Source organism: Prevotella sp. RM4, from assembly GCF_000701965.1.
Lineage (GTDB): Bacteria > Bacteroidota > Bacteroidia > Bacteroidales > Bacteroidaceae > Prevotella > Prevotella ruminicola.
The window spans coordinates 57,672-173,014 of the sequence record NZ_JNKG01000007.1 but is presented as its reverse complement, the minus strand read 5'-3'; the positions used below and the strand labels follow the sequence as shown (position 1 = coordinate 173,014).

General features: G+C 48.6%; 98 protein-coding genes (2 of these 98 cut by a window edge). 30 read left to right on the top strand and 68 right to left on the bottom strand.

Annotation, left to right across the window (positions count from 1 at the left end):
- Window positions 1-719, bottom strand: partial view of an electron transfer flavoprotein subunit alpha/FixB family protein gene (locus T499_RS0101920; protein WP_033149529.1) — the 5' portion only. Its footprint begins 307 nt before the window's first position; only the first 719 of its 1,026 coding nucleotides appear in the window; the start codon lies at window positions 717-719; the stop codon falls past the left edge of the window.
- A gap of 6 nt (window positions 720-725) precedes the next feature.
- Complete coding sequence (locus T499_RS0101915) at window positions 726-1,598, bottom strand: electron transfer flavoprotein subunit beta/FixA family protein (RefSeq protein WP_013064028.1); 873 nt, start codon at window positions 1,596-1,598, stop codon at window positions 726-728.
- 181 nt (window positions 1,599-1,779) lie between these two features.
- On the opposite strand from T499_RS0101915, the gene T499_RS0101910 reads away from it, so the two are divergent.
- Both T499_RS0101910 and T499_RS0101905 read left to right on the top strand, forming a co-directional pair.
- Window positions 1,780-2,502, top strand: a complete 723-nt coding sequence (locus T499_RS0101910) for a TorF family putative porin (protein ID WP_084162854.1) — start codon at window positions 1,780-1,782, stop codon at window positions 2,500-2,502.
- Between the two features lie 6 nt (window positions 2,503-2,508).
- The gene (locus T499_RS0101905; RefSeq protein WP_033149528.1) at window positions 2,509-2,883 is read left to right on the top strand and encodes a DMT family protein; all 375 of its coding nucleotides are present in this window, start codon (window positions 2,509-2,511) and stop codon (window positions 2,881-2,883) included.
- A gap of 6 nt (window positions 2,884-2,889) precedes the next feature.
- On the opposite strand, the gene sprA is transcribed toward T499_RS0101905, so the two are convergent.
- Both sprA and ruvA read right to left on the bottom strand, forming a co-directional pair.
- Window positions 2,890-9,723, bottom strand: coding sequence for a T9SS outer membrane translocon Sov/SprA (sprA, locus tag T499_RS0101900; protein WP_084162853.1), 6,834 nt, complete (start codon window positions 9,721-9,723; stop codon window positions 2,890-2,892).
- Window positions 9,724-9,846: 123 nt separating this feature from the next.
- The gene (ruvA, locus tag T499_RS0101895) at window positions 9,847-10,449 is read right to left on the bottom strand and encodes a Holliday junction branch migration protein RuvA (RefSeq protein WP_028906969.1); all 603 of its coding nucleotides are present in this window, start codon (window positions 10,447-10,449) and stop codon (window positions 9,847-9,849) included.
- A gap of 202 nt (window positions 10,450-10,651) precedes the next feature.
- On the opposite strand from ruvA, the gene T499_RS0101890 reads away from it, so the two are divergent.
- Both T499_RS0101890 and T499_RS0101885 read left to right on the top strand, forming a co-directional pair.
- A complete protein-coding gene (locus T499_RS0101890) occupies window positions 10,652-11,551 on the top strand; it encodes a diaminopimelate dehydrogenase (RefSeq protein ID WP_013064713.1) in 900 nt (299 codons plus the stop codon).
- A complete protein-coding gene (locus T499_RS0101885; RefSeq protein ID WP_033149527.1) occupies window positions 11,552-12,139 on the top strand; it encodes a phosphoribosylglycinamide formyltransferase in 588 nt (195 codons plus the stop codon). It begins immediately after the preceding gene.
- A 15-nt stretch (window positions 12,140-12,154) separates the two neighbouring features.
- Here the strand turns inward: T499_RS0101885 and T499_RS0101880 are convergent, their stop codons facing one another.
- The 8 genes from T499_RS0101880 to T499_RS0101845 all read right to left on the bottom strand — a co-directional run bounded on the left by T499_RS0101880 (window position 12,155) and on the right by T499_RS0101845 (window position 20,132).
- On the bottom strand, window positions 12,155-12,712 hold the full coding sequence (locus T499_RS0101880) for a TlpA family protein disulfide reductase (protein ID WP_033149526.1): 558 nt from the start codon (window positions 12,710-12,712) through the stop codon (window positions 12,155-12,157).
- Between the two features lie 57 nt (window positions 12,713-12,769).
- Window positions 12,770-14,023 carry a dihydrolipoyl dehydrogenase family protein gene (locus tag T499_RS0101875; RefSeq protein WP_033149525.1) on the bottom strand — a complete coding sequence of 418 codons (1,254 nt, stop codon included), beginning with the start codon at window positions 14,021-14,023 and terminating at the stop codon, window positions 12,770-12,772.
- Window positions 14,024-14,043: 20 nt separating this feature from the next.
- The gene (gene gcvPB / locus T499_RS0101870; RefSeq protein WP_033149524.1) at window positions 14,044-15,453 is read right to left on the bottom strand and encodes an aminomethyl-transferring glycine dehydrogenase subunit GcvPB; all 1,410 of its coding nucleotides are present in this window, start codon (window positions 15,451-15,453) and stop codon (window positions 14,044-14,046) included.
- Window positions 15,450-16,766 (bottom strand): aminomethyl-transferring glycine dehydrogenase subunit GcvPA, encoded by a 1,317-nt coding sequence (gene gcvPA / locus T499_RS0101865; protein ID WP_033149523.1) that lies wholly within the window; start codon window positions 16,764-16,766, stop codon window positions 15,450-15,452. The genes gcvPB and gcvPA overlap by 4 nt, the downstream gene beginning before the upstream one ends.
- Before the next feature lie 112 nt (window positions 16,767-16,878).
- Window positions 16,879-17,259, bottom strand: a complete 381-nt coding sequence (gene gcvH, locus T499_RS0101860) for a glycine cleavage system protein GcvH (RefSeq protein WP_013064567.1) — start codon at window positions 17,257-17,259, stop codon at window positions 16,879-16,881.
- Between the two features lie 5 nt (window positions 17,260-17,264).
- Entirely contained in the window at window positions 17,265-18,374 is a 1,110-nt protein-coding gene (gcvT, locus tag T499_RS0101855) for a glycine cleavage system aminomethyltransferase GcvT (protein WP_033149522.1), read from the bottom strand.
- A gap of 14 nt (window positions 18,375-18,388) precedes the next feature.
- A complete protein-coding gene (locus T499_RS0101850) occupies window positions 18,389-19,078 on the bottom strand; it encodes a lipoate--protein ligase family protein (protein WP_052173293.1) in 690 nt (229 codons plus the stop codon).
- A gap of 91 nt (window positions 19,079-19,169) precedes the next feature.
- Window positions 19,170-20,132 carry a YqiA/YcfP family alpha/beta fold hydrolase gene (locus T499_RS0101845; protein ID WP_232221036.1) on the bottom strand — a complete coding sequence of 321 codons (963 nt, stop codon included), beginning with the start codon at window positions 20,130-20,132 and terminating at the stop codon, window positions 19,170-19,172.
- Between the two features lie 110 nt (window positions 20,133-20,242).
- Between T499_RS0101845 and T499_RS0101840 the strand changes: the two genes are divergently transcribed.
- Window positions 20,243-20,917 (top strand): MIP/aquaporin family protein, encoded by a 675-nt coding sequence (locus T499_RS0101840; RefSeq protein ID WP_013064759.1) that lies wholly within the window; start codon window positions 20,243-20,245, stop codon window positions 20,915-20,917.
- A 25-nt stretch (window positions 20,918-20,942) separates the two neighbouring features.
- Window positions 20,943-22,169 (top strand): sugar MFS transporter, encoded by a 1,227-nt coding sequence (locus T499_RS0101835; protein ID WP_033149520.1) that lies wholly within the window; start codon window positions 20,943-20,945, stop codon window positions 22,167-22,169.
- Window positions 22,170-22,188: 19 nt separating this feature from the next.
- On the opposite strand, the gene T499_RS0101830 is transcribed toward T499_RS0101835, so the two are convergent.
- A complete protein-coding gene (locus tag T499_RS0101830; protein WP_198021227.1) occupies window positions 22,189-24,126 on the bottom strand; it encodes a TlpA family protein disulfide reductase in 1,938 nt (645 codons plus the stop codon).
- 278 nt (window positions 24,127-24,404) lie between these two features.
- Here T499_RS0101830 and T499_RS0101825 point away from each other — a divergent pair, with 278 nt between their 5' ends.
- The 11 genes from T499_RS0101825 (at window position 24,405) to tsaA (ending at window position 37,555) form a co-directional block, all read left to right on the top strand.
- Window positions 24,405-25,712, top strand: coding sequence for a hypothetical protein (locus T499_RS0101825; RefSeq protein WP_157054469.1), 1,308 nt, complete (start codon window positions 24,405-24,407; stop codon window positions 25,710-25,712).
- Between the two features lie 78 nt (window positions 25,713-25,790).
- Window positions 25,791-27,464 carry a DUF6377 domain-containing protein gene (locus tag T499_RS0101820; protein ID WP_033149517.1) on the top strand — a complete coding sequence of 558 codons (1,674 nt, stop codon included), beginning with the start codon at window positions 25,791-25,793 and terminating at the stop codon, window positions 27,462-27,464.
- Between the two features lie 149 nt (window positions 27,465-27,613).
- Entirely contained in the window at window positions 27,614-28,945 is a 1,332-nt protein-coding gene (locus T499_RS0101815; RefSeq protein WP_033149516.1) for a TolC family protein, read from the top strand.
- Window positions 28,946-28,986: 41 nt separating this feature from the next.
- Window positions 28,987-30,216: an efflux RND transporter periplasmic adaptor subunit gene (locus T499_RS0101810; protein WP_033149515.1), complete on the top strand. Its 1,230-nt coding sequence runs from the start codon at window positions 28,987-28,989 to the stop codon at window positions 30,214-30,216.
- A gap of 5 nt (window positions 30,217-30,221) precedes the next feature.
- Window positions 30,222-30,977, top strand: coding sequence for an ABC transporter ATP-binding protein (locus T499_RS0101805; protein ID WP_013064549.1), 756 nt, complete (start codon window positions 30,222-30,224; stop codon window positions 30,975-30,977).
- 24 nt (window positions 30,978-31,001) lie between these two features.
- Window positions 31,002-32,219: an ABC transporter permease gene (locus T499_RS0101800; RefSeq protein ID WP_033149514.1), complete on the top strand. Its 1,218-nt coding sequence runs from the start codon at window positions 31,002-31,004 to the stop codon at window positions 32,217-32,219.
- Window positions 32,212-33,234, top strand: a complete 1,023-nt coding sequence (locus T499_RS0101795) for a sensor histidine kinase (RefSeq protein WP_033149513.1) — start codon at window positions 32,212-32,214, stop codon at window positions 33,232-33,234. Before T499_RS0101800 ends, T499_RS0101795 begins: the two co-directional genes overlap by 8 nt.
- Window positions 33,231-33,941, top strand: coding sequence for a LytR/AlgR family response regulator transcription factor (locus T499_RS0101790; RefSeq protein WP_033149512.1), 711 nt, complete (start codon window positions 33,231-33,233; stop codon window positions 33,939-33,941). Before T499_RS0101795 ends, T499_RS0101790 begins: the two co-directional genes overlap by 4 nt.
- Before the next feature lie 174 nt (window positions 33,942-34,115).
- Window positions 34,116-35,117 carry a class II fructose-bisphosphate aldolase gene (locus T499_RS0101785; protein ID WP_033149511.1) on the top strand — a complete coding sequence of 334 codons (1,002 nt, stop codon included), beginning with the start codon at window positions 34,116-34,118 and terminating at the stop codon, window positions 35,115-35,117.
- Window positions 35,118-35,215: 98 nt separating this feature from the next.
- Complete coding sequence (locus tag T499_RS0101780) at window positions 35,216-36,880, top strand: family 43 glycosylhydrolase (RefSeq protein WP_033149510.1); 1,665 nt, start codon at window positions 35,216-35,218, stop codon at window positions 36,878-36,880.
- Between the two features lie 3 nt (window positions 36,881-36,883).
- On the top strand, window positions 36,884-37,555 hold the full coding sequence (tsaA, locus tag T499_RS0101775) for a tRNA (N6-threonylcarbamoyladenosine(37)-N6)-methyltransferase TrmO (RefSeq protein WP_033149509.1): 672 nt from the start codon (window positions 36,884-36,886) through the stop codon (window positions 37,553-37,555).
- Window positions 37,556-37,637: 82 nt separating this feature from the next.
- Here the strand turns inward: tsaA and T499_RS0101770 are convergent, their stop codons facing one another.
- On the bottom strand, window positions 37,638-39,146 hold the full coding sequence (locus tag T499_RS0101770) for a C10 family peptidase (protein WP_084162851.1): 1,509 nt from the start codon (window positions 39,144-39,146) through the stop codon (window positions 37,638-37,640).
- A gap of 14 nt (window positions 39,147-39,160) precedes the next feature.
- Window positions 39,161-40,027, bottom strand: a complete 867-nt coding sequence (locus T499_RS0101765; RefSeq protein ID WP_143010946.1) for a prohibitin family protein — start codon at window positions 40,025-40,027, stop codon at window positions 39,161-39,163.
- Window positions 40,028-40,163: 136 nt separating this feature from the next.
- On the opposite strand from T499_RS0101765, the gene ald reads away from it, so the two are divergent.
- Complete coding sequence (gene ald, locus T499_RS0101760; protein WP_028906946.1) at window positions 40,164-41,267, top strand: alanine dehydrogenase; 1,104 nt, start codon at window positions 40,164-40,166, stop codon at window positions 41,265-41,267.
- Here the strand turns inward: ald and T499_RS0101755 are convergent.
- The 6 genes from T499_RS0101755 to T499_RS0101730 form a co-directional block, all read right to left on the bottom strand.
- Window positions 41,260-42,813, bottom strand: coding sequence for an alpha-amylase family glycosyl hydrolase (locus tag T499_RS0101755; RefSeq protein WP_084162850.1), 1,554 nt, complete (start codon window positions 42,811-42,813; stop codon window positions 41,260-41,262). The genes ald and T499_RS0101755 overlap by 8 nt on opposite strands.
- A 105-nt stretch (window positions 42,814-42,918) precedes the next feature.
- Entirely contained in the window at window positions 42,919-44,298 is a 1,380-nt protein-coding gene (locus T499_RS0101750; RefSeq protein WP_198021226.1) for an alpha-amylase family glycosyl hydrolase, read from the bottom strand.
- A complete protein-coding gene (locus tag T499_RS0101745) occupies window positions 44,282-45,379 on the bottom strand; it encodes a starch-binding protein (protein WP_084162849.1) in 1,098 nt (365 codons plus the stop codon). Before T499_RS0101745 ends, T499_RS0101750 begins: the two co-directional genes overlap by 17 nt.
- A gap of 19 nt (window positions 45,380-45,398) precedes the next feature.
- Window positions 45,399-47,213 (bottom strand): RagB/SusD family nutrient uptake outer membrane protein, encoded by a 1,815-nt coding sequence (locus T499_RS0101740; RefSeq protein WP_033149506.1) that lies wholly within the window; start codon window positions 47,211-47,213, stop codon window positions 45,399-45,401.
- A gap of 30 nt (window positions 47,214-47,243) precedes the next feature.
- Window positions 47,244-50,192: a SusC/RagA family TonB-linked outer membrane protein gene (locus tag T499_RS0101735; RefSeq protein ID WP_033149505.1), complete on the bottom strand. Its 2,949-nt coding sequence runs from the start codon at window positions 50,190-50,192 to the stop codon at window positions 47,244-47,246.
- 58 nt (window positions 50,193-50,250) lie between these two features.
- Complete coding sequence (locus T499_RS0101730) at window positions 50,251-52,251, bottom strand: glycoside hydrolase family 97 protein (protein ID WP_033149504.1); 2,001 nt, start codon at window positions 52,249-52,251, stop codon at window positions 50,251-50,253.
- A gap of 240 nt (window positions 52,252-52,491) precedes the next feature.
- Here T499_RS0101730 and T499_RS0101725 point away from each other — a divergent pair, with 240 nt between their 5' ends.
- The 4 genes from T499_RS0101725 (at window position 52,492) to T499_RS0101710 (ending at window position 60,790) form a co-directional block, all read left to right on the top strand.
- The gene (locus tag T499_RS0101725; protein ID WP_157054468.1) at window positions 52,492-54,129 is read left to right on the top strand and encodes a DUF6377 domain-containing protein; all 1,638 of its coding nucleotides are present in this window, start codon (window positions 52,492-52,494) and stop codon (window positions 54,127-54,129) included.
- Window positions 54,130-54,232: 103 nt separating this feature from the next.
- On the top strand, window positions 54,233-57,223 hold the full coding sequence (locus tag T499_RS0101720; protein ID WP_033149503.1) for a PEP/pyruvate-binding domain-containing protein: 2,991 nt from the start codon (window positions 54,233-54,235) through the stop codon (window positions 57,221-57,223).
- A gap of 145 nt (window positions 57,224-57,368) precedes the next feature.
- The gene (locus tag T499_RS0101715; protein WP_084162848.1) at window positions 57,369-58,877 is read left to right on the top strand and encodes a PDC sensor domain-containing protein; all 1,509 of its coding nucleotides are present in this window, start codon (window positions 57,369-57,371) and stop codon (window positions 58,875-58,877) included.
- The gene (locus tag T499_RS0101710) at window positions 58,874-60,790 is read left to right on the top strand and encodes an ATP-binding protein (protein WP_232221035.1); all 1,917 of its coding nucleotides are present in this window, start codon (window positions 58,874-58,876) and stop codon (window positions 60,788-60,790) included. The genes T499_RS0101715 and T499_RS0101710 overlap by 4 nt, the downstream gene beginning before the upstream one ends.
- A 2-nt stretch (window positions 60,791-60,792) precedes the next feature.
- Here the strand turns inward: T499_RS0101710 and T499_RS0101705 are convergent, their stop codons facing one another.
- The 6 genes from T499_RS0101705 to T499_RS0101680 all read right to left on the bottom strand — a co-directional run bounded on the left by T499_RS0101705 (window position 60,793) and on the right by T499_RS0101680 (window position 71,769).
- Entirely contained in the window at window positions 60,793-62,301 is a 1,509-nt protein-coding gene (locus tag T499_RS0101705) for a glutamine synthetase family protein (RefSeq protein ID WP_033149500.1), read from the bottom strand.
- A gap of 148 nt (window positions 62,302-62,449) precedes the next feature.
- Window positions 62,450-63,475, bottom strand: coding sequence for a family 43 glycosylhydrolase (locus T499_RS0101700; protein ID WP_232221034.1), 1,026 nt, complete (start codon window positions 63,473-63,475; stop codon window positions 62,450-62,452).
- Window positions 63,476-63,503: 28 nt separating this feature from the next.
- On the bottom strand, window positions 63,504-65,351 hold the full coding sequence (locus T499_RS0101695) for a RagB/SusD family nutrient uptake outer membrane protein (RefSeq protein ID WP_013064098.1): 1,848 nt from the start codon (window positions 65,349-65,351) through the stop codon (window positions 63,504-63,506).
- Between the two features lie 22 nt (window positions 65,352-65,373).
- Window positions 65,374-68,688, bottom strand: a complete 3,315-nt coding sequence (locus tag T499_RS0101690) for a SusC/RagA family TonB-linked outer membrane protein (protein WP_033149498.1) — start codon at window positions 68,686-68,688, stop codon at window positions 65,374-65,376.
- Window positions 68,689-68,718: 30 nt separating this feature from the next.
- Window positions 68,719-70,728, bottom strand: a complete 2,010-nt coding sequence (locus tag T499_RS0101685; protein ID WP_033149497.1) for a hypothetical protein — start codon at window positions 70,726-70,728, stop codon at window positions 68,719-68,721.
- Between the two features lie 33 nt (window positions 70,729-70,761).
- Window positions 70,762-71,769 (bottom strand): glycoside hydrolase family 43 protein, encoded by a 1,008-nt coding sequence (locus T499_RS0101680; RefSeq protein ID WP_033149496.1) that lies wholly within the window; start codon window positions 71,767-71,769, stop codon window positions 70,762-70,764.
- 180 nt (window positions 71,770-71,949) lie between these two features.
- On the opposite strand from T499_RS0101680, the gene T499_RS0101675 reads away from it, so the two are divergent.
- Window positions 71,950-75,954, top strand: coding sequence for a hybrid sensor histidine kinase/response regulator transcription factor (locus T499_RS0101675; protein ID WP_033149495.1), 4,005 nt, complete (start codon window positions 71,950-71,952; stop codon window positions 75,952-75,954).
- A gap of 94 nt (window positions 75,955-76,048) precedes the next feature.
- Window positions 76,049-76,465: a DUF6078 family protein gene (locus tag T499_RS0101670; RefSeq protein WP_255327354.1), complete on the top strand. Its 417-nt coding sequence runs from the start codon at window positions 76,049-76,051 to the stop codon at window positions 76,463-76,465.
- A 4-nt stretch (window positions 76,466-76,469) separates the two neighbouring features.
- Here T499_RS0101670 and T499_RS0101665 read toward each other — a convergent pair whose 3' ends face one another.
- Window positions 76,470-77,444 carry a S66 peptidase family protein gene (locus T499_RS0101665; RefSeq protein WP_084162847.1) on the bottom strand — a complete coding sequence of 325 codons (975 nt, stop codon included), beginning with the start codon at window positions 77,442-77,444 and terminating at the stop codon, window positions 76,470-76,472.
- A 144-nt stretch (window positions 77,445-77,588) separates the two neighbouring features.
- On the opposite strand from T499_RS0101665, the gene T499_RS0101660 reads away from it, so the two are divergent.
- The 6 genes from T499_RS0101660 (at window position 77,589) to T499_RS0101635 (ending at window position 85,381) form a co-directional block, all read left to right on the top strand.
- Complete coding sequence (locus T499_RS0101660) at window positions 77,589-78,872, top strand: O-acetylhomoserine aminocarboxypropyltransferase/cysteine synthase family protein (RefSeq protein ID WP_013063038.1); 1,284 nt, start codon at window positions 77,589-77,591, stop codon at window positions 78,870-78,872.
- Between the two features lie 130 nt (window positions 78,873-79,002).
- The gene (locus T499_RS0101655) at window positions 79,003-81,459 is read left to right on the top strand and encodes an outer membrane beta-barrel family protein (RefSeq protein ID WP_033149494.1); all 2,457 of its coding nucleotides are present in this window, start codon (window positions 79,003-79,005) and stop codon (window positions 81,457-81,459) included.
- A 77-nt stretch (window positions 81,460-81,536) separates the two neighbouring features.
- Window positions 81,537-82,586: a sensor histidine kinase gene (locus tag T499_RS0101650; RefSeq protein WP_052173278.1), complete on the top strand. Its 1,050-nt coding sequence runs from the start codon at window positions 81,537-81,539 to the stop codon at window positions 82,584-82,586.
- 42 nt (window positions 82,587-82,628) lie between these two features.
- Window positions 82,629-83,369, top strand: a complete 741-nt coding sequence (locus T499_RS0101645) for a LytR/AlgR family response regulator transcription factor (RefSeq protein WP_033149492.1) — start codon at window positions 82,629-82,631, stop codon at window positions 83,367-83,369.
- A gap of 106 nt (window positions 83,370-83,475) precedes the next feature.
- Window positions 83,476-84,813 carry an NADP-specific glutamate dehydrogenase gene (gdhA, locus tag T499_RS0101640; protein WP_033149491.1) on the top strand — a complete coding sequence of 446 codons (1,338 nt, stop codon included), beginning with the start codon at window positions 83,476-83,478 and terminating at the stop codon, window positions 84,811-84,813.
- 55 nt (window positions 84,814-84,868) lie between these two features.
- Window positions 84,869-85,381, top strand: coding sequence for a septal ring lytic transglycosylase RlpA family protein (locus T499_RS0101635; protein ID WP_033149490.1), 513 nt, complete (start codon window positions 84,869-84,871; stop codon window positions 85,379-85,381).
- 8 nt (window positions 85,382-85,389) lie between these two features.
- Here T499_RS0101635 and T499_RS0101630 read toward each other — a convergent pair whose 3' ends face one another.
- The 40 genes from T499_RS0101630 to rpoC form a co-directional block, all read right to left on the bottom strand.
- A complete protein-coding gene (locus tag T499_RS0101630; RefSeq protein WP_013063848.1) occupies window positions 85,390-86,088 on the bottom strand; it encodes a glycine zipper domain-containing protein in 699 nt (232 codons plus the stop codon).
- A 132-nt stretch (window positions 86,089-86,220) separates the two neighbouring features.
- Window positions 86,221-86,715 (bottom strand): 50S ribosomal protein L17, encoded by a 495-nt coding sequence (gene rplQ, locus T499_RS0101625; RefSeq protein WP_013065636.1) that lies wholly within the window; start codon window positions 86,713-86,715, stop codon window positions 86,221-86,223.
- 30 nt (window positions 86,716-86,745) lie between these two features.
- Window positions 86,746-87,738 carry a DNA-directed RNA polymerase subunit alpha gene (locus T499_RS0101620; protein WP_013064365.1) on the bottom strand — a complete coding sequence of 331 codons (993 nt, stop codon included), beginning with the start codon at window positions 87,736-87,738 and terminating at the stop codon, window positions 86,746-86,748.
- Window positions 87,739-87,752: 14 nt separating this feature from the next.
- Window positions 87,753-88,361, bottom strand: a complete 609-nt coding sequence (rpsD, locus tag T499_RS0101615) for a 30S ribosomal protein S4 (protein WP_013064747.1) — start codon at window positions 88,359-88,361, stop codon at window positions 87,753-87,755.
- Window positions 88,362-88,401: 40 nt separating this feature from the next.
- Window positions 88,402-88,791: a 30S ribosomal protein S11 gene (rpsK, locus tag T499_RS0101610; RefSeq protein WP_013063216.1), complete on the bottom strand. Its 390-nt coding sequence runs from the start codon at window positions 88,789-88,791 to the stop codon at window positions 88,402-88,404.
- Between the two features lie 32 nt (window positions 88,792-88,823).
- Window positions 88,824-89,204 carry a 30S ribosomal protein S13 gene (gene rpsM, locus T499_RS0101605; RefSeq protein WP_013065210.1) on the bottom strand — a complete coding sequence of 127 codons (381 nt, stop codon included), beginning with the start codon at window positions 89,202-89,204 and terminating at the stop codon, window positions 88,824-88,826.
- Window positions 89,205-89,316: 112 nt separating this feature from the next.
- The gene (gene rpmJ, locus T499_RS0101600) at window positions 89,317-89,433 is read right to left on the bottom strand and encodes a 50S ribosomal protein L36 (protein WP_009160995.1); all 117 of its coding nucleotides are present in this window, start codon (window positions 89,431-89,433) and stop codon (window positions 89,317-89,319) included.
- A gap of 15 nt (window positions 89,434-89,448) precedes the next feature.
- Window positions 89,449-89,667, bottom strand: coding sequence for a translation initiation factor IF-1 (gene infA, locus T499_RS0101595; RefSeq protein WP_004341775.1), 219 nt, complete (start codon window positions 89,665-89,667; stop codon window positions 89,449-89,451).
- A gap of 9 nt (window positions 89,668-89,676) precedes the next feature.
- A complete protein-coding gene (map, locus tag T499_RS0101590; protein ID WP_013064374.1) occupies window positions 89,677-90,477 on the bottom strand; it encodes a type I methionyl aminopeptidase in 801 nt (266 codons plus the stop codon).
- Between the two features lie 6 nt (window positions 90,478-90,483).
- Complete coding sequence (gene secY / locus T499_RS0101585) at window positions 90,484-91,824, bottom strand: preprotein translocase subunit SecY (RefSeq protein ID WP_013063504.1); 1,341 nt, start codon at window positions 91,822-91,824, stop codon at window positions 90,484-90,486.
- An 8-nt stretch (window positions 91,825-91,832) separates the two neighbouring features.
- Entirely contained in the window at window positions 91,833-92,279 is a 447-nt protein-coding gene (gene rplO, locus T499_RS0101580) for a 50S ribosomal protein L15 (RefSeq protein ID WP_013064744.1), read from the bottom strand.
- 26 nt (window positions 92,280-92,305) lie between these two features.
- Complete coding sequence (gene rpmD / locus T499_RS0101575) at window positions 92,306-92,482, bottom strand: 50S ribosomal protein L30 (protein WP_013063208.1); 177 nt, start codon at window positions 92,480-92,482, stop codon at window positions 92,306-92,308.
- 14 nt (window positions 92,483-92,496) lie between these two features.
- Window positions 92,497-93,009, bottom strand: a complete 513-nt coding sequence (rpsE, locus tag T499_RS0101570; protein ID WP_028902366.1) for a 30S ribosomal protein S5 — start codon at window positions 93,007-93,009, stop codon at window positions 92,497-92,499.
- A gap of 6 nt (window positions 93,010-93,015) precedes the next feature.
- Window positions 93,016-93,360 (bottom strand): 50S ribosomal protein L18, encoded by a 345-nt coding sequence (gene rplR, locus T499_RS0101565; protein WP_033149489.1) that lies wholly within the window; start codon window positions 93,358-93,360, stop codon window positions 93,016-93,018.
- 34 nt (window positions 93,361-93,394) lie between these two features.
- Entirely contained in the window at window positions 93,395-93,964 is a 570-nt protein-coding gene (gene rplF, locus T499_RS0101560) for a 50S ribosomal protein L6 (protein ID WP_013064742.1), read from the bottom strand.
- 14 nt (window positions 93,965-93,978) lie between these two features.
- Window positions 93,979-94,374 carry a 30S ribosomal protein S8 gene (gene rpsH, locus T499_RS0101555; RefSeq protein ID WP_013064141.1) on the bottom strand — a complete coding sequence of 132 codons (396 nt, stop codon included), beginning with the start codon at window positions 94,372-94,374 and terminating at the stop codon, window positions 93,979-93,981.
- A gap of 80 nt (window positions 94,375-94,454) precedes the next feature.
- Window positions 94,455-94,757, bottom strand: coding sequence for a 30S ribosomal protein S14 (rpsN, locus tag T499_RS0101550; RefSeq protein ID WP_013063532.1), 303 nt, complete (start codon window positions 94,755-94,757; stop codon window positions 94,455-94,457).
- Window positions 94,758-94,762: 5 nt separating this feature from the next.
- Window positions 94,763-95,320, bottom strand: a complete 558-nt coding sequence (gene rplE, locus T499_RS0101545; RefSeq protein ID WP_013065667.1) for a 50S ribosomal protein L5 — start codon at window positions 95,318-95,320, stop codon at window positions 94,763-94,765.
- Window positions 95,320-95,637, bottom strand: a complete 318-nt coding sequence (gene rplX / locus T499_RS0101540) for a 50S ribosomal protein L24 (protein ID WP_013065652.1) — start codon at window positions 95,635-95,637, stop codon at window positions 95,320-95,322. Before rplX ends, rplE begins: the two co-directional genes overlap by 1 nt.
- Before the next feature lie 33 nt (window positions 95,638-95,670).
- Window positions 95,671-96,036 (bottom strand): 50S ribosomal protein L14, encoded by a 366-nt coding sequence (gene rplN / locus T499_RS0101535; RefSeq protein WP_013065032.1) that lies wholly within the window; start codon window positions 96,034-96,036, stop codon window positions 95,671-95,673.
- Window positions 96,037-96,038: 2 nt separating this feature from the next.
- A complete protein-coding gene (gene rpsQ / locus T499_RS0101530; protein ID WP_013063072.1) occupies window positions 96,039-96,305 on the bottom strand; it encodes a 30S ribosomal protein S17 in 267 nt (88 codons plus the stop codon).
- A gap of 2 nt (window positions 96,306-96,307) precedes the next feature.
- Window positions 96,308-96,502 carry a 50S ribosomal protein L29 gene (gene rpmC, locus T499_RS0101525; protein ID WP_013065209.1) on the bottom strand — a complete coding sequence of 65 codons (195 nt, stop codon included), beginning with the start codon at window positions 96,500-96,502 and terminating at the stop codon, window positions 96,308-96,310.
- Window positions 96,503-96,508: 6 nt separating this feature from the next.
- Complete coding sequence (gene rplP, locus T499_RS0101520) at window positions 96,509-96,937, bottom strand: 50S ribosomal protein L16 (RefSeq protein ID WP_028902374.1); 429 nt, start codon at window positions 96,935-96,937, stop codon at window positions 96,509-96,511.
- 25 nt (window positions 96,938-96,962) lie between these two features.
- Complete coding sequence (gene rpsC, locus T499_RS0101515) at window positions 96,963-97,685, bottom strand: 30S ribosomal protein S3 (protein ID WP_013064542.1); 723 nt, start codon at window positions 97,683-97,685, stop codon at window positions 96,963-96,965.
- A 2-nt stretch (window positions 97,686-97,687) separates the two neighbouring features.
- Complete coding sequence (rplV, locus tag T499_RS0101510) at window positions 97,688-98,095, bottom strand: 50S ribosomal protein L22 (protein ID WP_013064877.1); 408 nt, start codon at window positions 98,093-98,095, stop codon at window positions 97,688-97,690.
- Window positions 98,096-98,135: 40 nt separating this feature from the next.
- Window positions 98,136-98,402 (bottom strand): 30S ribosomal protein S19, encoded by a 267-nt coding sequence (gene rpsS / locus T499_RS0101505; RefSeq protein ID WP_013065476.1) that lies wholly within the window; start codon window positions 98,400-98,402, stop codon window positions 98,136-98,138.
- Window positions 98,403-98,423: 21 nt separating this feature from the next.
- Complete coding sequence (gene rplB, locus T499_RS0101500; protein WP_013064908.1) at window positions 98,424-99,251, bottom strand: 50S ribosomal protein L2; 828 nt, start codon at window positions 99,249-99,251, stop codon at window positions 98,424-98,426.
- A gap of 5 nt (window positions 99,252-99,256) precedes the next feature.
- Window positions 99,257-99,604, bottom strand: coding sequence for a 50S ribosomal protein L23 (gene rplW / locus T499_RS0101495; protein WP_013065472.1), 348 nt, complete (start codon window positions 99,602-99,604; stop codon window positions 99,257-99,259).
- A gap of 16 nt (window positions 99,605-99,620) precedes the next feature.
- Entirely contained in the window at window positions 99,621-100,250 is a 630-nt protein-coding gene (gene rplD, locus T499_RS0101490; protein ID WP_033149488.1) for a 50S ribosomal protein L4, read from the bottom strand.
- A 1-nt stretch (window position 100,251) separates the two neighbouring features.
- Window positions 100,252-100,866 carry a 50S ribosomal protein L3 gene (rplC, locus tag T499_RS0101485; RefSeq protein ID WP_013064246.1) on the bottom strand — a complete coding sequence of 205 codons (615 nt, stop codon included), beginning with the start codon at window positions 100,864-100,866 and terminating at the stop codon, window positions 100,252-100,254.
- 350 nt (window positions 100,867-101,216) lie between these two features.
- The gene (locus T499_RS13915; protein ID WP_157054467.1) at window positions 101,217-103,721 is read right to left on the bottom strand and encodes a hypothetical protein; all 2,505 of its coding nucleotides are present in this window, start codon (window positions 103,719-103,721) and stop codon (window positions 101,217-101,219) included.
- On the bottom strand, window positions 103,718-104,608 hold the full coding sequence (locus tag T499_RS0101475; RefSeq protein WP_084162846.1) for a GLPGLI family protein: 891 nt from the start codon (window positions 104,606-104,608) through the stop codon (window positions 103,718-103,720). Before T499_RS0101475 ends, T499_RS13915 begins: the two co-directional genes overlap by 4 nt.
- A 24-nt stretch (window positions 104,609-104,632) precedes the next feature.
- Window positions 104,633-105,865, bottom strand: coding sequence for a tetratricopeptide repeat protein (locus tag T499_RS0101470; protein ID WP_157054466.1), 1,233 nt, complete (start codon window positions 105,863-105,865; stop codon window positions 104,633-104,635).
- A gap of 25 nt (window positions 105,866-105,890) precedes the next feature.
- A complete protein-coding gene (locus T499_RS0101465; protein WP_033149486.1) occupies window positions 105,891-107,501 on the bottom strand; it encodes a M56 family metallopeptidase in 1,611 nt (536 codons plus the stop codon).
- A gap of 28 nt (window positions 107,502-107,529) precedes the next feature.
- Window positions 107,530-107,889, bottom strand: a complete 360-nt coding sequence (locus T499_RS0101460) for a BlaI/MecI/CopY family transcriptional regulator (protein ID WP_033150110.1) — start codon at window positions 107,887-107,889, stop codon at window positions 107,530-107,532.
- 219 nt (window positions 107,890-108,108) lie between these two features.
- Window positions 108,109-108,414: a 30S ribosomal protein S10 gene (gene rpsJ / locus T499_RS0101455; RefSeq protein ID WP_013064715.1), complete on the bottom strand. Its 306-nt coding sequence runs from the start codon at window positions 108,412-108,414 to the stop codon at window positions 108,109-108,111.
- A 120-nt stretch (window positions 108,415-108,534) separates the two neighbouring features.
- Window positions 108,535-110,661, bottom strand: coding sequence for an elongation factor G (gene fusA, locus T499_RS0101450; RefSeq protein WP_013063203.1), 2,127 nt, complete (start codon window positions 110,659-110,661; stop codon window positions 108,535-108,537).
- A gap of 34 nt (window positions 110,662-110,695) precedes the next feature.
- Window positions 110,696-111,172, bottom strand: a complete 477-nt coding sequence (gene rpsG / locus T499_RS0101445) for a 30S ribosomal protein S7 (RefSeq protein WP_013063135.1) — start codon at window positions 111,170-111,172, stop codon at window positions 110,696-110,698.
- A 156-nt stretch (window positions 111,173-111,328) separates the two neighbouring features.
- The gene (rpsL, locus tag T499_RS0101440; RefSeq protein WP_013063973.1) at window positions 111,329-111,709 is read right to left on the bottom strand and encodes a 30S ribosomal protein S12; all 381 of its coding nucleotides are present in this window, start codon (window positions 111,707-111,709) and stop codon (window positions 111,329-111,331) included.
- A gap of 277 nt (window positions 111,710-111,986) precedes the next feature.
- Window positions 111,987-115,343, bottom strand: the 3' portion of a protein-coding gene (rpoC, locus tag T499_RS0101435; protein WP_033149485.1) for a DNA-directed RNA polymerase subunit beta'. The gene runs 975 nt beyond the window's last position; 3,357 of the gene's 4,332 nt are visible here — the last part of the coding sequence; its start codon lies off the right edge, out of view; it ends in the stop codon at window positions 111,987-111,989.

Genomic DNA, 115,343 nt, shown 5'->3' with positions numbered 1-115,343 from the left:
AGCATGTCGAAGTTCTCCTTAGAGCCAACACCATAACCACCAGCAACAACGATAGGAGCGCCCTTCAGGTTGTGCTTAGCAGCCTCTACGTGGTGATCCAGAACCTTTACTACGAAAGCCTCGGGGCTAACATACTTGCTTACCTCAGGATAAACAACCTCCTTCTTGCACTCGCCATCGTACAGAGCCTTCTGCATGACGCCTGAGCGTACTGTAGCCATCTGTGGACGGTGGTCGGGGTTTACGATGGTAGCTACGATGTTACCACCGAAAGCAGGACGAATCTGATAAAGCAGATTCTCGTAGGTCTTACCAGCTTTCTTATCCTCGAAAGGACCAATCTCCAGCTCTGTGCAGTCGGCAGTCAGACCAGAGGTCAGTGAAGACGATACACGTGGACCGAGGTCGCGACCGATAACGGTAGCACCCATCAGGCAGATCTGTGGCTGCTCCTCCTTGAAGAGGTTAACCAGAATATCAGTGTGGGGAGCTGAGGTGTAAGGGAACAGGTCCTTAGCGTCGAAAACAAACAGCTTGTCAACACCGTAAGGCAGAATCTGATCCTCGACCTTGCCCTTGATGCCTGTACCGGCAACAATGGCGTGGAGCTCTACGTTCAGTTCATTGGCGAGCTTGCGACCCTTGGTCAGCAGCTCCTGAGATACTTCCTGTACCTGAGTACCTTCAATTTCGCAATATACAAATACGTTATTAGCCATATCTCGTTATCCAATGATTTTCTCGTCCAACAATTCTTTGATCATTCCCTCGATATCAGCATCAGAAGCCGTCAAAGTCTTCGACTCCTTAGCCTGGAACACGATGTTCTTGATGGCCTTAACCTTGGTAGGTGAGCCACTCAAACCGCACTGGTTTACATCGCCATCCACGTCGGCCACGCTCCACTGGTTGAGTGTGAGCTCAGGGCGCTGCTCGTACAGATAGTCGTAGGCAGTACCCTCGGCAGGACGCTCCATAGGACAGGTAGCGCGCTTGTACTTCATCACCAGCTTAGCGTTCTGGGGACGACAAGGAGCAGCACTTCCGTTAACAGTGATTACAACAGGCAGAGGAGCCTCAACAGTCTCAACACCACCGTCGATCACACGCTTGATGGTAGCCTTACCATCCTTTACTGAGAGAACCTCCTCAGCGTAAGTTACCTGGTTGAGACCCAGCTTCTGAGCCACCTGAGGACCTACCTGAGCGGTATCACCATCGATAGCCTGACGACCACCGATAACGATGTCAACATCGCCAATCTTCTTGATGGCAGTAGCCAATGCGTAAGAAGTAGCGAGGGTATCAGCACCAGCGAAGAGACGGTCGGTAAGCAACCAACCAGTATCAGCGCCACGATATAATCCCTGACGGATAATCTCACCTGCACGTGGAGGACCCATCGTGAGGATTCCTACTGTTGAGCCTGGGTTCTGCTCCTTCAGGCGAAGGGCCTGCTCCAGGGCATTCAAATCTTCTGGATTGAAGATGGCGGGAAGGGCTGCACGGTTTACGGTGCCTTCGGCAGTCATTGCATCCTTACCCACATTTCGGGTGTCTGGCACTTGCTTGGCCAGCACAACAATCTTTAAAGCCATATTTATTAATAATGTGAATGAAATTTCAAAATCGGCTGCAAAAATACACTTTTTTGAGCATACAGCCAAATAAAATGCACAAAAATACGCCGAATGTGCACAAATCGAGCAATTTGTGCAATTAAATAAGTACGAAAGTTTGCTTAATTATGCCAAAATGTTGTAATTTTGCAGCCGAAAAATGAATATTGAGATGAAAAAGTACATATTTATTGCTTTTGCGTGTCTTTTTGGCAACGCTACCATCCAAGCGCAGGACAAGGTAGAAACAACAGTAGAGGCCGACGTGGTAAGTCAGTATATCTGGCGTGGTATGGACTTGGGACATGTATCGCTACAGCCCACACTGGCCGTGAGTTACAAGGGATTAACACTCGAAGCATGGGGCAGCGTAGGACTGACTGACAGCAACGACACACGCGAGTTTGACGTGGCCTTGAAATACACCACCGGCGGATTTAACTTCGGCATTGGCGATTACTGGTTTAACGAGGGTCTTGACCCGCAGAACCGCTATTTCCGTTACAATGCACACTCTACCAACCATGTGATTGAGGCCAACGTAGGTTACGACTTCGGTCCGCTGGCATTACAGTGGTACACCAATATTGCGGGTAACGATGGCTTTACCTGTTGCGATCATCGCGCCTACAGCAGTTATGTAGAGGCCACAGCCCCCTTTAAGCTGGGTGGATGCCAGTGGCAGGCCACAATAGGTGCCGTGCCCTTCTACACCACCTTTTACGATGCCGAGGGCTTTATTATAAATAATGTGACACTGCGTGCCGATCGTGATATCAAAATTACCGACCACTTCAGTCTGCCCGTGTTTGCCCAGATTACAGGCAACCCAGCCAGCGAGCACGCTTATTTTGTATTTGGATTTAAGTTAAAAGCATTCTAAAACATTATGACAAACGGAATATACACCATCGTACTGCTCATATTGAGTAATGTGTTTATGACCTTCGCCTGGTACGGTCATCTGCGCCTGCAACAGTCGGGCATTTCGAGCAACTGGCCACTGTATCTGGTGATTGCCTTTTCATGGATGATTGCCTTTTTCGAGTATTGCTGTCAGGTACCAGCCAACCGCATCGGATTTATCGACAATGGCGGTCCGTTTAACCTTGTACAGCTAAAGGTGATTCAGGAGTGCATATCGCTGGTAGTATTTGCCGTGATTGCCAACTTCTGTTTCCAGCACGAGCAACTGCACTGGAACCATGCCGCAGCAGCACTCTGCCTGGTGATGGCGGTATACTTTGTATTCATGAAACCGTAAGAAAGTTTATCGGGTTAACGAGAACTTCATAGATAAACCAAAATCGTGCGTCGTTGTGGGATAGCTATTGCTTGACAACAACGGCGTATTTGTTTGTGTATCGTAATAAGCCGTAAGGGTAAGCAAACGCGAGAGTGTGTAATCGGCCATAAACGAGAGTTTGAAGGCTGTGTTACCACTGGATGCCGACGACACGCCCGTGGCGATATCGCGGGTGATGGCCGCCTGCTTGCGCAACGAGATATCAAGGCGCAGGTTCAAGTCGTGGTTAACACCGGTCTTTCTGCTTTGAACTTGGAGCTTTGTGTTTTGAACATTTTGGCTATCGCCTGCATTCTTTTTGCGGGGGTTCTGGGCTTTGCTGATGGTGCGGTTGCCCTTGGCACCAAACAGATTAAAATCGCGGATTTTATAAGCCAGACCAACCACCCAGTCCTTACTGAGCGACTCGTTGAGCTGAATGCTGGTCATCGAGAGATTGAGCACACGGGTGGTGCGGTATTCCAGTTTAGCCGTGAGGTCGTTCTGGAAGGTAGCATCCACACCCAGCAGGGGCGAGAAGGCCTCGTTGATGCTCACGGTAGAATAGCTGGTATTGACGTAGCTACCCACGCTATAAATGCTCTTATAAGCATGGTTCAGGTTCAGACTCTTCAGATGCTCCTTTACCCAGGCTAGTTTCGACAGTCCGCCATAACGCACACTCCAGTTGGGCAACAGGCGGGCCAGCGACGGGAAGATGGCCAGCGACTTGCCTGCACCCGAGGTATAGGCCGACAGGAAAGCCGGGATAAGCACCTGGGGCGAATACTCCTCGCCTACCCTTTGCTGGAACTCGGGGATGAGCTCGCGGAAATGGTCGAAAGCGGCCGAACGATAGCCGTTGTTGGCATTACCCATACCTGCCAGTGCCCCTCGCAAAGAAATGGTGGTGATATTAAACGTACCACTCAAGGTGGTGGGCATGCCATCGTACATATACTGAACACTCTTGGCGCGGGTATCGGTACGCGAGGCGGTGAGATCGATCTTCAGGTCGCGGATAGGCTCGAGCACCGCCTTTATCTGCAGATCCTTACTGGTGTTGATATTGGCAGGGGTGGATACACTTTCGTTCTGCAACAGCCAGTTGCGACCAAGTGCCTTATCGATATAGCCATCGCCCATCAGTCCGAAAGCAAAATCCAGTCCTGGTGTCAGCAATCCATCAGTACGATTCTGACCCAACATATCGCCCACATTGGGCATAAAGCCGGGCAACAACATCGAATACTGGGTGCGATAGCTGATGTTCATACTACGCAGCATCATGAGCACACGCAGGGGCCCCTTGTTGCTCTTGTTGGCCTTTTGCAGAGCGGGGATGTGGTTATAGAGGGTGACGAAATTAAGCGCCACGTTCATGTTTACCTGACGGTTGCTGGTGATGGTGTTACCCAGACTGGTGCCATCCTCTAACTCGGTACCACGCACCCAGGTGTAGCGACCGCTATACGAGGCATCGGCATTCACCCAATCGAAGATGGGCAGTTTGTTGAGCGGGAACTGGTACGAGGCAGTTACCTGTTGCTGGTAATCGAGCGGTGTACCCCAGTTGCGGATGCTCTGTTTTACCGAATCCTTCCACGCCACATACTGATCGGGATACAGGTCCTTGTTGATCGGTGTGTAGGGCTCTTCGATCTCGGCACGGGTGGCCGACTGGAAGGTGAAATGCAGGTTCTTGGTAAAGTCCCATCGCAACGAGAAATCACGATTCCACAGGAACTGCTCGGAGAATGTAAGCGGCAGGTTCTGATTCTCCAGACTCTCCAGGTCGCGCTCTTGTAGCTCGTAGTAGTTACGCGTCATCTCGGTATTGAACGAGATGCTCTGGGGCAGGTAGTTCAGACCTATCGACTTAGGGAAGTTGAGCCACTTCGACTTTCCCTTGAGTTTCTTAAACGGCTCCCAGGTCTTATACACGGGCGAGTAAGCGTAGTTCAGGGCGCCACGCCACTGGTCTTCACGCTCGTAAACGGTGGTCTTACCCGAGGTGTTACGATGGGCATGACTGTACGAGAACGAGAAGTTGGCGGGATCGTAAGGCATAGGGTGACGCTTGGTTTTCAATCCCCAGCGCAGGTTCGACAGCGCGAAGTTGGTGTTACGTGTTTTGGTAACGGCAATACTCTCGATGCTGTCGCGCTCGTGCTGGTTGGCGGCACTCTCCAAGGCATCGCTCAGGCGCATATCCGAATCGAGCGGATTATAACGTGGGCGCACCTCCTCGTGACTCACCGAGTAATACAATGGCGCACTCACCTTGGCCTTGTCGGGGAAGAACTTACCCAACTCTAACTGGGCGGTAAACGAGTACTCCTTCTGGGTGTCGGTAGAGCGTTGCATCACACTCTCCTCCAGTCCACCAAAGCCATCGCTGATGTATCGGCCCGAGAGGTTCACGGTACCGAAATCAGACAGTTGCACGTTCATGGTGCCCGATGCCGCCCAACCGCCATTGTTGTTGGCATCCATCAATCGGAGCTCGTTCACCCACACCTCCCCCGACTTCACCTGGTCGGAGATGTTACGCACACCTATCATCATCACCTTCACCTCGCCCAGAGTAGGGTTACCCTGCACACGTACCGTGTTGTTGGGTTTGCGAGGGTCGGGCTCGCTATAAACCTGATTAAAGCTACCGATACCCTGTGCCTTGGCCTGGTTACGGGCTTTCTTCAGTTTGGTAAACACATCAAGATTGATATCCAGCATGTTCTCTTCGGGCCACACCATACGGCGATCGGCCGTGGCATACTTACTGTAATCGCTACGGTCGGGGGTGAGCTGAAGGGGTATCTCGTACTCGTAGTAGTTATTCTTATAGTCGCTACCCATACGCACAAACACAGCCAACTGGCCGTTCTGCAACTGGGTGGCATCGGGCACCAGGTGGTTGGCATGCACAAACATCTGCATGTGCTTGTACTGGCGCAGGTCGAGGTTCATGTTACGATAAACGGCCTTCGACTCGCCATGCTGCAAATCCTTCACCACCATATCAAGCGACTGCTCGTTGTTCTCAACCAACTGGGGCTGTGAGGGGTCGGTAACACGACTGATGCCTGGGGGCAACACGTAGTTAACGGGTGTTTTATCGTTGTTCTCCTCGATGTTCACGGCACTCACCTCGATGGTTCCACCCTCGGCACCTGTGCCTAAGCTCTGCTTATACACACGCCACTCGCCACGTACCAGGTCGAGCGAACCGAATCGCAGTACGATAGGCTTCTGGAAGCCCGTCATAAACATACGCATAAAGCGCACACTGGTAAAATCGCTGATGCTACCCACCTTGCGTTCGTACTCGGTAAGCGGAATGCGGAACTGATACCAGTTAACGCTGGTGGTATCGCCGTTACGCAACTTAACGCTACTGGTACGCATATCGGTGATAAAGCAATCGGCAGGGGGCACACCATTACGGTAGGCTTCGAGTATCTCGGGACTGATACGCACCTTGTACTGGTAGTAGCGCTCGTACTCGTTCAGGGTGTAGTCCTGGTTGATATCCTCAACATCGGGACCGCTCTTATAGCTGGTATCGTAACTCTCGGTCTGGTCCTCGGTCTCGGGTGAGTTGCCCTGAGGGTTGTTGATACGCTTGTAGCGTTCGAGGATGCTCTTGCGCTCGTTGTCGAAATCGGTGCCACGATAGTAGTGATAATCGTCGCCTGCAGGGTCCTGTCGCCAGGCCTGTAGGGTGCTGTCGTTGGTTACCACACCATTCACAGCATTCAACCAATCGTGGTAGGCACCATACTGTTGCTCCTCTTCATCCGTTAATCCGTTGTAACCCACATCCTGCTTTTTACGCGAGCCGGTGGTGGTAGCAAAAGCATAGGTCTGGGTGGCCTGCACGGGTATCTTTCCCCACTGAGTGGTGGTAAAATTGTTACTGCCATCCACGGGCATGCCACTCTCGTAGAATTTCTTGCCATCGCGCAGGATATCCTCGGATATCTCGCCCAGGTTAAAATACAGGTCGCCCGCATAATCCGAAGCCCTACCCTGCTCACGGGTATAGATGAACGGATCGAGCAACCAGAACTCTATATACTCGATGTTGGCCTGCTCAAAGTCGTTGGTATCAATCTTACGCATCATACCGCCCCACTTGGTTTCGGGCTGTTGCAGGGTACCATCGGCGTTAAGACCCAACGAGAGGTTGTAAGGACCACGCTCCTGGGGGTAGTAAGCCAGGTTAAGAATGGGCAGGGTTGAGGTGGCGCCGTTATAGGTGCTCTGGTCGCGGTTGGGATACAGTTCCTTGACATACACCTCGCGCACATAGTGGTTGGAGAGCTGATTCAGGTCGCTCTTGATATGAGCAGGGGTGAGCGTAGAACTGCGACGGGTAAAGATGGGATCGACATTATACCAAGCCAACAGGGCACGGTTATAGCCACTGGTAACACCCGTTTTATCGCCACTCTCGGGGAACATCGAGGGCACACTCGAGAGTGTCCACTCCTTGGGATTGCTCATATCCAGATAGCTCTTGGTATTCTCGAAGTCATCCACATACGAAGCATTGTCCTGGGTGCCACGGGCACGACCAGCAATCAACTGGGCAAACTCGCCGGTAAACGAGATATGCGAGGGTTCTTTTACATGCAGGAAAGGTATCTTATTGAGCATGGTAGTGAGCCACTGACTCTCCTGTTTCCAGTTGATGCTCAGACCCCAGATGGTGTTGCTCAAGGGTTCCTCACCCATGGTTACCTTCGAGGTAAGTGCCTGCTCGCTCAGGTGCATCAGCGTACCACCGATAGTGAGACTCTTGGAGAGTTCGTACTCCCAGTTGACGCCTAACATGGTTTTGCGCTGCATACCGTATTCGGTATCCGACTCGAGCGACACGTTCACGTTGGTACCCGCATCGATGATGCTCTGGTTCAGGATGGTTACCTCGCCTGCTGAGTAATCTACCGAATAATCGGAACCTTCGGTCAGCACCATGCCACCTGCCGTAACCACCACCGAGCCGTGAGGCACGTTCATGGCACCCAACGAAATGACATTGGCCGACGAGCCTTTATACTGGCCCACCAGCATGTATTTATCCTTCTCGGCTATCAGTTTGGCCACCGTCTTGGTTGAGTCGTACAGTTCGCTGAACACATATTTCTCAGCCTCGGATGCGGGCAAACCGTTCTTCTGCAACTGTTGGCGCAGGTAGGCACCGAAAGGTTCGGCAGAAGGCAGGAATACACGACCATCGCTTACGGTGTAGCCCTCAACAAAATCGAAGTAGCCATTAGAATGCAGTTTATTGTTATTATCCAGACGGTCGCACCCCAACATCTTCAGGAGCGTTGTGTTTTTCACACGCTGATCGGGGATATAGGTGAGATACACACCTGCTGTATCGCTCTGGAACTTGATGTCCAAACGGAACTTGGTTTTCTCGACCTTCGAAGCCAGATAATACACGTTTTTCATCATCAGCTTCCAGTTGGATTGCGAAGGATTATTCGAGGTGTTCTTCAGCGACTTCACAAAGAGTGCCTTGGAGGTCTCGGTAATATCTGCGGCAAACTCGCCCACCTTATAGGTCACACCACCCAAAGTAAACTCGTAAGCCACGGCCAGCACCTGATCGGTCTGGAGTCCGCTCTTCAGTGAGATATAACCCAAGGCCTTGTTAACGGTGTATTCGGATGAGGTGAGTAAGCGGGCACTGGCCAGTTTCTCGTAGTCGCGACCACTCTCAAAATCGGGCATACCAGCCAGCACACTATTGGTCTGGTCGATATCACGCGCATCGGCATACTGGGTAGTCAGGGTGTTATACAGGTTGTTAGCGGCATTATCAGGCACACGCTGCGAACCCTCACCCAAGTCGGTTACCGCCACAATGTTACGGGTATTCGAGGTGGTGCCGGTCTTATTGGTCACCCAAATCTCCACACGGGTTATCTCGATACCGGTAGTGAGGTTTGGCAGGGTGCTCATGGCCTGATCGTAGCGGTTGCGGAAGTAATGCGACAAGAAGAAGTGACGGTTCTCCTCGTAATCGGCCACATCGAGTTCGAAAGCAGTGGTCTGTGTGCCACCTTTCGATGAGACGCTCTTGGATGATGATTTCTTCTGCGAGAGCACGGTCTGGAGTTTCAGTCGTCCGAACTGCATATCGGTACGCACACCAAACAAACTGCTGGCACCTTTTACCAACGAGTTGTTACTGGGGAAGGTGATGTTACCTGCCTCGACCAGTTTGATAATCTCGTCCTCCTTACCCTCGTACTTCAACTTCAGATTCTGGGCATCGAAATCAAACGTGGCATCGGTATTGTAGTTCAGGTTCATGTTCACCTTGTCGCCCACCTTACCGTTCAGGTTCAGGTTCACCTTCTCGTCGAAATCAAACGAGGTAGTTTTACGGTTACGGATGGGCAATGAGGGGTTATCAATCTTCTTGATGTTACCACCAATCTTCAGTTCGGCGGTACCCTGGGTTTTGATACGCACACCACCAGGACCGAAAATCTTCTCGGCCGGTCCCAGGTCGAAGTGCATATCCATCAGGTCGAACTTATCCTTACCGGCGTTCTGGATGTTCTCTTCGTTTTTCTTGTGAAAGAAATCGTGCAAGGCACGTTTCTCAACATACTGACGATACTCCTCGGGCGTCATCAGCGTGGGCACATTCAGGTACGAATCGCCCATCTTCTGTCCGATGTAATAAACGTTCAGCGAATCGTTATACTCCACCGTTTCGCGGATATTTTCGGGTGTCTTCAGGTAGTTCTTCGTCTGCGCATACGCTCCCGCGCACGCGAACAAAGCCACCATCAGTAATCCAACAATCCGCCTCATAACAATTATTTTTGGCACGGATTACGCGGATTACACAGATTTTCCTCGCGGAGAATAAAAATAATCCGTGTTAATCCGTGTAATCCGTGCCTATATTTATCACTTAATCTGCTTAAGGGCGAGTTTTACGACTTCTTCAACAGGGGCATTGGGTTGCGACTGTAGGATTTGAAGCACCACTTTTTGTGTGGGGGCTGGGGCAAAACCAAGCATGGTGAGTGCTGCGATAGCCTCGTCCTTGACCTGGTTGTTTACTGGTGCCGCTATCTGTCCACCTGCAGGAATCTCATCCGAGATACCCAACGTTACTATCTTATCCCTCAGATCAACGATGATACGCTGGGCCGTCATCTTACCAATGCCCTTAATGCCTTGTATCAACTTGGCATTGCCCGTTGAAATGGCATTACAAAGCTCGGCCACGCTCATGCCCGAGAGCATCATACGCGCTGTGTTGGCCCCCACACCACTCACAGTTATCAACAACAGGAACATCTCGCGCTCCTTCTTGTTTACAAAGCCGAACAACACGTGTGCATCCTCGCGAATAGCCTCGTAAACATAGAGTTTTACCTCCTTCTTTCCCTGGATGGCACTGAATGTATTCAGTGATATGTTCAGACCGTAGCCTACACCACATGCCTCGACAGTTGCTAAAGCGGGAGTCAACTCGGTCAGTTCTCCCTTAATGTATTCAATCATAAACTTACTATTTTGTATATATACATCTAAATAAACGTAGAAACCTTACAATTTATTGTATTTAAAGGCAAGAAAGTTTCAATTCGTCACAAATTGAAAGTTTTTAGATAATTTTCACGTCAAATAGTTACGCGATTTAAGATAAAAGCATTACTTTTGCAACCGCAAACATAGAAATAATCATCAAAAGAATAAATAAAACATGAAGAAAATCAGAGCAGCCGTAGTAGGTTACGGCAACATCGGTAAGTATGCGCTTGAGGCTCTCGAGACCGCTCCCGACTTTGAAGTAGCTGGTATCGTGCGTCGTAATGGCGCTGAGAACAAGCCCGCCGAGCTGGCACAGTATGAGGTTGTGAAGGATATCCGCGACCTGAAGGATGTAGATGTAGCTATCCTCGCTACCCCAACACGTAGCTGTGAGGAGTATGCTAACCAGATTCTGCCATTGGGCATTAACACTGTTGACTCTTTCGATATCCACACACAGATTCGTGGCTATCGTGAGCGTCTGATGAAGCTGAACAAAGAGACAAACACCGTTAGTGTGATTGCCGCAGGATGGGATCCAGGTTCTGATTCAATCGTACGTACCCTGATGCAGAGCTTGGCTCCAAAGGGATTGAGCTACACCAACTTCGGACCTGGTATGTCGATGGGCCACAGTGTATGCGTACGTTCTAAAGAGGGTGTTAAGAATGCACTGAGCATGACTATCCCCTTGGGCGAGGGTATCCACCGCCGTATGGTATATGTAGAGCTGGAAGAGGGCGCTAAGCTCGAAGAGGTAACAAAGGCTATCAAGGCCGATCCTTACTTCGCTTCTGACGAGACTCACGTGTTCCAGGTAGAGAGCGTTGACGACGTTCGCGATATGGGACATGGTGTAAACCTGGTACGCAAGGGTGTGAGCGGTAAGACTCAGAACCAGCGTCTGGAATTCAACATGAGCATTAACAACCCTGCACTCACTGGTCAGGTTCTGGTTAACGTTGCTCGTGCCTCTATGCGTCTGCAACCCGGATGCTACACAATGGTAGAGATTCCTGTCATTGATATGCTGCCTGGTGACCGTGCCGACCTTATTGAGCATCTCGTATAAATGAACATTGCGATTTTCGTATCAGGTGGCGGTACCAACTGCGAAAACCTGATTAAATATTTTGCTGGCTCCGAGCGTGTGAATTGCGCGCTCGTAGTCAGCAATAAGTTTGATGCCTACGCTCTGGTTCGTGCCGAGCGTTTGAATGTGCCAACAGCTGTAACACCTAAAGCCGAACTGAACGACCCTAAAATAATGCTACCTCTGCTGAAGAAGTACGACATCGATTTTATCGTATTGGCAGGCTTTCTGCCTCTGGTTCCCAGTTTTCTGATAGATGCCTATCCACACCGCATTATCAACATCCACCCTGCCCTATTGCCCAAGTACGGCGGCAAAGGAATGTGGGGCCACCACGTGCACGAGGCAGTAAAAGCTGCTGGGGAGACCGAGACTGGCATGACTGTTCATTGGGTAACGCCTGTATGCGATTCAGGTGAGATTATCGCCCAATACAAGGTTGCCATCTCTCCCAATGACACTGTAGATGACATCGCCGAGAAAGAGCACCAACTGGAAATGAAATACTTCCCCAAAGTAGTGGAAGATATCATCAAAAGCACTGCAGACAACATTTGTGGTTCATGAGGTAATCATATTGGTCTATTCTTTCAAGCGGGATATTTCTTCTGCGAGGGTCTCTGCGGTGGGCATACCGGTATCGGCATAGGCCACGCGGATGGTGGCGCTGGCATCGCTGATGTAGATGCGAGGGATGCGCGAGGGGGCGAAGCGCGAATAAACCTTGCGGTCGGGCTGTGGCGAATAGGGCATCGAGAACTCGGCAAACTTCCAGAAGGGCTCAATATCCTCTGCCAGGTTCTTACGGGCGATAAGCACGATGGGCAGGGGCTTGCCATTGCCCGTCAATTCGCCCTGGCGACTCCTATCCCACAGTTTCTGCACCTCGGGCAGTTCATGGCGGCAGTCGGGACAATCTACAGAAAACAGCACCACCACTGAAGGCTGGCCTTGGAGGTCGGCAGTGCGCACCACCGAACCGTCGTTCATCGTCACCTCAAACTCTGGCAACTGGTCGCCCACCACAAGGCTGTCGGCATCCATCACCTCGTCACCGACAACCTTGTCGTCAGTCGCTGAACACCCGCCACAGGCGGTCATCAGCAGCGCAGCCAGAAACCAGAGCAGAAACTTTCTCATGGATGATTCCTCATGAATATTTTAACAATCATCTGAAACGACAAAACGCTGTAGGGACTATTCTACAGCGTTTTTTAATATCTCCGAGAGGGTCGGATGGATATGTACCATATCGGCGAGTTCGGCGATTGTGGTATGTTTGCACATCAGCACGCTCACCTCCTGTACAATATCAGCCGAATGGGCGCCATAGGCATGACAACCTAAGATGGCACCATCCTCAGGTGACACGAACAACTTCAACATACCCTCTGTTTCGCCCATCGCCAAAGCCTTACCATTGGCACGCCAGAACGACTTTCTGCACTCATAAGCAATACCTTCGGCTTTGAGCTGGTCTTCGGTTGGACCCACACAAGCGGCTTCGGGCTGTGTAAAGATGGCCGCAGGCATGATATCAAAACGGATATTGTCGGGTTTGCCGATAATCTGATTCACCACATGGATGGCCTGCATCTCAGCGGCATGAGCCAGCATCTGCTTGCCATTTACATCGCCAATAGCGAAGATGCCATTAACGGTAGTCTTGAAGTGATCATCTACGGTAACGCCCTTGCGCTCATCGAACTCAATACCAGCATTGGCAAAGTCAGCCTGCACACGAGGTTTTCTACCTGTAGCCATCAGGACAACATCGGCATCGATATCGGCAATATCTTCTACAGCAGTCTTCATCTTAAAGGTGATACCGCCTTTCATTCCCGACGTTCCGTCGCCTACCCGTGGCCTTTCAAGATACTTACGCAGGCGCTTGGCGATATCGCTATCAAGGGCTGGCAAGCACTCCTTCAGATACTCAATCACCGTTACCTCAGTACCAAAGCGATTGAACACCGAGGCGAACTCCATACCTATCACACCGGCACCAATAATTGCCAAGCGCTTGGGCTGGGTTTCGAGATTCAACAAGCCAGTAGAGTCGACTACACGAGGAGCATCTTTACCCTTGATGGGGAGCCACTTGGTTTCGGAGCCGGTAGCAATGATGATGTTGTCGGCAGTATAATCGCCAACAGTATGAGCATCTGTAAACACACCCTTCTCACGAACCAACGTGATATTGGGATGCGAAAGGATGCCCTCAACACCCTGACGAAGCTGACTAACAACTGTTGCCATGCGTTCGCGAGCCTCAGCAAAGGTAGCACTATGCACATAGGTCTTGGTGGGGATACAACCCACATTCAAACAGGTACCCCCCACCTCTGAGCCTTCAAAGATAACCACCTTTAAGCCTTGCTTAGCGGCATATTCAGCGGCGCGGTAACCACCTGGGCCCGCGCCGATGATAATGAGATCAACCTTAGACATTAAACATTAAAGATTAAACATTAAACATTTTCTGCCTGGAGTTGACGATAAGTCGTCACTGGATGCTTAGCGGCGAGGACATCATCCACACGACCAATAGGCGTATTGTGTGGAGCACCCTTCACCAGTTCGGGATCGGTCTTAGCCTCCTCGGCAATCTGTCGCATCACGGCAATAAAGCCATCCAGCGTTTCCTTCGACTCGTTCTCCGTAGGCTCGATCATCAAGCTCTCGTGGAACAACAAGGGGAAGTAGATGGTTGGCGCATGATAGCCGTAATCGAGCAATCGCTTAGCCACATCCATCGTGGTAACACCCGTCGATTTATCCTTCAGTCCGTCGAACACAAACTCATGACAACAGATGGTGTCGATAGGCAGTTCGTACACATCCTTGAGCGACTCCTTGATATAGTTGGCATTCAAGGTGGCTAACGGACCAACCTCCTTGACATGCTCACGACCCAACGAGAGGATGTAAGCATAGGCACGCATCATCACACCATAGTTACCCTGATAGGGCGACACAAATGGGAAGCAATCCTGCAATCCCTCGCGAACACCCACAGGACCAGCGCCAGGACCACCACCGCCATGAGGCGTTGAGAAAGTCTTATGCAGGTTAATATGCATCACATCAAAGCCCATATCGCCAGGACGACAAGCGCCCAGCATCGGGTTCAGGTTGGCACCATCGTAATACATCAATCCGCCACAGTCATGAATCAACTGGGCAATCTCAGGAATACGAGTTTCAAACAGTCCGAGGGTATTAGGATTGGTCATCATCATAGCGGCAATCTCAGTTCCCTGCTCAGCTACCAAGCGTTGCAGATCCTCGAAATCAACCTGACCATTAGCCAACGATTTCACCTCAACAATCTCCAAGCCACACACAGCGGCCGAGGCAGGATTGGTACCATGGGCGCTATCGGGCACAATCACCTTTTTGCGCGCCATATCACCACGACTACGATGATAATTGTCGATAGTCATCAGTCCCGTTAACTCACCATGGGCACCGGCATAGGGCTTAAAGGTGAAGTGAGCCAGACCTGTGAGTGCGCAGAGCGACTTTTCCAACAGGGTTACCAAAGCCTGCGCACCACGTACCGTTTCGACAGGTTGCTCAGGGTGCAGATTCTGGAACTGGGGCAGAGCGGACATCTCCTCGTTGATTTTGGGATTGTACTTCATGGTACATGAACCCAGCGGATAGAAGCCCGTATCAACACCAAAGTTATTATTAGAGAGGTTGGTATAATGGCGCACCACGGTGAGCTCGTCGCACTCAGGCAACTGAGCCTCTTCGGCACGTTTCATCTCTGCAGGTATCTCGTAACTGCCAAAATGATTCTTAGGCAGACTATAGCCTTTGCGGCCCTCCTTTGAGAGCTCAAAGATCAGATTTCCATATAATCGGTTGTTCATAGGGCAGCAATGTTTACGAGGTTATCAATTTCTTCCTTGGTACGCTTCTCGGTAACAGCAAACAGAATGCCATCACCCAGCTTTACGCCACCCAATATACCTGCATCCAGCAAGTGCTTAGAGAGAGTATCAACATTGCCATCATACTTTACGTAGAACTCATTAAAGAATGGTTTGTCGAAAGCCAGATGGAACTTACCAGTTTTAACCAGTTCGTCGCACAGATAATGTGCACCGGCATACGAGAGCTCTGCGGCCTCTTTCACTCCCTGCTTACCCATCAACGACAGATACATGGTAACAAAGAGCGCCATTAGACTCTGGTTAGAACAGATGTTTGAAGTGGCTTTCTGACGACGGATATGCTGTTCGCGAGCCTGAAGAGTGAGTACAAAGGCACGCTGATCGCGATTATCCTTGGTCATACCCACAATGCGTCCTGGCATCTTACGAATCAACTTCTCGGTGCAACACATATAGCCTACGTAAGGACCACCAAACTGCATGGGGATACCCAAGCTCTGACCATCGCCCACGGCAATATCAGCCCCCCACTCGCCTGGTGTCTTCAGCACAGCCAAGTCGGCAATCACACTGTTCATGACAAACAGAGCCTTCTGCTCATGACAAGCCTCAGCAAAACCGGTAAAGTCTTCAACAATACCATATACGTTAGGCTGTTGCACAATAGCACCAGCCACGCCACCATTTGCGAGTTGAGATTTGAGCATTGAGAGATCGGTAGCACCATCCTTCAGAGGGATGGTTTCGAGTTCGATTCCTTGATGCAGGGCATAGGTATCGAGCACCTCGCGGGTCTTGGGATTCAGACCTGCTGATACCAGCACCTTGTTCTGTTTCTTACCTGCGGCAACAGCCATCATCATAGCCTCGGCAGTAGCGGTAGTACCATCGTACATCGAAGCATTAGAGATGTCCATACCTGTCAGTTCGGCCATCATACTCTGATACTCAAAGATATAGTGCAAAGTGCCCTGTGATATCTCAGCCTGGTACGGGGTGTATGAGGTGAGGAATTCTGAACGTTGCAGCAAACTGGGGATAACAGATGGCATATAGTGATCGTAAACACCATAGCCTGCAAAGCAGGTAAGCTGTTGGTTCTGCGAACCCAACTTATCAAACAGTTGGCGCACTTCCAACTCGCTCATCTCCGAGGGCAACTGGTAGTCGCCCTTAAAGCGGATGGCATCGGGTATCTGGGCATACAGACCATCCAAGTCTGTCACCCCCACCTTCTCCATCATCGCCTGCAAGTCGTCGCTTGTATGCGGAAAGTATTTGTAATCCATAGATAGTATATTTTTGGCACGGATTAACACGGCTCTCTTTAGAGAGGCACTGCTTTTTTTTGTAAAGAGCCGCGTCTTTATTTATAAAGCCGTGTTAATCCGTGCCTAATAATTATTTTTCGCAGAAAGCAGCGTAGGCCTTGGCATCCATCAGGTTTTCAACCTCAGAAGGATCGCTGAGCTGTACTTTGATAATCCAGTTCTCAAAGGCATCCTGGTTGATGAGTTCAGGCTGGTCGTCGAGAGCTTCGTTAACCTCTACAACGGTGCCACTAACGGGCGAAATCAGATCCGATGCAGCCTTTACGCTTTCAACGGCACCAAACTCCTCACCTGCTTCAACTTCGTCGTCAACATCAGGCATATCTACATAAACCACATTGCCCAGCGCATTCTGAGCATAGTCGGTAATACCTACAAAACCAAAATCACCTTCTACTCTAACAAATTCGTGAGACTCTGAGTAGTAGAGTCCTTCAATTACTTTAGCCATAATATTTATTTCTTATAATTTTTAGTATAGAATTGCTTTTTTACCACTTTGCCAGGGAATACCTTTTTGCGAATCTGAATCTGCACTTCGGTATCCAGTTTGGCATATGGTGCATCAATAAGTGCCATACACACGCTCTTATCAGTAGATAAGGTGTGATAGCCAGTTGTTACCTCACCGATAGGTTCGCCTGCCATATTCAGCACGGTGTAACCATGACGGGGGATGGCCTTATCCATCAGTTCGATACCCACCAGCTTCTTAGCAGGACCTTCGGCCTTTTGCTTGGCCAGTGCCTCCTTACCAATAAACTCGGTCTTATCCAACTTGACGAACATGCCCAAGCCTGCCATGATTGGGGTAATCTCCTCAGAGAGTTCGTCGCCATAAAGTGGCAAGCCCACCTCGAAACGCAGGGTATCGCGACAACCCAGTCCACAAGCCTGAACACCTGCTGCAATCAGCTTGTCCCAGCACTCACGGATATAGTCGTGGTTGGCATAAATCTCAAAGCCATCCTCGCCCGTATAACCTGTACGAGAGATGATAACATCGCCAATAGTCTTACAAGTATAAAACACCAGTTCGGCACAAGGCAAGCCCAATACCGTTTCAACGATATGCTCGCTCTCAGGACCCTGAACGGCTATCTGACCATAGAAGTCGGAACGGTTCTGCAGGTCGATATCAAAGCCCTCGGCATTCTGTTGCATCCAGGCCCAGTCCTTATCGATATTAGCGGCATTGATGACCAGGAAGAAATCGTTCTCGCCCATCTTATACACCAACAGATCGTCAACCGTACCACCATTCTCGTAGCACATCATACCATAGTAGATCTTGCCCACAGGAGCACCAGCGATATCGTTGGTAAAAATGTGCTGCACATAACGCTCGGCATCAGGACCTTTTACGGTTACCTCGCCCATGTGCGAAACATCAAACAAGCCCACATGCTCGCGAACGGCCGTATGCTCGGGAGCAATACCAGCCATCTGATAAAGCAAGGGCATGTCAAAACCACCAAACGTTACCATGGTGGCACCAAGCTGTAGATGCTTGTCGTACAAGCAAGTACGCTTTTCTTTCTTTTCTAGTTCTTGTTTTATTGCCATAGATTATTGTATTTTTAATTATTGTATTTTAATGATTCTATTTGTTCAATATCCTTAATTTGTTGGTTTGTGAGCATCACCTCGCCATCACACAGGGTTTGCCGTATCATTGTTTTTATCTCATCGAGCGATAACGTGGTGTGGTCTTTTAAAAAGGTGATGCGTTGCCGCACGCTCTGAATGCCTTTCTTCTCCAACTTCTCCGGCCCAGGCGTGATGGCATTCAGCATGTGCTCCATATTGGTATCGTAGAGCATGGTGCTATGAACGATGCTGCGCCCAGGCAACTGATAGAAAGCCGTGCCGCACACTTTTTTATCACCTATCATAATATCGTTATGCGTGGTGCTGGTGGCTTCGACGCCCATCTTATGTAGCACCAGTTGCACCATCGTTACAAAACGGTTAAAGGTAAAGCCTACATTGTCGCCATCCGTAATCATCGAGAGCATCAGGTTGTCCATATCGGCATACACACATCCACCACCACTCTTACGGTGATACACCCGGATGCCGTGCTCGCGACAATAGGCCAAGTTTACCTCGTTCTCAACCACCTGGTTGCGACCATAGATAACACTGGGCTCTACTTGCCACATAAAAAAGCAGTCGGGTTCGTTCAGATTTCGCGCTACATACTCCTCCATCGCCAGATAGAAACTTAGGCGACGGGGTTCGTTAGTAGGTAAGGCGATATATTTCATCTGTAAAGTATAATCATTAAAACTTTCTGCAAAAATATGAAGATTTTATGTAACCGCCAAATTCTTTCCTCTAAATAATGCTAAATCTTATTTATTGTCCGCCCAGACGTTCAAAGTAGGGTATCACATCATCCCATGTCTTAAAGGTATCGCTACCAAACTCTATCAGCGTAGCCATGCCATCAACCTTCTGTGTATCAATCAGATAATCGCCATAGAGCAGTTGTTTCTGATTGGTAAAAATGGTATGCCCGTAGGCAGGCACGTTGATGTATTCGTACAGCCAGGCATTCACGTCGGCATAATCCTTAGCATCTACTGTAGCAGGAGCCACAAAGTAGAGTTGATAGGTTTCGAGCAACTGGCGGATGGCTTTTTGCGACGAACTGCGTGGTTTGCCATACTGATCAATCAGCGTGTTGGTGCTGATATACACAATGGGACGCTCCCTACCCTCCTGTTTATCGCTCACCCAACGGATGACAGGCACCACCGAGTGCATAAACGAGCCATCGTTCATACGATGCTCGCCATGAAAACGCACAGCCTGCTGATAGTGCTCACGAAACAGGTCGTAGGTGTTCACCGTCGTATCCTCGTCGCCAAAGAGGCCCCAGACATGCTGCTGCTCGGCTTCGCTGGTATCGGCAAAGCACTTTTCGGTGATATCCTTATACTCCTTGACCAGGGCCTTGGTAACGATAAAATCCTGCACGCCATCCTGTCGTGGGTTCTGAAAGTGCTGGGCACCAATCATACCGTGCTCTTTCATTGTATCGCCCATCTGCATGGCAGGGTTCACCAGAATACGGTCATAGCCATGCAGCATCTCGGCATACATACCACCCATCGAGGTACCAATAATCAGGTCGGGCTTCTCGGTTTCACATATCTTATATAATAGAGCCATCGCCTCCTCGGGGTGGATGGGCAGGTCGGGGGCAATCACCTCGGCCTCGGTCAACACCTCACGGATACGAGTTACAGTGCCACTCTGCCCCGACGAGGCAAAGCCATGCACATACATTACTTTTTTACCTTTAAATAAATCCATCATGGTGCAAAATTACAAAATTACCGCGAAAAAATTTGCACGGAACGAAATAATTTGTATCTTTGCAAGCAAAAATCTACATATCAATCAACATTTTAAACTTCTATGTTATGAAAAAGTATTTAGCAGAAATGGTGGGCACTATGGTGCTCGTGTTGATGGGCTGCGGTGTAGCAGTTAGTTTGGGTTGCGACCCAGTAAACAACATCCCCGCTGTGGTAGGTACGGCATTTGCCTTTGGCTTATCGGTGGTGGCTATGGCCTATACCATCGGTGGCATCAGTGGTTGCCACATTAATCCTGCCATCACCTTAGGATGCTTCCTGAGTGGTCGTATCAGTGGCAAGGATTGTGGCATGTACATGCTGTTCCAGGTGATTGGTGCTTTCATCGGCTCTCTGCTATTGTATATACTTACCGAAAATGTACCAGGTTTGGAGGGTACTGGTGCCAACGATCTGCAGGCTAACGTAAGCGTGCTGGGCGGACTGCTGGCCGAGATTATCTTTACCTGTGTATTTGTGCTCGTAGTACTGGGCGCTACTGCCAAGACCAATGGTGCTACCAACAACTTTGCCGGACTGGCTATCGGTCTGTCGCTTATTCTGGTTCACTTGGTTTGCATCCGCTATACAGGCACATCGGTTAACCCTGCCCGTTCTATCGCTCCTGCCATCTTCGAGGGCGGCACAGCTTTGTCTAATCTTTGGATTTTCATTGTTGGTCCTTTTGTTGGTGGTGCATGTGCAGCAGGTATCTGGAAACTGATTGATTCAGATAAATAAATATATAAAAAGGAAATTAACTACAGTGAAACAAAACAACGGACTTTTTAGGGCAAACGGCGCCAACTATTTGGTGCCGTTTGTATTGATTACAACTCTCTTTTTCTTGTGGGGATTTGCCCGTGCCATTCTCGATGTGCTTAACAAACACTTCCAGAACGAGATGCACATCAGCATCACCCAGTCGAGCCTCATCCAGGTAACCACCTATATGGGCTACTTCCTGATGGCTATCCCCGCAGGTTTGTTTATTAACCGCTTTGGCTATCGTCGTGGCGTAGTATTCGGATTGCTACTGTTTGGTCTGGGCTCATGGTTGTTTGTGCCTTGTACCGAGGCTGGTACCTTAGATGCCTACCTGTTTGCGCTGTTCATCATCAGCGTGGGATTGGTATTCCTCGAGACTGCCGCCAACCCTTACGTCACAGAACTAGGCGGTAAGGAAACGGCCTCCAGCAGATTAAACCTCTCGCAGTCGTTCAATGGTTTGGGTTGCCTGTTTGCCACCTTTGCCGTGGGCCAGTTCCTGTTCAGCGATGATGGTGGCAACATCGCGATACCTTATGTCATCTTAGGTGCAGTGGTGTTAGTGATAGCCTGCATTTTTGCGCGTGTAAAACTGCCTGAAATCAAGCACAACGACGGATTGGAAGAGAAAGCCAAGTATGGTCGCGAGCCATTGAAGCGCATCTGGAGTCATAAGTATTTTGTCTATGGTCTCATCGCCTTACTGTCTTACGAGGTAGCCGAGATTTCTATCAACAGCTATTTCATCAACTATGTTACGGGCATGGGGTGGATGGACGACCGCACGGCCTCGATGGTGCTGACGGGTGCCCTGGCATTCTTCATGGTGGGCCGTTTTGTAGGCAGTTTTATCATGCGCTGGCTGCCAGCCGAGCACATGCTGCTTATCTGCGGTTGCGGTTGCGTGCTGTGCATCATGGCAGTGCTCATGAATTTCGGCCGCCTGTCGCTGATAGGTCTGCTGGGCAACTATCTGTTCGAGGCCATTATGTTCCCCACCATTTTCTCGCTGGCCGTTCGTGGATTAGGTTCGCTCACCAAGAGCGCCTCCAGCATTCTGATGATGACGCCTGTGGGCGGATGTGGCTTCCTGCTGGTAGGTATCATAGCCGATGCCACCGACATGGTGGTGCCCTTCATCATCCCCCTACTCTGTTATATCGTGGTAGCTCTCTACGGCTTCGGCCTCAGCGTCCACCGCGAAGAGAAAGGCTTGCTCGATTAATTCGAGCAAGCTTCTTTTTTTACAGACTAACACTTCGTATCACAAACACATCCTCGCCATCGCCCTCCCTGAAATCAAAGGTAGCAGGCTTAGTATCAAACGGCTCGAAAGTGAGGGTAAAATCACGATAGTAAATGTCGTCGCCATATTTTGACTGAGCGGTGTATGCTTTAACTTGGGGATAGTTATCCTCATTAAGCTTGATGCCATCGGTTGTGGTTAATTTATATTTCTTGCCATCAGCAGTAAGGTATGAATCACTGGTAATTCTGAACCAATAACCTTTCTTGGTATAGTAGCGAAAACTGATGGTGGTACCTTTATTGTTGACATCGACTTTCCGGATGGCAAGATTTAGATTATCATAATTGTCCTGTTTAGGACCATTCAAAGCCTCAGCCATCCCTAAGAAGAAACCAGCGCCATATCCTGTCAACTCACAAAGGATGCGACCACCGGGCGATAATAACACATAGAAAGGTACAGCTTTGAAATCGTAATAATGGCTCTGTATGCCGCCTTTCTTAAATCCTTTACCATCACTCCAGTTTTTCCATACGATGCTCTTGCTCCAATCGCTGTTTTTCCAATCTGGAATTGAATCTAAGTTGATGCTAACAATTTCCAGTTTACCCTGCATGCGTTTGTAAACCTCCTGCAACTCAGGATCAGCTTTCAGACAATTGCCACAGTGTAGATTCCAGAAGTCGAGTAATACATAGCGGCCATCGGCAAAGGCATCAAACAAGCGATGCTTATTGCCTTGCATATCGTAGAGTTCCGCATCAACAGCTTCTTCACCCACTTCCAGAACATGCAAAGATTCATCATTTTTCTGCTCTAACGTTTGGGTACTGGATACCACAGTAGATGGGGAATCCAAATCGTATGAGTAAATATAGGGAGCAGTTTGGTCATCGATAAAGCCAGAATAGAGGTAAAGTGTCTTGCCATCGTCGGACAACATGATTTCTTGTCCAAACTTATCAAGATGAATCACTTGTTGCTTAACACCGTCCCAGTCATACACCTCAACGGTATTTCCCCATGGGAAAGGTTCTTTCAAATCATATTTTTCCATAGTTTCGCCCTTACGATTGGAATGCTTGTATAACAAGTAAATCTTGTCATTATTTGCAACGCAATGAATGCGTTCGGTAGACGGTGTTTTAGCAATCCCTGGGATTGGGAGTTGGTCAGAATAAATCTGATGCAGAATATTCACTTTTTCACCATCAATCGTAAAGATGAATGCGAGTTTACCCGAATCGTCCCAATACAAGTATCGATCCTTGCCATTACATGCTACACCAGAGCCATCAATATATGTCATCAGTTTCTGATCTGTCAGCACCTCTGGAGTACTATCATTTGGCCAATAATCTAAAGGGGTGACAGTCTGTTTTTTGTAGTTGACGACAGCGAGCACATGGTGCATATCTTTAACAGGTGCGCCTGTCGTGAGAAAGGTAGAGTCTGAAATAACAACGAATTCACCAATTTGATTAAAATCAGATAGCTTCGTCAGGTCATACTTTTCCCATCTTGCAGGGGCCTTAGATGTACCCAGTTCATCTGGATGAAGAATTTTCGTCAACGAGACCAAGCTCGATTCACCCATCATACCTTCAAAAGGATGATCAACTACATACAATGTTCCATCAGAGCCTTGCGAAAGTACCATATCGCCGAACTCATTCTCTCCATGTCCTTGTACCAAAATCTTTTCTGCTTTCTGCCATTCCGATTTTGTGAGTTTACCAGAATAAACATTCAAGTCATGGTCCAAAGCATAGATATGGTCGCCAAACATCCATTTTGACCATAAGCCTTTATTGGCGTCAGTGTTTACAAGTTGCCCTTCAAGATACACATCAAATGGTACACTTGCCTGGTTAGAACAGCCCGTTAAAGTAATCAGGGCAAACATCATGGTGATGATAAGTTTTTTACGCATAATCATTTTGTTTTTGAGTGAATAATTAGTGAATTATCTGGATCAATCCGATGGCAAAGTTATGATGAAGACATGAAACTTGCAAGGATTTTTTCGAGAATATGCAGCAAGGTGTGTTGCATGCATTTTTGGCATAAATAACTGATAATATGACAGATAGCAAAAACAAGAACGCTAAAAAAGTAGCTAAGAGGGACGGGGTAACAGGAAGAAAAACAGTAAAAAAACTTGCTTATGTAATGAAAAGACTGTATTTTTGCAAACAAATTACAATCGTTATGAAGAAACTAATAATCATACTGATGTCCATAACCATCATGGTAGGATGCACCGGACAACAGCACCCGCTGTTAAGACAGGCTTGGGGACTGGTAGAAGAAAAGCCCAATAAAGCATATACCTTATTAAGTAAGGTACGTACTGATGCGCTGACGGATGAGGAAAAGGCTGAGTACGGCTTACTGAAAACAATCGTAGCCTATAAGATTCATAGCACAGACCTCGTAGATAACGACTCGTTGATATCTGCCAGCATTGCCTATTACAATCTGCATGGCGACGAGTGGCATCGCGGGCGCGCATATTATTATAGAGGTATGCTGAGAATGTACCGCTATGGTAACATGCTGGATGCCATCATCGACTTTAAAATGGCAGAGACCATTGCAGAGAATGCCGATGATAAAGAACTGAAAAACCATGTATATGACATCCTGCACCATGTGAACATCATCAGTCATAACCATTACCAAACGCTTAGATATGCCCATAAGTGGTTAGACAACAGTACCGCACTCAAAGATAGCGTGATGATACTCAAAAACCTACTTATCTGTGCTAACGCTTATGCTGATATAAATCAGATGGATAGTGCTCACGCATATTTAAACAGAACGATAGAATTAGCAAAACAAACTGATTCAAGTTTATTGCCCAATATATATGCCACAGTTTATAGAAAGAGTGGATTCCAGTCCCTGGCGCGAATTAAAAAGTCACAGATTCAAGCATACGACGACTCCATGAAATATGTTAATCGCGCCATGCAGATGATTGACAGGCAACAGAAGTTCGACGAGGTAAGACAGACCAAGGAGTTTAACCTTCGCCTATCGTGGATGCAGGGACTGACCACAGCTTTGATGATTATTGTGGCCATCGCCGTTGGAGTGGGTCTGTGGTGGCATCGACGAAAGGTCCATCGCTTAAGCCAGAAACAGGACGAGGATGCACAGCGCATCAGCCAACATCGCACAAAGATAGAGGAACTGGAGAACCGCATGGAGCATATCTCATCTACCTTGCTGGTAGGTACGCAGATGTTTAACCAGTTACAGCAACGCCAGTCCATCGCCGAAGCCACCGCCAAGGAGCAACAATGCCTGGTGGATTACTTCACACAACTGCGCCCCAAACGCTGGCAGGAGTGGCAACGCAAATACAACAGTCTGTCGACAGCACAATACGTATTTCTTATTATGCAAGACGACCTGCACTACGACGACGAGGCCATTGCTAATGCCCTGAATGTAAAGCGTACATCGGTAAGAAGCATGCGTTCGAGGATTAAGAGCCGAGAGAGGTAAGAATAAACTTTTTTGGCAAATTACTTGGTCTTTAAAATAAAAATAGGTATATTTGCAGCCAAAACAATTAACTAAAAGATGAGGAAAGAACTACTTCTATGCTTATTGCTGGCTATTACCAACACGATGCTGGCCGATGAGAAACTGAATCTGGAGGCTTACTGCCAGCAGATTGACCATGCTATAGCCCACTCTGCCGACTATGTGGCAGCACACGAGAAAAAAATTAGCGAGACCAAAAGGGCCCTGGCATTCGAAACAACACCCAAAAACAAATATCAGATAAACTTTCAGCTTTACGAACTGTACCGTGCTTTTGTAAGCGACTCGGCCATGTATCACCTGACGGAGTGTATAAAACTGGCCGACCAGTTGGGCGATGCATCGGGTGCCGTAAAATGCCGTGCGCTGATGGCTATCAGATGTTCGAACATCGGTATGTATGATGAAGCACTGAACACACTCGACTCGATACATCCCGTGGGTATCGACACACTCTCGCTGGGTATTTACTACGAGGCATATAATAATGTATATAGCGAGCTGGCCTACTACACCCGTTTGGCACACATGAAGCAGACCTACCAGGCCAAAGCCGACCATTACAAACAACTGATGATGGACATTCTGCCCCCCACCTACGAAACACGCTTTTTGCGACTGGAACAGGAGGCACAGGGCGAAGGCCGACTGGACGATGCGATGAAGATTAACGATGCATGGCTAAAAACCGTTGAGCCAGGCAGTCACCCCTACGCGTTGGTAGCCCTGTATCGCTATATAGAATACAAACTGAGAGGCGACAAGCCCCAAATGATGCACTGGCTGGTAGAATCGGTGTTAGCCGATATACGTAATGCCGCCATGGACCAGGGATCGATGTGGGAACTGGCCAACGAACTGATGCTGAACGGTGATATCGACAAGGCATCGAGCTACATCAGCTTTACCAGCGACTGCGCCAACCGCTACGGATCGCGCCAACGCAACTGGCAGATAGCCCCGCTCCTGACTACGATTGCCAAGAACTACAAGAACAAGAGCGAACATACCACCAACCAGCTACGCATGCTGTTGGTTGCCATCAGCCTGTTGCTGTTACTGCTGTTAGGCGTACTGTTCTTCCTGCGCCGCCGCAACCTGCAGTTGGATGCTGCCCGTATGGCTCTGAAAGGCAAGAACGACGAACTGGCCACAGCCAACAGTCAGTTAGCCACACAAACCGAAGAGTTGTCAACGCTTAACTCTCAATTATCATCTCTCAACTCTCAATTATCCGAGAGTAACCGCGTAAAAGAGGAGTATATCGGCCGATTCATGAGTCTGTGTTCGCAGTATATCGACAAATTGGACGACTATCGAAAGATGGTGAACAAGAAGATGAAGAACAAGGAGTTGGAGGATCTGTTCCGTATGTCGAAATCTACCGAACTCAAGGAGAAAGAGCTGGAAGAGCTGTATCAGAACTTCGACTCGGTATTTCTGCACCTGTTTCCCAATTTCGTGAACGACTTTAACGCCCTGCTACAGGACGATATGCAGGTACACCCCAAGGAGGAGAACCGGCTGACCACAGAAATAAGAATTTTCGCCCTGATACGACTGGGAATCGAAGACTCGTCGAAGATTGCCGAATTCCTGCATTACAGTGTAAATACCATATATAATTATCGTGCGCGTATCAAGAACGGTGCATTAGACAATCGCGAGAGTTTCGAACGGCGTATCAAGCAGTTAGGTAACATACAATAGCATCTTACAGTTAACAAAATATTATAAAAATATTGAAATAATCCACTAATTGGCGGTTAAAATCTACTAACCGTCAATTTTTTGTCTATTTTATTTGGAAGTTATCGATAAACTTATTACCTTTGCCGACGAAATCAAATATGATTGGGATGAAAAAAAGATTAGTTGTATTAAGTATGTTGATGCTGACGCTGACGATATCAGCTCAGAAGAAATGGACTATGCAGGAGTGTATCGACTATGCTATGGCCAACAACATAACTCTGCAGAAGTCAAAACTGCAGAAGCAGAGTGCAACCGAAGACCTGAAGGGTTCGAAGGCTGCATTGCTGCCTACTCTTAACGCATCTACCAACCAGAGCGTGGGTTACCAGCCCTGGAAGGATTCAGGTGTATCTACTGTTACCAATGGCATGGTAAACACCAAGGTTGACAAGACATATTATAATGGTTCGTATGCCGTTAACGCCCAATGGACAGTTTGGAACGGCAACCGGAATACCAATACCATCAAGCTGAACAAGATAACCGAAGACGAAGCCGAACTGCAAAGCAAGGAAACGGCCAACAGCATTCAGGAGCGTATTGCCCAACTCTACACCCAGATTCTGTATCTGGATGAGAACGTGAAGGTGAACGAGCAGATGCTGGAAACCGCTAAGAAAAACGAGGAGCGCGGACAGGAGATGGTAAACGTGGGTAAGATGAGCAAGGCCGACCTGGCCCAGCTGAGTGCCCAGCGAGCCACCGACGAGTATAACATTGTAGAGACTCGCAGTCAGCTGTTGAACTATAAACTGCAACTGAAGCAGTTGTTGGAGATTACCGACGAGACAGAGTTTGACGTGGCTATCCCTGAGATTACCGACACGATGGTACTGAAAGAGGTGCCCACCCTGCAGGGTGTTTACGAGCAGGCACTGCTGAACCGTCCTGAGATTGAGCGCTCTAAGTTAGCCATCAAGAGCAGCGACGTGAACCTCTCGGTAGCAAAGGCCGGTTGGCTTCCCACCGTTAGTATGACAGGTAGCTTCGGCACCAGCACCAACTCGCTGAGTTCGAACGGCTGGGGCAAGCAGATGAAGACCAACTTTGATGCGATGGCAGGTGTTTCGGTTAGTGTACCCATCTATGATGGCAGATCTACCAAGACATCGGTTAACAAGGCTAAGATACAGCAGTTGTCGGCACAGCTCGACCTGCTAGACCAGCAGAAGACCCTCTACTCTACCATTCAGGAGTACTGGCTGAATGCTCAAACCAACCAGCAGAAGTACAAGGCTGCCTGCGCTACCGTTGAGAGCGAACAGCAGAGTTTCGATCTGCTGCAGGAGCAGTTCCGTCTTGGACTGAAGAACATCGTGGAACTGATGACTGGTAAGGACAACCTGCTCTCGGCTCAGCAGAACCAGTTGCAGTCGAAGTATCAGACCATCTACAACCAGCAGATGCTGAAGTTCTACGAAACGGGAGAGATGTAATAATTGACAATTTACAATTGAGAATTGAGAATTTTAGAGATATGAAAAAGATCGGTAAGAAAGGATGGATTGGTATCGGCGTTGTGGCCGTTATCGTAATTTTTGCCCTGGTAAAATGCACAGGTGGCAAGAAAGAAGAGAAGATTAGCTTTGATACCGCAAAGGTAGAGAAAACAAATATCCAGACCAGCATTACAGCTACTGGAACCATCGAGCCTGTAACCAGCGTAACCGTTGGTACCCAGGTGAGTGGTATTGTAAGTCATCTGTATGTAGATTACAACAGCGTGGTAAAGAAGGGACAGGTGATTGCCGAGTTGGACCGCACCAACCTGATTAGCGAACTGAACACAGCCAAGGCTAACCTGAGCAGTGCCCAGAGCTCGCTTAACTACCAGCTGAGTAATTATAATAGGTATAAGGAACTGTACAACAAGGGACTAGTAAGCGCCGATGAGTACGAAAGCGCCCGTTTGCAGTATCTGCAGGCCAAGGAGCAGGTAAACACATCGAAGGAGAGCGTACAGAAGGCTCAGACTAACCTGGGCTATGCCACTATCACATCGCCTATCGATGGTGTCATCCTGTCGAAATCAGTTGAAGAAGGTCAGACCGTAGCCGCCTCATTCAACACCCCAGAGCTGTTTGTGATTGCTCAGGACCTGACCGACATGCGTGTGATTGCCGATATCGACGAGGCCGACATAGGTGGTGTTAAGGAGGGACAGCGTGTAAGCTTTACCGTAGATGCTTTCCCCGATGATCAGTTCGAGGGGCGCGTAACACAGGTTCGCCAGCAGGCAACCACCGAGAGCAATGTAGTGACCTACGAGGTAGTAATTTCGGCTCCTAACAACGACCTGAAGCTGAAGCCTGGCTTGACAGCCAACGTAACCATTTTTACCTTAGAGAAGAACGACGTACTGGCCGTTCCTTCAAAGGCATTGCGATTCCACCCCAACGAGGCACTGTTGCAGAAGGGTGAGACCATCGAGGATTGCGAGGGCGACCACAAGTTGTGGACCAAGGAAGGAACTGTATTCAAGGCTCATAAGGTTGAGGTTGGTACCAGCAACGGTATCATGACCGAGATTACCGGCGGCATGAAGGTTGGCACAGAGATTCTTACCGACTTTAACATCAGTGGCGGAGCAGGCGAGGCTGAACAGCAGCAGGCCGGCAACCCATTCATGCCACGTCCAGGTGGAAACAGAAATAACAACAATAACAAGCAAGGCGGACAAGCTGGCGGTGGTGCACCACAAAGATAAGCATTATGGAAGAAGAGAAGAAAGTAGTTATTGAACTGCAGAACGTAAAGCGCTACTTCCAGGTGGGCAGTGAGACGGTGAAAGCCTTGCGAGGTGTCTCGTTCAAGATTTACGAGGGCGAGTTTGTTACCATCCAAGGTACATCGGGCTCAGGTAAGAGTACGCTGCTTAACCAGTTGGGCTGTCTCGACACGCCTACCAGCGGCGAGTATCTGCTGGATGGCATTGCCGTGCGCACCATGTCGAAGACCCAGCGCGCCAAACTGCGCAACCGCAAGATTGGCTTTGTGTTCCAGAATTACAATCTGCTGGCCAAGACCACAGCTTTGGAGAATGTGGAACTGCCATTGATGTACAACTCTGAGATTTCGGCCTCAGAGCGTCGTCGCAAAGCCATGGAAGCCCTGAAGGCTGTGGGACTTGAAGACCGTATGTATCACAAGTCGAACCAGATGTCGGGTGGCCAGATGCAGCGTGTAGCCATCGCCCGTGCGCTGGTTAACGATCCCGCTGTGCTGTTGGCCGACGAGGCAACAGGTAACCTTGATACACGAACATCGTTCGAGATGCTGGTACTATTCCAGGAGCTCTACAAGCAGGGCCACACTATTATCTTTGTGACCCACAACCCTGAGATTGCCGAGTATTCGAGTCGAAATATCAACCTGCGCGATGGTAAGATTCGCGAGGATACCATCAATACCAATATCAAGTCGGCAGCCGAAGCACTGGCACAGTTGCCTGCTCCGCAGGACGATTGATTAGTGAAATAGAAAAATGAAACAATGAATATACTGAATCTGTTTAAAGTAAGTCTGAAGGCCGTAGCGAATAATAAGATGCGCTCGTTCCTGTCGATGCTGGGTATCATCATCGGCGTAGCAGCGGTGATTATTATGATGAGCATCGGTCAGGGCTCGAAAGAGAGCATCCGTGCCGAACTCTCGACAATGGGTACCAACCTGCTCACAATCCGTCCTGGTGCCGATATGCGAGGTGGCGTACGACAGGATCCGTCGAGCATGCAGACGCTGAAGATGGCCGACTACGAGCGTATTGTTCGTGAGAAGCGTTTTGTTACCAAGGTATCGCCCGAGGTAACAGCCAGCGGTCAGGCCATCTATGGCAGCAAGAACACCAACGCCTCGATGTATGGCGAATCGATAGATTATCTGGACATCCGACTGTGGACCATCGAAGAGGGCGAGTGCTTTACCGAGGAGGACATCAAAAAGGCCTCGAAGGTTTGCGTGGTTGGTGCTACCATCGTTAAGGAGCTGTTTGGCGAAGGTGCCGAGTGTATCGGTAAGACCATCCGCTTCAAGAGTATCCCCATGCGTATTGTGGGCGTACTGAAATCTAAGGGCTACAACTCGTGGGGTATGGACCAGGACAACGTGATTATCGCTCCCTACACCACCGTGATGAAGCGTATTGCTGCCCAGACCTATTTCTCAAGTATTGTCTGCTCGGCTGTAACCGAGGAGCTGAGTGATGCTGCCATCGAGGAGCTCACACAGATAGTACGCGACAACCACAAGCTGAAGGAGGATGCCGACGACGACTTTACCATCCGCTCGCAGGCCGAGATGATGGAGACCATGTCGAGTACGATGGACACCGTTACCATCATTCTGGTAGTGGCTGCAGCCTTCTCGCTGTTGGTAGCTGGTATTGGTATTATGAACATTATGCTGGTAAGTGTAACCGAGCGCACCAAGGAGATTGGACTGCGCATGGCGGTAGGTGCTACCGGACCCGTTATATCGCTACAGTTCCTGATAGAGAGTGTGCTGATATCCTTTACAGGCGGACTGATAGGCGTGATAGTGGGCGTTGGCGCCAGCACGTTCTTAGCATCGTTCGGCATGCCATCAAGCGTACCCGCCTGGAGTATCTACGTATCGTTCCTGGTATGTGTGTTTATCGGTGTACTATTCGGTTACATTCCTGCACAGAAAGCAGCAAATATGGATCCTATAGAAGCTATAAGACATGAATAGACATTTAGCAGGCCTATGCCACGTGGCCCTTTGGGCATTTATGTTCCTGTCGCCTCTTACATTCTGGCGAGGCACAGGAATCAAGTTTATGCAGTACCTGATGTACTGCATGCAGCCAGCAATGCTGATGATAGTGTTCTATCTCAACTATCTGTATCTGGCTCCCAAGCTCTTCGTGGCAGGTAAGCATCGCTACGACCTGCTCATCAACTTGGCAATGATTTCGGTATTCAGTATCACCCTTCACTACTGGACCGATTTTACCAACGATCTCTTCGGTGTACGCCAGCGTTTCGACGACACGATTAACGACGTAACCAACATTCTGCGTGAAGGACTGAACTTCTGCATTTTCGCAGGTGGTTCTACCGCTTTAGCCCTGGCACGCAAATGGGTAACTGCCGAACAGAAGCTGAGAGAATCTGAGACTGCACGCATCCAGAGCGAGCTGAAAAACCTGCGATCGCAGATCAACCCTCACTTCCTGCTCAACACACTGAATAACATCTATGCGCTGACAGCCATCGACCAGACACGCGCTCAGAATGCCATCCAACAGCTATCAAAAATGCTGCGGCATCTGCTATACGATAATCAGGAACGCGAGGTAACGCTCACGGATGAGATGCAGTTTATTGAGAACTACATTGCGCTGATGAAGATCCGCTTGTCGCAGAATGTCGATGTCACATTCCATCGACAGGTGGCCTTGCCTGGTATTAAGGTGGCACCGCTTATCTTCATCTCGCTTATCGAGAATGCCTTTAAACATGGCGTAAGTCCTGTTGAGCCCAGTTTTGTACACATCAGCATTACCGCCACAGAACACGACATTACCTGCCAGATTGAGAACTCGAACCACCCCAAGTCGCGCGACGACCGTAGTGGCCATGGCATCGGTCTCAGTCAGGTACAGCGCCGCTTAGAGTTGTCCTATCCCGGACGTTACACCTGGGAGAAGGGCGTTAATAAAGAAGGAAATATTTACACATCAACAATACATATCCAGTTATGACAATTACTTGTGCTATCATCGACGATGAGCCTCTGGCAGCAGGTCTGCTTGAGAGCTACGCAAAAAAAACTCCTTACCTGAGTTTGCAGGGAACCTACAACAGTGCCGTACAGGCCATGAAGGATCTTCGTGAAAACCCCGTACAGCTGTTGTTCTTAGACATTCAGATGCCTGAACTGTCAGGCATCGAGTTTGCCAAGATTCTCCCCAAAGACACAAAGGTAATCTTTACTACCGCATTCCCTCAGTATGCTATCGAGGGCTTTAAAGTTAATGGTTTGGATTATCTGCTGAAACCCATTTCGTACGACGACTTCATTAAGGCTACCGACAAGGCCATCGAGTGGTTTACCGTTGCCTTGCGTCAGGACGTTTACCGCCGCGACCGCTTTATGTTCGTAAAGAGCGACTACAAGCTGCAGCGTGTTAACCTCGACGACATCCTGTATGTCGAGGGATTAAAGGACTACGTACGCTTCTACCTGAAGAATGGCGATAAGGTGATGTCGCTGATGTCGATGAAGAAACTCGAGGAATATCTGCCTAAGCCAGAGTTCCTTCGTACCCACCGTTCATTCATCGTACATATGAAGGAGACACCACTCGTGGATAAGTTCCGCATTGTGTTCGACGACGTGATGATTCCTATCTCCGACAACTACAAGGAAGAGGTTCAGAAGTACTTCGACGAGCATACGCTGGTGTAAGATTGCAAACTGCGTTTTACAAAAGGTAAAAAAGTAAAAGGGTAGAAAAGTAAAAAAGTGATAATTTAAGAAATCATTAATAACTTTTACCCTTTTACTTCTTTTCCTTTTTACTTTTTTTTGTACCTTTGCAGGCGTTAAAGCGACAATTATTCATTTAAATTTTAAGATATTATGGTTAATTACAAGGAATTAGGACTCGTGAATACTCGCGAGATGTTCAAGAAGGCAGTAGCTGGTGGCTATGCTATCCCCGCTTTCAACTTCAACACAATGGAGCAGATGCAGGCTATCGTACAGGCTGCTGTTGAGACCAAGTCACCTGTTATCATGCAGGTTTCAAAGGGTGCTCGTAACTATGCTAACGCTACAATCCTGCGTTACATGGCTGAGGGTGCAGTAGCCTATGCCAAGGAGTTGGGTTGCGAGAAGCCTGAGATCGTTCTCCACCTCGACCACGGTGATAGCTTCGAGCTCTGCAAGGACTGTATCGATATGGGATTCTCAAGCGTTATGATCGACGGTTCTTCACTGCCTTACGAGGATAACATCGCCCTGACAAAGAAGGTTGTTGAGTACGCTCATCAGTTCGACGTAACTGTAGAGGCTGAGCTCGGCGTTCTCGCTGGTGTTGAGGATGAGGTTGTAGCTGAGGAGAGCCACTACACAAAGCCTGAGGAGGTTATCGACTTCGCTACTCGCACAGGTTGCGACTCACTGGCTATCTCAATCGGTACTTCTCACGGTGCTTACAAGTTCAAGCCCGAGCAGTGCACACGCGATCCTAAGACTGGTAAGCTCGTTCCTCCCCCACTCGCATTCGACGTTCTGCACGAGATCGAGAAGAAGCTTCCTGGATTCCCCATCGTTCTCCACGGTTCTTCTTCAGTTCCTCAGGACGAGGTTGACACTATCAACAAGTTCGGTGGTAACCTGCCCGACGCAGTAGGTATCCCCGAGGAGCAGCTCCGCGAGGCTTCTAAGAGCGCTGTTTGCAAGATCAACATCGACTCTGACTCTCGTCTGGCTATGACTGCTGCTATCCGTCAGTACCTGGCTGAGCACCCCGATCACTTCGATCCTCGCCAGTACCTGAAGCCCGCTCGCGAGAACATGAAGAAGATGTACATCCACAAGATTGTGAACGTACTCGGTTCAGACGGCAAGCTCGGATAATCCAAGCATCACATTATAAAAAAAGTCCGAAAGTATCATGCTTTCGGATTTTTTTTGTATTTTTGCAGCCAGATAATAAACCTAACAATACAAAGAAGATGAAGACGAACGTTCTTAAACTTAGTATCGCAGCTTTATGTTGCATGGGTCTGGCTGCATCGTGCGCCCAAAAGGCTGCAGTTGTAGAAAGTCAGGAACTTACAACACTCAACACCGTTGGAAACCCCTATCTGCCATTGTGGGAGCATATTCCTGATGGCGAGCCTTACGTGTTCGACGATCCCGATAACCCAGGTAAGCAGCGTGTGTATATCTATGGTTCGCACGATAACCTGAAGGATGCCTATTGTGGTCGCGACCAAGTGGTATGGTCGGCTCCAACCGACGATCTGAGTCACTGGCGTTACGATGGCATCATCCTCACCGTAAACCGAAATGCCCGAGGCGAGGTATTCGACTCAGCAGCTACAGCCGACGTGCTGTATGCACCCGATATCACTTTTGTAACCGATAGCACAGGCAAGAAGACATATTATCTGTTCCCCAACGACCAGACAGGCTACCGCAATGCACTGATTGCCAAGAGCGACCGTCCGGATGGTCCTTTCGAAGTATGCAACTGGAGCAAGAAGAACCCCAACCAGGTTGAGGGAATCTATGGTTTCGACCCCGCTGTGTTTGTCGACGATGATGGTCGTGTGTATGGCTATTGGGGCTTTGAGCACTCATACGCCGCAGAGATTGATCCTGCCACCATGTGTACCGTTAAGCCTGGCACAGAGATGATTGATGGCATGGTATCAGGCCGCAACGAAGAGGGTATCTTCAGTTTCTTCGAGGCATCGAGCATCCGTAAAATCAAAGATAAATATGTGTTTATCTACAGCCGCTTTACCAAGGATGGCGAGTTTGGTTTGCCCACTAGCAACTACAACTTAGCCTATGCCTATAGCGACCAGCCATTAGGTCCTTGGACTTATGGTGGAACCATTATCGATGCGCGTGGTCGCGAGATTAACGAGAAGGGCGACACCATAGCATCGGCTGTTCCAGATGGCAACACCCATGGCAGTATCTGCGAGATCAACGGTCAGTGGTATGTGTTCTATCATCGCCAGACGGGTACCAACGAGTATGCACGCCAGGCCATGGTGGCTCCTATCAAGGTAACTGTCGAGGAAGGCGAAGGTGGTAAGGTAGAGATTACCGAGGGCGAATATAACTCCGAGGGTTTTGCACTCGCTGGTTTGAATCCATTCGAACGCCACTCAGCCGGTATTGCTTGCTGGCTTACTGGTCCTACACCTGCCGTTCACGAGTGGCCAAACAACAAGTTCTCGGGTTCGTATGTCGAGGTATCGTATGGTAACGATAAGAACTTCGACGATCCTTATGCCTTGGCCTGCAATACCAACCGTGTGGTTAACAATACCGATGGTTCAATCGTAGGCTACAAGTACTTTAACCTCAACGAGAGCAAGGGCAAGAATAATCTGAAGCTGTCGTTGAATCTCATCCCTGCAGGTATCGATGGTACTATTCAGCTGATGCTCGATCGGCCGTGGACATCGCAGAAAGGCAAGCTTCTTGGTAGCTTCGAACTCAAGGCCGACATGCCACAGGAGGCAACCGAAGCCGTTTTCGACCTGCCTGAGTTGGCCAAGCTTTCAGGTAAGCACGCCATCTACTTTGTATTCAAGTCGAATACCAAGCAGAAGTCGCTGTGTACCCTGTTGGATTTCGCATTTCAATACTCAGAGTAATACATGGAGATACAACCCATAGCATGGTTTGAATCACCATTCCCCACAAAGTTTGGTATTCCTCGTCAGAGCGGGTTGGTGCCCGACCTGACGGGGCGTATCGTGTTTGCACCAGAGTACCGACAGATGGAGGCCGTTCGCGGACTTGAAGCATTCGATTACCTGTGGATTATCTGGGAGTTCTCTGCCAATCGCGATGCCGAAAAGAGTCTCACCGTGCGTCCACCCCGTTTAGGCGGCAACCAGCGCATGGGTGTTTTTGCCACCCGTTCACCCTTCCGTCCAAACAATCTCGGACTGTCGTGTGCCCGTATCGACCGCATCGAGCACGATGCCAAATTAGGTCCCGTCGTCTATGTAAAAGGTGCCGACCTGATGCACCAAACACCCATCTACGACATCAAGCCCTATGTGGCCTATGCCGATGCCCACCCCGATGCCCGCAGCGGCTTTGTGGATAACACCGAGTGGGAACCTTTAAAAGTGGAACTCCCAAAAGAGTTGGAAAACAAAATCCCAACTGATCAGGTAGCATCCTTAATTGCCACCCTGCAGCAAGATCCCCGTCCCCGTTATCACAACGATCCCAACCGCATCTACGGCATGCCGTTCCTCACGTTCGACATCCGTTTTAAGGTTGCAGATAATGTATTAACAGTGGTAGAAATAAAGTAAAATTTGCAAAGTACCTAAAGAAATTTTGCACTCTAAGTACTTTGCAATTGAAAAGTCCTTAGGAATTTTTGAGGTGCCTCTTTTACTTCACTTCTACCCATTTGCCGTTGCGCTTTACTGCTTTTACTTTGCGTACGCGGCGGGTGCCTATTTGGTTGAAGTTTTTAGGATCAACAGATGGATGGGAAATCTGGCCTAACTGCTCCTGAGCACGCTTGGTGAGGCCAACAATCTTGCCATCGCAAAAGGCAAACTCCTTGTTGGCTGGGTCGATAATTACCTCGCGAAGATTAGGACAACCTTTCACAAGATCGACACCTATCTGATGAGTAGAAGCTGGAATATAGAGGCGCTCCAGCAGGGTGCAGTTTTCAAATACTCCAGCTCCCAGCGTGTCGATAGATTCTGGTAACGTCACTTCGGTAAGGTTCTTACATCCACAGAATGTACCACTCAGAATATTACGCACACCCTCAGGGATGTGGATACTCAACAGATTGGGACAAAAATTGAATGCCCCCTTACGTATACGCCATACCGACGAGGGAATGTCGACTTCATTAAGCATTATACAAGTATTAAACGCATCACGCCCTATCTGCTTGAGCTTCTTAGGCAGACGGACATAGAACAGCGTCTGCGTAGCGCATAATGCGGAATCGGGCAGATATTCCACCTCGGCATCTCTCAGATCGAGTGTGTGCAGGTCGCCTCCCTTGCCGACAAAACGATCCATTTGTGCCATCTGCTGCAATACCTTGAAGTCGCTCTTGTCGAGTGGTCCGCTAACGCGCAGATGTCGAATCTGTTTCCACTCGTTCTGTGGCAGCAGCTCGGCCAACTGTCCGGCATGCTCGGTCTTTACCACCTTAGACTCTGGCACATAGTCGGCCTTACCTATTCCAATAATTGCAGATTGGTTAATGTTGAATCCCCCAAGATCGTCGAGCGCATAATAACCGTCGCCTTTACCATCCCAGCCGAAGTTCACGTGTACACGCGAGCCACGCACGCCATCAATAATAAATATGTGGCCTAGTTTTTTGTCTCCATTCAGAAGTGAGCCTATCATCATGACCGGTCGGCCGCCCTGCAATTCGTCCATAATCAACCTTCGCCAAAGCCTTCTGCCTTCATCGCCAGGATATTGTTCGCGCATGATGATATAGATGTACGGATTTAATCCGAAGCACTTCTTCATCGCACAAAGCACGTTGAAGGGATTGGTTCCACTGCTGTTTTTGCCGTACGCAGTAAAAGCATTGACGCCACAATCGGTAACCAATCGAGCGATAGCACGTGCCTCTTCAGGTGTAGACGGGCGCTGAGGCATCAAATCCCACTGATATTTCTCGCCCTTGGGCGATACTGACGGCTCTTGCAGGTAGCGCATAACCTGTGCCATAGCGAGAGCGCCGCAGCCTGCAAGACTATTAGGACCTGCCAGCGACTCCTTAGGGCAGAACATATTATAAGGTGCGGCTTGTCCCCATTGGGTTTGTATCAGTGGCAGAATTTCTTGCGCCTGCATAGAAGCGCAGGCTATAACAGTGAATGTTAAGCCAGTAAAGTATCTTAATATGTGATGCATTAAATATTCATTATTTATTTCTTGGCACCGATGACTTTCGAGATGTCCATCATCATGCCGCCGTTGCCAGTCATGATCTGAGGCATCTTGCCATCCCACTTCTCAATCATGTCCTCCTGAACAATCATGGGCGAGAGTGATGCGGCGATGGTGCGGTTGTAGTAGGCCTCGGCATCGGCCTTAATCTTCATGGCCTTGGCATTACCCTCGGCTTTGGCCACAGCAATCTTGGCATTAGCCTCAGCCTCCTTTACCTCGTTCTCAGCCTTCAAGGCACTCTGGATGGCGGTGTTCTTGGCATCAATCATAGAGAGAAGCGATGATGGTGGGGTAATCTTTGAGGTGAACTCCTCAACCAGGAAGCCCTCGCTCATGAGCGACTTCTCCAAACGGGCACGCACATCGCGCTCAAAATTGGCACGGTTAGACATGAGTGAATCAGAGGTGTACTGGTTAGCACAGGTACGATAGGCCTCGTAGATACAGGTGCGGATATAGCCCTCCTCGAGTTCCTTAACACCCACACGATATTTAGTAAAAATGTCGCAAGCCTTATCTGGGTTGATACGATAGGCAATGGTAGGATCCATCTCGAAGAGCGAAGCATCCTTGGCATTTACCGAGAAGGTTTCGTACTGCTTACGCTGGGTGAACGTAGGATAGGTAAACACGTTGGTGGTGATGGGGTTATAGAACACCCAACCCTTACAAGTGCCCTCTACGCCACCATAGTCCTGCTCGTTGAGCGACCATTTGTGGAAACGGATACCCACCTCACCTGAATCAACTACTGTACAGCAGGTGGTAAACAGAATCAGAATAAACACAAAGCCTCCCAATCCGTAGGCCAGCAGACGATAATACGGTTTCAATGAATTCATAACTTATAGCTTTTTTATTGTTGCATGATTGATATCGGTTGCAAAAATACAAAAAAAGTTGGAAAGACTGCACCACCAAACAGATTTTTTCGTATATTCGCACCATAAAACATGTATTACTAAAAACCTTGAGCTTATGAAAGTAGGAATTCCAAAAGAGATTAAGAACAATGAGAACCGTGTTGGTATGACGCCTGCGGGTGTGGCCGAACTCACACGTCGCGGTCATGAGGTAAGTGTGCAGCATACGGCTGGCGAAGGCAGCGGATTCAGCGACGACGACTATGTGAAAGCTGGTGCGCGCATACTGCCTAGCATCGAGGCTGTGTATCGTGAATGCGACATGATTGTGAAGGTAAAAGAGCCCATTGAGCCCGAGTATGAGCTGGTTCGCGAGGGACAGTTGCTATTTACCTATTTCCACTTTGCCTGCGAAAAGGAGCTTACAGAGGCGATGCTGAAAAGCAAAGCAGTTTGTCTTGCTTACGAAACAGTACAACTGCCTAACGGTTCGCTCCCCCTGTTGCAGCCTATGAGCGAGGTGGCCGGACGCATGGCCACACTGAATGGTGCCTATTATCTGCAGAAAACCAAAGGCGGAAAGGGTAAACTGATTAGTGGTGTGCCAGGTGTGAGTCCGGCTAAGGTGCTGGTACTTGGTGGCGGTGTGGTTGGCGAGGCAGCTGCCTTGATGGCCGCAGGTCTGGGTGCCGACGTGACTATTGCCGATATCTCGCTGCCACGTTTGCGCCAACTAGATATTGAGACACCAGCCAACGTGCATACCCTGTATTCGTCGGAGCATAACATCCGACAGATGTTGCCAACAGTTGATATTGTGGTAGGTAGTGTGTTAGTGCCAGGCGATAAGACACCACACCTGATTACACGTGAGATGCTGAGACTGATGGAGCCAGGAACAGTGCTGGTTGATGTGGCTATCGACCAGGGTGGCTGTTTCGAGACATCGCGCCCCACCACACATAGCGAACCCGTTTATACCGAGGAGGGTATTGTACACTACTGCGTAGCCAACATCCCAGGTGCTGTACCTAACACCTCTACCCTCGCCCTCACTAATGCTACGTTGCGTTATGCCATTGCACTGGCCGATAAGGGCTGGCAGCAGGCTTGCAAGGACGACCCAGCACTGGCTAAGGGACTGAACATTGTAGAAGGAAAGGTAACCTACAAGGCTGTGGCTGATGTATTCGGTCTGCCTTACGAGAAGATTATCTAACTACGTATTTCTTTCCATCACGGATATAGATACCAGCCTTAGTGGGTGTGTGGATAGCACGACCGCTAAGGCTGTACCATTGATGGCTGGCAGTTTGCGATGCAGAGACGGAACGAATACCTGTGGAAGATGATACGGGCTGTTCAGGATAGACACCACGTACATAAACGCGATACCCTTTAGCCTCGATATCAAACGTATGTGAGGCATGAAGCGTAACCTGCTGTCTGCTGGTGCCCTGGGCAATGGTTCTGCTATCAAGCCAAAGGCTCCAATCACCCTCAGTAAGTCCGTTGATAGTAGCCGATGCATCTGTAGTACCCATATTAAGAACTACCAGCACCTGACTATCACCCAAAGTACGGGTATAAGCAAAAACGCTTGTGCTACCTTGTACATCAAACAGCTGGGTTGCAGGATTATCAGCGGTCTGTTTGGCATGACTCAAAGCTGGCACTGCATGCTTTAATGCAAACAGCGTGCGCAGGGTGTTCAGCATCTTATCATCTTTTGCTGTCCAATCAATCTTGGTATCGTTGAAATAGTCGAGAGCCTGATTTCCGCCAACTTCCTGACCATTGTAAACAAGTGGCATTCCATAAACGGTATAAGCAAGTACTGTGAGGGGATAACGGTTATCGCCATACTTCTGAGTGAGCGTTTTCTTGGTTTCATTATAATTCTGATCGTGATTAGTGACATAGAGCATGCGACCAAACGATATATCAGCAGATTTCTGTATCAGCGTATTGACAAACGCCTTTAATCGCGACGCTGCCGTGCCATTGGCATAGCTGGCCAATGATGACTGGAACTGCCAGGCATAATCGTAATCAAAGCCAACACTCTTTAACCGGGTTGCATCGGATGCGATATCGGCCTCGCCAAGGAAGGTTACTGGTTTCAGCGCTTTTATCATCGGGATAGTGGTTTGCCAATACGAGGCTGGAATCTGAGGACTACTGATATAATCGCAGCGATAGCCATCAATATCAGCCTCATCGATCCAGAACTTCAGGCAATCGTTCATAGCATTAACTAAGTCGGCATTGCCATAATCCAGCTGCCACACATCGCCATAGTTGTTGGGATGAACCATCTGTCCACCACTCGTTAAGTAGTATTCAGGATGAGTTGTTACCCAGTCGGCATTGGTGGCCGTATGGTTAGGCACCCAATCGAGCCATACCTCCATTCCTAATTCATGGGCACGAGCCACAAAGGTCTTCAAGTCAGCAATAGAACCATAACTAGGATTAGTTTGCTGGAAGTTGGTAGCAGCATAGGGACTATTGATACCTCCGCCACGGGGATAGATGGGCATGAGCCACACCACATCGACACCCAACGTTTTGAGTTCGTGCAACCGGGCCTGGGCAGCAGAAAAGGTTCCCTCGGTAGTAAACGAGCCTACATTCATCTCGTACACCACACGGTGCCCATCGGAGCGCATCTCAACCGATTTGTTAATGTCATCCACATAATCGGCAGCAAACAGGCCACCAACATTCAAAGTAAACAGAAGTGCAATTAAAATTTTATTCATAACCAACCAAAATTAAAAAGTGGGGCGACCGTTCTTCACAGAGCAGCCTGCCCCTATGAGTACTCAAATTCAGTAATACCTTTAGTTTAATGATGAAGCAGGTGATTACTGTTTAACGTATACTGCATAACCGTTGGCCTCTAACTTGAGAGGCGACGATCCAGAGAGAGTGCAATCAGAAATACTGGGACCGTTTAAGATTGTCCGACTGTTAAGCCACTGCTGATAGTTGCCTGCTGCAAGCGCAGGGATTATTACCTCAACATCATAGCCACCAAAGTTTACCATCACTACCACGTTGTTACGTTTCCAAGCTAACACGTTACTATCGTTGGTATCGAGAAACTCCACTGGAGCAGTCTCGGCCAATGAGGGTTGCTGGTGATGCAAGGCGATGAGGGTACGGATGGTGTTCAGCATCTTATGATCTACACGCTGCCACTTTACTTTGGCATCGGTAAAATAATTCAGTGTATCGGGATCGCCAATCTCCTGACCATTATAGATGAGCGGCATGCCCTGCAGGGTAAACTCAAGAACGGAAAGGCCATAACGATGTTCGCCATAGAACTTGCGCAACGTGTTACCACCATCGTTGTAGTTCTGATCGTGATTGGTGAGATAAACCATACGACGATTCTTTACTTTAGCCGACTTATCGAGGAATCGCTGACAAATCTGCTTCAGCGTATCAGTATTAAAGCCACGACGGCACAAACGCGCCATTGCCCCCTGAAAACTCCAAGCATAATCGTAATCGAAACCGCACGAATCGATACGCTGGTTATGACGGTCGGTAATGTCGGTCTCGCTCATCATCTCGATTTTCTTACCAGGTTTTAATGTTTTGAGCTGGGCAATGATATCCTGCCAGTAAGATACGGGAATGGTGGGACTCGACACATAATCGCAACGATAGCCATCAACATCGCACTCGTTGATCCAGAACTTCAAAGCCGAGTTTACCTCGTTTACCAATGCGGGATTCTGATAGTTCAACTCTAACACATCGCCCCAGCCATGTGGATGAATCATCTGGCCCTTGTCGTCGCGGGTAAAGTAATCAGGGTGCGACTGTACCCAAGGATTCTCCTGAGCCACATGGTTAGGGACCCAGTCGAGCCATACCTTCATGCCCAGCTGATGAGCACGAGCCACAAAAGCCTTAACATCATCAACCGTTCCGTATTTGGGGTTCACAGCCTTGTAATCCATTGCGGCATAAGGACTATTCACAGTAGCGCCACGCGGATAGATGGGCATCAACCAGATAATATCAATGCCCAATGTATCGAGCCTGCCTAACTGCTGTGCTGCAGCCTGGAATGTACCCTCGGCAGTAAAGGCGCCCACGTTCATCTGATAGATGACACGGTTGGCATCGCTTACAGGCTGGGTATTATCAACAACAAGACTTTTGGTAGCCCCGCCACAGGCTGAGAGCATCAGCGCTGTGGCGAGGATAAGATTACTGCAGTACTTCATAACCACCATCGAAAATGCGGATATAGATGTCGTGATCAATCGTAAAGTTCAGATCGCCACCTTCCCACTGCACACCACCATTGTTATTATTGGGGATGAGATTAAGATTCAAACCGGTATTGGCTGCACCCATATCAAAATAGGTATACTCTACCCCACCGATGGTCTGGGTGCCTGTAACGGGTATTCCAGGCCAACCGCCAAAGGCTTCGGCATCGCCCCAGGCATACAAGGCCAGATCGGTCTGACTCGACTCGTTCAGCACAAACAGGGCAAAGCCATCGTGTTCAACTTTTGCTTCGGCACCAATCTCTTCTATACCATCAGGCGTGATACGCAGATAGATGTTACGATCGATGGTAAAGTTGAAGTCGGCCAACTGTGTTCCGTTTCCACCATTATTAAATATCAGGTTCTCAACCAATCCGGTGTTAGCAGCACCCATATCAAAGTATTTCCAGGTGATACCATCGTGATTCCAAGTACCAGTAACCTGCATACCTGGCCAGTCGCCATTCATATTGTTGATGTCGCCCCACATATAAAGGGTGAGCACATCCCAACCAGTCTGGTCGTCGACATACACACAGAATCCGTCGTGCTCTGGTTCAGGTGCCTCGCCGCCACTCCAGTAGTAGCTTTCCCAACGCTGTCCCCATACATTTGTAAAGGTGCCAATACCAGGATTGTCGGTATGCATAGCGGCCTCGCCAGCAGTAGTAAACTCCTTACCCTGATTCTTTGAGTAGAAGCTGAAGCCATCGGCCAGCGACTTACCTGCTACAAAGCTGTTGGGATCGAGATAGATGCCCCACTTTACATTACTGTTTGGCGCTTTGGTCAACAAATACTGTGGATCACCGATCGCCTCATCGTCGCCATTAAAAGCACCAGTGATATAAATCTCCTCGTCGGCAGTAGTGCCAAAGGGAGCAATAAACTCCAACAGGATGCGATCGGTACGTGTATCGAACTGCTGGCGCTCGTGATCAAACACGATATCCTCGTTTTTTGTGCAGCTGCTCATCAAGCTCACAAAAGCCATCATGACCAGAAACGCACTATATATTTTCTTGCTCATATTCTTTAATGTTTTATGTTTAATAGTTGGGATTCTGAACCAAGCCGGGATTTACAGAGATGGCTGTTTGTGGCAATGGATACCATTCGTACTTGCGGTCGCGCTTAGCGGGCAGGCTGATACCATCCTCGGTAGCACGTCCCCAGAACCACCACTGTCCCTGAGTGAACTTATCAAAACGACGCAGGTCGGTACGACGGCGGTTACCCTCACCCAGGTATTCCTTACCCCACTCAGAGAGCATCCAGTCCATATCAAAATTATCGAAACCAGGACCTGGCACATTCAGAGCGGCAGTACGATCGGATGCCTTGAAGTAACGCTGGCGCACAGCATCAACATACTTCTTTGCCTCGGCACTGTTACCCTTACGCATCTCGCACTCAGCTACATTATAATAAGCCTCGGCCAGACGGAACTGTACATCATCGATGCTCTTGAAACCGCCATTCTCATCGTTTGGATAGAGAGGATACTTAACCAGACGAACGCCCGAGTTGGTTTCGCCCCAACGAGGACTCATCACCGTTTCAAGGTCGCGACCCTGATTCAGGAAGGTGCCCAACTGATCGACAAATACCAGATCCTGACCATCGCGGTCGGCATCGGCCTTCAGCACGTCGCCGGTACCAAAATTGGCACGTACCAAGCCTTTCAGGAACATACCCGGGCCATGGGTCTTGGTGGCTGCATCGTAGGTATAGTTCTGCTTACGGATATCGCGGTCGTCGAAGCGCTCATAGGGCGCGCCCAATTTATCGCCATAATCCAAGAAACTCTTGGCACCGATTGAACCACCTGTTGGCTGAACGGTACCCGAGTTATCGAACGAAGGAACCAAGCATACGCAGTTCCAGGCACCGATACCATCGTAGCTCTGTCCGAAGTAATCGGCATAACCATACCACATACCGACCATGGTACGTACGTTAGAGATGGCGTTAGCAGCACCCTGACCATCCTCGGCAGCAAGGGCGAAGATTACCTCGGGACTCTTTACATTATCCATCGAGTACAGGTTACGGTAGTTGCTATCAATCGCATAATTGCCATAAGTACCACCAATGATATCTTTCGAAAGCTGTTCACACTCATCGTAGTGGTTCTCGCCGATAAACACCTCGGCATTGAGCAACAAACGAGCCTTGAGCAAACGGTTCATGGCCTGGTTGGCACGGTTCACCATCGAGTGGTTGTCGTCGTCCTTTGCCAATGCGCCAACCGTCTCGTCGAGTTCAGTAGCAATAAAATCGTATATCTTCTTGCACGATGTATCCCAGTCAGGATCAGCCGAACCAGGCACCTCACTACTAGCCGAGGTATTCAATGGCAGCGCGCCACCCCAAAGTTCGAAGATACAGTAATAGTTCCATGCACGTATGGTGCGAACCTCGGCTACATACTGTGCCAACTGAGCATCGGTCATACCAAGACTGGCAGCACTCAGCCCCTCGAGATCGCTCAGCAACAGGTTCGAGAGTCCGATAGCTGTCCAAGCGCCGTTCCAGGCATTATTAATGATGGTAGATTCTGAAGTCCAGTTGTGCCAAGAGAGCACGGTCTTCATAGCCTCGTCCCATCCCCAAAGTCCACCATTCCACACACGCCATGTAATCTGGTCGGAGGGATATTCTGAAAGGTGGAAGAAATTCTCACCAGCCAAGGTCTGTGATGTCTGGCCGTAGATGGCAGCCACAGCACCTTTCACACTGGCTTCATTCTGATAATATACACCGGCGTCGATACGATCGTACACTTTCTCATCGAGATCAGTACATGCCGTAAGCCCTAAACCCAGTGCCATCGCAATGATGCTATATTTGATTGTTTTCATATCTCTTAATTCTATATTCTTAAATCATAATTAGTGAAAGCGCAGAGTCACACCCAGACTTACCTGAGTGGCCTGTGGATAGGCGCTATTAGAGTCGATACCAGGAGTGATACCTGTTGAGGTAACAATTGAAGGATCGTTGCCTTCATAACCTGTGAGTGTAAACACATTCTTGGCTGTGAGATAAACACGCAGACTCTCAACCAATTGACGGTTCTTTGGAGTATAGGTATAACCCAAAGTCACGTTGTCGAGTTTTACATAGTCGCCTTTCTCAAGAAAATAACTTGAGATGATACCACCACTCGACTCCACATTACTATAATCAGTATAAGCACTACGCAGTACGTTATCAGTACCTGATCCCTTGAGGCCCATGCCATACTTACGCATGTTGAAGATCTCGTAGCCCAGGGCACTACGGAAGAGCATGCTCAGATCCCAATTCTTGTAGCTGATAGAGTTGCTCCACGACAGGAAGTGCTTAGGTGCGCCATTACCGATGGTGCGCTTGTAAGAAGGATCAGCCTGAGCTGCAGGCACCTTATTGCCATCGTTATCGTAGATGAGCAACAGTCCATTCTCGTCGATACCAGCATGCTCATAGCCATAGAACTGACCTATCTTTCCACCCTCCTCAACACGGAAGAAGTACTCGCTGGTGCCAGGACCTGGTTTCTGATACAGATCCAGATAAGCCATCTGGTAAGCATCGCTAGAGAGTTTTGTAAGCTTGGTATCGCCCATACTCCAGTTGATACCGGTGGTCCACTTCAAGCCTTTCTTGGCAATCACGTCATAATCCAACGAGACCTCGATACCAGTATTCTTGGTGGTTCCCACATTCACCAGAATGGTGTTGTAGATGAATGGTGGCTGGGGAGCTGTGTAGTTGTAAAGCAGATCCTGCGAACGACGGTCGAAATACTCAACGCTACCACGCAAACGACTCTTGAATGCAACAAAATCCAGACCTACGTTGAAAGCAGTCGACTTTTCCCAAGCCAAATCAGGGTTAGCATTCAATGATGGTGCATAACCATTAATCCACTGGTTATCGATAAGATAAGCACCACGGGTGCTATAGGTGGCTATACTCTGATAAGCATTAAAGTCGGAACGACCTGTTACACCATAGCTTACGCGAGGTTTCAGGCTCTGGAAAGTATGCTGCAAGCTCTGAGCAAATGGCGTATTAATGATTTCCCATGCCAACGAAGCAGATGGGAAGTTACCCCACTTTTTGTTAGCACCAAACTTAGTGCTACCCTCACGACGCATAGAGGCCGAAGCGTAGATGATATCATTGAAATTGTAATTCAATCGACCGAAGAAACCTATCAATGTAGATTCTGATGAGCCTGCCCAAATGTTGGCTTTGCCATCGCGCAGATAGCTACCGTTGCCAATGCCATGATACGAAAGGGCATCGTAAACAAAGCCCATATTCTCGTTACCACTCTGCTCCCACATGCTACGCTCCCATGAATAGCCAAGCACAGCCTTAAGCTGGTGCTGCTTCAGCGTCATGGTGTAGTTGATGAGGTACTCCAAGCGGTTGGTCCACCACTTCTGATAGTTGATGCGAGCACGACCATCATAACCATTCCAGAACGATTCGCTCGAGGTTGATGGTGTATAGAAGTTATCCTTCAGGTCGTTGTACTGCAAGGCATAGCTCAATGAGGTATTCAGGTTGTGCTGCTCTAACTGCAGGATATTGAGTTTTACATCTGCATTACCCAACAAATAGATGCGATCGCCCTGACTCACGTTCTCTTTCAGATCGTTCACTGGGTTGTGGATATCTGTAGGTGAATTGGGCTGATAATAAGTGCCATCAGCATTTTTCACAGGGATGGTTGGGTTCATGGTGAGGGCAGTATCAAACAAGCCGTCGTTACCCCACTTCTCGTGTACCTTACGGGCAGAGAGTGAAGAGTTGAACTGCAAACGGTTGTTGAGCACACGCTGCTCGCCTACAAAGCGACCACCGTATTCCTCACGACCCGATACGATATCCAAACCATTACCTTTCTTATAATTAACAGAGAGTCCGAAATAACCATTCTTAGTTGATGAATCAACAGAGATATACTGGTTGAGACTATAGCTTACCGGACGGGTAATCTCGCCCCACCAATCGGTATCGGCACCGTAGTCCTGACCGCGACGTGAACGACGGAACTCGTCGGTAGAGAGAATATCTACACGGGGCTTCTGAATATTGAGTGCGATATAGCTGTCGTAGGTTACGTTAGTAACACCAGCCGAGCCCGAGCCTTTCTTAGTTGTAACCAGGATAACACCATTAGCACCACGGGTACCATAGATGGCAGCCGAGCCGGCATCCTTCAGTACGGTAATCGACTCAACATCCTGGGTAGCAATGTTACGCAGATCGCCACCGGCTATACCATCGATAACAACCAGCGGGCCGTTGCTAGCTGTCAACGAACCAGCACCACGCACCTGGATATCGGTCATGGCATTAGGATTGGCATCGGCAGTTGCAGCCACATTCAGACCAGCCACCTTACCAGCAATCAGCGCCATAGGGTCGCTGGCTGCACCTTGGTTAAACTGGTCCTTGTTAATCTGAACCACTGAGCTCGATATTTCTTTCTTAGCCATCGAGCCATAACCAACCACAACCACTTCGTTCAGCTGTGCCACATCCTCTTTCAGCACAACCTCCATGCCGTCCTTGGCTTTCAGTTCCTGTGGATTGTAGCCGATGTAAGAGAACACCAACGTAGCTCCAGGCTTACATGACAGCTTGAAGTTTCCGTCGAAGTCAGTCACTGTACCATTCGATGTTCCTTTGACAATGATCGAGGCGCCAATAACGGCTATGCCCGATTCGTCCTTCACACGACCATTAATCGTGGTCTGTGCCGAAACATCCAAAGCGAAAAACATCACCGCCAACATTATCAGCAGGCGATAACAAAGATTCTTTGATCTTTTCATCTTCATTGGTTTTTTGTTAAAATTAGAGTTATAAAAAAAGTTTTAGTTGAAAATATCTTGCCTTTTATTGCTTAGCTTTCTCAATCCTGACGGCAGCGCCACCACTACGAGCCAGACGCAGGTGCAGGGTGTCGGCTTTAGTAACAGCAATCTGGCGTATCGTCATCTCGTATGGATTACGCTCAAAGTCGGCTTCAGGTCCATCCTCGTAGATAATAGCACGATAAGTGGCACCTTCGTCAAGGAAATCGAGTGACACTTCCAGACTACGAGCCTCCTCGTTAGTAATACTGCCGATAAACCAGCTGTCGCCGCCACGCTCCTTACGGGCGATGGTGATATACTTACCAATCTCACCGTTGGGCACTAAAGTACGACTCCATGTGGTAGGACAACTCTCAATAAAGCTGAGTGCAGGCTGACCTTCGTAATTCTCGATGGCATCGGCTGCCATCTGTAACGGACTGTAGATGACGACAAACTCACCCAGCTGCTTGGCCAATGTAGAGTGCGGATGAGTGCCTGGCACAATCTCCGAGAAATTAAAGATGGCAGGCGTAAAATCGGTAGGACCAGCTAAACCACGGGTAAACGGCAGCGTAACGGTGTGAGATGGTGGATTACCACCACGACGATCCCAGGCATTATATTCCTGACCACGCACACCTTCCTGGGTCATCAGGTTTGGCCAAGTGCGCTGTATGCCAGTAGGCATAGCTGGCTCGTGATTATCTATCATGATATGATGCTTGGCAGCACACTCTATCACCTTACGATAATGACGGATACCATACTGCGACTTAGCTAACTCCTTACCATCAAAGTAATGTCCAACGTATCCCGTCTTTACGGCACGAATGCCCAATCGTTCGAACCAGTTGAAAGCCTGTTCCATCTGACTCTCCAGGAGAGAGGCATTACCCCAGGTTTCGGTATGACCGATAAATCGTACACCTTTTTGCAAGCCATACCGGGTTACTTCGTGCATATCAAAATCGGGGTACGACTCCAGATAGCTAATCTTCTCGCCCTGTCCCCAACCAGGATTCCAGCCCTCGGCCAACACACCGCTGAAGCCATGACGGGCAGCAAAGTCCATATAGCGTTTCACGTTCTCGGTCGTAGCACCATGGGTAGGCCCCATCTCCCAAGTGTTCTGTTTTTTGTGGATGCTCCACCAGATGCCGATATAACGGCCTGGCTCAATCCACGATGTATCTTTAATTTGTGATGGTTCATTCAGATTCAGCATCAGGTTCGAGGTGAGCAATCCACCTGCTGTTTTGCTGATAATCATCGTACGCCAGGGACTCTTAAGCTGCCCCTTGGCATACACCTTTACCCCACTACGCCAAGGTGTAAGGGCGGTAAGTAATCTAACAGCGCCACCATCCGCACTCCGGGGGGTGAGATTAATGCTGGCATAATCCTCGAGTGCAGCCTCGTGGATGGCCAGATACAAATCCTTCTCATACTCTATTGTAAGTGGTGTGCATACAGTATCCTTCTGGCTCAGCATTCCGGCCTTATAGATTCCTTCGAAATACTCGGTATGGTTAGTGGGTATCGACCAGGCTTTGGCATCGTGTGCCAAAGTCATCTCGGTCAACTCGTCCATAATCTGGAATTCCTTTCCTTTATTATAATCTGGCAGGATATAACGGAAACCGAAGCCATCATTATACACACGGAACACCACTTGCATAGGCTGTCCAGACTGTTCGCGGAAATTTACCATCAGTTCATTGTAATGATTATGAGTGATATCATTTTCGCCCCAAGGCTGATTCCAAATCTCGTCCTTCTGCGAGCGAGCTACCTTGCCCATCTTTGTCTTAGCACCCAACTCACCATTATTTAATAGGTATCCTAAATGCGAGGGGGCCACAACAGCTTTTCCCTCATAGTTTACCATATAAAATGGTTGTTGATTCTTCACGCCGACGGTAACCGTCACGGCACCGTCGGGCGAAGTTACCTTAACGTTTCCGGCATTACTTTTAGTAACACCATTCATTACCAAACTAACCAATATAACAAATCTAACAAACCTCAGTAATCGCATAATTTTGAAATTTTTCGGCAAAGATAGAGATATCATTCTACGCCTCCAAGCGCCACAAACAAATATCTAAACTCTCAAAAACGCAAACATCTGGAAATAAACTGGTTATAATTTAGACTCATCACAAAAATCTAAAGAAAATCAATCGCAATTTGGCATAAATAGGCTTATATTATTTGGTTATTTCAGAAAGATATCGTATCTTTGTGCCCAACAACATAACACAAACAACTCTAACTTATGATACGACAATGCATCATTTTGATTCTGATGGTTCTGACCACAGAGAGTCGGGCTCAACAAGCAAGTAACCGACAGCTTTATCAAACGCTCGACAGCTTGATAGAACACTACGACCAGTTAACAGCCGATAAGGAACGCCGCGTGGCAGCCATCAAGGAGGGAGTTAAAGGTATTACTTTAACTGCTGAGCAGCAATACGACCTGAACCAACGACTCTACGACGAATATGTTGCCTATAAGTTCGACTCTGCTTTCTATTATATAGATAAGAATGTGAAAGCCTTGCGCAAATCGGGCAACCACAATCGTTTTGCAGCCAGCGCCGTACGTATGGCACATATTCTGGCTGTTACAGGACTCTTTGATCGTGCCCGCCGACTGCTGGATGAAGTAGCAGTTGACTCGATTAACGACCAACAGAAGATAGCCTTTTACAACCAACAAAGTGAGCTGAACCTGTACCGTTCGGAAATGGCTCAGAACACCGAATACTTCTACGACTATATACAACGAGTACAATACTATCGACAGCTGGTGATACAGATTGCGCCCAAAGACAGTTACGATTATATCTTTAATCAGGCTACCTACATTTGCGAGGCTGGCGACACCAACAAAGCCATACAGATGCTTGAAGACTACCTGCTGAAGCTTGAAGAGGGTACGCGTGCTTACAGTATTGTTACCAGCACGCTGGCTTTCTTCTACCAAACCAAGGAGATGCAACAACAGCAGGAACGTTATCTTCTGCTCAGCGCCATCAGCGATGAGCGATGCGCCATCCGTGAGAACAACTCGCTACGCATACTTTCAGAGATACTAATGAACCGCGGTAATAACGACGATGCCTACCGTTATCTGTTACAAGCCATCAGCGAGGCCCGTTTCTATGGTAGTCGCATCCGCATGATGCAAGTAGGACGCATGGCGCCGCAGATTCTGCAACTGTACGATGCCGAGCGCACTCAGACCCAGCAGCGCACCAACCTACTGCTGGCCATCATATCCTTTATCTCGCTGGTACTTGCAGGTATCATCGTCTATACCCTACGTCTGTATCGCAAAAAACACGCAGCTGGTTTGCAGATTATCGAGATGAACAAGATTCTGGCTAAGCATACCGAAGAGATTGAGACTGTTAACACGCAGATGAAAGAAGCCAATCGCATTAAAGAGGAATACATTGGACGTTTTCTGGAACTCAGCAGTATGTTGCTTTCAAACACCGAGCAACGCATGAAACAGTTAAACCGATTAGCTAGAGAACGAAAACTGGAGGAACTATATGCCGAACTCAAAACGATGGAACCAGTAAACACAGGTATCCGCACTTTCCATAGTCATTTCGACACCGCCTTCCTTAACATCTACCCCCACTTTATCAGCGAGGTCAACAAGTTACTTACACCTGAGAATCAGTTCATTACCGACAACGACGGGGCTACAGCCAAGCGTTTAACAACCGAGTTACGCATTCTGGCTCTTATCCGCCTTGACATTACCGACAATCAAGAGATTGCCGATATTCTCCGTTCCAGCATCACCACCATCTACACCTACCGTTCTAAACTCAAAGCCAAAGCCCTCAACAAAGAGACTTTCGAAGACGACGTACGTAAGATTGCCACTTATTAGCTCGAGGATATTCCCAGTTAGGGAAAATTTATTCCCCAGTTAGGGAAATATTTTTTCCCAACGTGGGAACTTTGGGGAAAATTTTATAACTTTGTCGCCGAATATGGAAGAAGTAAGCAAGATACCATCTGAGTGGAACAAATTCTACTTGAAGGATGTGTCGTTCGTGAACCTGATGACACGACGCATCTTTAATGTGCTGATTGTGGCCAATCCCTACGATGCGTTTATGCTCGAAGACGACGGTCGTGTGGATGAGAAGATCTTCGACGAGTATATGGAGCTAGGTATGCGATACCCACCCACGTTCCGACAGGTGTCGACAACCGAGGAGGCACACGAAGTGCTACACAACACGGATATCGACCTGGTAATCTGTATGCCTGGTAATGCGGATAACGACGCCTTTACCGTAGCACGCGAAATCAAGGCCGAGCATCCCAACATTCCTTGCGTGGTGCTTACCCCCTTCTCGCATGGTATCACCAAACGTATTCAGGACGAGGATATGTCGGTGTTCGACTACGTGTTCTGCTGGTTGGGTAACACCAACCTCATTATGAGCATCATCAAGCTGATTGAGGACAAGATGAACATCGAGCACGACATCAAGGAGGCCGGCGTACAGATGATTATGCTGGTTGAGGATAACATCCGCTTCTACTCGAGCGTGCTACCAAACCTCTATAACTATATTCTGGCTCAGAGTAAACGTTTCTCGACCGAGGCGCTGAACCCGCATGCGGCTGCCCAGCGTAAACGCGGACGCCCCAAAGTGGTACTGGCTACCACCTACGAGGAGGCCATGCAGCTGTACGAGAAGTATCACGAGAACACCTTAGGTGTTATTAGTGATACCCGATTCCCCATGCAAGTACACGAGGGCCGACTGAGCCACGTAGAGGATGGCGACCCAGAGGCAGGATTGAAACTGCTGAGGGAGATTCGCCGTCGCGACGAGTATGTGCCCCTGATTCTCGACTCTTCGGAGATAACCAACAAAGAAAAAGCCGAAGCTGAGGGATTCCACTTTATAGATAAGAACTCGACCAAGATGAATGTGGACCTGCACCACCTGATGGAGGAACACATGGGTTTTGGCGACTTTATATTCCGCGATCCGAAAACCAAGGAAGAGGTGTTCCGTGTATCGTCGCTGAAGGAACTGCAGGACAACATCTTCAAGATTCCTTACGACTCGATGCTCTACCACGTGAGTCGCAACCACATGAGTCGCTGGCTTACAGCACGTGCCATCTTCCCTGTTTCGGCCTTCTTGAAGCATGTTACCTGGCATAAGCTGCAGGACGTGGATGCCCACCGACAGATTATCTTTGATGCCATCGTACAGTACCGAAGGATGAAGAATATTGGTGTGGTAGCTGTGTTCGACCGATTGAAGTTCGACCGCTATGCCCACTTTGCCCGTATCGGTGAAGGTTCTTTGGGCGGTAAAGGTCGTGGTCTGGCATTCCTTGATAACATTATCAAGCGCCACCCCGAGCTGAACCAGTTTGAACAGGCCAAGGTATCGATTCCCAAAACGGTGGTATTGTGTACCGATTTCTTCGACGAGTTTATGGAGAAGAACAACCTGTGGACAATTGCCCTGAGCGATGCCAGCGACGAGGAGATTCTGCAGCACTTTATGCGTGCCCAGTTGCCCGACTCGCTGATAGCCGACTTCTTTACCTTCTTTGATGCCGTAAAGAGTCCTATCGCCATCCGTTCAAGTTCGTTGCTCGAGGATTCGCACTACCAGCCCTTTGCAGGTATCTACTCTACCTACATGATTCCATATCTGGATGATAAGTACGAGATGCTGCGCATGTTGGCCTGTGCCATCAAGGGTGTGTATGCCTCGGTTTACTATAAGGACTCGAAGGCCTACATGCTGGCCACACAGAACGTGATCGACCAGGAGAAGATGGCTGTGATTCTGCAGGAGGTAGTGGGCAAGCAGTATGGCGACCTGTACTACCCCAACTTCAGTGGTGTGCTACGTTCGTTGAACTACTACCCCATCGGCGACGAGACTGCCGAAGAGGGTATTGCATCGCTGGCTGTAGGATTAGGCAAATATATCGTAGATGGCGGTCAAACCCTGCGCGTGTCGCCCTATCACCCCAAGCAGGTGCTGCAGACATCGGAGATGGAGACTGCCCTGAGCGAGACCCAGACCCGATTCTATGCGCTTGATATGGCCCATGTTGGTGATGACTTTAAGGTTGACGACGGCTTTAATATCAAGAAAGTACGCGTAAAGCAGGCTGCCGAAGATGGTGCGCTTACCTATCTGGCCTCGACCTATGATCCTACCGACAACATTATCCGCGATGGTATCTACGAAGGTGGTCGTAAGGTCATCTCGTTCTGCGGTGTGCTGCAGCACGATGTATTCCCATTACCCGAGCTGTTGCAGATGGCACAGAAGCTGGGTGCCGACGAGATGAAGCGCCCCGTAGAGATTGAGTTTGCCTGCAACCTGAACGACGACCGTACAGGCGAGTTCTACCTGCTGCAGATTCGTCCTATCGTAGATGCCAAGCAGGTGCTGGATGAAGACCTGCAACAGATACCCGATAGCGACTGCTTGCTGCGCTCGAACAACTCACTGGGGCATGGTATTTCCGAGGATGTGGTGGATGTGGTATATGTAAAGACCGACGACGATTTTACCGCTGTAAACAATCCCACTATCGCCAGCGAGATTGAGGAGATTAACCGCAAGTTCCTACAGGCCGACAAGAACTATGTGCTGATTGGTCCAGGCCGCTGGGGTTCGAGCGATTACTGGCTGGGCATTCCCGTAAAATGGCCTCACATATCAGCAGCAAGGGTGATTGTTGAGGTAGGATTGAAGAACTACCGTGTTGACCCCTCGCAGGGCACACACTTCTTCCAGAACCTCACCTCGTTCGGTGTAGGCTACTTCACCATCAACACCTATACGGGCGACGGGGTATTCCAGAAGGAGCTGCTCGACCAGATGCCCGCTGTAGAAGAAACCCAGTTCGTACGTCACGTGCGCTTCGACCATCCGCTGAAAATCATGATGGATGGTAAGAAACAAACAGGCGTAATACTGCGATGAGATACAGGCCCTGCTGCAATAATCAGATTGCTAGCAGGGCTTTTTACTAAATAAACAAAAAATTAAACAGAATACTTGGTTTAAAAAAATATTTTTCATACCTTTGCACAGAGTGCAATTCCAATCTATTAACATAGTCCAAAACATGTCGAAACTAACTGCAAAGATTAAACGTGATTTGCCATTACGCATCAGTCTGATGATAGTGCTTGCCATGGCGCTGCTGTTAACAGTAACACTGCTTGTCATGCTTCGTTCTTCGCGTAACTCGATGAAAGATGATGCGCTGAATAGAGCCACCTATACACTCGATCGCGCCACCAACAACATCGACAACATCCTGCTGAGCGTAGAGGAAACGGCTGGCAACATATACTTCAACATGAAGTTTGATGATCCGGAACGGATGTACACCTATGCCCATAAGATTGTAGAAACCAACCCATACGTGTCGGGCTGTGTCATCGCCTTTAAGCCTGGATATTTTAAGGGACACGACCTGTTTATGGTATATGCACATAGTACTGATAGTACCCATCAGGATCACTCCACTGCCAACATTGTTCACAGTAACAGTTTCGGCACCAAGCCCTATACCGAACAGATATGGTTTAATCGTCCGATAGGTAAGAACAGAGCCATGTGGATGAACCCGCTACTCGGCATGAAGTCGGACATAGAGCCACTCACCTCGTTCTGTGCGCCTATACTCGACGCTAATCACAGTCCGATAGGTGTTATCAGCGTACATGTGCCACTACAACTGCTTTCAAGCATTATCTCAGCCGCCAGGCCTTCGCCCAACTCCTATTGCGCGCTGGTAGATAACGACGGATCGTTTATTGTTGATCCCACTGTCAGCTATCTCTCAAAAACCAAGGCTTTCAACCTGCCAGGCAGCTCAGTTCAGGAGGCCGTAAAAACAATGATGTCGGGTAATAAAGGCTATCTGCCATTCGACATCGACGGACGTAAGTTCTATCTGTTCTACCAACCATTCAGGATGGCCAAAGTGCCCTATCGCACCTTGATAACAAATCCTGGCTGGAGTATCGGCGTAGTATTCTCAGAAAACGACATCTTTGGCGAGTATAACAAACTATTCAATTTTGTCATCATCATTGCCATCGTAGGCATGGTGCTGATGTATCTGTACACCCGTCTGATTATCCGTCACCGCCTAAAGCCACTCAGGATGCTTACAGAGCTTACGGATCGCATTGCCCACGGACATTATAACGAGCCCCTACCCTCACGCCATCGGAACAAGGACGAGATAGGTCTGCTGCAAGGCCATTTCCAGCAGATGCAACACTCGGTGGCAGCCAACATCAACGAACTGCACGAACTAACCCAAACCATACAGGAACGCAGTAAAGAGTTACATGAGGCTTACGAGCAAGCTCAGAAGGCCGACCGAATGAAGACGGCTTTCCTGCATAACATGACCGACCAGATGTTGGCCCCATCGTTTGCCATCGACGAGGATGTGTCGGCATTAAGTCATTTTGATAAAAAAACAAGCACCCAGACGGTGAGCCAGTTAGTGGAGGACATCCAGCAAAACGGCGACACCATTACGCAGATACTGAATAATCTGATCAACCTCTCGGAGAAAGAAGAAGACCTGGAGGAGAAAGGAGGTAAGCTATGATAAGTATTCGTCGTTCATTCTCGGCTAAGGTCATCATGTGGGTTCTGCTGTTAGCAGTACCAGTTTTCCTGGCATCGGTAGGTGTACTATTCTGGCAGTCGCACAAACTGATACGTGCCGAAGCTGTTAATAAAGCCAGCAATGTACTGGCTTGTGCCATGCACCGTATTAACCGTTATCTGATAACGACCAAGACGGCAAGTCATACTAATGCCTGGATAGTTGAGCAATCACTATACCCCGACTCGATACTGGCCATGACCAACCGCATAGCAACCACCAATCCCTATACCGATGGTTGCGCCATCAGCACCGAGCCAGGTGTTATCCCCCAGTATCCCGATGGATTCATGTCGGTTTCGTTCAATACCAAAGACAGCGTCAATACCTTTATTGAGCCCGACCACAGCTACTTCCAGGAACGTTGGTACAGTATTCCTCGTACACAGCGCAAACCAACCTGGGTGGTGTTTAACGACAAGAACAGGGAACAGGAAACCGACGAAGATGCTACGATAGCCGCCTATACGCACCCCTTGTTCAACAAGAAAGGTAAGTTTGTTGGCGTTATTTCAATCTGGCTCTCATTGCAGCACATCTCCAATATTATGGCCGAGGTACGACCCTATCCGCACTCGTACTATGTGATGATTGACGAGAAAGGGCGCTATGTGGGGCATCCCGATTCTACCCGTCTATTCAACCAAACTATCTTCAGCGTGGCCGACCCACAACATCAGGCCGACCTGATAGCCTTAGGTTACGAGATGACAAAGGGTAATAAAGGTAGCATGTCGGTAAAAATCAATGGCAAAAAATCGCTGGTATGCTATATGCCCGTTGAAGGCACTCCATGGAGCCTGGCTATTGTTTGTCCGCATAGCGATATCTTGAGAGGATTCTACCGTCTTACCTATATTGTAGTGGCACTACTGATTGTAGGTTTGCTGCTTATCTTTATCAACTGTCATAAGGCGGTAACCGTTTCGCTCAGTCCGCTACAGCAACTGCTTGAAAAAACCAAAGCAGTTAGCAACGGTCATTTAGATGTGGATATAGCCCATACCAAGCGAACGGATGTGATAGGCGGATTACAGAACAGTTTTGCCACCATGTTGGAGTCGCTCAATTATTATATCAACAGCGTGCGTACCGCTACCGACCAGACCAAGCGTTACAACCGTGAACTGGAGCATACCACCCAACTGGCGGTAGAGGCCCAGCGCCAGAAAACAATTTTCATCCAGAACGTTACGCACCAGATACGCACACCGCTTAATATCATTATGGGCTTTGCACAGATACTGAATTGCCCTACCGACGACACATCGCTGAGCGAAGAGTTAGGACAGGATGAGATTAAGAGTATTGCCAGCACCATGACGCACAACAGTCGACTGCTTATACGTATGGTGATGATGCTGTTCGACAGCTCTGAAAACGGCAAGGCTGAGACTGCCAATTGTGATAAGCGCGAGATGGTGGCATGCAACGATGTGTGCCAGGTAGCGCTAAAATTCACAACCAAGAATCATCCTGACATACCTGTAGAATACAAGACCGAATTGGCTGATGACTTCTGCATCCACACCAATTTCCGCTATCTGGAATATAGTCTGGAGGAGTTACTCTGCAATGCCGTACGCTATTCCGACCAGCAGCACATCTCGCTGCACGTAACACGTAACAAGGAGTTTGTACGTTTCGTAGTACAGGATACGGGTAAGGGTATTGCCGAGGCCGACCGTGAGCACATTTTTAAGTTCTTTACCAAGGTGGACGACTTTAGCGAGGGCTTAGGCCTGGGCCTGCCCCTTACTAAACGTCATGCAGAAACATTGGGTGGAAACCTGATACTCGACACCACCTACCATGAGGGTAGCCGGTTTATCTTCGAGATACCCGTGGCATAGCATCAGCCACAATGGAAATACTTAGTAACCAACTTCTGGATTTCCTCTGGATAATTCTCTATCGTAATACGGAGGTTCTTATCGTCGAAGGCACGAAGCTGTTCGATGATACCATCTATCATGGCAGGCGAGAACACGCCATACTCCTCGTAGGCCCTACGCTGACGATTCAAGCAGTCGGCCGAAGCCACACACGAATCGGGTAACTGTGCCAGATTAGCCAGACGATCGGCATTCTCGGCAGCATGGATGTTTACATTCACGTAAGTTTTCTCGGCCAGTTTAAGTGCGCCATCCAACTCAAAACCATAACGGCAGGCTACGCACAAGCCAGCCAACAACTGGTAGAGATCGGCAGAGCCATCAGGTGAACGCATCTCAACGGTCTGCTTGATGCTGGTATCATAGCGAGTTTGTGGCTCCAACGGATTCGCAGCATGGCACATATCCACATCTGCAGCCCAGCCTAATGGCACACGTACCAATACGCTGCGGTTTCTGTCGCCCCAACAAACATTGGTAGGTGCCTCCTGATGGGGAACCAGACGGAAGTAGCTGGTTGGATTCTTATTACCAAAAGCGGTAATCGAAGGTGCCAGCACCATCATACCTGCTATCATCTTACGGGCAGCCTCGCTCAGTACACCATTCTCCAGCATCTGGTTCTTACCATCCTTCATCATACGCATGTGAATATGCAAACCAGAGCCAGCCTTACCTGTGGTAATCTTAGGAGCAAAGGTTACATCATAGCCCAACTCATAAGCCAGATTGCGGATGACCCACTTGGCAATCATCAGTTGGTCGGCAGCCTGCTCAACAGCCACAGGCAGGAACTCAATCTCGTTCTGTTCGTAGTTCTTACCATCCAGACTGAAGTTACCCACCTCAGAGTGTCCATACTTAATCTGACCACCAGCTTGGGCAATATACTTCATACAACGGGTGCGGAACTCATTGGCCTTGGCATAAGGTGCCGACTCGTGGTAGCCACGCTGATCCTGAGCAGGGAAAATGCCCTCGTCGTTACTAATCACATAATACTCAAACTCGCCCATGGCCTGAAACTCCATACCTGTTACCTGACGGAAAGCCTCAGCAGCCTTGTGGAGTGTGTGCTCGGGCGATGACTCCAACGGATTGCCATCCTTATCGAAGAACGAGCAGAGCAATGATACGGTTGGAATCTTGGCAAACGGATCGACAAAAGCCGTACGGTAGCGTGGCAACACATACAGATCGCTGCTGCCAGCCTGAATAAACGAGAACAAGCTACTGCCATCCACACGCTCGCCACAAGTAAGTATGGTATCAAGATAAGCCAGATCGTTAATTACAAAGTTAAGGGTTTTCAATCTGCCATCGCCGCCTGGATACATAAAGTTAACCATGCGGATATCGTTGTTCACAATGTAATCAATAATGTCGGCTTTAGTAAACTCTGCCGCGGGTTTCTGAAGTGCCTCTACAATAGGGTTGGCATTCAACATCAGCTTGTCGTTGTTAATCATGATGCTTTATCGTATAATTGTTTGCGTTATATTTCGGGCAAAGATAAGCATTTTTATTGGGTGTATGGTATTATTTTGAGGTTTTTTATAATTTTTGCACAAATATACATAAAAATGGGAGACCGGTTAAAGTCTCCCATCCAACCAATTACTTACAATTAAACGTCGGATAACTACTTTCTACCGACGACTGGCTGCCTGCTATCAAAGGCCAGCCATTAACCCATTCAACACGATCCATCAACACCTGTCGGCCAGCATCGGGATCGCTCCTCATGTAACCATGATATATCATCCAGTCCTGACCGGCATCATCGGTAACAAACTCGGCATTATGGCCAGGGCCTGCCACGTTGTTACTGCCATGCAACAGCACATCGAATGCACCATCTAACATACGCTTGCCATCCTTGGTAACATACGGTCCGAACAGATTCTCAGAGCGTCCGTAGATAACCTGATAGGTACTGTTGTTGCCCTCGCAGCACGAGCCGTTTGATCCAAACAGATAGTAATAGCCATCGCGATGGTGGATATAGGTAGCCTCCATCTGGTTGCCAGCTATCTGTACAGGCTTGGCACCGGGCTTAAGCGTGAGTCCGTCGGCACTCAACTCTACACCATAGATACCATGGAACGAGCCCCAGAACAGATACTTCTTACCATCATCCTCGATATAGAAGGGATCGATACAGTTCTGTATGCCGATATCCTCGCTGATAAACAGTGCCCCATGATCGGTGTAAGGTCCCTGCGGTTGGGTGGCCGAAGCAACACCTAAACCGCAAGTCCACTCACCACCCCAAGTCGACTTAGAGTAATAGAGCATATATTTACCATCAACATAGTTTATATCGGGTGCCCAGATACCACCACCAGGATTCCACTTGGGGCGACTCTCATCAGTAAAAGCCGTACCCACATACTGCCACTTCAGCAAATCGGTAGAACGATAGATGGGCAGGTTGCGGATATCCTCGGTAGCAAAGAGATAGAACACGCCATCGGGCGACTTTACTATAGAGGGATCGGGCAACGAGGTTGCAATGATAGGATTACGATACTTCTGAACAACAGGGATAGGTTTGTTATCCTGAGAGTGCCCACCGTCGTCCGACGATGAGCAACCCAGAATAGGCATAAAGCCAACAATTATACTAACTATAGAAAACATGTAACTTCTTTTATTCTTTACTAACATATTACCAACCAGGATTTTGTGTGAGATTAGGATTACGCTCCAGTTCGCCCTGTGGCACAGCAAACAGTTTTACGTGCTCGCCAATATAGTTATTGGTGTAGCGTTTGGTACCCCAGATTTCGGTCATACCATTAGCACCATTCAGCTGTGAAGGATCGCTAACCAGTGCGCGGTTGGTGCCCAACTTACGATCGAGCCATGTATCCCAACGCAGCTGCTTCCAGTAGAGCTGGCCCTCGCCACAAAGCTCCCAGCCATACTCGTTACGGATACGCTCACGCATGTTGTCCTGACCAGTTACCTTGGTGTACTCGTTGCTATTAAGCAGAGCCAATCCAGGAATACGGGCACGAACCATATTGATGTATTTCACGGCCTCATCGGTCTTTCCCTGCTCGTTCAGAGCCTCAGCCAAAGAGATGAGTGCACCGGCATAACGGAAGATAGGTGTATCGATATCACTGTTCAAGCCGTTCTTGGTTTCACGACCCTCGGGCACAAACTTACGCCACAGGTAGTAGAAGCGGTCGTTGGTATCGGTACGCAGGTCGTAAGGAGCAGCATTATCCGATCCAATGTAAGGCCAACGCAGGGTATAATCCCAGCAGTCGGCAGTTGAACCACCTTTATAAGTAGAGTACGGGGTGATGAAGTTCATCAGCATACGGGGGTCGCGGTTCTGATAGATAGCCAGAATGCGGGCCTCGTTACCATCCTTATCGTACTGACTCATGTCGGCACCGTAGGTTACCATCTGCTGGTAGCCGGCCTTCAGCTTATCGCTGGCAGCATTTGGATCAAGACCATCACGCAGGAAGTAAACCGAACGGGCCTTAGGATCCATCTTTGAGTAACCAGGGAACACCTCGTCCATATTGAATGGCTTACCATCGGCATACTCGTAAGAATCTACAAAGTAAGGATTAGGAATCAGGTTGTTCCAGCAACCAAAACCATCGGCGGTATAAGTATTACGGTTACCATGTGTACGACCTAACAGCGAGCCCATACCCTCCTCGTCGGTGTACTGATACTGGAAGATATACTCATCGTTGCGCTCATTGGCAGCCTTGAACATATTCTTATAGTCGGGGAACAACTGGAAGCCCATGGTGGTGATGGCAGTGAAATCGGCAGCTGCCTTATCCCAGTCCTTCAGCCACATGTAAACCTGACCACGCAGATAGTAAGCACAAGCCTTGGTTACACGACCGTAGTTCTTATCAGAGGTGGCGTACTTATTTGGCAGACTGGGCTCGTTGATAGCCTCAGAGCAATCCTTGATAATCTGCTGCCATACCTCATCGGCAGTGTTACGGGGCTTGGTGTCCTCGCCATACTCTACAGGTTCGGTGTAGATGGGCACACCACGCCACAGCACGTTGGCACGATAGTAAGCCCAGGCACGCAGGAACTTACACTCGGCAATATCACGGGCACGCTCGCTGGCCGCCATGGCCTCGCATCTATCCAGATTATTAATCACGTTGCTGGTACGATAAATCTCCTCATACAAGCGCTTCCACCAGTCGTTGAATCCCCAGTAACCGGCATTACAACGGCCACGGGCCCAATCGTAACCACCCCAGTTAGCATCCAGGTCGCAAACATCGGTAGCAGCATCAAAGTTCTGCCAGTCGGGGCATTCGCCCTGCTGCTCCCAGTAGAAACGTTCGTAGGCACCATTCACCACGGCATCAGCCATGTTATAGGTACTCCATACCAAGTCGGTACCTACACGGTCGGAAGGTTGAGTATCCAGGAAATCGGCATTACAAGCCGTGAGTGCGATACTCGATGCAGCCAAGATAAGACTGCGACACATATTATTAATTATTTTCTTTTCCATATTGGTTATTCATTGTTGATGGTTAAAATGTTACATTCAGTCCGAATGAGAGCTGTCGCATGGTAGCATAACCCTCACCAGAGCGCATCTCAGGATCAAGTCCGGGGAAGCTGGTGATAGTCCACAGGTTCTCGCCCGAGAAGTAAACACGCAGGTTCTCGGCATAGATCTTTCTGCTGATGCTCTTTGGCAATGTGTAACCGATAGTAAGGTTACGAAGCTTCAGGTAATCGCAGCTATAGAGATGGAATGTATTGTCGAGGGCATCACTCATACTTGGATTCTCGAGCGACATACGTGGATTCTTCGAAGTAATGTTGGTACGAGGATCGTTGGGGTTATTGGGATCATAGAAGTAGTGATCGTCGGCAATCCACTGTGGGATGCTCAAACCAAATACCACGTTTGATGAGTTCTGACCAATCTCACGCCAGTAGGTTGAGAAACCTGTGGCTCCACCCCAGTTCATCGAGAGGTCGATACCCTTCCACTCTGCATGCATCTGCATACCGAAGGTAAACTTAGGAACGTTCGACTCGCCCATGAACTGTTGGTCGTGACTGCCACCATAAACCTTATCGCCATTGGTATCGGCATAGATATACTCACCATACCAGATAGCATTCTGGGTAACAGCGTGCTGTGGCTCGAACGAGTAGCCGGCAGCAATCATATCCTGTACCCACTTCAGGTCTTCGGGCGTACGGATCATACCATCGCGTGGACCACCATTGGGGTTAACCACACCGTTGGCATCGTAATAAGTTCCGTTACCGCTATAGATAGGATATACATAGAACTCGTTCATCATGTGTCCCTCAACCAGGCGCTGGGTACCACCCGACGAAACCTCACCAAGGTTAGAGTAGTACACGTTAGGATCGGGATTGTTAGGATCGGCACCCCATCCCTGAATGATGCCACCCTTATAGTCGGTTACCTTGTTCTTATTGAACGAACCGTTAACAGCCACACCATAGGTTACATCGCCAATCTTATCCTCCCAACGGAAGGTCATCTCCAAACCGCGGTTGCTAACACCAGCCAGGTTCTGCAATGGAGCCACCTTATCACCGAAGATCAGTCCGATAGACGGGCGGTAGAGGATACCAGAGGTCTGCTTGTCGTAGTAGTCGATAACACCCGACAGACGACCACCGAGGGTACTGAAGTCGAGACCCAGGTTGAAGGTCTTGGTAGTCTCCCAGGTTACGTTCATGTTAGGCAGGTTCTTCAGGTAAAAACGGGGCACCTTCTTGCCACCCATGGTGGTGTAACCTGTTTCGTACCACGACTGATAAGCATAGTTATCAACCGATGAGTTTCCCAGCTTACCATAAGAGGCGCGCAGCTTCAGGTTATCGAATACGCTGAGGAATGAGTTCTTGGCAAAAGCCTCCTCACTGATACGCCATCCAGCCGATGCAGAGGGGAAGAAGCCCCAACGGTTATCGGGTGAGAAGCGTGAAGAACCATCGTAACGGAAGTTAGCCTCTAACAGGTAACGTGAATCGTAGGCATAGTTCAAACGACCGAACCAAGAACGATAGGTATAACCGGTAAAGTTACCACGTGTGTACTCCTCCGATGTCAGGGTATTCAGGTCGGTCAGTGTGGCATCAATCATACCCATCTTCTTCACATCGGTATTACCATCGCTGTTCTTACCTTCCTCGAAACCTACCAACGCACCTACATCGTGCTTCTGGGCAAAGGTGTGGGCCCAGTTCAGGGTATTGGTAATCTTCCAGTTATAGTAGTGGTGATAGTACATATAGCTTGAGAGGGCCTCGAGTGCAGCAGGCGATGCCACCACCTCGTTACGACTGAAGCTATAGCTCTCGTTCTGTCCGTCGGTGTACTTATGACGGGCATTGTAGTAGTCGTAACCAAAGGTTGACTTGAAGGTAAAATCCTTCAGGAACTTCACCTGAGCATAGGCGGTACTGTAAGCGTGGGTAGTCTTATAGTAACTGTCGCCATCGCCATTCAACAGTTGCATGGGGTTGTGGGCAGCACCATCCTCAACCGATGTCTCGATACCACCAAACTTACCATCGTAATAAGGATAGATACCAGGCACGGTCTTCAGGAACTCCCAGCTCGATAGGGCATCCACGTTGTTACGGTCGCGATCGCTGTGTGTACCCCATACCTGAGCACCCAGCTGTAACCAGTTAGTTACATCCGAAATCAGCTTCAGGTTGATAGAGTACTTCTGCTCGCCCGAACGAACAATCATACCAGGGTTATCGAGATAGGTTAATCCAAGGTTATAACGTGTGCGGGTGTCCTTACCCGACAAAGAGATAGCGTGCTCCTGCATTACCTTGGTCTGGTAAATTTCATCATACCAGTCGGTGTTAGGATAAGCCACGTAGTTGGGATAGCCCGACTCGGCAATGCCATTAGGATTAGCCTCAGCCTGACGCCACTGGTCAATCACGCTTTGTGGATATTTGCCGGCTGTACCGATATTCTCGCTGGCCTCGTTCACCATCTCCATATAGTCGGCATAGTTCGACATAAAGCGAACCAGCTTTGACGGTTTGTTGATCGACAACCTTCCGGTATAGGTTACATTCACCTTACCCTCGGTACCACTCTTGGTTGTAACCAGGATAACGCCGTTAGCACCACGGTTACCATAGATGGCACACGATGCAGCATCCTTCAGGATCGAGATACTCTCGATATCCATGGGGTTCACATCCGAGAGACTCATCTCCATACCATCTACCAATACCAGCGGACTGGCATCGTTCATGGTTCCCACACCACGGATGTTTACCGAGAAGTTCTCGGCGCCGGGCTTACCTGAGCCCTGCAGGATATCAAGACCGGCAGCCATGCCCTGCAATGCCTGGGCCACAGTGGTAACAGGACGCGAGTTGGCTTCCTTCTCAAGGTTTACCGATACCACCGAACCTGTCAGGTTCACCTTTTTCTGGGTACCGTAACCCACTACTACTATCTCGTTCAGTTCGTTGCGGTCTTCCTTCATGGTTACTACCATGTTATCGGTAGCACGAGCAGTCACATCTACGTAACCGATATAGGTAAACACCACTTGTGCATCGCTCTTACTGAGCTGCAGTTTAAAACGTCCGTCCATATCGGTAACAGCGGCATTCTGCGTGCCCTGTTCCTTAACGGTAACGCCAATCAGGGGTTCACCCTGTGCATCAACCACTGTACCAGTAACAGTACGTTGCTGCTGAGTGGCTGCTACAGTACTGGAATGAACCGATAAGGCCAGATTTCGTTCGGCTAAAGCTGGCGAAGCTGCCATCAGCATAGCTGCGCCTACCAACGAGGTAATTAATCTTTTTTCCATTTCTTGATGTTTAGGTTTAATTGTTTTTGTTTATTTCTTCAGAAAATCATCTGTTCGTGTTGGTGAATACATTTCCCAGAGCGAGGCGATAGTCCAGCCTGGTGCAAAGAGGTTATTATAGAATCCCTTACCATTCATACCATAATCCCAAGTGGTGTGCTGTACTACCTCGGGATAGAATCCGGGTACTGAGATACCACAAAGGCGCTCGGGTGTAGGCATCAGCTGTGAGAGCGAGTTAAAGATTACATCGTGCATCTGCAGGAAACGCTGGTTACCCTTCTGCTGGCCCAACCACTTTACAATGTGTGGCAACTCGAATACAAACACATCAATATGGTTGTTCTCTACCGATACGTTACTCCAGCCACGGGTCTTCAAACCTAAGTCGCCCAGCATCTGACCCTGTGCAAAGGGTACATCCCACATGTAATACCACGACAAGGCAAAGTAAGCAGCCTTTTCACACAGGTCGATATAACGCTGGCGCTCCTTACCCTTGGTTACAGCTGCCAGGTAATAGGTAGCAGTAACAGCAGCAATGGCAGCCTCTTTATCCTCGCAGTTAGCATCGAGGGTTGATGAGAAGTAATCGCTCTTTGAGATGATATTCTGCTCCAGATAGTCAACAGTGCGACGGGCAGCCTCCAGGTACTGTTTCTTACCGAAGTAGCGGTAACCCATCACCAAGGCTGAGGTAGACGATGGTGTGCTACCACCAGTGCCATCCACGTCGGTACCATTGTCGTGATACTTACGGGCAAAGCTGCCATCGGCCTTCTGCAGTTTCAGGAATCCATCCAGGATACCCTTTATACGTGCCTCCCACTGGGGATGACGACGACCGTGTGCCTTCTCGTACTTGAGATATAACAGAATGGCATAAACACCCTCTGACTGCTGACGGATAGAGTGTACTACCTTATCATCGCTTGGGAAACCACGTGTAAAGTTCACGTTATCGTAGAAGTAACCTGCACTGGTAAGACCATGCTGCAGATAGCTCTCCAGAATCTCATTACCCATGGTTACGAGATCCTGCTCGCCATGCTGTTCGCCGTACTCGATAGCATTGAAGGCATTCAGCAGCACACGACCACAGAAACCTACCTGTGCCTCGGGGAAAGGCTTACAATCGCTGGTAAGCAAGGTGTGACCCGAGTTGTACTTCAAGGGATAGTTGCTTACATACGATTGACGGAAATAGTTAGTCAGTCCCTTCTTCATCTCCTCAGGCGTAAAGAGTGGCTTCAATGCCTGTGGCTTCAGGTTATCGAAGCAGCGCTGCCACATCAGTGTTACGTGCTCGCCAAAATCTTGAGCTTCGCTCTCAGCAATACGCCATTTCAATGTCTTGGTCTCGCCCTTCTCAATCTTAGCGAAAGCAAATACCGGAGCTGCCAGGGTGAGCTTACGAATATAGCGCTTAGGGGTCTCGATATAAGGATAGCCGAAGGTAAGTTTAGCCTCCTGCTGCTCGCAATCCAGACCTAAATAACCCAAAGAAGTCTCACCACTCAGAATGATTTCACCCTGCTGATGTGTGGTCAGGCACTCCTTGGGGCTATCGAGCAGTCGGATCACAGATACCGATTTACCATTAGCCTCATCATAGACACTCGTCATGGGCGACGACAGACGATCCTCGCGGAAGTTCCAACTCTTTGAAGTGTGGAAAGCCGGCGCCTGCTTGGGCGAGCGCAGGTTGCGGTGATACCAGAAACCTGGCAGATAGAACTCACTATCGGCCGACTTGATGCCTGTGGCAAGCTGCGCACCGAAGTTGTAATACGTAGTGGCATCGGCCTTGATGGTAACGGTATAAACCTGATCGTTGCCATCGTTTGCCAACTGCGCACTGATGTGCAAAGGCAATGCCTTACCATCGGCAGGCTTTAGCTGATTGCCGTCGGCCTGTAATTGAATAATTTTTGCCTCGTTGCCTGGCTGCTTGATACTAATCTGCGTTTGGATGTTGATAGCAGAAGCATTCATCGAAAAAGCAGCAAAGACTGTTAATAAAAAAGTTTTGTTGAACATATAATAAAAGTTTTTGTTGGTTGCTTGCGTGGGTTACTCTTTATATAAGTAATGGAACGTGCCATTGGTAACTGCAAAACCTTGACTGGTCTGTGATAATCCAACAACGGCAGTTTTTCGGGGACTCACCTCGGTAAAGCTGTTATGGGTATGGAACACGTAGTTCCACTGGCCCTGGGCATCCTTAAACATATCACCATGACCGGTGCCGTAATAGCCTATGTTGGCACGATTGATAACCGACTGCGATGATTTGGTCCAAGGACCGAAAGGCGACGAGGCTGTAGCCACACCAACGGCATAGTCGATATTACGGAAATCGTTAGCCGAGTAGAACATATAATAGGTATCGCCAAGATGCAGTACAGTAGGACCCTCGGTTACTCCCCAACTGGCCTGTGCCGTATTCTCCCACTGCTCCGAGGCATGGATACACTCCTGGGCTGTTTCTTCCTTAATGCCCATCAGGTCGTCGGTCATCTCGGCCACAAAGATACGGTTGCCATCCTGCAATCGCACATGATACAGATAAACCTTACCGTCGGTATCAAACAGTACAAAAGGATCGATCGCTTTTCCTGGGGTAGCAATGCACTTTTTCTCCTGCTGGGTAAAAGGTCCTTTGGGCGAGGTGGCTATTGCTACGGCAATCTGCTCGTTGGCTGTGTAGAACATATAATAGGTATCGCCACGTTTCACTACCTGTGGTGCCCAGAAACCTGTAGTACCATACGAGGTAGCCCCCGTTAAGCAGAACCCATTGGTATTACCAACCGGTCCCTGCCAGGTTTTCATATCGGCAGAACGGTATACATAGAAACCAGTATCCGAGTTGCTACCTGTACCATATAAATAATAGGTGCCATCGGTATCCACAAAAATGGTGGGGTCGGCTTCAGTCAGCACTTCCTGTTGGGGTACAGATGGTTTCTCGGGCACAGGTGCTACTGCGCTACCCGTGTCGTTCGAACTACATGATGGTAAAACAGTAAGTACTGCCATCAGAGTCATCGATAATCTTAAATTGGCTTTCTTATACATTTAGTTACAATTGGGTTGGTAATAAAGATTTCAGCGGCAAAAGTAATAAAAAGGATTATTAGGCACGGGTAATATTGTTCTGAAAACGGGTAATATCGTCAAAAGTACAGAATTACTGCACAAAAATAGGGGTAATATCAGAATTAATCGCTAAATTTGCACACAGATAAAAACGAAGCTATGCGATATATAACGTTACTCCTTACTTGGATATTTGCCAGCGTCATGGTAAATGCTGCCGACTTTAAGTTCCAGCATCTGAACACCTCGTGCGGTTTACCCAACCAGCAGGTCGAGTGCATGGTACAGGATAACAACGGCTATATATGGATAGGTACACGTAACGGACTGGCCAGATATGATGGTTATAATGTAGATACCTACTACCATGTTGAGGGACAGCCCAACTCATTAGTGCATAACTTTGTTCATGGATTGTTTGTGGATAGCAAGCACCGCCTATGGATTAGTACCGAGAACGGTGTGAGTATGTACCGTCCCGAAACCGACGACTTCCGTAACTATTTCAACGTAAGGGGCTACTGCACCAGTTTTGTAGAGACCAACGACGGCAGAATACTCACCGGCTCGGGACAGTTGTATGCTTACGATGCCAAGACCGACTCGTTTGTAGTGATTCCATCGCTCAATGCCGGCACCATTGCCTCGCTGGCTAAGGATAGGGCAGGCAACATCTACGTGTCGGCCAGTCAGATGATATTCTCGATGAGCGCTAACCTCACAAAGATACTACCGCTAAACATCAGTCTGAACGATGGACAGCCCGTAAGCCATAACGCCATCCTCCCCTTGCTAGTTGATTCAAAACAGCGCCTATGGGTGGGCTGCAACGATGGTAGTGCCATCTGCTACAATCTGAAGAGTCATGCCCAACAGCGTTATACAGCCAACCAACTAACCGGCGGCATCATCCGTGTGATTATCGAGGACAAGCAGCACCGCATCTGGTTTGGTACCGAGAACGGCATCCTGACGTTGAATCCCGATGGCAGCAGCATACTCACACAGAAGCACTATGGTAGCGACGGTCTGTCGGACAATGCGGTATATACTATCCTGGCCGACCGTCAGAACAACATCTGGATAGGCTCATACTTCGGTGGCGTAGATTATCTGTCGACTCAGAAACCGCAGTTCCGCCATTTCGAGCCCAGTGCCGCGAAAGGCGAGTTAAAGGCGCGCATACCACGCATGATTACCGAGACATCGCCTGGCATCTTCTGGATTGCTAGCGAAGACCAGGGTGTAAACATCTACAACTCTATCACAGGTCTGTTCACACCTTTTACCGAGATTCCTGGTCTAGACTCGAACACGCATAGCATCTACTACGATGCGAAGACATCGGATATCTGGATTGGCACACGATTCAAGGGATTATACCGTTATAATCTTCAAACCCGCAAAACCACCCAGTATTACCGTACCAAGGGACTTACATCGGAGGGTGTTTTTTACCTGACCCGTGATAAGAACGGACGCTTGTGGATAGCCACCATGGAGGGACTGCGCTACTACGACGAGCAATCGGATACGTTCTGCACGATAGGCGACGACCTGCTGGACCGCACATTTATCTACTCGCTGTTTGTAGATCGCCACAACCAGTTATGGGCCAGCACGGTGGCTTGCGGCTTGTATTGCATCAGCAACGGCAAGGTAACAAGTTACAGTAGGGATAACGGCAGCGGACTGACCGATAATTACATCATATCGTCATTCGAGGACTCGAAAGGTCGCCTGTGGATAGGCACTAACAATAACGGCTTGTTCTGGCTCAACAACAAGAACGGCAAAATTCATCAGGCAGGCACATGGATACCCCGCCAATGTACGGTTTGCAGCATTGTTGAGGATAAAACGGGTAGCTTGTGGATTGGTACCGACCAAGGTTTGTTCAGCCACCGACTGAGCGATGGGCATACCCGCTGTTTCTCGGCAGGTGCCGAACTGCCCGTCAACCAGTTTAACTTTACATCAACCTATCTGGCCACCGACGGACGCGTGCTGATGGGAACCTTCGACGGTCTGATAGCCTTCCAGCCCAAACAGATGCACACCGAGGCCAGGAACATGTATGTGCATTTCAAGAAACTGTTTGTAAACGATCAGGTACGCTCGCAGATCGACTATACCGACAGCATCACACTCACCTACGAAGAGTCGCACTCGTTCCACATCGAGTATGGTGTAGTGATGCCCGAGAATGTGCAGGGCATACAGTATCAGATAAAGGTGGATGGTATTGATAAGGAATGGCGCAGTGTAGGTGCCGAACGCCGGTTCTATGGTTATCTGCTCAGTCCGGGCACCTACCAGCTGCACGTAAGGGCAAACACCTGCGACAGCGACTGGGATAAATGTCCTGAACGCACGCTTACCATCGTTATCAAGGCACCGTTCTATCTCTCCACCCTCGCGTACATTATATACTTTATATGTTTTGCCGCACTGGTGTGGGGCGGACTCACGCTCTACAATATCCGCATGAAAGAGCAGGCCAAGGTACGCTATGCCAACATGGAGAAAGCCAAGGTTGAGGAGATCGACCGCATGAAGTCGAACTTCTTCACGATGGTATCACATGAGCTCAAGACACCACTCTCGCTCATCATCGCGCCACTAAAGAGTATCAGCGCCAGCGAGGTGGATAAGGAGGTGGGCGAATCGCTGAACCTTGCCATTCGCAACTGCTCTAAGATGGAACACCTGATTAACGAGCTGGTGACCTTCAACAAGATTGAGTCAGACAATTTCCCGTTCTACGTACAGCAGGGCAACCCAGTGGAGTTTGTGGGTGTGGTGGCCGATAACTTTAACGAGGCCGTTCAGGCCAAGGGCTTACACCTCACCGTGAACTGCATCGACAACGGCGAAGACGGTTGGTTCTCGCCCTCGTATATCGAGCATATACTGAACAACCTCATGTCGAACGCCATCAAGTTCACAGGTAACGGCGGCGCCATCACCATCCATGCCGAGATTACACAGACGGCGGATTCGCCCGACCTGTTCCTGAAGATGCAGGTAACCGATACCGGTATCGGCATTATCAAAGACGAGCAGAAGAATATATTTGAACGTTTCTACCAAACCAAGCGCGGCTACAGCACCAACAGCAGTGGCTGGGGCATCGGTCTGGCGCTCATCCGCCGACTGGTTGAGATCCATAAAGGCTCGGTATCGGTAGAGAGCGAGCTGGGCAAGGGCAGCACGTTTACGATACTGCTGAACATCTCAGGCAACGCATTCTCGGATAAGAACAAGATAGCAGGCGATAGCGAACAAGCCACGGTAAGCAACTATCTCAGTAAACTCGATGCCACACCCGTTACCATCGCGGGCAGTGCCGTTTCGGCCACTGCTGCCCCATCGGCCTCAGCAACACATAAACATACCTTGCTGGTGGTTGAGGATAATGAGGATATGCTGAAATTCCTGGAGCAGCTGTTTGCTGCCGATTACAACGTGATAACGGCGCCCGACGGACAGCAAGCATGGGACATCGCCATCAGTCGTTCGGATATCGACCTGGTGGTATCGGATGTGATGATGCCTGTGATGACCGGTGCCGAGCTATGTAACATGATAAAAGGCAACATGAGCACCAGTCATATACCCGTGATTCTGCTCACTGCCAAGGGCGATCCCGAGGACGTGAAGGATGGTTATCGCAACGGTGCCGATGCCTATGTACTGAAGCCTTTCGACCCCGAATCGCTTTCGCTACAGATCAGTAACCTTCTCAAACTGATACAGAACCGTCAGCAATCCATCTTTAATGACGGTGAAGAATCGCTGAAACAGAACGACAGTCTGACGCAGCTCGACCGCGACTTTATCCAGCGACTGATGGAACTGGTGGACAGCAACATCGGCAACGCCAACTTCTCGGTTACCGATATCACCACCGAATTAGGTATGAGTCGCAGTCTGTTGCACACCAAGATGAAGAATCTGATGAACACCTCGGCTGGCGACTACATCCGCCACAAGCGCATACAAAAGGCTTGCCAGATGATTACCGACGGACATAATGTTTCGGAAACAGCCTACAGCTGCGGCTTTGCCGACCCCAACTACTTCTCAAAGGTATTCAAGAAAGTAGTTGGCGTGGCACCATCCGAATATACTAGTAACCGCGCACAACAGCAAAACCATTAGGCTTATAGTTATTTTTTTCATAATCATGCCGCAAAGATAGAAAAATTATTGCAAAAAGTGATGCACATTCGGTATTTATTTGTATATTTGCCACATGAAAGATAAAGTTGACCACTATACTATATGTTTTATAGACAGTTGCCCGTTGCACAGGCACTGTTTGAGATGGATGGTAGGCCGTTATGCCGATACCAGTAGAGAAACATACCTGTCTGTTAACCCACATAACCCACTGATGGGAAGCGACAGTTGTCCGTTGTATCGCGAAGATATACGTGTTATCAAGAAGAAAGGCTTTACCAACATGTATTACGACATGCCTTGGCACCTGGAGTTTAAGATACGTCGACAGCTGATTGCTAAGTTCGGGCGCAAGCAGTATTTCCAGATGCGTAAGGGCGAACGCCTAATAACACCCGACCAGCAAAAGGTGATAGAACAGGTAATGCGTGCCAACAACTGGCAAGGCCCCATCAAGTTCGACGGGGAGGTAGAAGATTACCTGTGGTAAGAACTTAATCTTTTTGTGATTTCAAGAGTTGTTGATCGGCAGGTGCCACATCAACAGTCTGTACGTCGCCCTCAACATCAAAGGCAAGCGTAGTTACATCGGGTGTTACATCAAGTGTGCATGTAGCTCCCACATACAGCGGCATACACCTGTTAGCACCAAAGGGCAGTCCGCAGGCAATAGGAATATCCAGATCGTTAAGATGCGCAATAAGCATCTGCTCAACGCTATCGTACTGAATATCGAACCTGATAGAACTGAAAGTACCGAAGACAATACCTTTTACACGCGAGAAATCTAACTGCAGTCGCAACATATAGAACAAACGGTCGATATCGTGCAACGACTCTTCCATCTCCTCAAGAAACAGAATAATGTCCTGATCTTCGGGCAGGTTGAACTTTGTTCCTGCGATGGCCGAATAGCTCGACAGATTTCCACCTATCAGAATACCTTCGCCATGACCGCACTGGTTGTTTGGATTACCAGGCACCTTAAAATGCGGCACCATGCCAAACAGCATATTGCGCATCAACGTAGAACAGGGCTCCAGATTACCTGCCAACTGGAATGCCATCGGTCCGTGCATGCTCATCACCCCTGCCCCAGCCTCAGCATAAAGCAGTGTGGTAATATCGCCATGCCCCACCAGCCACTTGGGGTGCTGACGATAACTATCCCTACTGATACGGTTAAGCAGATGGATAGAGCCGTAACCACCTCGACTACAGATGATGGCCTTAATGCTATCATCCTGCAGTGCCCACATCATATCGGCTGCACGCTCATCGGCTGTGCCTGCATACACATCAGCATTCAAACAGTTGGTATGAGGACCGATAACAGGTTGTAAGCCCCAGCTCTCGATAACTGCTGCGGCTTCGGCTATCACTGCCTCATCTACCCTGTAGGCAGGCGACACCAATGCGACCTTATCACCCGGTATTAGAAACGGTGGCGGTACAATTGTTTTCGTCATAAAGTTAATAGATAGTCACGGAGACATGTTTCTGTTGCAAAGATAAACAATTCTTTCAATTTATGCAAGAAAAACGCCCAAAATTTGGCATATTGCCATCTTTTTTGTACTTTTGCCGGCAAATTGTAAAACAAGAGGATCAAGATGGTAAAGAAACTAAGACAAGGTACACTTTGTGTACAGGCCGGCTACAAGGCCAAGAACGGAGAACCAATTGAGTTGCCCATCATCCAGAGTACTACATTTAAGTACGACGACTCTGAGGAGATGGCAAAGTTGTTCGACCTGGAGAAGGAGGGCTATTTCTATACCCGTCTGCAGAATCCCACCAACGATGCGGTAGCAGCTAAGATCTGCACACTCGAAGGCGGTGTAGGTGCTATGCTCACATCTAGCGGTCAGGCAGCTAACTTCTACGCTATGTTCAATATCTGCCAGGCTGGCGACCACTTCATCACATCGAACGAGATTTATGGTGGCACTTACAACCTCTTTGGCGTCACCATGAAGAAGCTGGGCATCGAATGTACCTTCGTATCGCCCGAAGCCAGCGACGAGGAGATTCAGGCAGCCTTCCGCCCGAACACAAAGGCTGTGTTTGGCGAGACTATCTCGAACCCTGGTTGTGCCGTGTTCGATATTGAGCGTTTCGCTAAGATTGCTCACAAGAACGGTGTTCCCCTGATTGTGGATAACACCTTTGCCACACCAGTAAACTGCCGCCCCTTTGAGTGGGGTGCCGATATCGTAACCCACAGTACCACCAAGTATATGGACGGAATGGCCACACAGGTTGGCGGTTGTGTTGTGGATAGCGGTAACTTCGACTGGTTGGCTCATGCCGAGAAGTTCCCCGGACTATGTACACCTGATGAGAGCTACCACGGACTTACCTACGTAAAGGCCTTTGGCAAGATGGGCTACATGACCAAACTGGTGGCTCAGCTGATGCGCGACCTGGGCTCTATCCCTGCCCCACAGAACTCGTTCCTGCTGAACATGGGACTGCAGACACTGCACCTGCGCATGGCCCAGCACTGCAAGAATGCACAGAAGGTAGCCGAGTTCCTGAACGCCAACGATAAGGTGGCTTGGGTACACTACTGCGGACTGCCTACAGATAAGTACTACGCACTGGGACAGAAGTATCTGCCCAACGGCAGCTGCGGTGTGATTGCCTTCGGACTGAAGGGTACTCGCGAGACAGCCATTAAGTGGATGGACTCGCTGGAGATGATCAACATCGTAACCCACGTGGCCGATGCCCGCACCTGTGTGCTGCATCCTGCCAGTCACACCCACCGTCAGCTCAGCGATGAGCAGCTGCGCGAGGCTGGTGTAGCACCCGACTTGATCCGTCTTTCAGTAGGTATCGAGGATGTAGAGGATATCCTGGACGACATCAAGCAGGCACTCGAAAAGATATAAGCCGACGGCAAACGTCGAAACACAGGGGGGCAAACGTCGAAAGAGATTTCACGCTTGCCCCCTTTTTTCATACCTTTGCAGCAGAAAAATTTAAAAATTCAAGAATGTAAAAATTAAAAATATAAAAGGTATGAAACAGATTAGATTTTTCCTGGTAACAATGATGCTGACACTCTCAGCAGTAGTAATGGCACAGAAGACTACCGTTAGTGGCGTACTGATGGACAAAACCTTGAATGAGGGCGAACCATTTGCCACCGTACGCGTGTTTAAGGCAGGCAAGAGCGATAAACCCATCGCCATGTTTATCACCGACGAGAACGGTCGCTTCCAGCAGGAGGTAAAAGGTAAGGGTAAGTTCGACATCGTATTCAGCAGCGTAGGTAAGGAAGAGCTGCGCCAGAGCATCGAACTGGGAAAAGAAACGCCACTCGATCTGGGTACGATCTTTATGAAAGAGAATGAAACCATGCTGAAAGGTGTGGAGATTGTTGCTCAGAAGCCATTGGTAAAAATGGAGGTCGACAAGATGAGCTACAACGTAGCCGAGGACGAGGACTCAAAGTCGAACACCGTGCTCGACATGCTGCGCAAAGTGCCCATGGTAACGGTTGACGGACAGGATAATATCACCGTAAACGGTAGTTCATCGTTTAAGGTCTATGTAGATGGTATGCCAAACGTGATGTTCTCGAGCAACCCATCAATGGTATTCAAGAGCATGCCAGCCTCAGCCGTTAAGAGCATCGAGGTCATGACCAACCCAGGCGCCAAGTACGATGCCGAGGGTGCTGCCGGCGTGCTGAACATTGTGATGAACAAACAGAATCCACAGGCTGCACAGAGCATGAACGGCTATAACGGAACTGTACGTGCATCGGCTGGTAACAAGCAGTTGGGCGGAAGCCTGTTCCTGAACGGACAGCAGGGTAAGCTGAGTTATAGCGCCAACGTGATGACCAGCTACAACAAACCTGGCAACACCACCACCGAGATGGAACAGATTCAGGACAACGGAGTTAGCCAGTTGATGACATCGAGCAACAACGTAAAAACACCATTCACCATGGGAAGCTTGAGTCTGGGATACCAGCTCGACTCGATGAGTGTGCTGAACCTGACTGCCCAGGTGAACTCGATGAACATGAAGAGCACCGGCACATCTACCACCACCATGGGTGGCAACGCTTACGGCAATGGATTCAGTTACGGCAGTACTACAGATATGAAGAACTCACGTACTTCATTCAGCGGAAGTATCGACTACCAGCGTTTCTTCAACAAGGAGCACACCCAAAGCCTGGCTCTGACCTACCAGTTGAACTACAGCCCCGCCACCACCGAGATGACCAACAACTTTGGAACAAGCTCGACCATTATCGATCTGACCGACCGTTTCTCGGAGAATAAGGATAAGACCACCAACCACATCTTCCAGCTCGACTACACCATGCCACTGGCACAGGGACAAACACTGAGTATGGGTAGTAAATTGCAACTGCACGATGCCACATCAGATGCCAAGTACTATCTGAAGGGCACCTACGATCCCAGTTCAAGCTCCGATTACGAGTACAAGAACTCTATCCTGGCCGGTTACGGCGAGTATGTAGGCAACTTTGGTCAGTTCGGTCTCAAGGCTGGTCTGCGCTACGAGTACACCTGGCAGGATGTTGAGTATCATCTGGGTAACGGTCAGGACTTCAGCACCAGTTACGGTAGTCTGGTTCCTACAGCCAGCATGCAGTACACCATCTCGCAAGGTTCAAATCTCGGTCTTACCTACAATATGCGAATCAGTCGTCCTGGTATCTCTTACCTGAACCCATACGTTGATAAGACCAACCCCATTGCTCTGAGCTACGGTAATCCCGACCTGGATGTTGAGAAGGCCCATAACGTATCGCTGGTTTACAATGCCTTTACATCAAAGTTGATGGTAAACCTGAACCTGCATCACAATTTTGTGGATAACGCCATCTCGCAGTACAGTTTCTACGATAACGACAACCTGCTGAACACCACCTACGGCAACGTTGTAAAGAGTCATCAGACTGGTTTGAGCGGCTATGTTAACTACCTGCTCACTAAGAATACCCGTATCTTCTTCAACGGCGGTCTGAACTACACCGACCTGCGCAGTACAGCACTCGACCAGAAAAACAGCGGATGGACAGCCAACATCATGGCCGGCATACAGCAGACACTGCCTTGGGACCTGAAGCTGAGCGCCTTCGCCATCACCTCTACCAAGAGCTACAACCTGCAGGGCTACAGCGGCGGTTTCAACCTGGTAACAGCCAGCGTATCGAAGAGTCTGCTCAAGGATAAGCTGAACCTGAGCATTTCAGGACTGATGGGACTGAACAAGGGCGGCAACATCAATATTGAGACATCAAGCCGCGGTAAGGACTTTACCAGCAACACCAGCATCAAGGTGCCCATCTACGGCGTAACCTTCACCGTTAGCTACACCTTCGGTAACTCAAGAATGTCGCAGAAGCAGCACCAGAGCCGCGTACAGAACGACTTCATCGAGCAGCAGTCGCAAGGTGAGATGTTGAACAGCATCGGCAGCGATATGTAAGAAAAAGATGGAATAAAGCGTTCTTTTTACAAAAAAGGATGCTTTATTCTAAATTATTTCATATATTTGCAAGCGTTATGAAGAAGATAGATAAAAAAAATATCTGGTTACTACTGACACAGCTTGGTGTTTGGGCCATCATCATACTGGCAATGCCGCTGGCCACATTCCTTAGCACGCAAGACTTACATGCCACAAAGACCTCGTTCTTTGTGGTTTGGGGTATTCTACACTCGCCCTTCGTAATCTATTTCATCAACTTCTACCTGTTCGGTCCATTCCTGTTTTTCCGCCGCAGGTTCTGGTGGTTCGCACTGTGTAACCTGCTCACTATCCTACTGATGAACAGTCAGTTCTTCATGCTATGGTTCCATCGTGACCGCATTCCGCATGAGATAACGATGACACCAAACATGTGGATAGGTATCTTTGCTGGCATGTTGATGTTTATGCTGCTCAACTGCTTTGTGGGCGCTATCGCCATCGGCATACGCCACTTTATGCGTATCCGACAGATCAAGCAGCAGCTCAAGGAAGAGAAAGCTAAGAACACTGAGGCCGAACTGGCTTGGCTCAAAAATCAGATAAACCCACATTTCTTATTTAATACACTCAACAATATTTCGAGTTTGTGCCAAATAGATGCAGATGCCGCCCAGGATGCTATCGCACAACTGAGCGATTTGTTGCGCTACGCTATGTACGAGACAAATAAGAAAACGGTGCCCATCGAGGGCGAGGTGGAGTTTATGCGTAACTATATCGAACTGATGAAACTGCGCTGCAACGAAAAAACAGAGGTAACCACATCGTTCGATATCAAACAGAACATGGAAATAGCTCCTTTGCTATTCATATCACTCGTAGAGAATGCATTCAAACACGGTGTGAGCAGCAACCGTCCGTCGAAGATCGACATCCGATTGCTGCAGAACGCTGACGAACTGATATTCAACTGCGACAACACCAACTTCCCCAAGGATGATGCCGACCGTAGTGGTTCGGGCATCGGACTGGAGAACACCCGTCGCCGCCTCGACCTGATGTACAAGGGGCATTATACCTGGGAGCAAACGCTCGAAGATGATATCTATCACGTGAGGATTACTTTAAACATTATACATTAAACATTATACATTAAACATTAAAGATTAAAGATTAAACATTATATGCCATTAACCTGTATTATAGTAGATGATGAGCCACTGGCCGTAAAGCTGATGGAATCGTTTGTAGCTAAGACACCCGACTTGAAACTGCTGGGCAGTTTCACCGACTCGGTAGAGGCTATCAACGCCGTTAAGGAGCAGAAGCCCAACCTGCTGTTCCTCGACATACAGATGCCCGACCTGAACGGCATGGAGTTGGCACACATGATACCAACAGAAACCCGCGTGGTGTTCACCACTGCCTTCAAGGAGTATGCCTTTGAGAGTTACGAAGTGAGTGCCCTCGACTTCCTGCTCAAGCCCATCCGCTATAACAAGTTCATGGTGGCCGTAGAGAAAGCCAAGGAGTGGTTTGCCAAAAGCGAATCGCCTGTCAGCCAACACCCATCCCCCATCACCAATCACCCATCAGCCATCTTCGTTCGCGTGGATGGCGAGTTGCGTAATATCACCATCAGTGATATCATCTATGTAAATGGTATGAAGGATTACGTGATGTTCTATCTCGACAGCGAGCCCAAGCCACTCATCACCCACCTCACGATGAAAGCTGTTGAGGAGATGCTGCCACCTGAGAAATTTCTGCGTGTACACCGATCATATATTATAGCGGTTGACAAAATAAGAAAGGTTGACCGCAACGATTGCATTTACATCGGAAACGAGATTATTCACGTGCCCGATGGCTACCAAGATGCCTTCCATAAATTCCTGGGAACGCGCACAATTAACAAAATGTAACTTTGCGATAAAAATTTTCGGGTTTTTACTTGGATGGTATCTGTAATTTTCCTACTTTTGCAGTACAATTAGTAACAAAATGTAAACTTAAAACGTTTTAACGACAATGGAAGTTGAGAAAATTATGCAGGCCTTGGAGCAGAAGCATCCAGGCGAAATGGAGTACTTACAGGCAGTAAGAGAGGTGTTGGACAGCATTAAGGATGTGTACAACCAGCACCCCGAGTTTGAGAAAGCCAAAATCATAGAGCGCATCGTAGAGCCAGAGCGTATCACTACTTTCCGTGTGCCCTGGGTCGACGACAAGGGCGAGGTACAGGTAAACATCGGTTACCGTGTGCAGTTCAACAGCGCCATTGGTCCCTACAAAGGCGGTTTGCGTTTCCACCCATCAGTAAACCTCAGTATCCTGAAGTTCCTCGGTTTCGAGCAGACCTTCAAGAATGCACTTACCACCCTGCCTATGGGTGGCGGCAAGGGCGGATCCGACTTTGCTCCCCGTGGTAAGAGCGATGCCGAGATTATGCGTTTCTGCCAGGCATTCATGTGCGAGCTGTACAAGGTGATCGGTCCTGATATGGACGTACCTGCCGGTGATATCGGCGTAGGTGGTCGCGAGATTGGCTATCTGTTTGGCATGTACAAGAAGCTCACCAGCCAGTTCCATGGCGCTACCCTCACTGGTAAGGGCATGGAATGGGGCGGCTCTATCCTGCGCCCAGAGGCTACAGGTTATGGTGCACTCTACTTTGTTCACCACATGCTGGAGACTCACGGACTCGACATCAAGGGTAAGACCGTTGCTCTGTCAGGTTTCGGTAACGTAGCATGGGGTGCTGCCAAGAAGGCCACCGAGATGGGTGCCAAGGTTATCACCATCTCAGGTCCTGATGGATACATCTACGATCCCGCAGGTCTCGATGCAGAGAAGATTGAGTACATGCTGGAGCTCCGTGCCAGTGGTAACGACGTATGTCAGCCATACGAGGAGGAGTTCGAGGGTTCTAAGTTCTTCGCAGGCAAGAAGCCTTGGGAGCAGAAGGCTGACATCTATCTGCCATGTGCTACTCAGAACGAGCTGAATGGTGCTGATGCCGACATGATTCTGGCCAACAAGCCACTCTGCGTAGCCGAGGTATCTAACATGGGTTGCACAGCCGAGGCTGTCAACAAGTTCATCGCCGCTGGTCAGCTGTTCGCTCCTGGTAAGGCTGTTAACGCCGGTGGTGTAGCCACATCAGGTTTGGAGATGACTCAGAACTCAATGCGCATGAGCTGGACCGCTGAGGAGGTTGACCAGCGTCTGCACCAGATTATGAGTGGTATCCACGAGCAGTGCGTGAAGTACGGTAAGGAAGGCAACTACATTAACTATGTAAAGGGTGCCAACGTAGCCGGCTTCATGAAGGTCGCTAAGGCTATGCTCGCTCAGGGCATTGTGTAGAGCTCGGCGATAGCCAAGGTCTATACGTTATGCCTTCAGGCATATCGTTTAATTGATGGTTCTTATACATAAAATAGTCGCAACGACACTAACACTAATAATAAGCTTTACCGCTCAGGCGCAAACCGAGAGCGGTAAGGCTTCGTTTTATTCTAAAAGCTCCAGCGGCCGCCGAACGGCCAGCGGTGTGCGACTGCATCACGACAGTCTTACATGCGCCCACCGCACCTACCCTTTCGGTACACTGCTGTTAGTAACCAACCCAGCCAATGGTAACCATGTTATCGTAAAGGTCATCGACCGTGGTCCGTACGTTAAAGGTCGCGTTATCGACCTCTCGCATCGTGCCGCCAAAGAGTTAGGCATCATCGCCCAGGGCATAGCCCCTGTGATTGTCGAGGAGTTTAACGAGTCGGTCATCCCGTTCAAACCTGCCGAGGTATTCAGCAAGCCAGAGCTCGACTTAAGTACCAGCGATGGCGATGCCGCCACACCAATCTGGGTTGAACTAAACCAACAGATGAAACAGAAAAAGCAGCAGGAGCATAAAGAAAAAAAGAAGCGATAGGACGAACCCTATCGCTTACTTGTTTGAATCCTGAACTCCCTTGTCTGGGAAACAATCTCATTACGACCTAGAAAAACTCCTATACGGAAAACAGCCTCGCCATCTCTTAATCCATTATCAGCCCGTACGAGCGCTGTATATCTGATGCCCTTACCTGGGGCTATACTCTCTATCATTACGTTGTCAGAAACCTCTATATGCTTGTTTCCGCTTATTTCTGTTACATTAGGACGTACGCGGTACAGAATCTTATCTGTTGTATTATAAACCTCGAACACAATTCTGGCCTCCTCACCACGTGCCAGCACCTGGTCGCGACTACTGTCGATCAGCATCGGACGGCGGATCTCCAACACATCAGGTGTGCGAGCTGGTGTATTATCCATATATATGCGATCATCGGGATAGTCATAATCCGACTGGCGTTGAACGCTGCCACGATCCATACGGCGCTGTTCGTATTGCTCCACCTTCTTTTGATGCGCTTCATCGGCTGCTTGTCCTACAGCTGCACCAACAATTGCACCACCGGCCATGCCAATCAGCGTGCCGACATCACTGCCACGTGGACCGCCAGAAAGGCCTCCGATAGCCGAACCGATGATTGATCCGAACCAGGCACCTGTGGTAGCCCCTGTCTCCGTGTAGGTGCCACAACTACTCAGCAGCAGCATGGCACCAAGCGACATAACAAACAACTTCTTCATAACCAATCTAACTAACTAATTAACTATTTCGGTGCAAAGATACGCATATATACAAAAAAAAGAAAAGGAATTCCCCCACACTTTGGTAGGAAAATCCCTATTCTTTATAATTAGAATATAAAATTCTAACGATTACTCAGCCTTAGCCTCTTCAGCAGGAGCCTCAGTTGCAGGAGCCTCAGCTACGGGAGCCTCAGCGGCCTCTGCCTTTGGAGCAGCCTTGCGTGAACGACGGGTTGACTTCTTCTTAGTATCCTTTGCCATCTCTGGATCAAAGTCAACGAGCTCGATGAAGCAAACCTGAGCAGCGTCACCCTGACGAGTACCGAGCTTAATGATACGAGTGTATCCACCGGGACGATCGCCAACCTTCTCACTTACAGTAGAGAAAAGCTCCTTGATAGCCTCCTTGTTCTGGAGGTAGCTGAATACTACACGACGAGAGTTGGTAGAATCCTCCTTAGCCTTAGTGATCAGGGGCTCTACATACTTCTTCAGGGCCTTAGCCTTTGCTACGGTCGTAGTGATTCTTTTGTGCATGATCAGCGAGATAGCCATGTTTGCGAGCATGGCACTGCGGTGAGATGCAGTACGACCGAGATGATTAAATTTCTTATTATGTCTCATAATTATTTTTTGCTTTTATTGGGCAAGAGATTACTCTCTGTCCAGTTTGTATTTTGAAATATCAGTTCCAAACGACAGATTCAGACTCTCGAGCAAATCATCAAGCTCAGTGAGCGATTTCTTACCAAAGTTACGGAACTTCAGGAGGTCTGTCTTATTGTACTGTACCAGATCGCCAAGTGTCTCAACATCAGCGGCCTTGAGGCAGTTGAGGGCACGAACCGAGAGGTTCATGTCAACGAGACGAGTCTTAAGCAGCTGGCGCATGTGCAGAATCTCCTCGTCGAACTCCTGGTTGCTCTCAGTCTCAGAACTCTCGAGAGAGATCTTCTCGTCAGAGAACAGCATGAAGTGGTAGATGAGGATCTTAGCAGCCTCTTTCAGTGCATCCTTTGGGTGGATGGAACCGTCCGTAGTAACCTCGAGTACCAGCTTGTCATAGTCGGTCTTCTGTTCAACACGATATGGCTCAACAGCGTACTTTACGTTACGGATCGGAGTGTAAATAGAATCGATTGCAATTACATTAACGTCGGTGCAGAACTCGCGATTCTCATCGGCGGGTACATATCCACGACCTTTGTTGATTGTAATATCAATCTGCATCGATGCTTTGGAATCTAAATGACAAATCACCAAATCGGGATTTAACACTTCAAATCCAGAAAGATACTTGCTGATATCACCAGCCTTGAATTCTGTAGAATTCTCGACCGTGATACTTACTTTCTCGTTCTCGAATTCTTCTACTATTTGCTTGAATCGAACTTGCTTCAGATTCAAGATAATGTTGGTTACATCTTCCTTTACACCGGGAACTGATGAGAATTCATGCTCAACACCAGCAATGCGGATGGTGTTGATAGCATAACCCTCGAGTGATGAAAGCAGAATGCGGCGAAGGGCGTTACCAATGGTTACACCAAAGCCAGGCTCCAAAGGACGGAATTCGAACTTGCCGAACTTGTCGTTGGCCTCCAACATTACGACTTTATCGGGTTTTTGAAATGCTAATATCGCCATTAATTTAAATGATTTTAGTTCTTAGAGTACAACTCAACGATTAACTGCTCCTTAATATTCTCGGGGATGTCGGCGCGCTCAGGCTTGTGCAGGAACTTACCGCCCTTTACATTCTCATCCCACTCAATCCAAGGATACTTGCTGTGATTGAAACCTGCGAGAGCAGCTTCAATAACCTCAAGTGACTTAGACTTCTCACGAACAGCTACAACCTGACCAGGCTTAACAGCATAAGAAGGAATATTAACAACCTGACCATCAACTGTAATGTGCTTGTGACCTACGAGCTGACGAGCAGCAGCGCGAGTTGGAGCAATACCAAGACGGAATACTACGTTGTCGAGACGACTCTCGAGGTTCTGCAGCAGAACCTCACCAGTGATACCCTCAGCCTTAGCTGCCTTCTCAAACATATTACGGAACTGACGCTCGAGTACACCATAGGTATACTTGGCTTTCTGCTTCTCTGCCAGCATGACTGCATACTCCGACATCTTACGACGACGGTTGTTGCCATGCTGTCCAGGAGGGAAGTTTCTCCTAGACAAAACTTTGTCTGCGCCGAAGATGGGCTCACCAAAACGACGCGCAATTTTTGATTTCGGTCCTAAATATCTTGCCATAATAATAAAATATGTTTCTTCTTAATAATCCTTCTAATAATTATACGCGACGACGCTTTGGAGGACGACATCCGTTGTGTGGCAGTGGAGTTACATCGATAATCTCCATTACCTCGATACCAGCACCATGAATGGCACGGATAGCTGACTCACGACCGTTACCGGGACCCTTAACATAAGCCTTAACCTTGCGAAGACCCAGGTCGTAAGCAACCTTAGCGCAATCCTCAGCAGCCATCTGGGCAGCATAAGGAGTATTCTTCTTAGAGCCACGGAAGCCCATCTTACCAGCTGATGACCAAGAGATAATCTGACCCTCGTCGTTAGCCAGCGATACAATAATATTATTAAAAGAACTGTGTACGTGGAGCTGGCCGATAGCGTTTACTCTCACGTTTCTCTTCTTTGAAGTGACTGTTTTCTTTGCCATAATTCCTAATTTCTTAAATGTTCAACTTAGAATTACTTCGTAGCCTTCTTCTTGTTAGCAACAGTCTTCTTCTTACCCTTACGAGTACGAGCATTATTCTTAGTGCTCTGACCGCGAACGGGAAGACCGTTACGATGACGGACGCCACGATAGCAACCAATATCCATCAGTCGCTTGATATTCAACTGGATCTCTGAACGGAGATCACCTTCTACTTTGAATTCAGCGCCGATAATTTCACGGATTTTGGCTGCCTGGTCGTCAGTCCACTCGTTAACCTTCAGGTCACGGCTGACACCTGCCTTATCCAATATCTTTGCTGAACTACTTCGACCAATACCGTAGATATAGGTCAATGCGATTTCGCCACGCTTATTCTGGGGCAAATCTACTCCAACAATTCTTATTGCCATTGTTAATTAAAAAGATAAAAATAAATTACTCTAAAAATTACATTTCTTGCTAAAAAGCATGCAAAGGTACGAAGAATTTTTCAATTCTCCGCCATTTTATGCATTTTTAACATTAACCCTGACGCATTTTGTACTTAGGGTTCTTCTTGTTGATAACGAACAGGCGGCCCTTACGACGTACGATTTTGCAGTCTGGGGTACGCTTCTTCAATGATGCTCTTGTCTTCATATTAATTCGTATTGTTTATTTGTATCTGAATACAATTCGTCCCTTTGTCAGGTCATAGGGGCTCATTTCCACCTTAACCTTATCACCGGGGAGGATCTTGATATAGTGCATTCTCATCTTACCAGAGATATGCGCAATAATCTGGACCCCATTTTCAAGTTCTACACGAAACATCGCATTCGACAGCGATTCTACAATTGTTCCGTCCTGCTCAATAGCGGATTGTTTTGCCATACTTAATGTTTAATATAACTTACCTTCTAATTTCTCCACTTCTTCAAAAGAAGACAGGATTTCGGCCTGACCTTTTCTTACAGCAATGGTATGCTCGAAATGAGCGGCTGGCTTTCCGTCGCGTGTACGGATGGTCCAGCGATCAGCATCCATCCAGATGGCTCGGTTACCCATTGTTACCATAGGCTCGATTGCCAAGCACATACCGGCTTTCAGCATGATACCGTTGCCACGTCGACCATAGTTAGGCACCTGTGGGTCTTCGTGCATCTCGCGACCGATACCGTGACCGGTCAACTCACGTACGATGCCGTACTTCTGTGCCTCACAATGCTCCTGCACTGCAGCGCTGATATCCCCCAGGTGTTTGCCTGCAACGGCACTTTCGATACCTTTGTAAAGCGACTCCTTGGTAGTCTTCAACAGCTGCTTGACCTCGTCGGAAACCTCGCCCACACAGAATGTGTAACACGAATCTCCATTAAAGCCGTTCAACAGTGTACCGCAGTCGATCGAAATGATGTCGCCCTCTTTGAGAACAGTCTCAGCGTTGGGCACGCCATGAACCACTACGTCGTTCACCGATGTGCAGATGCTGGCAGGAAACGGCCCTCCATATGGATTGGGGAAACCCTTGAAAGTTGGGATAGCACCATTATCTCTAATGAACTCATCCGCTATCTTATCCAACTGGAGGGTCGTTATACCAGGCTTAATATGTTTAGCCAATTCGCCAAGCGTTTTGCCAACAAGTTGGTTGGCCTGGCGCATCAGCTCTATCTCATCTTCAGTTTTTAGATATATCTTCATAGAAGATTAGTATGCGGCCATTCCACGTCCGTGAATACGACCTGAACTGAGCAGACCGTCGTAATGACGCATCAGCAGGTGACTCTCGATCTGAGCGAGTGTGTCGAGCACAACGCCCACCAGAATCAGCAACGATGTTCCACCGAAGAACTGAGAGAACGCATCCTGAACATTCAGCAAGCTTGCCAATGCAGGCATGATAGCGATGAATGCGATGAACAATGAACCGGGGAGAGTAATGCGACTCATAACTGTGTCGATGTACTCAGCGGTCTCCTTACCGGGCTTAACACCTGGGATGAAACCATTGTTACGCTTCATGTCCTCAGCCATCTGAGTAGGATTCAGAGTGATGGCTGTGTAGAAGTATGTGAAAGCGATAATCAGTATAGCGAAAATGATGTTGTAGGTCCAGCTGTGATGATCGAGCATCGTGCGAACGAACCAACTTGCATTCTCAGGAGCTGAATACTGTACGATAGTCAATGGAATGAACATCAGAGCCTGAGCAAAGATGATAGGCATTACATTGGCAGCGAACAGCTTCAGGGGGATATACTGACGTGCTCCACCTACCTGCTTGTTACCTACGAGGCGCTTAGCGTACTGAACGGGCACTTTGCGAACACCCTGTACCAGAACAATTGATGCGCAAACAACTGCATAGAGAATGATGATCTCGACCAAGAACATAACCAGTCCACCACCAGTGATGGCAGTGAATCGCGAGCTAACCTCCTGGATGAATGCCTGAGGCAGACGTGCGATAATACCGATCATAATAATCAGTGAGATACCATTACCTATACCCTTATCCGTAATGCGCTCACCCAACCACAGGATAAACATGCTACCTGCAGCCAGAATGATAACAGCAGGAACCATGAAGTATGACCATGAGATGCCTGTTGCCAGGGCAGCTCCCGAAGTCATCTTCAGGTTCATCAGGTAACCCGGTGCCTGGAACATCAGGATGGCTACAGTGAGCCAACGGGTGTACATGCTGATCTTCTTGCGGCCGCTTTCACCTTCGCGCTGCATTTTCTGCACGTAGGGAACAGCGACAGCAAGAAGCTGCATTACGATAGAAGCAGAGATGTAAGGCATGATTCCAAGCGCAAAGATAGATGCGTTGGAGAATGCACCACCGGAGAACATGTCGAGCAATGACATCAAACCACCGGCAGTCTGTGACTGCAATTGGCTTAACATGGCTGGGTTGATACCAGGAAGTACAACGAACGAACCAAAACGATAAATTGCTACGAACAGGAGAGTGATGAGGATGCGCTGGCGCAGGTCCTCAATCTTCCAGATGTTCTTCAGTGTCTCTATTAACTTCTTCATTTTTAATGTTAGATTTTTGTTGCGTTACCACCTACTGCCTTGATTGCCTCTTCAGCAGTCTTTGAGAAAGCGTTAGCTTCTACGTCAACCTTAGCCTTGAGCTCACCGTTGCCAAGAACCTTTACCAGCACCTTGCCATTGGTAAGACCAGCAGCGATCAACTCCTCAATGCCGATCTTGGTGAGGTTCTTCTCCTCAGCAAGCTTCTGCAGTGTAGAGAGGTTAACTGCAAAGTACTCCTTGTGGTTGATGTTCTTGAAACCAGACTTCGGAACGCGACGCTGGAGTGGCATCTGACCACCTTCGAATCCAATCTTTCTCTTATAACCAGAACGAGCCTTGGCACCCTTGTGTCCACGAGTAGAAGTACCACCCAGACCTGAACCAGGTCCGCGACCGATACGACGACTTGAGTGGGTAGAACCCTCAGCCGGCTTTAAATTATTCAGTTTCATAATCGAATCTACTTTTAAAATGTTAATTACTCAACTACTGTTACCAGGTGGTGTACCTTACGGATCATACCACGGATTGAAGGAGTATCCTCTACCTCAACAACCTGAGAGATCTTGCGCAGGCCGAGAGCCTCGAGAGTGCGCTTCTGATCAACTGGATAACCGATCTTACTCTTAATCTGCTTTACCTTAATTGTTGCCATAGTTATTTTCTCCTTTAACCTCTAAATACTTTATCCATACTGATTCCACGAGTACCTGCTACAGTATAGGCATCACGCATCTGACTCAGAGCTACGATAGTTGCCTTAACCAGGTTGTGAGGGTTAGATGAGCCCTTTGACTTAGCGAGCACATCCTTGATACCAACACTCTCCAGTACGGCACGCATAGCACCACCGGCAACAAGACCGGTACCAGCAGCAGCTGGCTTCAGGAATACCTGAGCACCGCCGAAGCGAGCCTCCATCTCATGAGGGATGGTACCCTTGAGTACGGGAACTTTAACAAGATTCTTCTTAGCTGCCTCAACACCCTTGGCGATAGCTGCTGTAACCTCACCAGCCTTACCAAGACCCCAGCCGATGATACCGTTGCCGTCGCCGACAACTACAATGGCTGCGAATGTAAAGGTGCGACCTCCCTTTGTTACCTTGGTAACACGGTTGATGGCAACCAGTCTGTCTTTCAACTCTACGTCACTATTTACTTTAACTTTGTTCATTGCCATAATCGTTTAGAATTTAAGTCCACCTTTACGAGCTGCGTCTGCAAGCGACTTTACGCGGCCGTGATACAGATAACCGTTACGGTCGAAGACAACGGCGCTAACGCCAGCCTCCTGAGCCTTCTTGGCTACCAGCTCACCTACCTTCTCAGCCTGCTCGATCTTAGGCATAGCCTCGAGACCCAGTGAAGATGCAGAAGCAAGTGTTTTACCTTCCAAATCATTGATCACCTGAGCATAGATCTGCTTGTTGCTGCGGAAAACGCTCAGACGAGGACGCTCGGCTGTGCCGAACACGTTCTTACGAATTCTATATTTGATCTTAATTCGTCTTTCTACTTTCTTTGTTGTCATAATCTTCAATTTTTAATGATGTTAATTTTCAAGATTACTTAGCTGAAGCTGACTTACCCGACTTACGACGGATAACCTCACCCTTGAACAAAATACCCTTTCCTTTGTAAGGCTCAGGCATACGGAAAGAACGAATCTTAGCACAAATCAGACCGAGCAGTGCCTTGTCGCATGACTCGAGGATAATCTGAGGATTCTGGTTACGCTCAGACTTGGTCTCAACCTTAACCTCCTTAGGAAGCTGGATGAAGATGGGGTGAGTATAACCCAGAGCGAACTCGATGATGTTACCCTGGTTAGAAACACGGTAACCTACACCTACGAGCTCCATCTCCTTCTTATAACCTTCGCTTACGCCTACTACCATGTTGTTAACAAGCGCACGATACAGACCGTGGAAAGCCTGCTTCTGCTTGATGTTAACAGGGCTGTTCTCGTCGATCTCAAACTTAATCTGACCGTCCTCGATAGTCATCTTGATAGAGGGGTCAACCTTCTGTGTCAGCTCTCCCTTTGGACCCTTAACGGTTACAACACCGTCCTTGTCCTGAGCAACAGTAACGCCTGCAGGGATACTAATTGGCAATTTTCCTATTCTTGACATATTCTATCCTCCAATTAATATACATAGCAAAGAACCTCACCACCGATCTTCAGGGCTGCGGCCTCTTTGTCTGTCATTACACCTTTAGACGTGGAAAGGATGGCAATTCCAAGTCCGTTAATTACTCTCGGCATGTCTTTGTAGCCAGTGTACTGGCGAAGACCTGGGGTTGAAACTCGCTTCAAGCACTTGATAGCGTTTTCACGAGTAGCTGGGTTGTACTTCAAAGCAACCTTGATAGTACCCTGAGGACCATCCTCGATGAACTTGTAGTTCAGGATGTAACCCTTCTCGAAGAGGATCTTAGTGATCTCTTTCTTCAAGTTTGACGCAGGAACCTCAACGACACGGTGATGTGCCATGATGGCGTTTCTGAGTCTTGTCAGATAATCTGCTATTGGATCTGTCATAAAAATAAATGTTTTAATTAATCGGGACTACCCCGACAATATTAAATTAATAAATCTCTTTTTTGCTTAAATCAGGTAGATTACCAGCTGGCCTTCTTTACTCCAGGAATCAGACCGTTTGATGCCATCTCACGGAACTGGATACGAGAAAGACCGAACTGACGCATATATCCCTTTGGACGACCTGTAATCTTGCAACGGTTGTGCAGACGGATAGGGTTAGCGTTCTTAGGGATGCTCTGCAACTTGCGAGCTGCCTCATAAGCCTCTGCGGGATCCTCAGTAGTAGCGATCACCTTCTTCAGAGTTGCACGTTTCTCAGCGTAGCGAGCAACGAGCTTAGCGCGCTTTACCTCGCGGGCTTTCATTGATTCTTTTGCCATATCTCTTAATCGTTTTTAGCGTTCTTGAATGGAAGACCGAAAGCCTTCAGCAGTGCGAAACCTTCCTCGTCGGTCTGAGCCGATGTAACGAAGGTGATGTTCATACCCTGAATGCGGTCAACTGAATCGATATTGATCTCTGGGAAGATAATCTGCTCCTGGATACCCAGTGTGTAGTTACCACGGCCGTCGAACTTGCTCTCGATACCCTTGAAGTCGCGGATACGAGGGAGAGCGATGCGAACGAGCTTCTCGAGGAACTCGTACATGCGCTCACGACGAAGAGTTACCATCACACCGATAGGCATCTTCTTACGAAGCTTGAAGTTTGCGATATCCTTCTTAGAATATGTAGCAACTGCCTTCTGACCACAGATAGCGGTAATCTCGTTGATAGCAACCTCGATGATCTTCTTATCCTGAGTAGCGTCACCAAGACCCTGGTTTACTACGATCTTCTTCAGGACAGGAATCTGCATTGCAGAAGTGTAGTTGAACTGCTTCTGAAGAGCAGGAGCAATCTTCTCCTTGTACTCTTTCTTTAACTGTGCTGTATTTGCCATTACTTAATCTCCTCTCCTGACTTTTTAGCGATACGAACGACATTCTTACCCTCGCGCTTGATAGCAACACGGGTAGCCTTGCCACTCTTCGGATCAATCAAACTAATATTCGAAATGTGAATAGGAGCCTCCATCTTCACAAAGCCTCCCTGAGGATTCTTGGCGCTTGGCTTGGCACTCTTGTTCACCATGTTGATGCCCTCAACGAGAGCACGCTGCTTGTCGGTCAGAACCTTCAGTACCTTACCAGTCTTGCCCTTGTCCTCACCGGCCAGAACGATGACTGTATCGTTTTTCTTAATATTGAACTTTGCCATTTCTCTTAACTCTTAACTGTTAATTATTAACTATTACAGTACCTCAGGTGCCAAAGAAACGACCTTCATATTCACGGCACGGAGCTCACGGGCAACGGGGCCGAAGATACGGCTACCGCGGAGCTCACCTGCATTGTTCAGCAGTACGCAGGCATTGTCGTCGAAACGGATGTAAGAACCATCAGCACGACGGATTTCCTTCTTAGTGCGAACAACCAAAGCCTTTGATACTGCACCCTTCTTTACATCACTTGTAGGGATCGCGTTCTTGATAGACACAACGATGATATCACCTACGCTGGCATAACGGCGCTTGGTACCGCCCAATACACGGATGCAGAGAGCCTCGCGTGCACCGCTGTTGTCAGCTACTGTAAGTCTTGATTCTGTCTGTATCATAATTACTTAGCTTTTTCTACGATGTTAACTAATCTCCATCTCTTTGTCTTTGACAGAGGACGGGTTTCCATAATGAGCACTGTATCACCTACATTGCACTCGTTATTCTCATCGTGTGCGTGATACTTCTTTGTCTTCTGGACAAACTTACCATACATAGGGTGCTTCTCCTTGAACTTGGCTGCAATAACAATGGTTTTATCCATCTTGTTGCTGATAACGACACCCTGTCTTGTCTTTCTTAAATTTCTTGTTTCCATCTGGACCATTGTTATTTATTAAGTTCTCTCTGATGAAGTTCTGATTTCATTCGTGCGATATCGCGACGAGCGGCCTTAATCTGAGATGGATTCTCAAGTGGAGTGATTGCGTGGTTCAACTTCATCTGGTTGTACTTTGCAACCTCAGCCTCAATGCGCTCTGCCAGATCCTTGGTCTCGAGCTCTCTTACTTCTTTAATCTTCATACTCAATTAAGCGTTTTTATCGAAATCACGTCTTACAACAAACTTAGTCTTTACGGGCAGCTTCTGAGCACCGAGGCGAAGAGCCTCCTTAGCGATGTCGAAAGGTACACCCTCTACTTCAAAGAGAATACGGCCTGGTGTAACAGGTGCAACCCATCCTGCGGGATCTCCCTTACCTTTACCCATTCGCACGTCAGCAGGCTTGCGAGTGATTGGCTTATCAGGGAAGATGCGAATCCATACCTGACCTTCACGGTTCATATAACGATTGATAGCAACACGGGCTGCCTCAATCTGGCGGCTGTCGATCCACTTGGCATCCATTGTCTTGATACCGAAAGATCCGAAAGCCAGTGTTGTTCCTCTGTGGGCGTTGCCTTTGTTGCCGCGTCCATCCTGAGGTCTTCTATATCTTACTCTTTTGGGCTGTAACATAATAAGTTTCTACTTTAAATCGTTATTACTTCTTCTTATTACGGAACTTTCTGTCACGACCATTACCGCCGTTAGAGCGACCATTTGATTTCTCCTGAGTGAAGTTAGGTGCGAGGTCAACGTTTCCGTAGATCTCACCACGGCAAATCCATACCTTGATACCCAGAATACCAACCTTGGTCAGAGCCTCAGCGTGGCAGTAGTCAATGTCAGCACGATAAGTGTGCAGAGGAGTACGACCCTCCTTCAGCATCTCGCTACGTGCGATTTCAGCTCCATTAAGACGACCTGAAATCTGAACCTTAATACCCTCGGCACCAGCACGCATTGTGTTCTGGATAGCCATCTTGATGGCACGGCGATAAGCGATCTTACCCTCTACCTGGCGAGCGATGTTGTTGGCAACAATCGTGGCATCGAGCTCAGGACGCTTTACCTCGAAGATATTAATCTGAATCTCCTTATCATAGAGCTTCTTCAGTTCTTCCTTCAGTTTGTCGACATCTTGTCCACCTTTACCAATGACGAGACCTGGACGGGCTGTGCAAATAGTAATGGTAACCAGCTTCAATGTGCGCTCGATGACAATCTTCGATACGCTGGCCTTAGCCAGACGCTCGTTCAGGTACTTACGGATTTTCTGATCCTCTACCAGGTTATCTCCGAAGTCCTTGCCTCCGAACCAATTTGAATCCCAACCTCTTACGATTCCAAGACGGTTGCTAATTGGATTAACTTTCTGTCCCATACTTATTCTTTTACATCATTAGTTTTAGCATCAACAAACAGAGTCACGTGATTAGAACGCTTGCGGATACGATAGCCGCGACCCTGTGGTGCAGGTCTCATTCTCTTCATTGTAACACCCTCGTCAACGAATACGCGAGTGATGAACAGCTCACCATCCTCAGCCTTGCGATCGTTCTTGGCTTCCCAGTTAGCGATGGCCGAACGGAGGAGTTTCTCTACATTAGCTGCAGCTGCCTTCTTCGAGAAACGGAGTACACCCAGAGCGCGATTTACCTCCATGCCGCGGATCATGTCCACAACATAGCGCATCTTGCGGGGTGAAGAGGGGCAGCCGTTGAGCTTGGCAAAATACTGTGTCTTAAGTGCTGCTTTTCTTTCTTCAGCCTTAATATGTTTTCTTGCTCCCATTTTAATTCTTTAATTTTTTAATTCTTAATTCTCCCTGGGATTACTTCTTGTTACCGGCGTGACCACCGAAACGACGTGTAGGTGCAAACTCTCCGAGCTTGTGACCAACCATGTTTTCTGTAACGTAAACAGGGATAAATTTGTTACCGTTATGAACTGCAACAGTGTGTCCCACGAAATCGGGTGAGATCATTGATGCTCTGGCCCATGTCTTAACGACATTCTTCTTACCACTCTCATTCATAGCGAGAATCTTCTTCTCGAGTGATACGTTGATGTATGGACCCTTCTTTAATGAACGACTCATAATTTACTCTAATTAACTTGTTTACTTCTTGTTAGCTCTTTCAATAATGTACTTGTTTGAAAGCTTCTTAGGTGCACGAGTCTTAAGACCCTTAGCGTACAAGCCCTTACGTGAACGTGGGTGACCTCCAGACTGACGTCCTTCACCACCACCCATTGGGTGATCATGTGGGTTCATAACTACACCACGGTTGTGAGGACGCTGACCCAACCAGCGAGAGCGACCAGCCTTACCTGATGCCTCCAGAGCGTGATCTGAGTTACCTACACTACCTACAGTTGCTTTACAAGCTGAGAGAATCTGACGAGTCTCGCCTGAAGGAAGCTTGATTACACAATAGCTACCCTCACGAGAAGTCAACTGAGCGAAATTACCAGCCGAACGAACCAGCTTGGCACCCTGACCAGGACGCATCTCAATGTTGTGGATGACTGTACCTACAGGGATGTTTGCCAAAGGAAGGGCGTTACCAACCTCGGGTACTGCATCAGCACCCGACATCAGAGTTGCACCAACCTGCAGTCCATTAGGAGCAATGATATAACGTTTTTCACCATCAGCGTAGAAAAGAAGTGCAATGCGAGCTGAACGGTTAGGATCGTACTCGATTGTCTTTACTACAGCTGGAACACCATCTTTCTCTCGCTTGAAGTCGATCAGACGATACTTCTTCTTGTGACCGCCGCCCATGTAGCGAACAGTCATCTTACCGGTGTTGTTTCGACCACCGGTTGAACGCTTACCGTAAACGAGAGACTTCTCTGGCACGGATGCAGTAATATCCTCGAACGTGCCAATAATCTTGTGTCTTTGACCCGGAGTTACGGGCTTTAATTTACGTACTGCCATTTTTATTACTGAATATTGCTATAAAAATCAATTACATCGCCCTCCTTAAGAGTAACGATTGCCTTCTTGAACGCGTTCTTCTGACCCTTGATCAGACCAGCCTTAGTGTAGCGTGAGCTACGCTTGCCGGCGTAACGAACAGTGTTCACGTCGATTACTGTAACATTGTACAGAGCCTCAACCTCATTCTTAATCTCAAGCTTATTAGCCTCAGGACGAACGATGAAACCATACTTGGCCTCAGCCTTCTTGGTACGCTCCTCGCCCTTTACCTTATAAGTTTTCTCTACAGAAGACTTGTCTGTAATCTTGGTCATCTTCTCAGTGACCAGGGGTTTAATGATAAATGCCATATCCTTAGTCCTCCTTTTACTTGTTTAAGATACCGTCGATTGTCTCCAGCGACTTCTCAGTGATAACGAGTACATCAGCGTTCAGCACCTTGTAGGTGTTAACCAGTGAAGCCTCCATTACCTCTGTGCCCTGCAGATTGCGAGCCGACAGATATACATTGTTATTAGTACCTGACATTACGAAGAGAGTCTTCTTGCCGTCAACCTTCAGGTTCTTTGCAATGTTGATGAACTCCTTAGTCTTAGGAGCCTCCATGGTGAAGTCCTCAACAACTACGATTGCATTCTCCTGAGCCTTGTATGACAGAGCTGACTTACGAGCAAGAGCCTTAACCTTCTTATTCAGCTTGAAGCTGTAGTCACGAGGTGTAGGACCAAACACACGACCACCACCACGCAGCAGAGGTGAGTTGATATCTCCGTGACGGGCACCGCCGCCACCCTTCTGACGTCCAAGCTTACGAGTAGAACCAGAAATCTCGCTTCTCTCCTTTGACTTAGCTGTACCCTGACGCTGGTTAGCGAGATACTGCTTAACGTCCAGGTAGAGAACGTGGTCATTAGGTTCAATACCGAAGATAGCCTCGTTCAGAGTTACCTTACGTCCGGTCTCCTGACCTTTGATATTCAATACGCTAACTTCCATCTTACTTGTTAATTAAAACAGTTGAACCATTATAACCAGCGCAGCTACCCTTAACAAGGATAAGATTGTGCTCTGGAATTACCTTTAACACTTTGAGGTTCTGAGTAGTAACTCGATCGCCTCCCATCTGGCCGCCCATGCGCATTCCCTTGAATACCTTGGCGGGATAAGAACAGGCACCGATAGAACCTGGCTTACGCAGACGGTCGTCCTGACCGTGAGTAGCCTGGCCTACGCCACCAAAACCATGACGCTTCACAACGCCCTGAAAACCTTTACCTTTTGAAGTTCCTACAACGTCAACAAACTCGGCACCCTCGAAGATGTCGACTGTAACGGTGTCACCGAGATTCAACTCGGTATCAAACTTGAACTCGGCCAAGTGGGCCTTTGGTGTAGTGTTAGCCTTCTTGAAGATACCCATCATTGCTTTTGTGGTATTCTTCTCCTTCTTCTCACCGAAGGCGAGCTGAACAGCCTCATAGCCATCCTTCTCAACAGACTTAACCTGAGTTACAACACAAGGACCAGCTTCGATAACAGTGCACGGTACATTCTTACCGTCGGCACTGAAAACGGATGTCATTCCGATTTTTCTTCCAATTAATCCTGGCATTTCAGTTTAAAAATTAATAATGTTTATAAAATATATAATAAATGTTCCTTTTTAAGTGGTTCTCGCAACTTCCGCGCACACAAAACACCCACTTAAAAAGGAACTTCAACTACTTCGTTTTCGAAGGCTAAGTCGCTATTTATCAGGGCATTGTTAGCTCCACGGCCAGCGCAATACTCACTTTTGCGGGTGCAAAGGTACAAATAATATATAATATACACAAACATTATTAAGGCTTAGTAGTAACTTTTAAGTATTTTTATACTTTATACCTCCAAAAACACAACAATTCCGGCTTTTGGAAGCCGAGGTAAGGTATGTGTTGTTCAGATAATCTGCGTGTGCTATCATTACAATGAGAACTCGGCGGAGAGGATGAGTTCGCGGGGACGGAGGAGGTAGCTGGTGGTTGAGGTGGCGATACCAGTGTAGATGGTTTCCTCGTAGGCTTGCTTGTTGAACAGGTTGTTGAGAGCGGCCTTTAGGCGGACAGACTTCAATCGCCAGGTAACCGAGGCATCGCTGAGCAGGGTGTTCAGGGTGTTGCCGGCTTGCAGCTCGTTGCGGTGATGCACAAACTTCCAAGAGAGATCAACCTTGCCAATCGTGGAAGTGAGCACCAGCTGCTGGCGCCAGTTGAACAGCGTGGTATGCGAACTGCCAGCCGTTTTGTTGCCATTGAGCGAGAAACTGGCACTATAGTCGAACTCGCACCAAGCGGGCGAAACGATGATACCAGGCGTAAACGTGAGCGACTGGGTGGTATAACTGTACCACTCACCTGCCGACAGCTGGCGACCTTTGCTTAACGAGCCATTCACACCCAGACTCAACTTGGTCTTGATGGCATAGAAGCCTTTCTGTATGCTGGCACCGCCACTCAGAAAGTCGTTCTGACTGTGGAGTTCCTTCAGGGTGTAGTAATAGCAGCCATCGATAATCTGCATATCGTTGGTGGTGTTGTTCCAACTGCGCTGCACCGTGAGGTTGACAGTGGCAAAAAGCTCACGGATAGGACGCTTATACCGATAGCCCAACGTGGCATAAACCTGACGGTTGACAGGTATCAAGTCGGCTGCTTTGTACCACGTGCGATAATCACGGCGATAACTGTCGAGAGCATAGTTCTGCATACCACCCATTGTTTGTACGTAGGCACTACCGAGATGAATTTCGGAACGGGTATCAGGATTCCAATAAGCAGAGAGCACGGGATGCAGATAGAACATAGACTGCTGCTGACGCACGTAACGCTGGAAAGTAAGCGTGGGCGATAGTGAGAGCGTGATTTTATCGGTGCGATACTGCCAGCGGGGGCGCGCCTCGATGATGAGGTGCAGGTTATCGGTGTGGTTTACATACACATCCTCGCCCTCGACAAACAGGTTGTAGGTATGTGTTATCTTACCAGCCTTACGCTGCCATCCCAGCAGGTGGGCGGTATGCCAGAGGTTGGTGCGCAGACGGTTACAATCGGCATCGAGATAGAGGTCGCCCACACTATGATGGTAGTCGAGGACAGATTTCCAGGTGAGCTGTGCCCCACTCTTTAACGAATACATACGATACAGTGAACCCTCGAGAGCGAGCTGTGGCACACGGATGCGCTGCACAGGCTGGTTGGTGCCGAATAGCGACAGACCGTCGCCCTGCCTGGCACCGATGCTGAGCATCTCGTTGCCATAGGCTTTTTCGGTATTCACCTTACGCTCTACCTCAGCCGAGAAGTTATCGGTGATAATGGTCTTCTGCTGCTGTTCGGTGGTAACGGTGGGTGCCTCGCCATCAAGATAGTAGGCCGTACGGTTCTCGGTGGATTGTCGTACCACACTACGGTCGTACTGGGCAGCCACGCGCAGTTCGCCATCATTCTTTGTTTTCCTGACGCTGTTGATGCCATAGCGCTGCGAGGTATTGAAACGCAGGCGCTCCTCGTCGAGTGGTGCCGAGAGCGATGGCACACTGTACCACGAGGGGATATGACCACCATCGAGACGATTGTAATTACCACCCAGGATCTGATACGACTCACTGAGGTCGATGCCCTTGCGGTCGTAGGCCACATCGTACATCAGCTGTTTCTTCTTACCTATCTGTCGGATATTGGCCGTACCGCCCACATGCGTGGGATGGCCTACCAACAAGTAGGGTATCAGCGTGGCCATCAACCGGTCGCGTGCCTCGTCCTTCAGGGTAACGTTCATACCCACATCTTCGGTATAAACCTTATCACGCAAGGCCTTGATAGGCTGGTCATGCTCTACAATCTCAGCTTTCTCCACATCCTTGGCACGGATATTCTCCGTGAGCTGGTTATAGCGGCCACCCGTGAGATCGAGCCCTTCGACGGTAAAGCGCTTTACCTGTTGGTTATTATAGTATATTTTGCCATTCGATGCCACATCCACGCCTGGCAGTTTTTTCAGCACATCCTTCAGAGAGTTGTCGCGGTCGCTGGTAAAACGTGTCAGATCGAAGGTGATGGTGTCACGTCCCGTAATACGACTGCCCTGTACCTTTACCTCTTTCAAGGCGAAGGCCTCGGATGGCAATGAGAGTACAACTGGCTTGTTAGCGCTTTTCATGGGCACGCCACGCCTGCGTTTGCCAAAGCCGAGCATGGTGGCCTGCAACTGGTCGCCCATGGCAACCTGATCGACCGTGATGGCAAACTCGCCATCAGCATTGGTCCGGGCAAACTTAACGGTCTTACCCTTACGCAGATACATCACGCTGGCACTGACCAAGCGCTCGTGGGTGGCAGAATCCTCGACTACGCCATGCACCGTTACCTGAGCAGAGGCACCAAGCGCCTGCATCAGCAACAGCATCAACAGAATGACACCGTTTTTCACTGCAACTCTATGAGATTAAACTTGGGGCGATCAATCTTATCGAGTTTGGAGCCGTCGGAGTTCATGATCACAATCTTAGCCCCAGTGCCCGCCATCTGCTTGAGTACATCATTCGGATCGTAGCTCTCCTTCAAACGACGGAAGTCCTTCTGACTCACTTTCTCACGTTTCATCTTGATAAAGGTGATAGGTTCGCCGTCGGGCTGTTCCATTCCCTGTCCGTCGAAGATGAACTGACGACTGCTGTCGTAGGCCTTGAGAATGAGACCAGGCAGACCGCGCAGTTTCCATGGTCCCTCGTCGAGGGGGATATCCTCGGTGTACCAGGCATACCACTGGCGGCCCTTGAAATGGGTGGTAGCCAACTGACAGGTATAACCCATGATATCAGCCGTAGAATCGGGCAGTATGGTCCATTCGGGTGTTTCCATCTTCTCCTCTATCTGGCACTTAGCCTCACCCGCCGCATCAAGCATCAACGTCTTACCTTTCTCTGGATAGTTCTTATAGAACTCCATCGAGAGGATACCAGCCTTGGGTAGGTCTCTCAGGTCAAAATCCCCCTTTTCTATCTTCTCACGCATCAACTTCATGCGAACCGCAGCCGAATAGCTGTAGAACTTCGACACGCCATCGGCACTGATATCAAGACGCATCTCATCGTCGCGATATTTATAGGGTTTGGTAAGCGTATCGTTAACCGCCTTCGACTGGTACGTGATACGATAGGTTGTATTAGCAACTGCCAATGTATCGTTCTTACCCTTCTTCTTAGCCTCCTTGGCTGGCATTTTCATCTGGCTCTTATCAATCACCATGCCACCAATCTGCTGTGCCTGCGCCATCATACTGAAAGCCAGCAGAACAGAAATCATGAATATTCTCATTGTTTATAACAGTTTTTTAAGTTATTATTTTTTTCTTGCTTTGAATTTCTCGCGTAACTCATAGACACGCAGCATCTCCTTGGTTTTCTCTATCATCTCCGATAGCTTTTCGGTTGGTTTGTCAACTTCGGCAGCCTTCTCAACAAACTGCTGATAGTAGGCCCTACCCTGCTCCTCGTCCTTTAACAGATAGGCATAGGCATTAGCGATGTTATAGTAAGTGGCTACCGATGAGGGATTATACAACAGGTGCTCCTTCCAAGCGGCCACAGCCTCTTCGTATTTATGAGTGAGGTAATAGCCCTCACCCTCCGACAAGGTGATTGCTTTCATGATGGTGGTGTCGGGAAGCATCAATTCCTTAGCTAAAGACAGATAGTTCAGTCCTTCGGGATAGCGCTGAGTATCGACACATACCACACCTAAGCGATAGGCACAACCCGAATGTTTCATACCACTCACAAGGAAAGCCAGCTGCAGGTAATTATAAGCCTGTTCCAAACTGTCGATACGCGAACAACTCATGCCGGCCGAATAGAGGGTATTGAAGGTAGAGTCGCCCTGAGCTAACAGGCGTTCATACATCAGCGACGACTTGCCGAACTGGCGATCCATAAAGTAGGCATCGGCCAAGGCACGATTCACCTCAACGTTAGTAGAGTCAACAGCAAAGTACTGCTGTCCGCACTTGATGCCGTTTTGTGGTTGTTCCAACTGCGCATATGCCAAGGTGAGTCCTGCCACCATCTCCCCATCCATAGGGAAACGCGCCAACAACTGACTGGTCCAAAACACATAAGAGTCCAGATCACTCTGTTTCTTATAGCTCTGAGCCAACTGGCGGAAAGACTCGTGCGAGAGACTATCCTCTGGAATCGTCTTAAGCAATTCTATTACCTGGCGATAGTTAGCACGCTTGTAGTAGCAGTCTGCCAGTTTCATCTGGACAGCACAGTCAACTATCGCACTCTGTTCGGCGGAATGCTTGAGACGCTCGATGATTTCATTTTGCTTCTCCTTTGGCAACTTATTCAGTTGCTTAAGGGGAAGATCAAGATGTTCTACAGCCTTCTCCTGACTTCTTTTCTTTGCCAAATCATAAGCTTTCTGATAGTGTTTCAGAGCTTCGAAGGTGTTATACTGCTGCATACAGCTGTCGCCAGACTGCAGGCAGATTTTAAGAGAATCTAAGCCCTCACCCTTTGCAGGTGTAACCGCCAAAAGGGCGAGGGCAACAATAGTTTGAACTATTTTCATTATTGTATTTAAGAGAGAGATTACTTTACTTCTTTTTGGTGATGATGAAGATGGCACCATGCTTGGCTTTATCGCCATACTTCTCGACGGCCGATTTTCCCTTAATAATGTCCATGCTCTCGATAGTCTTTGGATCAATGTCCTTCAACTTCGCGCCATCAACGGTTTTTCCATCGATAATGACACATGGGGCATTCTCTCCAGGGGTCCATAGCCCCTGAACCGTTTCATTTTCATAACCTACAACAACAGTCTCAGGTAACGCATTGGCATGCTTCTCATTATCTGCCGGAATATTTGGACCGCCCTGTAGTCGGAATGTAACAGGAACGGTGTACTTTACACGAACGGACTTTCCATTTTGAGTACCTGGCTCCCAGTTAGGCATCGCATTAATAACACGAACAGCTTCAGCATCAAGCTCAGGACTAATAGACTTCACGACGGTAGGTTCGGCGATGGATCCATCCTCCTCAACCACAAACGTCACAATCACACGCCCCTGCGTACCAGCCTTTTCGGCTGCGGCAGGATACTTAACGGTTTTAGAAAGTAACTCGAAGAGAGCTGATACGCCACCAGGATACTGCGGCATATGCTCTACCACATCGAAGGGGCGCTGCTTGCTGGCCTGAGCGGTTGCAGCATCGGTCTTTGACTGGGCATCGGCCTTGACGACTTTAATTGACTTGCTACCCATTTTAATGGTACCAGCTTTTGCACCTTTCTTAACGGGTGTTTGCTGCTGGGGCTGGGCATAAACATAGTCGGTAACAGTCTCGGCATTAACAGCGAGCGCTACAGCTACTATAGGCAGGAGTGCCAGCAGTTTAAGGTAGCGCTGACGGGGTGATTTAGTATGTAACATCATATTAATTCGGTTTTTGAGGGTACTGTGGGAGATACCGTTAGCAAGGGAGTACCCACCAATGCTTGCGGCTTTTGTGATTAACAGGTATTGATATTGACGCGCATTGATCCCTTGAGAGAGTACTGCACCGTCGGCCTCGTATTCGTGGATGGCACGCAAATCGGAGCGTAGCATCCAAATGGCGGGATTAAACCACTGGAGGGCGGTGAGGGTATCAACAAAGAGCAGGTCCCACGAGTGGTGGTAACGGATATGCCCTCGTTCGTGCGTGAGAATAGCCGCATCGTTAGCCAGGTAATCGCTGCGGTTCATCACGATATAATGCATCCAACTGAATGGGGCCAGATCGGGGTTACCGGTCACACAGATCACGGTACCATCAGACTGCGGATACTTTTGACTATGCTTAATGAGTTTTACGATTCTGAACAACGACCAGAGGGTATGACCAAGCGTGGCAGCCATGCCGATGAAGAACAGGGCAATGGCCACAGACTGCCAAAGCGGATACATACCGGCATCTGACGATATATCGGCCACAGCCTCAAGGGCGCCAAACGACACACTGGGGGCCGACTCTACCACAACGGTTTTATGCAGGGTGATGACGCACAGCGGCAGTACAAACGATGCCACAGCTGTAGCCAGAAGCACCACGCGATTAACACGGTGGAACGTTTCGTGAGACAGCAGCACACGATAGAACATGTAGAACACCGCTAAGATAGCAGCCACTTTCAGGTCGTAGGTCAGAAAATCTATCATTGTACAATTTAGTTATTTACGATTTCGACTATTGGTTCTTTTCTATCTGATCGAGAAGTTCCCGGAGTTCTTCAACAGAAATCTTCTCTTCCTTAACGAAAGCAGACACTGCTGAAAGATAGGAGTTATTGAAGTAGTTCTTGATAACACCGGCAATGGATTTACGACCGTACTCAGCCTCGGTGATGAGGGGATAGTACTGATAGGTATTACCAAACTGCTTATGACCAAGATAGCCTTCCTTCTCCAGAATGCGTACCATCGTAGATAGCGTATTGAAGTGCGGACGCGGCTCGTCGTAGTACTCCAAGAGCTCCTTAACGAACATCGGACCGTGCTGCCAATACAAATCCATGATCTCCTTTTCCTTGTTTGTTAACTTTTTCATTTTACTACAGTTTGCTTTAAGTTCGAAAATCAAATTGCGCGTTGTAATCAATATCCGAATGCAAAGTAACTAAAAGTTTTCGTTAGATGCAACTAAAAGTTATAGTTTTTAAACTAAATTAATTAGTTAAGGATGGTTTTAACGATTATTCAGGCTATCAGAACAAAAAAACAGCGCATCCTTGGGGATACGCTGCTTTATAATCAGATAAAGATAAAACTATACCTTGATCTCAACCTCAACACCGCTGGGGAGCTCGAGCTTCATCAGAGCGTCAACAGTCTTAGCAGTTGAGCTGTAGATGTCGATCAGACGCTTGTAGTCTGAGAGCTGGAACTGCTCACGAGCCTTCTTGTTAACGAAGGTAGAGCGGTTAACGGTGTAGATACGCTTGTGTGTAGGAAGGGGGATAGGACCGCTGATGATAGCACCTGTGGCCTTAACAGCCTTCACAATCTTCTCGGCTGACTTGTCTACGAGTTTGTGGTCGTAGCTCTTCAGCTTGATACGAATTTTCTGACTCATTTCTAAAATTTAATAATTATATAATTTAATAATGTAAAAATGGGGCTGTCACTAAAGAGTCATTTGCTCAGCGGCAGACCCCATTTTCTATTTTTTACATTTTTACATTGCGCGCAGCGCTTACACGAGGTCGGCACGGCCCTTCACCTCCTCCAGAACTGCCTTAGCGATAGAGCTTGACAGAGGAGCGTGGTGATCGTACTCCATTGAGCTGGTAGCACGACCTGAAGTGATGGTACGCAGAGCGGTTACATAACCGAACATCTCTGACAGGGGCACCTGAGCCTTAACAACACGGGCACCGCTGCGAGCCTCTTCCATACCCTCTACCTGGCCACGACGCTTGTTCAGGTCACCGATAACGTCACCCATGTTCTCCTCAGGTGTTACAACCTCGAGCTTCATGATAGGCTCCATCAGTACGGGCTTAGCCTGAGCGCATGCGTTCTTGTATGCCTGCAGAGCAGCGATCTCGAATGAGAGCTGGTCAGAGTCAACGGGGTGGAACGAACCGTCGAGTACAGTAACCTTCAGTGAATCCATTGGGTAACCACCGAGGATACCATTCTTCATAGCGTTCTCGAATCCCTTCTGGATAGATGGGATGAACTCCTTAGGAATGTTACCACCCTTAACCTCGTTAACGAACTGCAGACCGCCGTCCTTAGCGATATCCCAATCGTCGTCAACAGGACCAACGTTTACGATGATATCAGCGAACTTACCGCGACCACCCGACTGCTTCTTGTAAACCTCACGGAGGTTAACAGTCTTGGTGATGGCTTCCTTGTAGTTAACCTGAGGCTTACCCTGGTTACACTCAACCTTGAACTCACGCTTCAGACGGTCGATAATGATATCGAGGTGAAGCTCACCCATACCTGAGATAATGGTCTGACCACTCTGCTCGTCGGTACGAACGGTGAATGTTGGGTCCTCTTCGGCCAGCTTAGCAAGACCGTTGTCGAGCTTAGCAACGTCGGCCTGAGACTTAGGCTCAACTGCGATAGAGATTACAGTATCGGGGAAGCTCATTGACTCCAGTACGATAGGTGCATCCTCAGAGCAGAGGGTATCACCAGTACGGATATCCTTGAAACCTACACCTGCGCCGATATCACCAGCGTCGATGCTCTCCATAGGAATTTCCTTGTTTGAGTTCATCTGGAACAGACGGCTGATACGCTCCTTCTTACCCGAACGTGGGTTGTAAACGTATGATCCGGCAGTGATCTTACCAGAGTAAACGCGGAAGAATACCAGACGGCCCATGTATGGGTCGGTAGCAATCTTAAAGGCCAGAGCCGATGTAGGCTCGTCCTCAGAAGGCTTACGATCCTCTTCCTCATCGGTATCAGGGTTGGTACCCTTAATAACCTCTACGTCAACAGGTGCGGGCAGGAATGCACATACGTAGTCGAGCAGAGGCTGCACACCCTTGTTCTTATAAGAAGAACCGAGCAGCATAGGAGTACACTGCATTGAGATAGTACCCTTACGGATAGCAGCGATGATCTCGTCCTCAGTGATTGAGTTAGGATCGTCGAAGTACTTCTCCATCAGAGCCTCGTCGTACTCAGCAGCAGCCTCAAGCAGCTTGTTACGCCACTCGTCGCACTCTGCCTCCAGGTCGGCGGGGATATCCTCAACATCGTACTCAGCACCCATGGTCTCATCGTGCCACAGGATAGCCTTCATCTTGATCAGGTCAACCAGACCCTTGAAGTTCTCCTCAGCACCGATGGGCACCTGGATAACAACAGGGTTAGCACCCAGGATGTCCTTCATCTGCTGAACAGTCTCGAAGAAGTCAGCACCTGAACGGTCCATCTTATTAACGTAACCGATACGAGGTACGTTGTACTTGTCGGCCTGGCGCCATACAGTCTCTGACTGAGGCTGAACACCGTCGGCAGCAGAGTAAGTAGCAACAGCACCATCCAGTACACGGAGTGAACGCTCTACCTCAGCGGTAAAGTCAACGTGTCCCGGAGTATCAATCAAGTTGATCTTGAAGTTCTTACCATTCCATGTCCAGTTACAGGTGGTAGCAGCAGATGTGATAGTAATACCACGCTCCTGCTCCTGAGCCATCCAGTCCATGGTAGCAGCTCCATCGTGTACCTCACCAATCTTATGAGTCTTACCTGTGTAGAACAGGATACGCTCAGAAGTGGTTGTCTTACCGGCATCGATGTGAGCCATAATACCGATATTTCTTGTTAAATGTAAATCGCGGTTTGCCATTGTTTTGTATCCTTTTAACTTCTTACCTTATTTATTAGAAACGGAAGTGAGCAAATGCGCGGTTAGCCTCGGCCATGCGATGCATATCCTCCTTACGCTTGAAGGCACCACCCTGATTGTTGAAGGCGTCCATGATCTCAGCAGCCAGCTTATCGGCCATTGACTTACCAGAACGCTTACGAGCGAACTGAATCATGTTCTTCATTGAGATACTCTCCTTACGGTCGGGACGGATCTCGGTAGGTACCTGGAAAGTAGCACCACCGATACGGCGGCTCTTTACCTCTACCTGTGGGGTAATGTTGTCGAGAGCCTGCTTCCAGATCTCCAGGGCTGACTTCTCCTCGTTGTTCATTTTGCTCTTCACTGTCTCCAGTGCATTGTAGAAGATCTCATAAGACTTGGTCTTCTTACCATCAAACATCAGGTGGTTTACAAACTTAGACACCTTCTGATCGTTGAATACGGGATCTGGCAGGATCACACGCTTCTTTGGTTTTGCTTTTCTCATTTTGTTTTTGAATTAAAATTCTGCTTGAGGGCTGTTCTTACTTGTTCTTCAACGTCACTTCGCTCGGACATTTACTCAACCTTTATAACATTATCTCCAGCAAAACGGATTAAATTTTTTGTTTCTTTTTGGCCTGACTGACCATCTCCGGTCATTTTACTTCTTAGCCTTTGGACGCTTAGCACCATACTTAGAACGGCGCTGTGTACGGTTAGCTACACCAGCAGTATCAAGAGTACCGCGAACGATGTGGTAACGTACACCTGGCAGGTCCTTTACACGACCACCGCGAACAAGCACGATTGAGTGCTCCTGCAGGTTGTGTCCCTCTCCAGGGATGTAAGAGTTAACTTCCTTCTGATTTGTCAGACGAACACGGGCTACCTTACGCATAGCCGAATTAGGCTTCTTAGGTGTTGTTGTGTAAACACGTACGCAGACACCACGACGCTGAGGACAGTTGTCCAAAGCAGGTGACTTTGACTTGTCAACAATTACCTTTCTGCCTTTTCTTACCAATTGTGAAATTGTAGGCATAATACTTTAATTTTTAATTTATATATATGTTATTTTATTTATAATCAGCGCTTTACACACCCTATCTCGCTTAATAGGGGCGTTTCGGGCTGCAAAGGTACAACTATTTTCCGATTCCACCTAACTTATATGGAGAAAATGCAAGTTTAAACCCTTGATTTAACAAGAAATAACGTTTTTTGAATTAATTAATAGTAGATTATGTCCAAAATAAAGAAAAAAGAGTGCCGCACATACATGCAGCACTCTTAACATATTTTGCTAATCAAAGATAGCCTTATTTCTCCTCGAGAATGGTCTCATCAGCGAAGTCGAGAACGTTCTTGCGGTTAGCCTGAATGCGCTCATACTCCTCCTTTGAACCAACGATAATCTTCTCGAACTCACGCAGACCGGTACCAGCAGGAATCAGGTGTCCGCAGATTACGTTCTCCTTCATACCTACCAGGTGATCTACCTTACCACGGATGGCAGCCTCGTTAAGTACCTTGGTTGTCTCCTGGAACGATGCAGCCGACATGAACGACTTAGTCTGAAGAGCGGCACGTGTGATACCCTGCAGAATCTGAGTAGATGTAGCGGGCACTGCATCACGAACCTGTACCAGACGGAGGTCACGACGCTTCAGCATAGAGTTCTCGTCGCGCAGCTTGCGGGCGGTAACGATCTGACCCTTCTGCAGGTTCTCAGAGTCACCGGCATCGGTAACAACCTTCTTACCCCAGATACGATCGTTCTCCTCAGCGAAGTCGAGCTTGTCGACAATCTCCTGCTCGAGGAACGAGGTATCACCAGGTTCGTTGATCTGTACCTTACGCATCATCTGACGAACGATAATCTCGAAGTGCTTATCGTTAATCTTTACACCCTGCAGACGGTATACGTCCTGAACCTCGTTCACGATATACTCCTGTACAGCGGTGGGACCCTTAATGGCCAGGATGTCGCCTGGAGTGATAACACCATCAGAGAGTGGTGTACCAGCACGTACGGCATCGTGCTCCTGTACCAGGATCTGCTTCGACAGCGATACGAGATAACGACGCTGCTCACCAGTCTTAGAGGTTACGATAATCTCACGGTTACCACGCTTTACCTTACCCATGGTTACCTCACCATCGATCTCGGATACAACAGCAGGGTTAGATGGGTTACGAGCCTCGAACAGCTCGGTTACACGGGGCAGACCTCCGGTGATATCACCACCCTTGGCAGCAGCACGTGGAATCTTAACGAGGGTTTCACCAGTTGAAACTGTCTGGCCATCCTCAACAACAACGTGTCCACCTACAGGGAAGCTATATGTTCCGATTACCTCGCCATCGGCACCGATAACATCACAGGTAGGAACCTTAGTACGGTCGCGCGACTCGGTAACAATCTTTTCAGTCAGACCAGTGGTTTCGTCGGTCTCGGCACGGAAGGTAACACCCTCGATCACATCGTTGAACTTCAGGGTACCAGCGTACTCGGTAACGATAACGGCATTGAATGGGTCCCACTGAGCAATCTTGTCGCCCTTGGCAACCTCGTCGCCGTGACCAAAGTAGAGTGACGAACCGTAAGGCACGTTAACGGTAGAGAGAACGATCTTGGTGTTAGGATCAACGAAACGCATCTCACCCAAACGGCTTACAACCATCTGACACTCGCGGCCATCCTCATCGAATGGAACGGTACGAACCTCTTCAAACTCGATCATAGCGCGATCATATTTAGATACGATGCTTGCATTTGCTGCGGCGTTGGCAGCCACACCACCGGCGTGGAACGTACGCAGAGTAAGCTGTGTACCTGGCTCACCGATAGCCTGAGCGGCAATCACACCAACAGCCTCACCCTTCTGTACCATACGACGGGTAGCGAGGTTACGTCCGTAACACTTCATGCAGACACCCTTCTTCGACTCACAAGTGAGCACTGAACGGATCTCGACCATCTCGATATCAGATGCCTCGATAGCGTCGGCAATAGACTCGGTGATCTCCTCACCGGCAGCTACAATCACCTCACCAGTCTTAGGATTGATCACATCGTGAACTGATACACGACCCAGGATACGCTCTGACAGGCTTGAGATAACCTCGTCGCCGCTCTTCAGGGCTGTGCACTGCAAACCACGCAGGGTACCGCAGTCCTCCTCGGTAATGATCACATCGTGCGATACGTCAACCAATCGACGTGTCAGGTAACCAGCGTCGGCTGTTTTCATAGCGGTATCAGCCAGACCCTTACGAGCACCGTGAGTAGAGATAAAGTACTCGAGCACTGACATACCCTCCTTAAAGTTAGAAAGGATTGGGTTTTCAATAATCTGGTGACCCTCGGCACCGGCCTTCTGAGGCTTAGCCATCAGACCACGGATACCTGAAAGCTGCTTAATCTGGTCCTTACTACCACGGGCACCTGAGTCAAGCATCATGAATACAGCGTTGAATCCCTGGTCGGCCTCGGTCATCTGCTTCAGCAGGATGTTACCGATATCGTTGTTGACGTGGGTCCAGGTATCAATAACCTGATTATAACGCTCGTTGTCGGTGATGAATCCCATGTTATAGTTGTCGGTAATCTGCTGTACCTCCTCATTACCCTTGGCAATCAGCTCAGCCTTCTCCTTAGGAATAATGATATCATCGAGGTTGAACGACAGACCGGCCACGTAAGCCATGCGGTAACCCAGGTTCTTGATTCCATCAAGGAACTCACAAGCCTCGGCGAAACCTACATTCTTAATTACAGCACCGATAATGTCGCGCAGACTCTTCTTAGAAATAATCTTATTAACGTAACCAACCTCCTTTGGAATGATGCCGTTTACGATTACACGACCTACTGAAGTCTCTACCATGTGGCGAACAGGCTGACCGTCGACGATATCATCAACGATAACCTTAACCTGGGCGTGCAGTTCGCACTTACCCTCGTTGTGTGCGATGATAGCCTCTTCTGGACCGTAGAAGGTAAGTCCCTCACCCTTTGCACCTGGACGGATCTTGGTAATGTAGTACAAACCAAGTACCATATCCTGTGAAGGCACGGTGATAGGTGCACCGTTGGCAGGGTTCAGAATGTTATGGCTCTGCAGCATGAGCAGCTGAGCCTCGAGGATAGCCTCGTTACTCAATGGGAGGTGTACAGCCATCTGGTCACCGTCGAAGTCGGCGTTGAACGCAGTACATGCCAGTGGGTGCAGCTGGATAGCCTTACCCTCGATCATCTTTGGCTGGAAGGCCTGGATACCCAGACGGTGCAGTGTTGGTGCACGGTTCAGGAGTACAGGGTGACCCTTCATCACGTTCTCAAGGATATCCCAGATAACTGGCTCACGACGGTCAACAATCTTCTTGGCGCTCTTAACAGTCTTCACAATACCGCGCTCGATGAGCTTACGGATAATGAATGGCTTATACAGCTCGGCAGCCATCAGCTTTGGCAGACCGCACTCACCCATCTTCAGCTCAGGACCTACAACGATAACCGAACGGGCTGAATAGTCAACACGCTTACCCAGCAAGTTCTGACGGAAACGTCCCTGCTTACCTTTCAGTGAGTCAGAGAGTGACTTCAGAGGACGGTTGCTATCGCTCTTAACAGCAGACGACTTACGGCTGTTGTCGAAGAGTGAATCCACAGC

Bases quoted from the DNA above. Each gene is read 5' to 3' on its own strand.
- gdhA (WP_033149491.1), top strand. From the start codon at position 83,476: ATGGAAGTTGAGAAAATTATGCAGGCCTTGGAGCAGAAGCATCCAGGC.
- T499_RS0101805 (WP_013064549.1), top strand. From the start codon at position 30,222: ATGGAAGAAGAGAAGAAAGTAGTTATTGAACTGCAGAACGTAAAGCGC.
- rplX (WP_013065652.1), bottom strand. From the start codon at position 95,637: ATGGCAAAGTTCAATATTAAGAAAAACGATACAGTCATCGTTCTGGCC.
- T499_RS0101815 (WP_033149516.1), top strand. From the start codon at position 27,614: ATGAAAAAAAGATTAGTTGTATTAAGTATGTTGATGCTGACGCTGACG.
- T499_RS0101680 (WP_033149496.1), bottom strand. From the start codon at position 71,769: ATGTATAAGAAAGCCAATTTAAGATTATCGATGACTCTGATGGCAGTA.
- gcvH (WP_013064567.1), bottom strand. From the start codon at position 17,259: ATGGCTAAAGTAATTGAAGGACTCTACTACTCAGAGTCTCACGAATTT.
- T499_RS0101795 (WP_033149513.1), top strand. From the start codon at position 32,212: ATGAATAGACATTTAGCAGGCCTATGCCACGTGGCCCTTTGGGCATTT.
- T499_RS0101790 (WP_033149512.1), top strand. From the start codon at position 33,231: ATGACAATTACTTGTGCTATCATCGACGATGAGCCTCTGGCAGCAGGT.
- T499_RS0101750 (WP_198021226.1), bottom strand. From the start codon at position 44,298: ATGAAGTACTGCAGTAATCTTATCCTCGCCACAGCGCTGATGCTCTCA.
- T499_RS0101800 (WP_033149514.1), top strand. From the start codon at position 31,002: ATGAATATACTGAATCTGTTTAAAGTAAGTCTGAAGGCCGTAGCGAAT.
- T499_RS0101475 (WP_084162846.1), bottom strand. From the start codon at position 104,608: ATGAGAATATTCATGATTTCTGTTCTGCTGGCTTTCAGTATGATGGCG.
- T499_RS0101770 (WP_084162851.1), bottom strand. From the start codon at position 39,146: ATGCATCACATATTAAGATACTTTACTGGCTTAACATTCACTGTTATA.
- rpsQ (WP_013063072.1), bottom strand. From the start codon at position 96,305: ATGGTCCAGATGGAAACAAGAAATTTAAGAAAGACAAGACAGGGTGTC.
- T499_RS0101465 (WP_033149486.1), bottom strand. From the start codon at position 107,501: ATGATAGATTTTCTGACCTACGACCTGAAAGTGGCTGCTATCTTAGCG.
- T499_RS0101850 (WP_052173293.1), bottom strand. From the start codon at position 19,078: ATGAAATATATCGCCTTACCTACTAACGAACCCCGTCGCCTAAGTTTC.
- T499_RS0101690 (WP_033149498.1), bottom strand. From the start codon at position 68,688: ATGGAAAAAAGATTAATTACCTCGTTGGTAGGCGCAGCTATGCTGATG.
- T499_RS0101660 (WP_013063038.1), top strand. From the start codon at position 77,589: ATGGTAAAGAAACTAAGACAAGGTACACTTTGTGTACAGGCCGGCTAC.
- fusA (WP_013063203.1), bottom strand. From the start codon at position 110,661: ATGGCAAACCGCGATTTACATTTAACAAGAAATATCGGTATTATGGCT.
- T499_RS0101755 (WP_084162850.1), bottom strand. From the start codon at position 42,813: ATGAATAAAATTTTAATTGCACTTCTGTTTACTTTGAATGTTGGTGGC.
- T499_RS0101715 (WP_084162848.1), top strand. From the start codon at position 57,369: ATGTCGAAACTAACTGCAAAGATTAAACGTGATTTGCCATTACGCATC.
- rpmJ (WP_009160995.1), bottom strand. From the start codon at position 89,433: ATGAAGACAAGAGCATCATTGAAGAAGCGTACCCCAGACTGCAAAATC.
- T499_RS0101810 (WP_033149515.1), top strand. From the start codon at position 28,987: ATGAAAAAGATCGGTAAGAAAGGATGGATTGGTATCGGCGTTGTGGCC.
- T499_RS0101745 (WP_084162849.1), bottom strand. From the start codon at position 45,379: ATGAGCAAGAAAATATATAGTGCGTTTCTGGTCATGATGGCTTTTGTG.
- T499_RS0101620 (WP_013064365.1), bottom strand. From the start codon at position 87,738: ATGGCGATATTAGCATTTCAAAAACCCGATAAAGTCGTAATGTTGGAG.
- rplO (WP_013064744.1), bottom strand. From the start codon at position 92,279: ATGAAACTGAATAATTTAAAGCCGGCTGAGGGTTCTACCCACTCAAGT.
- T499_RS0101780 (WP_033149510.1), top strand. From the start codon at position 35,216: ATGAAGACGAACGTTCTTAAACTTAGTATCGCAGCTTTATGTTGCATG.
- rpsS (WP_013065476.1), bottom strand. From the start codon at position 98,402: ATGAGTCGTTCATTAAAGAAGGGTCCATACATCAACGTATCACTCGAG.
- T499_RS0101910 (WP_084162854.1), top strand. From the start codon at position 1,780: ATGAATATTGAGATGAAAAAGTACATATTTATTGCTTTTGCGTGTCTT.
- T499_RS0101830 (WP_198021227.1), bottom strand. From the start codon at position 24,126: ATGCGTAAAAAACTTATCATCACCATGATGTTTGCCCTGATTACTTTA.
- ruvA (WP_028906969.1), bottom strand. From the start codon at position 10,449: ATGATTGAATACATTAAGGGAGAACTGACCGAGTTGACTCCCGCTTTA.
- rplV (WP_013064877.1), bottom strand. From the start codon at position 98,095: ATGGGAGCAAGAAAACATATTAAGGCTGAAGAAAGAAAAGCAGCACTT.
- T499_RS0101670 (WP_255327354.1), top strand. From the start codon at position 76,049: ATGAAAGATAAAGTTGACCACTATACTATATGTTTTATAGACAGTTGC.
- rpsK (WP_013063216.1), bottom strand. From the start codon at position 88,791: ATGGCAAAGAAAACAGTCACTTCAAAGAAGAGAAACGTGAGAGTAAAC.
- rpsC (WP_013064542.1), bottom strand. From the start codon at position 97,685: ATGGGACAGAAAGTTAATCCAATTAGCAACCGTCTTGGAATCGTAAGA.
- rpsG (WP_013063135.1), bottom strand. From the start codon at position 111,172: ATGAGAAAAGCAAAACCAAAGAAGCGTGTGATCCTGCCAGATCCCGTA.
- rplQ (WP_013065636.1), bottom strand. From the start codon at position 86,715: ATGAGACATAATAAGAAATTTAATCATCTCGGTCGTACTGCATCTCAC.
- rplN (WP_013065032.1), bottom strand. From the start codon at position 96,036: ATGATACAGACAGAATCAAGACTTACAGTAGCTGACAACAGCGGTGCA.
- T499_RS0101825 (WP_157054469.1), top strand. From the start codon at position 24,405: ATGAAGAAACTAATAATCATACTGATGTCCATAACCATCATGGTAGGA.
- T499_RS0101915 (WP_013064028.1), bottom strand. From the start codon at position 1,598: ATGGCTTTAAAGATTGTTGTGCTGGCCAAGCAAGTGCCAGACACCCGA.
- T499_RS0101665 (WP_084162847.1), bottom strand. From the start codon at position 77,444: ATGACGAAAACAATTGTACCGCCACCGTTTCTAATACCGGGTGATAAG.
- T499_RS0101685 (WP_033149497.1), bottom strand. From the start codon at position 70,728: ATGTTCAACAAAACTTTTTTATTAACAGTCTTTGCTGCTTTTTCGATG.
- T499_RS0101695 (WP_013064098.1), bottom strand. From the start codon at position 65,351: ATGGAAAAGAAAATAATTAATAATATGTGTCGCAGTCTTATCTTGGCT.
- rpsL (WP_013063973.1), bottom strand. From the start codon at position 111,709: ATGCCTACAATTTCACAATTGGTAAGAAAAGGCAGAAAGGTAATTGTT.
- rpmD (WP_013063208.1), bottom strand. From the start codon at position 92,482: ATGGCAACAATTAAGGTAAAGCAGATTAAGAGTAAGATCGGTTATCCA.
- T499_RS0101710 (WP_232221035.1), top strand. From the start codon at position 58,874: ATGATAAGTATTCGTCGTTCATTCTCGGCTAAGGTCATCATGTGGGTT.
- secY (WP_013063504.1), bottom strand. From the start codon at position 91,824: ATGAAGAAGTTAATAGAGACACTGAAGAACATCTGGAAGATTGAGGAC.
- T499_RS0101880 (WP_033149526.1), bottom strand. From the start codon at position 12,712: ATGAGAAAGTTTCTGCTCTGGTTTCTGGCTGCGCTGCTGATGACCGCC.
- T499_RS0101735 (WP_033149505.1), bottom strand. From the start codon at position 50,192: ATGAAGATGAAAAGATCAAAGAATCTTTGTTATCGCCTGCTGATAATG.
- T499_RS0101905 (WP_033149528.1), top strand. From the start codon at position 2,509: ATGACAAACGGAATATACACCATCGTACTGCTCATATTGAGTAATGTG.
- rplD (WP_033149488.1), bottom strand. From the start codon at position 100,250: ATGGAAGTTAGCGTATTGAATATCAAAGGTCAGGAGACCGGACGTAAG.
- T499_RS0101675 (WP_033149495.1), top strand. From the start codon at position 71,950: ATGCGATATATAACGTTACTCCTTACTTGGATATTTGCCAGCGTCATG.
- T499_RS0101700 (WP_232221034.1), bottom strand. From the start codon at position 63,475: ATGTTTTCTATAGTTAGTATAATTGTTGGCTTTATGCCTATTCTGGGT.
- map (WP_013064374.1), bottom strand. From the start codon at position 90,477: ATGAAGATATATCTAAAAACTGAAGATGAGATAGAGCTGATGCGCCAG.
- rpsH (WP_013064141.1), bottom strand. From the start codon at position 94,374: ATGACAGATCCAATAGCAGATTATCTGACAAGACTCAGAAACGCCATC.
- tsaA (WP_033149509.1), top strand. From the start codon at position 36,884: ATGGAGATACAACCCATAGCATGGTTTGAATCACCATTCCCCACAAAG.
- rplR (WP_033149489.1), bottom strand. From the start codon at position 93,360: ATGACAACAAAGAAAGTAGAAAGACGAATTAAGATCAAATATAGAATT.
- rplC (WP_013064246.1), bottom strand. From the start codon at position 100,866: ATGCCAGGATTAATTGGAAGAAAAATCGGAATGACATCCGTTTTCAGT.
- T499_RS0101875 (WP_033149525.1), bottom strand. From the start codon at position 14,023: ATGTCTAAGGTTGATCTCATTATCATCGGCGCGGGCCCAGGTGGTTAC.
- rpsD (WP_013064747.1), bottom strand. From the start codon at position 88,361: ATGGCAAGATATTTAGGACCGAAATCAAAAATTGCGCGTCGTTTTGGT.
- infA (WP_004341775.1), bottom strand. From the start codon at position 89,667: ATGGCAAAACAATCCGCTATTGAGCAGGACGGAACAATTGTAGAATCG.
- gcvPA (WP_033149523.1), bottom strand. From the start codon at position 16,766: ATGGATTACAAATACTTTCCGCATACAAGCGACGACTTGCAGGCGATG.
- ald (WP_028906946.1), top strand. From the start codon at position 40,164: ATGAAAGTAGGAATTCCAAAAGAGATTAAGAACAATGAGAACCGTGTT.
- rpsM (WP_013065210.1), bottom strand. From the start codon at position 89,204: ATGGCAATAAGAATTGTTGGAGTAGATTTGCCCCAGAATAAGCGTGGC.
- T499_RS0101705 (WP_033149500.1), bottom strand. From the start codon at position 62,301: ATGATTAACAACGACAAGCTGATGTTGAATGCCAACCCTATTGTAGAG.
- rpsJ (WP_013064715.1), bottom strand. From the start codon at position 108,414: ATGAGTCAGAAAATTCGTATCAAGCTGAAGAGCTACGACCACAAACTC.
- sprA (WP_084162853.1), bottom strand. From the start codon at position 9,723: ATGGTGGCTTTGTTCGCGTGCGCGGGAGCGTATGCGCAGACGAAGAAC.
- T499_RS0101470 (WP_157054466.1), bottom strand. From the start codon at position 105,865: ATGAAAATAGTTCAAACTATTGTTGCCCTCGCCCTTTTGGCGGTTACA.
- rpmC (WP_013065209.1), bottom strand. From the start codon at position 96,502: ATGAAGATTAAAGAAGTAAGAGAGCTCGAGACCAAGGATCTGGCAGAG.
- T499_RS0101655 (WP_033149494.1), top strand. From the start codon at position 79,003: ATGAAACAGATTAGATTTTTCCTGGTAACAATGATGCTGACACTCTCA.
- T499_RS0101730 (WP_033149504.1), bottom strand. From the start codon at position 52,251: ATGCGATTACTGAGGTTTGTTAGATTTGTTATATTGGTTAGTTTGGTA.
- rplE (WP_013065667.1), bottom strand. From the start codon at position 95,320: ATGGCAAATACAGCACAGTTAAAGAAAGAGTACAAGGAGAAGATTGCT.
- rplW (WP_013065472.1), bottom strand. From the start codon at position 99,604: ATGGCATTTATCATTAAACCCCTGGTCACTGAGAAGATGACCAAGATT.
- gcvT (WP_033149522.1), bottom strand. From the start codon at position 18,374: ATGGCAATAAAACAAGAACTAGAAAAGAAAGAAAAGCGTACTTGCTTG.
- rplF (WP_013064742.1), bottom strand. From the start codon at position 93,964: ATGTCAAGAATAGGAAAATTGCCAATTAGTATCCCTGCAGGCGTTACT.
- T499_RS0101725 (WP_157054468.1), top strand. From the start codon at position 52,492: ATGATACGACAATGCATCATTTTGATTCTGATGGTTCTGACCACAGAG.
- rpsE (WP_028902366.1), bottom strand. From the start codon at position 93,009: ATGGCAATGAACAAAGTTAAAGTAAATAGTGACGTAGAGTTGAAAGAC.
- gcvPB (WP_033149524.1), bottom strand. From the start codon at position 15,453: ATGAACAACCGATTATATGGAAATCTGATCTTTGAGCTCTCAAAGGAG.
- T499_RS0101890 (WP_013064713.1), top strand. From the start codon at position 10,652: ATGAAGAAAATCAGAGCAGCCGTAGTAGGTTACGGCAACATCGGTAAG.
- T499_RS0101645 (WP_033149492.1), top strand. From the start codon at position 82,629: ATGCCATTAACCTGTATTATAGTAGATGATGAGCCACTGGCCGTAAAG.
- T499_RS0101720 (WP_033149503.1), top strand. From the start codon at position 54,233: ATGGAAGAAGTAAGCAAGATACCATCTGAGTGGAACAAATTCTACTTG.
- T499_RS0101630 (WP_013063848.1), bottom strand. From the start codon at position 86,088: ATGAAGAAGTTGTTTGTTATGTCGCTTGGTGCCATGCTGCTGCTGAGT.
- T499_RS0101840 (WP_013064759.1), top strand. From the start codon at position 20,243: ATGAAAAAGTATTTAGCAGAAATGGTGGGCACTATGGTGCTCGTGTTG.
- T499_RS0101785 (WP_033149511.1), top strand. From the start codon at position 34,116: ATGGTTAATTACAAGGAATTAGGACTCGTGAATACTCGCGAGATGTTC.
- T499_RS0101820 (WP_033149517.1), top strand. From the start codon at position 25,791: ATGAGGAAAGAACTACTTCTATGCTTATTGCTGGCTATTACCAACACG.
- T499_RS0101460 (WP_033150110.1), bottom strand. From the start codon at position 107,889: ATGAAAAAGTTAACAAACAAGGAAAAGGAGATCATGGATTTGTATTGG.
- rplB (WP_013064908.1), bottom strand. From the start codon at position 99,251: ATGGCAGTACGTAAATTAAAGCCCGTAACTCCGGGTCAAAGACACAAG.
- T499_RS0101635 (WP_033149490.1), top strand. From the start codon at position 84,869: ATGGTTCTTATACATAAAATAGTCGCAACGACACTAACACTAATAATA.
- T499_RS0101740 (WP_033149506.1), bottom strand. From the start codon at position 47,213: ATGAAAACAATCAAATATAGCATCATTGCGATGGCACTGGGTTTAGGG.
- rpsN (WP_013063532.1), bottom strand. From the start codon at position 94,757: ATGGCAAAAGAATCAATGAAAGCCCGCGAGGTAAAGCGCGCTAAGCTC.
- T499_RS0101765 (WP_143010946.1), bottom strand. From the start codon at position 40,027: ATGAATTCATTGAAACCGTATTATCGTCTGCTGGCCTACGGATTGGGA.
- rplP (WP_028902374.1), bottom strand. From the start codon at position 96,937: ATGTTACAGCCCAAAAGAGTAAGATATAGAAGACCTCAGGATGGACGC.
- T499_RS0101845 (WP_232221036.1), bottom strand. From the start codon at position 20,132: ATGGATTTATTTAAAGGTAAAAAAGTAATGTATGTGCATGGCTTTGCC.
- T499_RS0101885 (WP_033149527.1), top strand. From the start codon at position 11,552: ATGAACATTGCGATTTTCGTATCAGGTGGCGGTACCAACTGCGAAAAC.
- T499_RS0101650 (WP_052173278.1), top strand. From the start codon at position 81,537: ATGAAGAAGATAGATAAAAAAAATATCTGGTTACTACTGACACAGCTT.